Consider the following 115,343-nt stretch of genomic DNA (forward strand, 5'->3'; position numbering starts at 1 on the left):
TAGAGAGGCCTTTGACCCGAAGCTAGTTTATTGGTACTTAACTTACTGAATTAAATGTTTGATATTTTTATAAAAAGGCCAGTTTTATCGCTGGTAATATCATTGATCATCACCCTATTGGGGGTGCTGGCGCTGATTGGATTGCCCGTTACGCAGTTTCCGGAGATTGTACCCCCGTCGGTTACTATTACGGCCAACTACAACGGAGCCAATGCGGAGGTATGTACAAAGGCGGTGGCAATTCCCCTCGAAAGAGCTATAAATGGGGTGCCGGGCATGACCTACATGACTTCTGTTTCTTCTAACAGCGGAATGACGCTTATTACGGTATTTTTTGACGTAGGTACCGATCCGGATCTGGCGGCGGTTAACGTCCAGAACCGCGTACAGACTATTATTGATGAGTTGCCCGAAGAGGTAATCCGGGCGGGGGTAATGGTAGAGAAAGAGGTAAACAGTATGCTGATGTACCTTGATGTTACAAGCGCTGACCCTACCGTAGGGGAGAAGTTTGTATACAACTTTACCGATATCAATGTACTGGCCGAACTCAAGCGGATTGATGGTGTGGGTTTTGCCGAAATCATGGGACACCGCGACTACTCCATGCGGGTGTGGCTCAAGCCCGACCGTATGGTAGGGTACAAGGTATCAACTGATGAAGTGATCGAAGCTATCCGGGCTCAGAACGTTGAAGCCGCTCCCGGTAAGTCGGGAATAGGTTCAGGCCGTACTTCGCCCAGCCTACAGTACGTACTACGCTATACAGGTAAAATGTTTGAGCCAAAGCAGTACGAAAACATAGTGATCCGGGCTAACCCGGACGGCTCCATGCTGAAGCTTAAAGATGTCGCGGAAATAGAGTTTGGTTCGCTGGATTATGAAATTGCTTCTACGTCGGACGGACGTCCTTCTGCATCCATCATGCTTAAGCAGCGTCCCGGCTCAAATGCCCGTGAGGTAATCGAAAACGTTAAGGCGCGGATGGCCGAGCTGAAGGAGACATCCTTCCCTCCCGGCATGACTTACACTGTATCGTACGATGTGTCACGCTTTCTGGATGCTTCTATCCATGAGGTAGTACGTACCCTGTTCGAAGCCTTTATACTGGTATTTATTATCGTGTACCTGTTCCTGCAGGACTTCCGCTCTACGCTTATACCCGCCCTGGCGGTGCCGGTGGCGCTGGTAGGTACCTTCGCCTTTATGCAAATGCTGGGCTTCTCCATCAACCTGCTTACTCTATTTGCCCTGGTACTGGCAATCGGTATTGTGGTGGATAATGCCATTGTGGTGGTGGAGGCCGTCCACGCCAAGATGGCTGCGGAAGATATGTCGGCCCGCGAAGCTACGTTTTCGGCTATGAAAGAAATTAGTAGCGCAATCGTGGCCATTACTCTGGTCATGTCAGCCGTATTCATCCCCGTAGCCTTCATGACCGGTCCGGTGGGCGTATTCTACCGGCAGTTCTCGCTCACACTGGCGATCTCCATTGTTATTTCAGGTATCAATGCGCTTACACTGACTCCGGCTCTGTGTGCTTTGCTCCTGAAAAACACGCACCACGAAGAAAAGAAAAATACATGGCTGCAGCGCTTCTTTAACGGGTTCAACCGTGGGTATGACTCCGTAGCAGGAGGTTACCAGCGCCTGCTGAGTCGTATAGTCAACCGGCGGGTAGTTACTCTGGGCTTATTGATAGCCTTTTGTGTGGCTACCTGGGGGGTTAATACCGTACTCCCCTCCGGCTTTATTCCTACGGAGGATCAGGGGATGCTTTATGTCAATGTAACTACTCCGGCGGGTGCAACGGTAGAGCGGACAGAAACCGTACTGAATGCGATTCAAAAGGCTGCCGCTTCTATCGGGGAAGTAGAGTCTGTATCAACCCTGTCGGGGTATAGCCTGATGACCGAATCCGAAGGAGCTTCGTACGGGATGGGAATGATCAACCTCAAGCCCTGGGACGATCGTGAACGATCGGTGGATGATATCATCGCCCTAATGGAGGAAAAGACAAAGTCGATCTATGATGCCAAGATCGAGTACTTCCCGCCACCGACCGTGCCGGGCTTCGGTAACTCCAGTGGCTTTGAACTACGTCTGCTTGATAAAACCAAAAGTGGTGACCTGGAGCAAACGGCGCGAGTAGCGAATGAGTTTGTTGAAGAACTACAGAAGCATCCGGCCATCAGCAATGCGTTCACAGGATTTGATGCCAGCTATCCGCAGTACCTCATCCACATGGATCAGGATGTGGCCGCACAGAAAGGGGTAACGGTGGATAATGCTATGAGTACCCTGCAGACGCTGTTTGGTAGCTACTACGCCTCCAACTTCATCCGGTTTGGACAGATGTATAAAGTAATGGTGCAGGCTGATCCGCACTTCCGCCTGGCTCCGGAGGATGTCAACAAGATGTTTGTAAAGAACGATCGGGGCGAGATGATTCCTATCTCTTCCTTTGCTCGGCTCGAGCGGGTGTATGGTCCTGAGCAGATCACCCGCTATAACATGTATACCTCCGCTATGATTAATGGCAGTCCGGCTGCCGGGTTCAGTAGTGGGGATGCCATCAAAGCTGTGGCGGAAGTGGCCAAGCAGAAGTTGCCCAAAGGCTTTACCTACGAGTGGTCAGGTATGACCCGGGAGGAGATCCTGTCGGGTGATCAGGCCATTTATATTTTCATTATCTGTCTGGTGTTTGTGTATCTGCTACTGGCGGCTCAGTACGAAAGCTTCCTGCTGCCACTACCGGTAATCCTGTCCCTGCCAACGGGTATATTCGGAGCCTTCCTGGCGCTGAAACTGCTGGGACTTGAAAATAACATCTATGCACAGGTATCGCTGGTGATGCTGATTGGTCTGTTAGGTAAAAATGCCATCCTGATTGTTGAGTTCGCCATTCTGCGGCGTGAGGAGGGACTTTCGGTGGTGCAAGCCGCCATTGAGGGCGCTACCGAGCGTCTGCGTCCAATCCTGATGACCTCTTTTGCCTTTATCGCGGGTCTGATTCCCTTGTGTATAGCATCCGGAGCGGGTGCTCTAGGTAACCGTTCTATCGGTACGGCTGCTGCCGGAGGTATGTTGATAGGTACTATATTCGGGGTTATCCTGATACCAGGGCTTTACGTCTTGTTTGCCAGTCTGACCAGCCGTCGTAAGCCCAGTACACCACAGCCCCAGGATGCCCTTTCGAGTTACTAATTTTTAAATCTACGTATGTATTCCTTAAAAACTATATATAAAGTAAGCTTGCTACTGGGGCTGCTGACGCTGGGGGGCTGTAAAACGCTAACTCCCGTCAAGATGCCCTCTACCATTCAGACTACCGAAAGTTTTACCGGCCGGACCGACACCACGAGTATCGGACAGGTACCCTGGAAAGTATTCTTCCAGGACCCTTACCTGGTATCGCTGATTGATACCGCACTTCGCAATAATCCTGATTTGAAGATAGCGGTACAGCGCATTGAAATGGCGCGGGCGGATGTTCTCCGTACTAAGGGCTTCCTGTTACCGTCGGTTCAAGTGGAAGCTTCGACAGGCGTACGCAAGTATGGTGACTACACCATGGATGGGGTCGGTAATTACGACACCAATTTTTCGGATAATATTGATCAGGATCGTCGTATTCCCAGTATCCTACCTGACTATTTTCTGGGATTAAGGAGCTCGTGGGAAATCGATATCTGGGGTAGGCTCAGAACCTTAAGGGAAGCCGCCTATGCCCGGTACTTGGCTACTGAGCAGGGACGGCAGCTGGTAGTGACGCGACTGGTAGCGGAGATATCGAGCCTTTACTACGAACTACTCACGCTGGATAGTGAACTGGGGATCATCCGGAAGAACAAGACGCTGCAGGAGAGTGCCTTAGAGACTATTCAAATTCAGAAAGAAGGGGGAAGGGCTAATGAACTGGGCGTACGGCAGTTTAGGGCTCAGCTCCTGAATACACAAAGTCTCGAAATCCAGAAACAGCAGCAGATTATTGAAGTAGAAAATATGCTGAATGCGCTGCTGGGTAGGTTCCCGCAGCAAATAGCCAGGGGCGAGTCAATTCTCCAGCAGAAGCTTCCCGAGGAGCTGACTGCGGGTATTCCGGCTACGATGCTGCGTCGTCGGCCGGATATCCGGCAGGCCGAACTGGAGCTTAGGGCCTCTAAGGCCGATTTGCTGGCAGCAAGGGCGGCTTTTCTACCCTCACTGACTGTCTCGGCGCACGCCGGGTTCAACGCTTTTAACGCCGCTTTCCTTTTCAATCCGGCATCACTGGCGTACGGCCTGTTAGGAGGTTTGACGGCACCGGTATTCAATCGTAAAGCCTTGGAAGCCGGAAGGTTGTGGGCACAAGCTAGCAGTCTGGAAGCACTCTCTGTCTATAATCAGGCTGTTGTGAGAGGGTATCAGGAGGTAGTGACCAGCATACGAGGCGTTGAAAACCTGGGAAAAATAGCGGAGCTGAAGTCACAGGAGGCACTTACCCTGCAGCAGGCAGTAGCCGTTTCCAATGATCTGTATCTGGCTGGTTATGCTACTTACCTGGAAGTGATCACCGCGCAGCGTAGTGTACTGCAGACGGAACTGGAACTGGCTGAGATACAAAAACAGCAGTTCCTGGTGATGATTGACCTGTACCGTTCACTGGGCGGAGGCTGGGAATAAGGATAAACTATACATAAGGCTCCGGTCCGGCAGATAATGCCGGGCCGGAGCCTTATTCTTTATACAGGCTATTAAGCCAGTGCCTTACTTTCAGCTACTACGCGCTCGTAGTAAGCTTCGTAGTCCGGCAGGATCTTGGTAATATCAAATTCTTTGGCACGCGCCAGGGCATTGGCTTTGAAGGTAGGCAGGTTGTCTTCGTGCAGGATATGCAGGGCATTTTGCACCATGTCATCTACATCTCCTACATTACTCATAAATCCGGTAACTCCCTGTACATTCAGTTCAGGTAGTCCGCCGGCATTGGACGTAATCAGAGGTACTTCGCAGGCCATAGCCTCCAGAGCCGCCAGACCAAAGCTTTCTGACTGCGATGGCATCAGGAACAGGTCTGCTACCGAGAGTACTTCTTCAATCGCATCCAGCTTACCCAGGAAACGGACATCTTCAAACATACCCAGTTGGCGACACAACTTCTCGATACGAGCCCGCTCGGGGCCGTCACCTACCAGCAGTAGCCTACTGGGCAAGTGCTGACGCAGCTTATGAAAAATCATCACTACGTCATCAATCCGCTTCACCTCACGGAAGTTAGAGGTGTGTACTATTAATTTTTCACCGTTCGGACATATTGCCGTCTTGAAGTGATCTTTTTCTTGTTTCTTAAAGCGTTCAAGGTCAATGAAGTTAGGAATTACCTCAATATCTTTTGTTACTTTAAAGTGGCGGTAGGTATCATTCTTCAGAAATTCAGAAACCGCGGTGACACCATCCGACTGATTGATACTGAACGTAACAACGGGTTCATAGGAGGTATCTTTGCCTACCAGAGTAATATCGGTTCCGTGTAGTGTGGTAATGACCGGGATATGTATACCCTGAGCCGCCAGGATCTGCTTCGCTAAGTAAGCCGAAGAAGCATGGGGAATAGCATAGTGTACATGCAGCAGGTCGAGGTTCATGTACTTTACTACATGTACCATTTCACTCGATAGAGCCGACTCGTAAGGGGGGTACTGAAATAATGGATAAGCAGGTATATTTACTTCATGGTAATACAGGTTTTCATTAAAGAAGTCGAGCCGTTGGGGCTGGGAGTAAGTAATAAAATGTACCTGGTGGCCTACCTTGGCGAGTGCCTTGCCTAATTCAGTGGCTACTACGCCACTACCCCCGAAAGTCGGGTAGCACACGATGCCTATTTTCATAGTTAACTTAGTTCGATGGACGGCTCTTAATTATATTCTTTTTGGGAATAACTAGCTTGTTCAATTAGTTTTGGATTAGTAACACAAAAATGGACCTGTTTTATTCCATTTTCTGAAATAAAGATTTTGTTAACAGATAAAACCTGCTGTGTAACGGCTGTTTTCTCTCTAATTTTAGCCATGCCCTAACCTTATGAACGTGTCAGCCCGTCAAAAATTAACGCTTCGTCACTACGTAGATGGCTTTCTGCGTCTGGTACGGGTACGCAATTTGTTGATTGTGGCCCTGACCCAGTACCTTACCCGTATCCTGCTGATTGGCCCCCGCGAAGACTGGTACCTGATTATTCGCGATCCCGCTATGTTTCTGATTTCACTATCTACCGTTCTGATCGCGGCGGCCGGTTATGTTATCAATGACTACTTTGATATTAAGATTGATATTGTCAACAAACCCGAGCGGGTTGTAGTGGGGCGCTATCTCAAACGGCGTGTGGCTATGGGGGCGCATCAGGTACTCAATGTACTGGGTGTACTACTGGGGTTACTGGTTAGCCGCTGGGTATTTCTGGTCAATGTACTTTCGGTAACGCTGCTATGGTTTTATTCGGCGCATTTCAAACGATTACCCTTTATAGGTAACTTTGTTGTGTCTCTTTTGACAGCTCTTTCCCTACTGGTACTTACAGTATATTATCCTGATAACCGCCATCTGGTACTGGTGTACGCTACCTTTTCTTTCTTTATCTCCCTGGTCCGTGAAATCATTAAGGATATGGAAGATGTCCGTGGCGACGAAGCGCATGGCTGCCGTACCTTACCTATTGTGTGGGGAATCCGGCAGACCAAGTACTTCCTGTACTTCCTTATCAGCCTGTTTGTCCTTACCCTGTTCCTGATGGCCGATACGCTTAATAATGTTGTATTGGGTTGGATGTTTGCCGCATTGTTACTTCCCATTGCCTGGCTGGTATATCGTTTGATGAAAGCGGATACCCGGCGTGATTTTGCCTCATTGAGTAGTCTCTGCAAACTTATCATGCTACTAGGTCTCACAACCATGCTTTGGGCCTGAGATAAACCTTTGGTCCGCCTACTAAAAATTTAGATACAACTCCTTTTTTATCTGTAAGTTTAGAGTAGTTAATCAACTATACATACGTATGAAGAGGATACTAGTACTATTGGGAATCATCTGGGTTGCGGCTACCCCTCACGCGCAGACCCAAAGCTGTTTGGGTGTGTTGGTGAAAGAAGGAAGTGGTTTTGAAATGATCAGCTATGATACTAAGGGCAAAGAGAATGGCACTCTGCTCTATAAGGTCAAAAATGTAACTACCGAAGGCGGAGCAATGGTAATGGATGTGGAGTTCGAGTCGTTGGATAAGAGAGGTACATCCCAGATGAAAAACCTGTACAAGATGCGTTGCGACGGTACCCAGCTGATGCTCGACGCTAACGCGCTGGTCTCAGAAGATCAGCTAAAGATGTTCAGGGACATGCAGATGAAGTTTACCTCAAATGATGTAGTCTATCCGGGACAACTGTCGGTTGGGCAGCAGTTGAAAGATGCCTCCCTCCACGGCGAGGGTACTTCCGGCCCTATTCCTATTACCTTTGATATGGATATAAAGAATCGCAAAGTTGAGGGGCAGCAAAAAGTAACTGTCCCGGCGGGTACTTATGATGCGTATAAGGTAACTTCTGACATGACCGTTAAGACCAAAATGGGACTAGGGATGACGGTAGAGGTACAGTCGGTAGCTTATCGGGTGCCAGGAATGCTATGGGATGTAAAGAGCGAGACCTTCCGCCGGGGAAAACTGATTGGATATACAGAACTGAAAAGAGTATTTTAAAATACTCATCAGGGGCTAAATGGAAAAACCCGTACAGGCTATTAATAGCCCGTACGGGTTTTTTAGTGAAATCGAGTAGTTTTGCATTCACTGATTAGCCATGCTGAATTAGGCCGTATACTTCTCTACTGTATTACAATGAAACGCATTGCCATTTTTGCTTCCGGCTCGGGTTCCAACGCCGAAAAAATAGCCGAATACTTCGCTCCGAATCCGGACGTTGAAATCTCGCTGATCCTTACCAACAATCCCCAAGCTGGTGTTATCCAGCGGGCCCGGAAGCTACACTTACCAGTAGTCGTATTTGATCGTAAAAGCTTTTACGAAACCAATCGCATACTACAGCTCTTACAAAACCAGCATATAGATCTGGTAGTACTGGCAGGCTTTATGATGTTGATCCCCGAGGCACTGGTAGCTGCGTTTCCCAATCGTATTATAAACATTCACCCGGCCCTGTTGCCTAAGTTTGGCGGAAAAGGCATGTATGGGGACTTTGTTCACGAAGCAGTGGTAGCGGCCAGTGAGGTAGAGTCGGGTATTACGATCCACTACGTCAACGAGCGGTACGACGAAGGGGTGATCATCTTTCAGGCCAGCTGCCCTGTGGAGCCTACCGATACCGCTGCCAATGTGGCTCATAAGATTCATGCTCTCGAACACCAGCACTATCCACGCGTGGTGGAGGAGGTCTTAAACAGCCTCTAGTGACAGAATCTCTTACTCCTCAGGCTGTAACCACACTACCTTCTGCTCCGACTGGTGAGATTGAGCTATCACATCACCATACAGCTCCGGGCGACGCGCTTTGATGTAGCGATGGCCACCAGCCTGGGTAAGCTTCTGGGGCGTAAAGAGGGCGGTAGTTACTTCATCGCCCAGCGAGCGGCATTCGGCCAAAATATCTCCAAAAGGGTCAATGATCATAGAAGAGCCGTTTTTGAGCTGGTCGTCGTCCATACCGATTGGATTGGAAAATACAGCATAAATGGCATTGTCGTAAGCCCGGGCAGGGAGCCACTTCATCAGCCAGCCGCGTCCTTTCATGCTGTCAAACTCCAGCCTGAGGGAGGTCGGATCTTCTAAGCGGTTTTCCCACAGCTTCGGATCAACAAAGCCGGCTCCGGGACGGGTGGAAGGGGTACACATAGTAACGTGAGGCATGAATATGATCTGTGCGCCCAGCAGGGTAGTAGCCCGTACGTTTTCGATCACATTGTTGTCGTAGCAGATCAGAATGCCGCACTTCCAGCCCAGGAGGTCAAATACCACGAACTGATTCCCTGGCGTCAGGTGGGGGTTGATGAATGGATGCAGCTTGCGGTACTTCGCCACCAAACCATTTTTATCTACGCAAACATGGGCCTTAAACAGGTTACCATCCTGATCTTTCTCAAAGAGACCGGCCAGTATGGCCATATCATTTTCGCGGGCAATGGCCGTTAGCTTTTCGATGCTTTCTCCTTCTGGTATATACTCGGCCAGGTCGAGCATCTGCTCACGCGAGAGGTGCCGGGCAAAGGTATAGCCGGTGATGGAGCACTCATGAAACGCAACTACCTGCGCCCCCTGCTGCCTGGCCTGGGCCGTTAGGTTCGCAATAACTGATAAGTTATAGGCCTTATCGCCACTCTTATTTTCAAACTGGGCAGTAGCAATTCTGATGTTTTCCATGTCTAATTAAAAATAGGTTACCTCGAATTTAAAGTACTGGAGTAGCCATTCCTACCATTTAAAAACCATTCTTGTAGCCGGGATGAAACTCGTACTGGTATTTTTCGTTATATTAATGAAGTGTTACGACCTTTGTGTGGTTGAATTTATTCTCTGAAAGAAAGAATCCTGGTACCTCATGAAACTGCTATTTAACGTTATCCTCATATTCATGCTGCTGACAGCCTTTGTTCCACCATTCCGTCGGTTCCTGTTCCACTTGCTGGTGGGAAGACAGCTGGTCAAGGAGCAAAAAAAAGCCGACCAGGCGCGGCAGCGAACTGGTCGGAATAATATCAATGTAGATCATGTACCTCCGGGTGCTAACCAATCTCGTTATCAGGGGGGTGAATACGTAGACTACGAAGATGTGAAGGATTAACTAGACATCTTTCTTAACTGTTTTTATCTTCAGGTTAGCCAGTGCGGTACTGTCGGCTGGTAGGCTGTTGCTGCCGGTAATGATCTTATACATTTCGTCTGCAATGATTTGGTGAGCGAAGGGGTTGGGGTGTCCATCAGCCATGACCGAATCCTTTCCGTTGGGTTTGTACCAGTGGCCGTACAGCCGGCCGTAGCGGTCGCCATCCTGTATGTTAAACTTCTTGATCAAAGCAGTATCCGCATGAATAACGGGTATTTTGCGATCGTAGACAAGGGCAGGAGGTAACTTGGTTTCGTAGCTCCAGCCGGTACCGGTAGTCCATACGTACATCTTGGCACCGTACTTATCGCACAGGTCTGCTATTCGTCCGTATCCGTATTGCTCTACTTTCTCCGCATCTTTCAAAGGTTTTGGTGTGATACCCACCATCATTTTCAGACCGGTAACTCCTGACATTACATCCTGATAGATCAGTACAGGCGCTACCCGGGCATAAAACTTAGTAAAGTCCCAGCCATTGCGTGGTGTGTGTTTGAAGTCTGCCAGCGGAATCCGGAGCCCCTTGGGAGAGAACACAGGGGACTGCACGCCCTCCTCACTGAAATACGGAATTGGGAAGGTTCCCCCCAGGAAGCTTTGGTAGGCATTCATGGAGCGGTGAGCCAGCCAGGTAGTGTATTGAGTCACTACGTAGTCAGGCTTGAGTTTTGGGATCAGTTCCTCTGCTTTCAATACCATCTGCGACAGTCCGTAACCACTGGTAGCGGCATTGACATAATCTCCACCTAGTTTCTGGCTCAGGTAGTAGGCAAAGGTACTATCAGCAAATACGGCATCCCCGTAGCTCACAGAGCATCCCAGGTACAGCACCAGCGGCCTTCTGCCTGTGTGCTTGTAACCCTGCGGAATCCGGTTACCATTTTCATCGTGGTAGATAATAATATCTCGAAACCCTAACTGACGATAACCCGTAGAGTGGGGGAGATGCTTATAGCCTAGCAGGTCGTCGTTAACATAAACTTTTCCGACCTTTTCACCCCGTTCTTTAGCCAGATTATACATGGGGAGCATTTGCATGCGCAAACTCCAGGCATACAGAACCGTCGGAATTAATAGAATAACGGCTATACGGAAGGCTACCGATTGGCGGAAGGGCTTCTTCCAGTAACTATACGTAATACCCAGTATCCAGAATAGGATCAGGGACAGCTTGAGGTAGGTCATGATATTACCAAAACTACCTATGAGCCATTGGCTCAGGCCGGTAATGACCTTCAGAATAGCTCCCTGGCCAAATTGAAGGATGACAAGAATAAGGAATACGTAAACAGTAAATTTAATATTCTGCTTCATAGGCAACAGTGTAGATGTGCGATGGCTGGTTATTCATAACCTTCTTCTAAGCAAGCAAAAATATAAAACTACTCCAAAGAAGTAGGATTAAATTTTAGTAACACTTTACTAATGCCAGTTTAATAGAATGGTCGCTAAGGTGGTTCTGGTTGATGTTGATTAACTTTCTACTGTGGGATAATGTTTGAGTTAGATAACTACTGAAAGTCTGCTTCGGTAGTAACAAAAAGTGACTTCATTGCTATTTAGAGCGGGATTTTCAGAAATGGGCTTTCTTATGAGTAGTAGTAGCCATTAGCAAGTGGTTATTATACAGGTGGTTTGTTGGCGAGACTTTAGGTAAGCCTATCGATTTGAGTAAGTACGGAAACAGATGGAGAAATAGTAAGCTTTTATTTTAGCCTTATATAAAAAAACGGGCAGTGCAAACGCACTGCCCGTCGTAAATCTGGTAAGTAATATAGATAAAGCTATATACTATTACCGGCTCATGTACATATTGCGTTCACCGTATATACGGAGGAAGAAGTCGTCCTGAAGATTTTCGATGAAGTAGATACCTTCACCGGTTGATTTCATTTCGGGCCCTAGTTCCTTGTTTACATTCGGGAACTTGTTAAATGAGAATACTGGAATCTTGATAGCCCAGCCATTCTTATGCGGGTTGAAGTTAAAGTCCTTGACCTTCTTCTCTCCCAGCATGAGCTTGGTAGCGTAGTTAACGTAAGGCTCCTGGTAAGCTTTGCAGATAAAAGGCACGGTGCGTGACGCGCGAGGATTGGCCTCAATCACATATACTACACCGTTCTTCACCGCAAACTGGACATTGATTAGTCCTTTTACCTCCATGGCCAGAGCGATCTTACGGGTATGCTCCTCAATCTGGCGGATTTCATCCTCAGACAAATCAAAAGGAGGCAGCGTCGCGTGCGAGTCACCGGAGTGAATACCAGCTGGCTCGATGTGCTCCATCACTCCGATGATGTAGGCGTCTTCACCGTCGCAGATGGCATCTGCTTCGGCTTCGATGGCACCTTCCAGGAAGTGGTCGAGCAGGATGTTATTATCAGGAATATCGTGCAGGATCTTTACGACATGCTGTTCGAGTTCCTTTTCGTTGATTACGATCTTCATGCTCTGACCTCCCAGTACGTAGCTGGGGCGTACCAGCAATGGGAAGCCCAACCCACGGGATAGCTCAACAGCCGCGTCCGAAGTACGAACTGTTCCGAATTTTGGATAAGGAATTTCCAGCTCGCGCAGGAGCGCCGAGAAACGACCGCGATCTTCGGCCCAGTCGAGTGAGTGATAGCTGGTACCGATAATCTTGATACCAAGCTTATCCAGTTTTTCGGCCATTTTCAGAGCTGTCTGTCCACCGAGCTGTACGATTACTCCCTCCGGTTTTTCGTGCTGAATGATGTCATATACATGCTCCCAGAACACCGGCTCGAAGTACAGCTTATCAGAGATATCAGGATCAGTCGAAACGGTTTCGGGGTTACAGTTGATCATGATGGTCTCGTAGCCACACTCTTTGGCGGCGAGTACACCATGCACACAGGAGTAGTCAAATTCAATACCCTGTCCGATGCGGTTAGGTCCTGAGCCCAGTACTACTACCTTCTTGCGGTCACTCACGATGGATTCGTTATCCGGTTGATCCATCGAGGTGTTAAAGGTAGAGTAGTAGTAAGGAGTCTTGGCTTCGAATTCGGCCGCACAGGTATCTACGCACTTATATACACGCTTGATACCCATATCCAACCGGCGGCTCATGACTTTGCTTTCCTTGGTGCCCAGCAGGTGCGCAATCTGACGGTCGGCGTAGCCCTTCTGCTTAGCGGCCAGCATCAGATCGTAAGGCAGATCCGACAGGTCATACTCTTCTATCTCACGTTCCAGTTCGATGAGCTCTTCGATCTGGCGAAGGAACCATGCATCGATCTTGGTAAGATTTTGTATTGTCTTGAACGAAAGTCCAATCTTAAAGGCATCGTAGATATGGAACAGGCGGTCCCAACTCGGATGAGCCAGACTCTTCTTGATGGTTTCCTGATCCTGAAGTTCGCGGCCATCGGCTCCCAATCCATTGCGGCGGATTTCGAGCGACTGACATGCTTTCTGTAAAGCCTCCTGGAAGTTACGACCGATACCCATGGCCTCGCCTACCGACTTCATCTGCAGGCCAAGCGAGCGATCCGCTCCCGGAAACTTGTCGAAGTTCCAGCGGGGTACCTTCACGATTACGTAGTCAATGGTAGGCTCGAAGAAAGCCGAAGTACTGCCCGTAATCGGGTTGATCAGCTCGTCGAGGTTATAACCGATAGCCATTTTGGCGGCAATCTTAGCGATAGGGTATCCGGTAGCTTTGGAGGCCAGCGCCGACGAACGGGACACACGTGGATTGATCTCAATCACAATGATATCATCCGTTTCGGGGTTTACCGAGAACTGGATATTACAGCCTCCTGCAAACTGCCCGATGCCATCCATACACTTGATGGCCAGGTCACGCATTTTCTGGTACAGGGTATCGGGGAGGGTCATGGCCGGAGCTACCGTGATGCTGTCGCCGGTATGTACCCCCATGGGGTCGAAGTTTTCGATGGAACAGATAATGATGAAGTTACCGTTGCCGTCGCGCAGAAGCTCCAGCTCATACTCCTTCCAGCCCATTACGCTTTGCTCTACGAGTACTTCGTGTACCGGCGAAGCGTGCAGACCGTTGGTAAGCGCTTTATCAAAATCCTCGGGCCTATCTACAAAACCACCTCCGGTACCACCCAGTGTATATGAGGGACGGATTACCAGCGGAAAGCCAATTTCCTGAGCAATTTCTTTTCCTTCGAGGAAAGAGCGAGCCGTACGTCCTTTACATACGTTCGCTTCAAGTTCCAGCATTTTCAGACGGAATTTCTCCCGGTCCTCGGTAGTTTCAATGGCTTTTATATCTACACCAATGATTTCGACGCCGTACTTTTTCCAGATACCGGCCTTATCGCAATCAATAGCTAAATTTAACGCCGTCTGGCCTCCCATGGTTGGCAAAACGGCGTCGATCTTATGTTTTTCAAGAATCTCAATAATGTACTTTTTCTCTAACGGACGAAGATACACATGGTCGGCGTTCATCGGATCCGTCATGATCGTGGCCGGGTTAGAGTTTATTAGGATTACTTCAATCCCCTCCTCCCGCAGCGACCTGGCTGCCTGAGAGCCGGCGTAGTCAAATTCACAGGCCTGACCAATAACAATAGGACCTGAACCAATGATAAGGATGGAATTGATGTTTGGATTTTTGGGCACAGTAGTACAGTTTTTTAAATTGTGAACTATTTATTAACCAACTTCTGGAAGAGAGTACCTAATACTCAATAGGGTACGTCCAAAAATTGCACAAAGGTAGGGTGCCTTTTTGGGAAGACCTATCCTTCAATGAAAAAAGTTTGGATAATATTCTTTCAGACTATAAATAGTTAAATACTGGCTGTATATAGTTATAAGCGCTTATGTACTAGCGGAGGGGTAGTATACTGGGAGCAGCTATATCAAAGTCGCGCAACTGCAAGGTAGATATACCTCCTCCTTCAAATCTCCAGGGGGTATGAACGTCCGGAATGTTAGGATAAAACCCTACCCGGACCTGAAACGTATTGAAAGTCAGATTCTCGTTTCGGAACCTGAACCCGAGGCCATAGCCTTGGTATACCGGACTCTTCCACAGGCTTCCGTTACTAGTCACTAGCCCCAGGTCACTAAACAGGAAGTAGGCGATCCGGAAACCCAGAATACTGCGGGTGGAAAACAGGACAGACTCAAACCCGGCGGTGAGTCGCTTGGTACCAATCAGGTACACGCTTGATACACCTCTTATGCCTTCGTTCCGGCTGATGTTGAGGTACTCGAGCGGGTCACGGTTGATCCCATAGGTGTAACGAATATTGACAAACTGCCGGAAATAACTCTTACCCATGGGAGCCAGGCCGCTGAAGTAGTTGAGTTGCCCCCCAAGTACTCCCTGCTGCGCTTTACCCGCCTGGAAGTAGCTACCGATATTAGCCATGCCATGTAGGTAACCAAGTCCTCGTGGCAGGTAGTTGGCAGTAGCGTACTGAACCCCGCCGTAGCCCCGCTGCCCGAATTCGGTACTTTCGCGCCCAACCGTCAGAGCAAACAAACTACCCAAAGGTACGTCCTCAGTACGACCAAAGCCGTAGATGAGTACATCACGTCGGTAGTTGCGGTTGGAGTACCCCACACTGGCCAGCGTCGCGTGCCGTTTCCAGTAGATCTTGTTGGTATCAGCCCGGACATCCGGGCGCTGGATGTAATTATAATTATTGGTGCGAAGCGCAACGATAAAACGAGTGTTTTCCTGGTCTGAGATAGCCGGTAGCTTGAAAGAGCGACCGATCCATACGTCAAAATAGTTATAAGCTACGGGATAGCTAATTATGGAATTTCGGTCTTCCAGAGGTCGCTTATACTCCTGAATCCGGGCGTGTCCCAGCTCAAATGAACCCGCATACTTGGTCTGCACGGTCAGGAACGGGCGTGACAGCCGTATCGACTGCTGCTTTAGGTCCCGCTCCCAGATAAAACTCGCCTGACCCGTGATAAATGTCTTGCCAATGTAGGGGATGGTGTAAATACTCCTGAACTGAAGCCGCTGGAGCGTATCCTGCGCGTTCCACCGAATGGCGTTGTAGTGCGAGTGCGCATACCCACCTACGTTGATATTGTCTACCCCCAGATTGAAATGATCAAATCCGGCAAAGCCTCCGGAGACATTGAGTGACCACACATCCTGAACCAGTACTACTACGTCAGCCAGCCAGGTTGACTCGGCCCGCCGCGTAACCAGGATACGCGCATCCAGTATAGTAGGGTTAGACCGGAGCAGACGTTCATTGTCCTTTAGCTGCTGGGCATTGATCAAGTCTCCCTCATTGAAGAGTAAAAAAGAGTTTCTGATAATTCGATCACGGGTATTGGTGTGCAGGTGTTGACTGATAAACCGCTCCAGACGATTGCCCTGACGGGTAGTATCGTATACCGACTCTCCGAATATATCGAGCTGGCGGATACTGATGCTGCCTATGATCAGTCCTTCAAAGGGAATGAATGGATTCGTTTCGATAGCACTTACTTCACCAACCCGGCCCCGGTTGTACACATCTCTGAATAGCAGGCGGTACAGGTGGCGGGAAAGCTTCGTTTTGCCCATACTTTCCTTGAGCCGGGTATACCTGATGCTATCCCTTTCGTTTCTGGCGGAAGAAAGGCTATCAAGATTCTGGCTTTGGGTGGTAAAGGCAGTCAGGATAAAGACTATAAGTACTATATAGCGAAACATGAATTTCGTAAAAAAGACTGCTCTTGATCAAATTCAAAAGGGTGCCCAACAGTCGGTGGCATCTGATTCATTCATAACTACTTATCTGTACTATCTAACGAACAAAAACACCAGAGTAAGGCAGACTGGCTAAAAAAGAGGTGGGCCGGCAGCTACCTGAAAAACTAAATGTAAGCAAGTTTGTTGGCAGAGGGAGCAGCCGGAGCCACAGGTGTCGCTCGCTTTCGGGCTAGTTGTAATGGACTTTACGATAGATTAGCAGTAGCATTCGGGGAATACGAAGAGGATAAAAAAGAAAGGAGGATCTGTTGTAAGATCCTCCTTTCTTTTTAGCGGCTTTGCCGGGCCTTCATCAGAGACTTAAAGGCTTCGGCTCCCTCACTTGGGGGGGAAGCCCTGCGGGTGAAGTTCTTTCCGTTGGGTTTCAGTATTCCGAAAGATGGTACTACTAGTGGATTCAGTTTAAAGAGGAGCTGCATGGCCTGGGTATCATCCAGGTACATATGTACTCCTTTGAGCTGGTGACGCAGGATGTACTGCCGCCATAGCTCTTTGGAAGGAGGCATCTCTTCGTTGGGCAAATGAATATAAATAACCTCTACATCATCGGGTAGCTGTGCCCGAAGCGCCGGGACAAAGGCTACTTCTCTCCGGCTGGCTTCATCACGCAGGTTCCACTTTACGAGGTACAGCGCTTTATTTTTGTACAGCTCATCTATGCGCCTGAACCACTCCCGGCCGTTGTTTTCTGACTGAGCTATCCAGATACCGGGAAGTACCTCCGTCGGGTCCTGACCCAGGTCGGTGCGTTTCTCCGCCAGTCGTACCAGGGTACTGTCTTTTACTTCCAGCCGGTACACTTCATCCAGCGACTGCCGTATACGTGGTATTTCTAGCTGCTTCCGTACATAGTTGTACATGATCTTTTGCTGGTCCAGATTGTACAGGTGAAAGTTATCGACCAGGTAGCGGGCCATCAGGAACTCCGCGCCCGTGGCGTTATAGAGTTCGCTGTAGGAGCGCTTCATCTTTTCGTATTGGGTGATGATATCCAGCGTACGCCGGTTGCGGCTATACAGACTGCTCAGGAAGTCAACCCCATCCCGGTTAATCCTTGAATCGCTAATGACCCGATCGAGCTGAGCACGTTCGCTCTGTGACAGCGGGCTTACATAGTCTTTGATCAGCTGGGCCAGCAGTTCCACCGGTAGCGAGCGGTTCCAGTTGGGGTTGATGAAGGCCGCTTCGGTAATCTGGCGGGTGGCGTAGTTCGAAAATGTCTGGCCCCAGGTAATGCGCTGTAAAGTAAGCGGTGGTGCCGCTAGACGACTGAGGCTATCCAGCAGGTCCCGTTCTACCTGCACGCCATTGGCCATAGCATGCTCATAAAGCGTAGTAAGCTGCTCTTCGTCGGTAATGGCACGAGCCCAGCGCTGCAGAGCAGGAGCGACATCGCCCTGACCGGCAGCGGCTTTGAGGGCCGAGAGTCGTAGGTCGGCCCGGTTTTGTACCGCGCGCCGGACCGGTAAGGTACCCTGCTCCCACAAGTTGTCATAGAAGTTGGCTCCCAGCCGTTTGTTTTCTTTCATCAGCCGGGCTTCCTCCATAGCATAGCGGGCGTACTGGTTATTAGCATCGGCATTGACGCCCGCGAAGTAGAACAGCTTCTTCGCCTTGAACATCGAATCGGCATCAAACGTAACCTCGATCTGACCCGGTGAGGCAAGGAAGGTAGTAAATACTTTTCCACCGTAGTCGAGGTATACTTCTTCCTGGGGGAATATGAGCGGCAGGGCTACCCGGAAGCTACCATCGGCCTGTAAGGGAGCTTGTCGGGCCAGCTCCGACTGGGGCTGGAGCAGATTGTTACGGGTAAAAGTAATAGCAGGAGCCTGGCGGAAAAGGGGAGCCGTCAGGTTCAGGATGCGCCCCTGGATAATGACGGAATCAGGACGCTGTGCCTGGCTGGGGGTGTATACAAGTAAGTAGAGTACTAGTAGGGTAATAGGTCGAATCATGGCGGTCAGAATGGGTGTACGTACTATAAACAAATGGCAGACCCAAAGGTCTGCCAATATAATCAAGTCTGTGAATTTTATACATCATCGGAGGTAGGTACATCGCGGTCTTCGTACCTGACGCGTATGCCGTGGTATACCTCCTGCACCGTATAATCCCGGCGGAGGGGGTGGCCTTCCCAGTCGGCAGGAAGCAGGATACGCCGCAGGTCAGCATGTCCTTCAAAGTGGATACCCACCAGGTCAAATACCTCCCGCTCGTGCCAGTCAGCCGTGCGCCAGATATGGCTGAGCGTAGGTACAGCAGGTAGTGGCTCATCCTCCTTATTACGTACCAGCAGTACCTTCAGCATGAGGCCGTGGCCGTAGGGGATAGAGTAGAAGTTATACACTACCTCCATAGTACCAGTCTCGGCGCCGTTATCAATCCCAGTCACACAGGCCAGGTGGTCAAAGAACAATCGCTCATCCCGGTGCAGGAAGCTACCTATGTCGGCTAGTCGTTCGGTGGATACTATAAGGTAAGGTTGAGGGGCATTATCAACGGAGTTGACAATGATCACTTCACCAAACTTAGCGGTAAGTGCCTCTTTTATTTCTGAAAAGTTCATTCGTTGGCAGGTAGTGTCGCCCCTCGGGGGCTTAATGGTTCTGTGCTTCTTGTTGCTACTAAAGTAGCGCTCCTACTGAGCTGGCGGTGGTTGACGCAGGATAGGCCTACTGTATCTTGAATTATACGTACTGTTACGCTACTACCTTGTCGGTATTGTGGGTTTCAGAGCTGAAAGGTACTTCGTTGGCTTGTGCTTCCGCCTCCATTTCCAGAAGCATTTTGGGAGCAAGCGGATGTTCCTTACGAATCTTATCCTGCAGCTTCATAAAACCTCCGATCAGCGCCTCAGGACGGGGAGGGCAACCGGGTACGTATACATCTACGGGTACTATGCGGTCCACTCCCTTTACGACATGGTAGCCGTGCTCCCAATAAGGGCCGCCGCAGTTGGAGCAGCTCCCCATCGAGATTACGTAACGCGGCTCGGGCATTTGCTCATAGAGGCGGCGCAGACGGTCGGCCATCTTAAAGGTAACGGTACCGGCTACGATCATCACATCGGACTGACGGGGCGAAGGGCGCGGAAAAATACCAAAACGTTCGAGGTCGTAGTGGGAGGCGTAGGTTGCCATCATTTCAATGGCACAGCAGGCTATACCGAATCCCATCGGCCACAGCGACGAAAGCCGGGCCCAGTTCATCAGGTCTTCGCTACTGGTCAGTATGATTCCACCGTCGCCGGTTTTTATGCGTTCCATAGTATAGTCTTTTAAAAAGATAGAGCCAGGTACCTGTAAGAGGTTCAGCCGCAGACAGCAAATACCTAACCGTTATCAGCTCTTTTTATACTTCTCATTTACCTGCTGGTACAGGCTGGTAGGTACGGGAGAGTCCACATGCGGCGTTTTGGGCTCAGGACGTACCCAGTCCAGGTAGCCTTTAGCCCAGGCGTAGGCGAGCCCCAGTACCAGTATGCCCACGAAAACGGTCATCTCGGCTAGGGCAAACCAGCCCCACTGACCATTGGTCTGCTGGATGAGATCTTCATTCCCAAATACAACAGCCCAGGGAAACAAAAAGATCAGCTCTACGTCAAAAAGTACGAAGATCAGGGCCACTACATAAAAGCGTACGTTGAACTGTACATTGGCATTGCCAAGGGGCTCTTCACCCGACTCATAGGTCGAGAGTTTTTCCTCATTGGGGTTATTAGGACGCAGTAAACGCGCCATGCCCAGCATCATAGATACCAAGGCAACAGCAGCCAGTATAAACAGAAAGATAGTACCGAAGTCAGAAAGCATACCAATGCATATCAAGTAGTCTCCGACAAAGGTAATTAAAAATGGGGTTGGGGTGGATAAGGTTCAAATTTGAACTTTTGAGCTATTGCTCAAGCGTATATTAATCCTTTGTAGCGGAAACTTTTAAAACTTTTTTAAGCTCAAAGTAGCATTCCCTTACAGGATTTAATCCGCTAATATCTTCATTACAGGGTGTTTGTACTTTATTCCGTTGTTCAAGTCCTGCTTTATAATCTCTTAGGAGTTCTATATGATCTTTAACAGGGGTCAAAGAGCCAATGCCTACTTGAATGGTATCAATGTCATACTGTTCAACCACTTCATAGCTTTTCAAAGCTTTATTATGCAGATATGTCAGATCCAATAAATCAACACAAGTAGTATTGATTAAACCGGAAGGTATCTGGCGTCCAAAAAGCTTATTCTGATTTAAGAAACACATTCCGTACCAGATCCCCTCATCATCCTGATCGAAATCTAGCACTATAGCTTTTACCTCTTGATTGTCAATCTCAAACTTTATTAACTGCCCAAATTGTAATGCCAAATCTTTTGTCTTAATGCCAGTCCAATCAGGTCTGAATATCTCAGGTGGCGCACCTGGGCTACTAAGTGAGGAACACCTGATAAATGTGAACAGGGGCAGTACTAACAGAATAATTCTTCTCATCCTCAAGTATAGGACTAATACACCAACCTAACCGGCCCCAGCAGTCCCGAAGGCATCAGTTCCCACTTGGAGGCGTCGAAGGGCTTGTACTGGATATCGACGATGTTGATGTCGTAAAACTTCTTCCAACCCGGCGACTGCTTATCCACTAGCCGCATGTAGTTAGCCGAAAGGTTGCTGACCTCTACTTCCAGCAGGTTATCCTTTGGCTTTAAAGTGCCTCCGGCTATGTCCAGTACAAAGGGTACTGACCAGGCCGTACCGATGGGCTTACCGTTGAGGCGAACCTCTGCCACTTCCCGCACATCACCCAAGTCCAGTGTCACACTCTTGCTATTGGCGACTGAGGCGGGCAGGTCAAAGCGGAGGGTGTAGCGCGCCGTACCGGTGAAGTACCCGGCTGAGTCGGATGTGGAAGTCCAGGATTGGGGGGCAGATAGGGTAGTGGGGGCAGGTAATGAAGGTTTGCCTTTTACAAAGTCTAGCTTCCACTGGCCCGGCAGCGCGTGTACCTGTTGGTTGGTAGTAGGAGCCGGGGCTGTTTTTTTAGTCGTTGCCGCTCGTACGAAGCACGACTGACCCGGCAGTAGCTTCAGGTACACTTCGGGCTGTCCGGCAGTGGTGCGGGCAGGAAGTACTGTGGTCTGATTCGTGAGCGGATCGTATTTTTCGACAGTACCTTTCAGGTGGGCCAGTTTGATCCATCCGCCCCGGTACTGGTCGTTCAGGTTAGCGATGAAGTACAGCGTGTTGTCATTCTGCTTTTTACGGATAAAGGTAAGGCCTTGCTCCGCCCATGTTTCCTGGGCTGCGTACTTATTCAGCACTTGCTGCCAGGTAGCACCTGCCGATACGCCACTACCACTTTGCAGGATTTTCAGTTTCTCCTCAAATCGCTGCTGGTGTGCCGCGTGTTCGCCAAAACCGGCGACGGTAGTAGGTACGTTTCCGGCAAATACGATTTTAACTCCGGCTTTGGAGAGGCGGATCAACTGGTCCAGTGTCTCTTCGGGGAGGTAGGTACTGGCGGGAATGAGGAGCGTTTTGTACGTGGTACTTCCGGTACTGATTACGCCGTTTTTATCGGCTTTCAGCCGTGACAGCTGCGCATCCGACACAAAGTCGAAGGCATACCCCTGCCGCCAGAGCTGCTCGGTGAGCTGGCCAAAGGGGAGTTGCAGGAGCCAGCGATCCACGTGGTGTACCTCCAGCTGATGGATACCTCCCGACGACTTGGCGGGTTTGGCCCACAGGTCATGGATGGGGAAGTACACCAGTACATCGTTGTCGGGCTGGCTGTTCTGCAGTAGACTCTGGCAACGCTCAATATACCCGTTGAGCAGGTGTAGGTGCTCAAAGAAGTGGGAAGTGGGACCAAAGTTGGTAGAGGCATAGAATAGCCAGCCGGGGTAGTCTGCCCGGGCGGGCGAGTAGGTAGTGCCGTGGTAGAAGATGTGGTTGATACCGCCGGTAAATAGTTCGTCGATCTGAGGCTTTACCTGCGACAGGGACACTTTAAAATGGTTGGCCAGCCAGGTAGCCGTTTCGGAACTTACGAGCTTCTTGCCCGAAAAATGAGCGGCCGACGACGCAAACTTCATTGCCAGCGGATGAGGAGCACCAAAGCGGTCTACCTCATAATCGGGGTCAATCCGGACTCCGGGAATAGGAAACTTGCTGGTACCAAAGGCTTCGGTTTCGGGTATGTCGGCTTCCTCGTACAGGTCCAGCAGGTTACCGGGCGAGCCGTGGGCCTGGTAGCGGGTCACGAAGCCGTGCTTGTGGCTCCACTGTATCCACGGGCGGGCGTAGCGCTCCCGTAGCAGCTCGGAGAGTGTCTGGTGATAATCTATCTTGACCAGCGTACTGGCTACGCTGGAGGTACTGTCCAGGAAGAGGGGGAGTTGCTGCTGCAAGTCGTAGCCCCGGCGCTTCCGGAACTCCGACAGGAAATCGTGCGCCCAGTTGGCACCGTACACCTCGTAGGAGTCGTTGTACATAGCACGGGGACGGGTTTTGGTTTTGGTGAACGCCGAATCAAACCAGGTCAGGTACTTGTCCATGGCACTGGCGCTGAACGGATCGAGTACCAGTCCCGCTCCGCCGGGTGCGGATCGTTTTACCTGCTGGCGGGTAGGTTCTGCCACTAGTTGGCCTTCCACTACTTTCCACTTCTGCGCCCCCAGTTCTTTGCTGACATTGGGACCACCAAAAGGCCAGCCGGTACCCGTAGCCATATCTACACCCATGCCGAGGCGCTGCCCCTCCCGTACGGCGTGCTGCATCACGTCCAGCCACTTGTCGCTTAGGTAGGGGATAAACTGTTGCTCGTGTCCTTTAACGCCGTAGATAGGGATGATGGTTACGCCTCCCATACCCGCTTTGGATAATTGCTGTAGCTGCGTGGTTATGTCCTCTTTGGTAACGGCGCTACCCATCCACCACCACTGGGTCCAGGGTTTGGTGGTCGAAACCGGTTGAGCATCAAGACGCAGACAGCAGAAAAACAGCAGGAACAGGTATAAAAAGCGCATTGGTATAGGTTGATTTTAGAAATACAGACTGCAATGTGCGGCTTTTACACCTACGGCTCATGCCTATTTCTTACAAAGTAGTACGGGTTTACTTTAACGAAAGCAGGGGGATCTGGTGGATGGCCTGCCAGTAGGTCAGGATGGTAAAGCCCAGCATGAGCAGGAAGGCCGCGGTTACCCAATACGTACCCCGGGAGGTACCCGCTGACCTATTACCAAGCCAGGCGCCCAGGAGCATAAGTACCTGCAGGCCGTGTAGTCCGATGAAGTGGGCTACGCGAAGGTCGCCGTACTGGGTACTCCAGTTGAGGAAAGTCAGGCCGGAACCTCCATCGGCGGCGCCTACCGTATGACCGGCCTGCGATGACATATACATTCCTTCTATACTACCAATCAGGAATAGAAGAAGCCCCAGACGTACTCCCCAAAGGTACGGACGGGATAAAGAAGGAAAGCTGTCCCGCCAGTAGCGGTAGGTGAGAGTAACTACCAATACGGTATTATACATAATGAACAGGCCCATCAGCGCATAGATAATAATGCCATCTGTACTGTCTGTATTATAATGTGATTTGACTCCGCGGGCAGCCTGCATGATAACGGCTACCATCTCTATACCCATACATAGAATAATTTGCCAGGTAAAAAGGCGGACGTACCGTTTATTCTGAATATCTCCTATCAGCCAGACTAGGGTAAATAGATAGATACTCACTGAAATCATGAACTTAAAAGGCTTTATCCAGATATTTATTCCTAAAAGCTGCTGCTGACTGAACAGAATGAGCAGCATAGTAACACCTGCCGCTACCAGATGAATGATGCCAGCATAGTACAGCGGGGCGTTCCGCTGGCGGAGTTGGGAGAGCAGGTTCATTAGAGTACTAGTTGAGGGCTTACTCATTTTTAGATTGTTGCATTAAAATACTTGAAACTCATTTTATTACTGTGTTACATTCCTATACACTACTTTCTATACGTTTCTCTTACCTTTGTGTCAGAGGCAATGGTGTCTGCCCGGAACCGTCCCAACTTTGGGAATGATGGCGCCTACTGAATGACAACTGTCATCGTAGACTATCTTTGTACCAATTATGACCGGGCACCGAACCATGATCTCAACCAAAGTAAAGCTTCTTCTTCGCTCATTTGAGCAAACCTCCTATGTTTTATTCGTTGTAAAGTGGCTGTTTATATCAGCTATCGTTGGTATACTGGCCGGTTCGGCCTCGGCTCTGTTCCTGGTTTCACTCGACTGGGTTACCAACTACCGCGAAACTAACACCTGGATCATCTGGCTACTTCCGCTGGGTGGATTGATCATCGGCCTGAGCTACCACTACCTGGGTCAGGATGTAGTCAAAGGCAATAACCAGCTTCTGGAGGAGTTCCACAGTCCCCGGCAGATTATTCCGCTCAAAATGGCTCCTCTGGTCTTGTTTGGTACCTTAGTCACGCACCTGTTCGGTGGATCGGCCGGACGAGAGGGAACTGCCGTACAAATAGGCGGCTCCATTGCTGATCAGTTTACCAGGTGGTTCCGCCTCAAGCCCCGCGACCGCAAGGTACTGTTGGTGATAGGAATCAGCGCCGGTTTTGCCTCGGTGTTTGGTACGCCACTGGCGGGTACCGTGTTTGCGCTTGAGGTACTCACCATCGGATTCCTGCGGTACGAGGCACTTTTCCCCAGTCTGCTAACCGCTGTGATCGCCGATTACACCTGCCATTGGTGGGAGGTAGGGCATGCCAGTTACTCAATTCCTTTCGTGCCGGAAGCCGAGCCGGTGGGTATACTATGGGCCATATTCGCTGGTATCCTGTTTGGACTGGCCGCTCTGACGTTCTCCCTTATCGTCCATTTTTTTGGCGATGTATTCAAAGCCAAAATCAGCTACCCGCCCCTGCGGCCGGTTTTTGGGGGCGTGGTGTTGGCCGTAGTAGTCTATCTGTTAGGTACTACGAAGTACATTGGCCTAGGCATACCTACCATCGTTGCGGCTTTTAGCGAACCACTACCCCCTTATGACTTCCTGCTCAAAATACTACTGACCACTTTTACCTTGGGAGCGGGATTCAAGGGAGGTGAAGTTACCCCCCTTTTCTTCATCGGAGCTACCCTGGGTAATGCATTGTCCCTATTCATTCCCCTGCCCGTGGCGCTACTGGCCGGGATGGGCTTCGTCGCCGTTTTTGCGGGGGCTACCAACACCCCCATTGCCTGTACCATCATGGGCATCGAGTTATTTGGTATCGAATGTGGTGTGTTTGTGGGAATAGCCTGTGTAACTGCCTACCTGTTCTCAGGGCACACCGGCATTTACTCCTCTCAGGTAGTGGGCAGCCCCAAGCATAGCTTATTCGGGCGAAGCACCGGAAAGAGCCTCTTGCAAATCAAAAGCCTGAAAAAGAAGTAGTGATCTAAAAGCTTCTGGGCGTGTTCATGACCTTCTTCCGGATACGTAGCTTTCGCTTTTTCTTTTTCTTCGTTTGTTCTTTGGGAGCCTCTTTGTCGGCAGGTACCTGCTGTAAAAAAATAGTAGATGGTACAGTGTTACTGGCAACTGGGCTACTGGCCTGAGTGGCAGCCAGAGGAACCAGCAGGAGTAAGGTCAAAAATGTGTTTTTCATAAGTGTGTGTTGTCAAAAGGAGTGTGGGATATTGAAACGGGACAAAGTAACGCATCTAAGTAATTCCTGACCAGGTTGAGGTAGTGATTCAGGTCAGGAGTTGGGTAGTTCTGCATTTTGGCGGCTTCGTCCCAGCGACGCATCCGGATGATTAGCTCAAAATAAGGGTTCCGCTCAAAGGCTTCGGCTTCTTCAGTCTGCATAGGTCCGCCCTGAAAGCCCAGCGTCTGCAGGCTGGCGTGTGACAGAGCCGCCAGGTACTCCGGGTGCTTATAGGTCAGGTACCTTTTAGCATTGACATGATTCTCAATAAGTACGCCTACCTTGTCCGAAAAGCCCCGCTTGCGGAGCCAGTCAGCGGCAACGCCTTCGTGGTCGCGCCGACCGTAGCCTTCCATCAGTTCTGCTTGATCATCCACCGGTAGCATATGACCAATATCGTGCAGAAAAGCCGCTAGTTGTACCTCTTCGTCGTAGCCTGCCTTGCGGGCCAGTTCGGCTGCCTGAGCCGCATGCTCAAACTGCGACACCTCCTCCCCATAATAGGGCTCCTGGCCGTACTGCTCAAACAGGCCTCGTAGCTCGTGCAGAATTTCGTTAGTCGTATAGGGCATGAAAGTAAGTAGTTCGCTGATTATTTCTGTAGGGCTTCCAGTACCGGCTTACCTGTCCAGCAGGTAGGGGTAGTAGCCCGGAATAGATGCGCTATGGTTACGGCTGTATCAAAGGTATCAATTGGTTGTTGCAAACGCACGTTTTTCCTGATGCCTTTGCCCGAAATAATCCAGGGAATATTGATCTCGGCGGGGCTTGTACCGCCGTGGCCTTTGTTAATGCCGCCATGGTCAGCCGTTACGATCACCACCGTTTCGTTGATCATACCGGCCCGGCGCACAGCATTCATAACCTGACCGATCAGGGAGTCGGCTTTGCTTACTGATGCATAGTAGGCGGGGGTACCGTGACCCATCTCGTGGCCAAAGTGATCTACGTGGTCGAGGTGGATAAAGGTGAAGGCTGGCTTTTCGGTAGCAATGTACTCGGCGGCCCGCTGGGCGGTGTCATCTTCTCCCTTACGGTCTTCCTTGACGGTACATACATCATCTTCCAGCAGCCTACCGAAGTCATCCCAATCATAAAAAGTAGCAATGGTAGCTTTCGGCATCCTTTCCCGTACTACTCTGAAAATGGTGGGGAACAATTGACCATTAGCTCCACCGCAGTAGCTTCGGTTCGCGATGTCTGTACGTTTCCATTCGTTGGACCATATTTCGTGGTGGGCGGGTGAGGTACCCGTAATCATGGAAGCCCAGTTAGGACTACTGGAGGAGGGATATACAGCTTTGGCATTAAACGAGTGCGCCCCCGACTTCATCAGGGAGTCCAGTACCGGCGTAGGTGCCTTCTGTACCCCATCCGGACTCAGCCCATCAATGCCAATGACAATGACGTGGCCAGGCTGGACCGCACCAGGCTGGGCCGCACCAGGCTGGGCTTGTGTAGAAAAATATAGCAAGATTGAACAGATGAGTAACAGGTACTTCATAAAGAGTGAGTGGTAAGGGAGTGTTGAGTAGGAGAAAGATACGGAATAAGTGTCAAAAAAGCGGGGGATCAAAGAGCCCCCGCTTTAAGTCTATAACCAAACCTATGAGAATAAGTAGTGTGGATCTATTTCAGTATCCAAACCAGATCATTGATGTCGTCTTTACCACTGTACTGACGCTCAATGGCTGATTGGTAATTGGCTTCGTTGGTGGTACGCTCCGAGAAAGGGTACTGCCAGCGCATGGCAATACGGCCGGAGTTGCCGGTACCAACGCCCGTCATGAACTTGGGGAAGCCCGTACGACGGTAGTTAAAGTAGGCTTCCATACCCGAGTTCATGAAGAAGGCCAGGTACTTCTGCGTAATGATCTGTTCGAGTCCGGCCATATTGTTGCCACTGTACTTCACCAGCGGCTGCGCATAGTAGGTATCAAAGTTGAAATCGACGGTGTAGCGGGCGAAATCAGCGGCATCGCGGCCACCGGTTTTGGAATATGTCATAGTAAGACTACCATCCTTCACCCCGTAAAACTCCTGCGAAGCCTTGATCCCCTTGATGTACCAGTCTTCGGCGGTGCCGGTAGCCCAGCCGCGGTTAATGCCTTCGGCTATGTTGAAGCACATTTCAGGGTACCCTACGATGAATACATTCTCACCGGTGTAGGTGGTGTAGTAGCGCGAGCGGCTTTGGAAGGAGTACGCGCCGGGGGCAAATCCGGCTCCGTTGTTACGACCCGCTTTTTCGGACATATCGGCCAGGTCTTCGCCGGAGCTGGCTCCTACAAAGGCTGTGAAGTCAGAAGGCTGCTTACCGGCTTTCAGTTCGGCACCGGCCGGTTCGGCAGTTACCATTACCCGTGGATCTTTACGCTCCACCAGCAGGCCGATGTACAGCTGGGCCATATTCTGACGGGTCGCGTCAAAGCCGAAGTTATCGGGGTTGGAAGGGTATTTGTTGAAGTTATTGGACTTGAACTCCAGGTTGTCAACCATACCCGTGAGCAGAGGGTACTGAGTTGGGTTGTTCAGCATTTCGGCAAAGCGGCCTTTGATATTCAGTTCGGCTTCACCCTCCTTTTTGCTCAGGCGGGTCAGTACACGTAGCTTGAAGGCATTGACTACCTTCTGCCATTTGCGCAGATCACCTCCGAAGTAGAAGTCCCCCGCTACCGAAGTTTCTCCCTTGGCAATGAGTGTAGCCAAATCAGCATTTGACTCATCCAGCCATTTCAGCACTTGCAGGTAGATATCCTTCTGCGAGTCATACTTAGGCGTAATGACTGAGGTACCCTGCAGCGCTTCCGACAGGGGAAGGTCTCCCACGCGGGCGCTCATCTGATCAAAGAAGAAAGCCCGGAAGAACTTACCCAGGGCCGAGTACGGATTCACATCAGCCGCACCCGAGCGCTTGGCTTCCTGCTCCATCTTAACCACGTTTTTGAGGGTATAGAAGTGATTGGGCATCTCAGACCACTGGTACTCGTTGTTGCCGTAGTAGTTGTAGTTGATGGCGTAGAACTGGTTCCAGCGCATCTCGGAGCTGAACGGGCGACCTGTGTTGTTGTACATGTCAAACTCAATGCCCTGCAGTACCAGCGAAGCAGGGGCGGTAACGGCCCGGTTAGGGTCTTTTTCGAGCTCCTCAAAGCTCTGCTCGCACCCGGTCAGCAGTAGGCCAACACTCACAAGGGCAAGCTGTATATAGTTCTTTACTTTCATTGTTAGTTGCGTATTTATGATTTGTTCTTCAGGACGTGGAGCCATTTCTCCTATCCTGCTTTCCTCCTTATTTCTTAAAAGCTCAGGCTGATGTTAACACCGTAGCGACGCGTCGAAGGAGTCTGTAGTCCGGAGCTGCCATCGGTGATATACTGGTTCAGATCCAGGTCTTTTTTCTCGGCAAAGTACAGCAGGTTACGGCCTACCAGTGAGATAGAGGCACTGCGTATAAAGCCGGACTTAGAGAGCATAGAAGCGGGCAGCGTATAACCAACCACTACCTCCCGCAGCATACCAAACGAGCGACTCATCAGGTTTCCTTCGTCAGAGTTGTAGTAGCGGCTTACCCAGTCCTGCAGGAACTGCTTGGTCGTATTGGGGGTAAACTGCAGCTCAGCCAGGTTGGTGATCTTACCTTCGGAGTCGAAGTTGAGGCTGGCGTTATTGGCTACCTGTACGCCTTCACCTACCCACGTCTTGTTACCCAGGTAATCCTGGTAGCGGGCTTCGCCCATTTCACCCTGTACCAGCGCTATGTGGCGACCACCGCGGAAGGTTTGTCTCTGGATGTAGTTGGAGATTACACCCCCGATGCGGCCGTCGAACTGGAAGCTCAGGTTGACGTTGCGGTAGGAGAACTTGTTGTTGATACCGAATACAAACTTAGGATTTACGTGGCCCAGGAACTGGTTTACGGGCAGGTACACGGGGCGGCCCGAAGCGTCGTTGATGATCTCTCCGTCGGGGGTACGGGCGAAGGCACGGCCGTAAAACTTATCCAGGCGGTCACCCACTTTGAAGAACACGTTAAGGGCGTCTACTCCAGGATAGATCTCCGTCAGTACCTCCTTAAAGGTAGAGTAGTTAGCCACTACGTCCCAGTTAAGACCATCTACGCTTTTAAGCGGTGATCCGCTCAGAGAGGCTTCCAGACCGGTTTTTCGGGTCTTGATACCATTCACCAGGGCAGATCCGTAGCCGGTTGTGGTAGAGATAGGCAGAGAGAATATACGTGGACCTTCATTAGACACATAGTACGTTACATCCAGACCAATCCGGTTCTGCAGTACTCTGACGTCCAGACCTACTTCGGACTGGGAGGTAGAGCTAGGCTGCAGGTTGGGGTTGTTCATGGTGTTGGTAAAGTAGGCAGCCGGTGTATTGTTGTAGGCAAATGGTGTCGAGTACACCGCGGCGTTCTGGTAGGTAGGACCGTCGTAAGGCGAGTAGTACTGGTCACCGTAGCCGAGCGGGTTGCCCTCACCCAGAGCCGGGGTAGATCCGATGGTCGAGCGGGTCAGACCATCCTTCACGTTGGCATACGAGCCGCGGAGCTTGAAGAACGATACAATCTCCGGCAGGGGCAGGTAGTCAGATAGTACCGTAGAAGCAGCTACTGATGGGTAGAAGAATGTATTGTTACCAGTAGGCAGGGTCGAGAGCTTATCAACCCGTCCGGTGGTTGAGAGGGTAAAGTAGTCCTTGTAGGTAAAGTCGGCCGAGTAGTAGGCCGAGTTTACGCGCATGGCCGAAGCAAAGTTAGAAGTACGAACCGGGTTGGCCGAGTTGCTGAAGTTGTATAGACCCGGTACGTTGAGGTAGTCGGTCGAGCCCCACTGTGAACTGTACTCGAAGGTACGGATATTACCTCCGGCCCAAACCTTGGCATTGAGCCCGCTGAACAGATCTTTGTCAAACCGCACCAGCACGTCAGTGTTGTTCTCAAACAGGTTGCGACGGTCTTCGCGGTAGTCGCCCCGGCGCTCATCCCGACCGTACGAACCAGCCGAGTAGGGGAACTTCTCGTTGCGGAACAGGTTCCAGGTTGTTACCTGCGAACGCAGCATCACATCCAGGAAGTCGGTGAACTTGTACGTCATAGCCGCCTGACCAATGATGTCGGTCTTGTAGTGGCCACGGAGCCACTCGTAGCTCATGAAGTAAGGGTTGTTGTAACGCTGGTACTCCGCGTAGATCTGCTGGATACCTTCCTTGCCGGGCTGCCAGTAGTTGCGCATGTCAGCTACGTCCCAGTCGGCACCCGCCCAGAGTACCATGTTGTAGATAATGGAGTTAGGACCGTAGTTGATGTCCGGTACATTGGGCGTGTACTGGCGGTTGTACTGCAGACCCGACTCAAACTTTAGACGATCCGAGAACTTGTAGTCGGCCGTTACGTTGAAGTTAGTAATATTCAGCTTCGTGTTGGGTACTATACCCTTCTGGTAGATGTGCGAAGTCGAGAAGCGCAGGTTGTACTTATCACCTGTAGATGATACTGATACGTTGTTGGTCGAGAGAATACCCGGCTCCAGGAAGCGGGTCAGGTTGTCTGTACCACGAGCCACCCAGGGAGTAGGAATACGCTGTCCGGTCGCGGGGTCAATAGGACTATCGTACTGTGTGATCGGCTGACCTTCGAACTTAGGTCCCCAGCCTCCGTCGTAGTCACCGTCGTTGAGTCCTCCTCCTTTACCATCTACAAAGGCGTAGCGACCGTGATCACCTGGGCCGTACTGGTCCTGTACCTTCGGAATGGAGTAGAAGCCGTTATCCATCATGGTCGACGAGTTTACATCTACCGAGAAGCCGCGCTTATCCTTGGAGCCACGCTTGGTGGTGATCAGGATAGCCCCGTTCTTACCCCGGAAGCCATACAGGGCCGCCGCCGTAGCTCCCTTAAGTACAGAGTACGTTTCAATATCATCAGGACTCACGTTCCAGGTATCGGAGTTGACAGGTACCCCATCCACTACAAACAGAACATCCGAGTTACCACGCAGCTGGATGTTGGGGCGGCGCAGCAGTTCGGGTTGGGTACCTACGGTGAGTCCGGCTACTTTACCGGCCAGCGCGTTGATGGCGTTGGGTTCACGGGCTTTAACGGTCGTTGCACCATCTACCGTCTGAATGGCTACACCCGTACGGCGTACGTCTTTCTTGATACCCAGTGCCGTATAGACAAATTCCTGAAGCTGGCGGGTATCCGTATTCAGTGCTATGTTAATGATGGTCTGATTAGTGACAGGTACCTCCTGGGTCGAAAACCCGACAAAAGAGAATACCAGTGTTGGAGCGCTGCCGGTAAGGTTTACTTTATAATTTCCTTCGGCATCGGTGATCGTACCGGAGTTGGTACCTTTTATAACAACACTTACACCCGGTATCGGGTCTCCGTTGCTCTGGTCGGTCACACGTCCGGTTACGACCTTCTGGGCGGCCGCTGTCAGACAGGCTGCCAGCACCAGGCACAGTGTCGTGAAAAACCACCTGCTACCAGGGCTGGTGGGGGAGAGTTGTACACCTAGTTTCATACGTTTTTTGAATGGATTAGGGTAAGAAGTACGAGCTTGAGGGCCTTGATCAAGGGGCCCTAAAACTCGCCGCAAAGTTGGCAGGAGGTATTGAAGAAGATGGTTAAGCAGATGTGAAGCATTCTTGAAGAAAAAGTGCTCTTTCGGTCTCCAGCGATAACATTCAGGTAATAAAATGGTATTTACTGTAGTACTATTCTATTCAAATCGACTTTAAACAACCCTAATGTTCCACTATGAATACCGAAGTATCGCTCGAATTTTTTCAGGACATACTTATTACCATACACGAAAATATTCGTGACCTGCAGGGGAAGAAAGTATTTGCCGACCCCGAAGAGCAGGAGTACCTGTCGGGGCGGCTTTTTAGCTATACCGAAGCTCTGGAGATTATGAAAGATTCGGCCCGGCGCTTCGGCTACGATCCGCGTGAACTGGGGCTTTAGTTGCAATTGTGAGGCTATTCCTGTAAAAGATACAAACTATTTGTGGCTGGAGGCAGTATACCTGATCTACTTTTAGTATAAACAGGCGACTATCAATAAATCTGGCTGATACTAGTGACTAGTTTCCTTTCCGGATCTTGAGTTTGTTCCCAAACCTTCATTATATTTACTGGGTTTTTATTGTTGCTGGTAGTATTTTATTTTGCTTTCAAGCCTTTAATCAATAATACATCTATCAATAATTCCTGGTTGAATACAGCATTAAGGTGTCATGGTTGATCTAAAGGCATGAAAACAGTATATTTAGTGGATGATGATCAGGATGACAGGTATCTTATCAGGCAGGCCATCCAGCAGACAGGAGTACAGGTAGAGGTAATTGAGGCCGAAAACGGCCTTGAATTACTGCATTTGATCCAGCAGAACGATACGCTGTCCGCAGCCCTGATTCTTCTGGATATGAATATGCCAAAGATGAACGGGCTGGAAACAACCCTGGCTCTTAAAGCTGATGCTACCACCCTTGATATTCCTGTTGTAATGATCTCCACATCTTCCAACAAATCCCTTATAGAATCTGCTTACCAGGCAGGAATTAATAGTTTTATCACCAAACCCAGCAGCTTTCAGGAATTTTCTGAGCTGGGAGATCAATTAGCTGCCCGTTTCCTTTCTTAAAGATCCAGGTCAAGTAATAGTTCAGGTAAAACAGTTTGGATTAACAAGAGTTCTTTAGAAGAAACTCATTTGCAGGATATTATAGGTGGTACTACTATTCTGTCAGGATTGCATTACGCTAGTTTGAAAAATATTATCAGGAATGAGTAACATCAAAGCAAAATCTTTACCCTCTCTGCCCAAAGCACTTACCGGCATTAAAGGACTTGATGAGATAACCAAAGGTGGTTTGCCACAGGGCAGGCCTACCCTTATTTGTGGTGCAGCGGGGTCTGGCAAGACCCTTTTTTCCATGGAATTTCTGGTGCATGGGGCTCTCGATTTTAATGAACCGGGGGTATTTATGTCATTTGAGGAAAGAACGGATGAGCTGACTATCAATGTGGCCTCGCTGGGCTTTGACCTGGACCAGCTACAACAAGACAAGCTGATCAAGCTTGATCATGTACATATAGATCGCAGTGAAATTGAAGAAACCGGCGAATACGATCTGGACGGCTTATTTATACGCTTAGGCTATGCCATTGACAGTATAGGTGCCAAGCGGGTCGTACTAGATACGATAGAGAATCTTTTCTCAGGATTAAACAACCAGGCTATACTCCGGGCTGAACTCCGGCGCCTGTTTGGCTGGCTGAAAGATAAAGGCGTAACTACTATCATCACCGGCGAAAAAGGCGACGGAACCCTTACCCGTCAGGGACTGGAAGAGTACGTATCCGACTGTGTGATCCTGCTGGACCACCGGGTTGCCAATAAGATCTCTACCCGTCTGTTGCGCATTGTTAAGTACCGGGGCTCCGTTCATGGTACCAACGAATACCCTTTCCTGATTGATGAAGAGGGTATATCCGTCCTGCCGATTACATCACTCACCTTGTCTCACGCGGTATCAACTGAGCGGTTATCAAGCGGTATAGATTCTCTGGATAAGATGCTGGGAGGAGAAGGATTTTATCGCGGAAGTAGCATATTAGTGTCCGGAACCGCCGGAACGGGTAAGACCAGCGTCGCGGGTAGCTTTGCCAATGCGACCTGTTTGCGGGGTGAGCGGTGCCTGTATTTTGCCTTTGAAGAATCCCCCCAGCAGATTATCCGCAACATGAACTCCGTTGGTATGGATCTGCAAAGCCATATTGATAACGGATTACTCAAATTCCATGCTTCACGCCCTACGCTTAATGGGCTGGAGATGCACCTGCTGGTAGTACATAAGCTGGTCAAAGAATTCAGACCGAGCGTAGTGGTGCTGGACCCGATCACTAACCTGGTGACGGTGGGGTCGGCCAGTGAGGTCAAGAGCCTGCTGATCCGGCTTATTGACTTCCTACAGGCAGAGCAGGTTACGGTTATGTTTACGGCGCTTTCGTTCAAGGAGGTCATCTCTGAGCAAACCGACGAAACCGTATCTTCTATCGTAGACTCCTGGCTGCTAATCCGTGATATTGAGTTTAACGGGGAGCGTAACCGGGGCATGTACGTAATGAAGTCCAGAGGGATGAAGCACTCAAATCAGGTGCGGGAGTTTGTTATCTCGCACAAGGGATTGGACCTGGTGGATGTATTCCTGGGGCCGGAGGGTGTACTGACCGGCTCGGCCCGCGAAGCCCAGCAACTGCTCGAAAAGGCGGGAGTCGTACTAAGAGACCATGCTGTGTCTCGTAAAGACCGTGAGATAGAGCGGAAGAGGAGTGTACTCGAATCAAAGATTGCCAGCCTGAATGAAGAGTTTGAATCCCTTCAGGAGGAGCTCAATAAAACCTACATAGAAGAACAACTCCGAAAAGAGGTTTTAGAGAAAAATCGTGAGGAAATGACACGCAGCCGGGACCCCCGTAAGTAACAGGCCTGTTTAACCTACATCCAACAATAACTGAATGGAAGAAAATAAAGAAATCTGGGAGCTGAGACTATATATAGCGGGTAAAACGACCAAATCAGTAACAGCTTTGAATAACCTCAAAAGGTACTGCGAAGAACATTTGAAGGATAAGTATGTTATAGAAGTCATCGATTTACTTGAACATCCTCAGCTTGCAGAGGGCGACCAAATCCTGGCTATTCCAACGCTGGTCAAAAAAGTGCCGGAGCCAATCCGGAAAATTATTGGCGATCTTTCCAACGAAGAGAAAGTGCTGGTTGGATTGAATATACGACCCGCAAAAAAAATGGAATGAACGATACATTAGATATAAATCAGTGCAGGGACAGCGAAGAAGAAGACAAGTACTATGTTCTGCGTTTATTCATAACGGGAGCATCAGTTAACTCTCTGAGGGCTGTCACAAACATCAAAAAAATTTGTGACACGTATATTAAAGACAACCATTCGCTGGAGATCATTGATGTATATCAGGAGAAAGAACTGGCAGAAAAAGAACAGATTATAGCCCTACCCCTTTTGATCAAAAGTTTCCCACTACCTGAAAGAAGACTGATTGGAGATCTGTCGGATACTAAGAAAGTACTTAAAGGTATTGGCATTACATTCTGATTTTAATGAGCACACCCAAGACGTATGAGCAGTTGGTGAAAGAGAACCAGGAACTTCTTTTGCAACTGGAAGAAGCTAATGAAACCATTGAAGCAATCCGTACGGGACAAGTAGACGCGCTCGTTGTCAAAGGGTCGGACAATGAACACCAACTTTATACGCTGAAGACAGCCGATCAGACCTACCGTGTTTTTATCGAGAAAATGAATGAGGGAGCGGTGACGCTCAATGAGGATGGAATTATCCTGTACTGCAACACGATGTTTTCATCCATGATCAACCTGCCGCTTTCAAAGGTAGTAGGTATGAGGTTCGAGTTACTGATTCCTGACGATTGTAAAGAGCTATATCAGGATGTATTCAGGAACGGCTGGCATAAGGATAGTAAGACTGAGCTAAGCATTATCAGCGGCGATAGCCAGATTCCCTGCCTGTTTTCGGTTACTACTCTGCAGTTGGATGAGGGAAAGGCACTCAGTGTTATCCTGACGGACCTGACCTTTCAGAAAGAAGTACAGGCGCTGCTCAAAGAAAATAATAAGCGGCTTGAAGATATTAATAACGAGCTGGAGATAAGCAACCACGACCTTCAGCAGTTTGCCTCCATTGCTTCCCATGACCTGCAGGAGCCACTCCGTAAGATCCTGATCTTTTCTACCATGCTCAGAGATAGAAATAAGAATTTACTATCCGAAGAGAGTAAGGTATTCCTGGAAAAGATCATTTCGTCATCCAGCCGAATGAAGTCCCTCATTGTTGATATCCTGACCTATTCACGTCTTTCTACCCATACCAACAGGTTTACAGTAATAAGCCTGAAAGATATTGTAAGGGAAATCATAGAGGACTTTGAAGTCCTGATTGAGGAAACCGGAGCTATAATTCAGGTGGATGATCTTCCGGAAATAGAAGTGAATAGGGGGCAGATCAAACAGGTATTTCAGAATCTGATCAGTAATTCCATCAAGTTTTGTAAAGCCGGTCAGCAGCCGGTGATCCGTATTACGGGTTGTTATAATGATGATGTTATTGAGCAGGAAGGTATAGATACAAATGGTACCTGTTGCATTACGTTTACAGATAATGGAATAGGATTTGATGACAAGTATAACGAAAAGATATTCTCCCTGTTTGAGCGCCTCAACTCCAAGGACAAGTTTGAGGGGTCGGGGATAGGACTGGCTATCACCAAAAAAATCATTGATAAGCATAAGGGGAAAATCGTAGCCGTGAGTCGGGAAGGAGAAGGAGCGCAGTTCCTGATTACCCTGCCCCTGAGGCAAAATATAGACTAACCCCTGGACCCCGCTCCATCTTATCGCTCAGTAGGTTTAGCGCTTTCAGCTTTATTAATAGAAGATATTTCTCTGCCAGTAGTAGGCCAATGGAGCGAATTAACCTTTACCATTTTATGTTTGGCGATTTTCTGCCAACTTTGCAAAAAGCCTTTTTTATTCGCATGCTTTCATCCCGAATTGGTATTTTAGGTGGTGGTCAGTTAGGTCTGATGCTGTTACAGGCCGCCATTGACTGGAATTTAGATATAAGTATACTTGACCCCGATGCCGAAGCACCCTGCAGCCGCATTGCCCCCCGCTTCGTACACGGCTCCTTACAGGACTATGATACGGTCTATAACTTCGGAAAAGACCTTGATGTCATCACTATTGAGATCGAAAAGGTAAACGTAGAAGCACTGGAAGCTCTGGAGAAGGAAGGAAAGCGGGTCTACCCGCAGCCGGCCGTGATCCGTCAGATTCAGGACAAGCGTATACAGAAGCAGTTCTACCGCCAGCATAACCTGCCAACGGCCGATTTTTTACTTACGGAAAATCGGGAAGATGTTAAAAATCAGGCCCAATTTTTGCCTGCTTTTCATAAGCTGGGACGCGACGGCTACGATGGCCGGGGGGTACAACGTATTACATCCATTGATGATATAGATAAGGCCTTCGATGCACCGGGTGTTCTGGAAAAGGCCGTTCCCTTTGAGAAAGAGATAGCCGTTATTGTAGCGCGTCGTCCTTCGGGTGAGGTCACTACATTCCCGACGGTCGAGATGGCTTTCCATCCCGAGCTGAACCTGGTGGAGTACCTATTCGCTCCGGCCCAGCTGAACGAGGCCGTAGACCAGCAGGCCCAGCAACTGGCCCGGCAAACCGCCGAGGCATTCGGTATAGTAGGTTTGCTGGCCGTAGAAATGTTTGTAACGCCTGAGGGGGAGGTACTTATCAACGAAGTAGCTCCGCGTCCACATAACAGCGGTCACCATACCATCCGGGCCAACGCCACCTCGCAATTTGAGCAGCACTGGCGGGCTATTCTGGATCTGCCACTGGGTAGTACCTGTGCCTACGGCCCCGCCGCTATGGTAAACCTGCTCGGCGAAGATGGCTATACCGGTCCTGCCTACTACGAAGGTATGGAAACACTACTGGCTACGGCGGAGGTATTTCCGTTCCTGTACGGCAAGGCCATTACCAAGCCTTTCCGAAAAATGGGTCATGTGACCGTGATGGATACTGATCTGGAAGCTTTGAAAGAAAAGGTAAATCTGGTGAAACAGAGTATCCGGGTAATCAGTAAAGGCGGAGCCTGATTGAAAAATAATCGGGTAAAATACTAAACGCCGCGGAGGTTTGGAGGTTAATACATCAGAAGGCTGTTACCACGCGGAAAAAAGAGTAGATACCAGATACCTGAAATGAAATAAATACTAGCCTATAGCCTAAGGCTTATAGCATATAGCTAATAAAAATATGATTGGAATTATAATGGGGAGCATCTCGGACCGGAAGATCATGCAGGAAGCTGCTGATGCCCTGACTGAACTGGGAGTCTCTTTTGAAATGGAAATTGTTTCGGCTCACCGTACGCCCGACCGGATGTTTGAATATGCTCAAAGCGCCCGTCAGCGTGGCCTGAAAGCGATCATTGCCGGAGCGGGTGGCGCTGCTCACCTGCCGGGTATGGTAGCTTCGCTAACCTCCCTGCCGGTAATAGGAGTCCCCATTCTTTCCAGCAACTCTATCGACGGCTGGGATTCGGTACTGTCCATCCTGCAGATGCCGGGAGGTGTACCCGTCGCTACGGTAGCCCTTAACGGTGCTAAAAATGCCGGTATACTGGCCGCTCAGATCGTTGGAAGTCAGGATGCTGAAGTAGCGGCCCGGCTTGATAGGTATAAGGAAGAGCTTAAAGGGAAGGTAGCCGAAATGAATGCTCAGCTGAAAAAGTAGTAGAGTAGTGAATATAACGGGCCTACTGCGTTCGTTACAATAGTAGAAGTATAAAACAGTCTATTACCCGATTAGTAAACCCACTGTACTATGGAAGAAGAAAGTCCAAAGAAACGTAATGTTCGGCCAACTGAATCGTCCAACCTGCCCCTGATTACATTGGTGGTACTGGTGCTTATAGTACTTGGGCTCCTGTTTGTAGGGTACGAGTACATCGCTGACGATACAGCCGGATCGGAAGAGCTGACCAATATCATACCTGATACAACCAGCAGCGTTTCGCCGCTTATAACCAATACAGATCCGATATTGGCCGAGCCGGAACGGATTGACTCCAGTCTGGTCATTGACTCAGCGCCTGTTACTACTTCCGATGAGGGAACAGTGGAAGTCCCGGAGGAAGTAGCTGAAACACCAAAGCCAGCTCCACCTGCGCCCAAGCCTGCTGCCCGGCCGGTCGATGTTGGTGGTACCTCTACCACGCATACTGTAAAACCCGGTGAAACCTTCTTTGGTATAGCCAGTCGTTATAATCTGAAACCGGAGACATTGAGGTCACTGAATCCGGATGTGGAGCCAACCGAGATCAAATCGGGGGTTACCCGGCTGAATGTCCGGGTTAAGACCATCCATACTGTCGGCCCCGGCGATGTGTTGCGGGTAGTGGCCAGTAAGTATGGCATCAGCAAAGAACTTCTTATGCAGGCCAACGGAAAGAGTAAGGACTTCGCTCAGCGGGGAGAAAAGCTCGTCATTCCGTTTGCCGACAAAAAGTGATATTCAAGTAGTTATAGGTTATAAGCCTTAGGGGGCAGTAACAGGTGCATCGGCCAGCAGGCCACTCCGGTTACTGCCCCTTTTTTGCTAGCTCTCTTAGCTTTCTTCGTAGTTCCAGTAGCTGGAAGGGCTTGGCAATGTAGTCATCAGCCCCAATGTATTCAGCAATAGAAGCCCCATTGGCATGTGCTGTAAACAGCACTACGGGGATAGGAGAGGGGGTCTCAGCCCGGTAGTCGGCCAGTACTTCCCTGGCCACATCGGCCTCCATCATGTTGTCCAGTAAAATCAACGCAGGGCCTACTTCATTGACCTCCTCTTGCATTTGCTGCGGATTCTTTCCTATACACACTGTAAATTCCTTACGCACAACCTGAATCAAAAGCTCCTGTAGATGCAGATCGTCTTCATAGACCAGAATAACGGACATAGTATTAGTTTTAGCTGTTGTGGATATAGCTGCGTGGTTGAGTTAAAGGGGGTGAAAGTTGTATATACTCCATAGAGTCAAGCAAAAATGCGAAGGCGGACTGCGCTCCCTTTATTATTTCGGATTGGGAAAGCCTACCGGATTGCTGGTCCAGGAAGGCCAGAAAACGCTTCCATTGAGACCCTGTGTCGGTAGCGTACACGCCATAATAGTGAAAAGAAAGGCCCTCTAGCAAGCCTGTCTGCACCAGATGTTTTCTGATTACTTTACCACCCAGGGTCGACCCCTCGGCTACGTAGCAGGCACCTAGTAGTTCTGCCTCTGACGTCAATGGCCAGGCAGGCATATCATCGGGTACTATCAGGTCCAGCTCAGCGAGGTCAGCCAGCAATAGCTCTGTTTTGTATCGGTTATGTACCTCGTATTCCTTTCGAAGTGCATCATACGATTGCAGGGCCTGTTCCAGACTATTGTTAAACCGGTACTGAGCCAGTGTGATAGCCCCTAGTTGCTGTCGGTTAAGTTGATTGCTGACAATGTCATTTACAAACAGCGCCTTTTCAGTCTTATCGTGCAGCTCAGCTGTTGCCGCTTTTAATTGAACGTGAAATGGATTCATTCTATTCTTAATTCTAAAAATATTGATTGCTTACAATCCAGAACTTATGGGCATGGTCGAGTTGCTGGGCTCGCCCTTTGTAGCTACTTGACTTGACCAGATAGCCCGTAGCTCCGGCTTCGTATGAGTTTTTGATATCAGAAGGATAGTCAGATGTACTGAATATGACCAGAGGCAGGTGACGGGTTTTCTGATTTTGACGAAGAGAGCGAACAATTTCAACACCGCTCAGACCGGGAAGGTTCATATCCACCAGGATTAACCGGGGGGATACTGGATCTGTGTTCTCGCCATTCAGCAGGGAGATTGCTTCGCTTCCCGAGCCGGCTACCTCAAAGGTGAGCGTCTCATCTATCTTTTTTACGATTCGTTCGAAGAATAGAACATCATCCGGATTATCCTCGATGTACAGTATGTCTACCTTTTTCATGAAATAAAAGCAATGGTGTGTTTGAGCAATGGTTATTAACTGGGCAAAGCAGATTCAAAGGATTCACGTGTTGGTAAAGCCACAAAAAAAGTCGTGCCTTCACCCTCCTTGCTCTGAAACCAGATTCGTCCGCCATGCCGGTTGACGATACGCTTGGCTATGGCCATGCCAACGCCATGACCTTCGATATTGGAGGTGTTGTCAAGCCGTTTGAACAGATCAAATACCTTGCTTGCCTGGTTCATATTGATACCCATCCCGTTATCTTTTACGGAGTATATGGTCTCATTGCCTGTCACGGTACCCTCTATTTTTATCTGAGGATCGGCCGATGCCACCGAGTACTTGTAGGCATTGGAGATAATATTGGCAAAGATCTGCCCGATCATGGTCGGGTCGCCATAGAGGGGCGGTGTTGCGCCGATGGTTACTTTAGGCTTGTGAGAGGTAATGGCTACGTTGAGATCCTCTACCAGTGTATCTATCACTGTATGCATCGGTATATCCTGCTTTTTGATATCCGAGCGTGACAGGCGGGCGTAGCTCAGTACGTTCTGGATAAGCATGCTCATACGGTCTGCTGACCGCAGTATCCGGTCTATTATATGCTTGGCTTCATCATCTAGCTGCTCATCAAAATCTTCCAGCAGGATTTCGGTATAGCTCTTGAGCGAAGTCAGCGGGGTACGCAGGTCGTGCGAGATCGTATAGCTGAAAGCATCCAGCTCTTCGTAAGCTATTTTGAGCTGATCGTTGAGGCGACGGATTTCGTTAGCCTTCTGCGTGACAACATGCAGGATATCTTCCCGCAGGCGCAGGGCCGCCGATATTTCTATATCTTCCCAGGGACAGGAACTGTTCTTCACCTCCTGTGTCCATTTTTCGAAACTCTTGCGGGGGCTTAGCCGTACGGTACCGTCTTCCTCATGGCCTGTAACGCTTTTCTCCGGATTACCGGCCCAGGTCACAAGCTGTATCTGTTCGGGCTTGAACCATAGTACATATTCACCCAGGATAGGAGAAAGACAAATGGCCATCAGTCCCGATGCTTTGTCTTTGTAATGAAGAGCCGGGACAAACTGATTGGGGAGGTGAGTAGTCTGGAAGAAGTTGTCCGCCTTGATGCTTACCAGCCATTTTACCAGATCCTGCACTTCCTCCTCGGATGGAGTCTCACCGAGCAGGTGTACTTTGTCTTCAAATACCAGAGCCGCTCCCGTACCTTTGGATATCTGCAGGATGTTGTCTTTCCCGTTGACCAGCCCATCGGCCACATTCCGGTCTTTGGTCATCTGGATCAGCAGTTGCTGACCCGTAGAGTAGATCTGGTTCGCAAAGTCGCTGTCGGTTTCGTCGCGGTGGTGCTCCAGTGTAGCCGACAGGATCTGGCTGATAAAGCGGGCCGTATTGCGGGCGGGGTAGTCCACAAAGCGGGGAGTGTAGTGATGACAGGCAATAAGCCCCCACAGCTTGCCTTTGACGACCAGCGAAATGCTCATACTGGCCATTACTCCCATATTCTTGAGGTACTCAATATGAATAGGGGATACCGCGCGAAGTACTGAGTCGGACAGGTCCAGGATATTGCTGCCCGGCTTTTCGTCGGGGTATAGGCGGGCACTGCTGGAAGAAACGTCGGATATGAGCCGGACCAGGTTGCGAAGGTACAGCTGGCGGGCCTGCTTCGGGATGTCAGAAGCAGGGTAGTGCAGACCAAGGAAGGGTTCCAGATGCGGCTCTTTTTGCTCCGCTACGACTACGCCGTGCCAGTCCTCCATAAACTGGTACACCATCACCCGGTCAAAGCCGGTGATACTCTTCACCCACTTTGCGGCTCGGTCGAGCAGCAGGGTCAGGGTCTTGGCGCCCTGTACTTCCTGTAAGGAGCGGGTGATGAGCTTCTGGTAGTCCAGTACATCCATCCAGGTGACCCGGGGCTCAAATTCCAGCACCACGTACTCTCCTGAGGCATGTATGATCAGGTTCATCTCCTGATCGGCTACCTGCATCTGTTGCGGATTGAGCCACTCAAACGACTGGTTGCGGCGCCCTACATTGAGTAGTTCTTCGAGGGCCGAACCTGGTACCGTGGATGCGATATACGCGTCAAGTACCTGTACGGGCTGGTCTATGAGCGCTTCGGCTGATGCCCTGATATACTGACTGATATTGGTACTTACCTTTTTGATCAGGTAGGAGTCTTTATGTACGGCTACCAGAAAACCGTGGGATTGGATGCTGCCGGGGATGTGAATAGGCTCCCGATCGCAGCTGGTCAGATCAACGTCTTGCATGCAATAAAAAAAGTACTGGAAGTAAGAAAACAGAACTGGTTTTTCAATCAGGTAGACCTTGCAGGAAAAGTACTAAGACTCGGCAGGCAAAAGTAGACTTTGTAGTAAGTACCATGACTTACCATTACTGAGTGAAAAGAGCCTCGTTCGAGGCTGGTATTTTGGAGAGGGCTGAAAATAACGCACAAGTTAATAAACATTTTTTTTGTTAACCAGACTTTGCCTCTCCATAATTTTATAAAAAGCACCTGTAAGTCGCTTAGCCCTTGATTCTGTGCATTTGATCTGTGTATGACGGGCTACTTCCGGATATAGAAAATAACCCGTCATATATAGTGTTCAGCACTTAGTTCCGTGGGCCTCCCCAATTACCACCCTGGCTGTCGCGGCCACCCCTTTCGCGACGGGGAGCCGGGGCAGGGGCTTTACCGAAGTTGCGTAGCGTATAGGTAAAGGTAAGCATACCGTACTGGGTCAGTACCCGGCTGGTCACGTCTTCCACGTAGGTTTCGGTGACGTTGCGGCTGATGCTGTTGTTCTGCGCCAGTATATCGAACATAGTCAGCTTCAATTCACCACGGTTGTCTTTCAGGAATTTCTTGCCCAGGCTGGCGTTCCAGAGCGTAAAGTTCTGATTGAAGCCCTGTCCCAGACCCCGGTACGACTGGTTGGTAACGTCTGTCTGGAACACGAACCCTTTGCCAAAGATCCAGTTGACCCGGGCCGAGCTAACCTGTGTAAAGAAGTTATTGTCAAGCTGGGGCTGGATGCTGTTGCGCACAATGTTGTAATTACCATTGAACGATAGCGTAAAGTCCAGTTTGGGGCTGATGTTGCTGCTGAGCACGATACCTTGTGACAGTGCATAGTTGTTCGAAATATTGAGCTGGTTGTTGATCAGGCCCGGGCTACGGTTGTAGTTGACCCCGCTGTTGAGGTTAACATTGACCTTTATAGGCTTGATGGGCGAACCGTAGTTGACAAACACCCGCGTATTCCAGGCACCATCCAGGTTGACCGGCGTGGTCAGCTGGGCTCCCCGCTCCAGTTGTAGCCCGTTGGGCAGTACCATCGGCCGGTCAGCCACAAAGGTCGAGTTGGTGATGCTGTTGGCCGTATAGTTGGCCGAACCAAATACGAAGAAGTTACGCCCCATTTTGGCATCCGACGAGGAGTACCGGAGATTGACCCGGTGGGTATACTCCTGCTGCAAATTGGGGTTGCCGGCCGTCAGGAACAGCGGATTGTTATTATTGACGACGTTCTGGAGCTGCGTAATGGACGGCTCGTTGGTAGAGGTACGGTAGAACATCCGCAGGTTTTTGCCCTCACCGGGACGGTACATTACAAAGGCGTTAGGCAACAGGTTGGTAAAGGTCTGGTCTACCTCGTTAAAGCGCGGGAATAGCTGCTGGCTGAACAATCCGGCATTCTGAAGGTCCAGTCCCACGGCTCCCGTGAACTTCTTCTTATTGGCACGAAGCGTAACTCCGGCTCGGTGCGTCAGGTACTGGTTGTCAAAGGTATTGGAGAGCAGTGTGTCCAGACGGCTGTAGCCTTCTTCGCTGTTGATGTAGTGGAAGGTACGGTTGTCAGAGTCGCTGTTACTGAGTGATACGTTATAGCCCAATTGTAGCTGGATCAGCTTGCTCAACGGCTCGGTATAGTTGATGTTGGCTCCCAGGCGTACGTTACGGGAATCGCTGAACGACTGCTGGTCAATGGTGTCGCCGGGTATACGGCTGGAGTTATAGAACTGGTTAAGGGCGTACAGGCTCCCCTCCCCATCGCGGTTGTTGAGGTTAGTCGAGATATTCATCGACAGGGTACGTCCGGCTTTGGCAAAGCGATGGCGCCAGAGCAGGTTATTGGTAAAGTTGAACGCCGCTGTTTCGTTGAGGCGGGTATTGTCGGTCTGGTTGAGCAGGGTACCCAGCGGGGCCAGGGTAGTGACTCCCACACGCTGGGTGCCGGACTCGTTGTTCTGCCAGTTCAGTCCAGGAGTAAATATGATAGAGTTATTCTTATTGAGTTTGTATTCAAATCGGAAGTTCACCCGGTGATTCATGTTGGTATTCGCGAAGTTGCTGTTTTCGCGGTAGAACTGGTTGCCGCTGTTCAGGAAGGTCTCGCGGTTGGTGACCTGACTGTTGGCATTAGTAGCCCGGTTAAAGAAATAGCTTCCCGTTACTTCCAGGTTTTTACCCCAGGTATCGGTATAGTTAAGGCCAAAGGCGTTGGTATTGGTAATTCCACTCTGCTGGCCCACCAGGAAGTTACCGGCGCTACCGCCACCTCCCCAGTTACCACCACCACCTCCGCCACCGCGGCCACCACGTCCTCCCCCGCCGTTACCGGAGGTACCCAGTACACCGGCCAGATCCTGCGAAGCGAAGTTCTGCTGGTTGATATTATTAGAGAGTCCAATGATGGATATACGCTGGGTCTTATTAAAGATATTGAGGTTACCACCGGCCATGTAGCGGTCGTCGGTGCCATAGCCGCCAAATAGCTTCCCAAACTGTCCGGCGTTGCGGTCAGAGCGCGTTACGATGTTGATGGTTTTCTGGGCGTTGCCATCGTCGAAGCCTGTAAACTGCGACTGGTCACTCTGCCGGTCAAATACCTCTATTTTATCAATGATTTCGGCGGGGAGGTTCTTCAGGGCCAGCGTAGCATCTTCTCCAAAAAACTGCTTCCCATCCACCATCACCCGCTGGACATTTTCGCCCTGCGCCTGTACCTGTCCGTTCTGTACGGTCATACCCGGCATTTTCTGGATGAGCTCTTCGGCCGTAGCGTCGGGATTGGTCTTAAAAGCGGCCGCGTTGAACTGCGTAGTATCCCCTTTCTGCTGCGACTGCTGTACTTGCCCTACTACCTGTACTTCTTTGAGGTTAGCGGCTGTTTCGGAGAGGTAGATTGTTCCCAAGTTCAGGTCTTCATCGCGCAACCGGATAGTCTTTACATAGTCCTTATAGCCCAGGTAGGTGATCTTGAGCCGGTAGCGGCGGTTAGCTAGTCCCCCGATCTCAAAGCGGCCGTTGACATCAGTAGTTACTATTTTGGGAGCCGCGGTCGAGTCGGTCGGCTGGGTAACCATCACATACGCACCCACCACAGCCGAGTTATCGGTAGTATCAAGTACCGAACCGGTTACCCGGTAGGTGGGGATTTGGGCCTGGGTAGGTACCAGGGCGGTGAGCAGCAAGCCGAAAATAATAAGTAAGAGTTTAGGAATAGTCTGCATAAGTAGGTTTAGTTGCTTGAAGGTTAGAGGCCTACTCTTCTATTAAGTTTAACTCTTTTGAGGGGCAATGGTAGCCCTAATCTACCAGTCCGTGCTAATGACCGACGAATAGGGAGATTTAACCGACCGTTATTCAAAAAATATATAGTACTAAGCCTGATTACCCTGCGCCTGGTTGCGTCTGATAAGGGAAGATTCTTATAATTACGGTCAGAACTAATACATCTACCATGAAAGCTTTCTTTGAAAATCTCTTCCAGTATACCGACCATTTTAACACCGTACTAATCCAGCGTTTGCTGACAGAGCAGGAGGCGGATCTGAGTAAGTCGCACCGGCTGCTGAGCCACTGCCTGAACGCCCATCATATCTGGAACAAACGTATCCTGGGAGAGCAACCGGAGGTGGGGGTGTGGCAACTCATACCCCTGACTGAGATGTTGGATCGTAATGAAGAAAACTATCAGCATACGCAACGTATACTGGAAGAGCTGGACCTGGATACCTCTGTTTCATACACCAACAGCAAGGGCGATGCTTTTCACAATACCGTGCAGGATATTCTGTTCCAGGTCGTCAACCACTCCAGCTACCATCGCGCCCAGATAGCAACAGACTTCAGGGAGCATGGCGTAGAACCCGTTGCCACTGATTACATATTGTACAAAAGGTAGTGAACCGGTAAGGCTGAGGCTTTCTGGTTTGGTTTTTTTACGAGGTAGGGTACATTCAGGAAGTGCAATGAAATTGATTTTATTATGAGTTCGATATCCATAGATAGTACCACTCCCCATTCCAGTACCCCTAATGAACAGGATGAGAGCGCCCTGGCTAAATACGAAAAAAATAAATTAATTCCGGACAGCCTCCGAAAGGTAATTCTGCAGTCGCTCTCTTACTACCCGGAGCTGCTGGATACCGAAATCGACTTTGTGTTTAGTAACAGTATTCATAATTCGGTCATGCTGGCGCAGCCCAAGCTAAGTACCATGTTCAGGCCTAAGTCCCAAAGGGGGTACATTATCATAATGAATCGAAGGTTCAGGCTGGGAGGGGAGCGGCTCAAGCTGGAATCCCTGCATGAGGATGTCCTGATCGGGTGGATCGGCCATGAACTGGGGCATGTAATGGACTACCTGCACCGCAGTACTTTAGAGATGATGAAGTTTGGGATTGGATACACCACCTCCAAGAAATACATCAAAAGAGCCGAGCGCGCTGCTGACACCTACGCCGTACAGCACGGACTAGCCAGTAAGATTATCGCCACCAAGAACTTCATTCTGGATCACGCCCGGATATCGAAGCGGTATAAAGCAAAAATCCGGCGACTATACCTGTCGCCGGATGATATTATAGAGCTGGTGCAGGAAGCCGAAGCGACCCGGGAAGAATCAGGAGGCCTGTAGTTTGCTCTTCACAAATTCTTCCCATTCCAGGAATTGCTCTTCTTTCATAACCCGTGGTATTTTTACCTGTCCACCCTTCTTTTTGGTGGCTTCGCTCCAGTCGTAGAATATGTCCGATGGAATCATCGTCACTTCTACGGCCTTAAGGGCTTTACTTCGGGCTACCTTATAGTTCTTGTTGTTTTCCTGTAAGTTTTCGTCCAGAGCCACTGACATTTCTTTATTGTCGGCGCAGGAGTCACAGCCCAGGTACCAGTGGTGGATATATTCACCGTCCTCCCGCTTGACCGCTGCTACAATGAATTCCTTAATATCCAGGTTGTACTTTTCGTTCAGATGAAGAATAGCCTTCTCCATCTGGTGTACCGATAGCTGCGAACCTACCACATTCAGGAAGAACTTGGTACGGCCGGTAATCTCTATCTCACAGCGGGCCTTATCCGTAAATTGTACCGTATCTCCGATCATATACCGCCACGCTCCCGTTACGGTAGATATGAGCAGTACGTAGTTTCTGTTTTCTTCTACTTCATCGATGGTATGTACCTCGGCATCGGGGCGAACTGTACCATCCTCCTGCATATTTTTTTCCTCAAAAGGGACAAATTCAAAGTAGATACCATTTTCCAGGGAAAGTTTCATGGATTTGGTATCAGGGCGGCTCTGATACGCCAGGAAGCCTTCCGACGCCAGGTACGTATCGATATAGATCAGCGGGTGTGCCAGTAGCTTCTCCAGGCTTTTCTTGTAGGGTTCCAGGGCGACGCCGCCGGAAGTATACACCATCAGGTTAGGCCAGATATCATGGATTGTATTGACCCCGTGGTACTCGATCACCCGCTTCAGCATCAGTTCGATCCAGGCCGGTATACCCGACAAGCTGCCAATATCCCAGTCGCGGGCCTTTTCGGCGATGCGCTGGATACGTTCATCCCAGTCGTCAATACCTGAGATCTCCTTGCCTGGCTTGTAGTAGATATCAAACCAGAAAGGGATAGTACTGGCGCTGATGCCACTGATCTCGCCTTCCAGGTGGCCATCCTTCTCTTTCAGATGGGTACTGGAGCCCAGCATCATGATCTGCTTTTCAAAAAACTCCGGGGGCAGGTCAAATTCCGACAGGCTCAGGATCTGCTGGATGGCCGTACTACGTAAAGCGGCTAGCAGATCATCGGTGACGGGTATATGCTTGCTGTTGCTGGTTGTACCCGAGCTCAGGGCAAAGTAGCTGGGTTTACCGGGCCAGGTTACGTCTTCCTCCCCTTCCAGTGTACGATGCCACCACTCACGGGCCATTTTGTCGTAGTCATGGGGGGGGACCCGGCGGGTAAATTCCTGCTGAATATTATCGCTGGCAAGTATTTCTTCAAAGTTATAGTGTTGGCCAAAGGCCGTATCCTTTGCTTTTTTCAGGATGTTTTTCAGCACATTCAACTGCGCATCGTGGGGAGACACTTCATCGGATAAGGTATCCGTAAGTTCAATCGCTTTTTTGATAATATTCCCAATGATCGGCATGGAATTCTAATAGGTTAAAGTACAGTAGCATGCGATAAAAAAAGTATGCCTTATCCAGTAACTGGTATTAGATGTGGTGATCGGTGATTGAGTCGTGGGCAGGCTTTTCCTGGGGTTCGGGCTGGGGCTCACCGGTATGGTTGTGGTAGAACTTTGCAAAGATGTAGCCCGTAAACCCATGTACGATTGTAGAGCCAAATACCACCAGACTGGTCAGGACCCATACGGTATGCAGGCTTATATCCTCTAACGTATGTACTGCGTAAAACATGGCTGCCACGCCAACGGGCCCGAACCAGCCAATAAAGGCCAGGTCAGCGGTAGTTAGTTTGTTTTTAAGTAAGGGTTTGAGAGCCAGCACTACCGGCAAACGTCTGAAGAGCAGAATAGCAACTACCAGTGCAATGGCTTTCCAGCCCAGATCAAACCAGTCATGCCAGGGTAGTATAAGGCCGAACAGGATAAATATCGGTACCGTAAAAATGCGCTCCATGGCCTCCTGTACTTCTTCCTGCTCGATATCCTCATCTGTATCCAGTATATGGTTGGCTATATATCCGGCGGCAAAAACGCCTACTATGCCATTACAATGGACTAGCTCAAGTCCACCAAGTACAAAAAAGCCCAGTGCCAGCGAAAACGCCAGTAACGAAGTCTCGGCCATCCAGCCGGCTGCCTTCGCTTTTACGAGAGCTTTGGATGCTATGTAGCCTATCACTAGTCCCAGAACTACCCCTCCACCGGTTTCCCAAAGGATGGTTTTCAGGAACCAGTCGCTCCAGGTACTGCCCGTACGCTGAATCAGTAGCAAGGGCAGCAGTACCAACGAGTAGGCCATCCCATCATTGGCACCTGACTCAAACGAAATAGCGTGTCTGATACGCTCGGGAAGCAACTTCCGGGCAGTTTCGCCTGATACAATAGAGGAAGCAGTGACCGGATCAGTGGGAGTAATGATGGCTCCAATAAGAAAACAAAGCAGCCAGTCAAGCCCAAACAGGAGGTGTATGATTACGGTTGAAATGGCGCACATCCCCAGCATTCCCAGTAGTACCAGGATGGATTGCAGGGATAGGTTGGCCTTGAGATATCCCTTGGGGACCCGAAAGGCCGTCGCCATCAGTGCCATACTGATTGTAAGCTGACTGGTCACCAACAGGATCTTTTCGAACGATCCCCACTTTGCTACATCAATTACCTGTAATACGTGCGGACCAAGTACTATACCCGCAGCCATGGCAATCATGGGTTCGCTGATAACCGAGCGTTTTAGCTTATTGAAGACCAGTCCGAGTATTAAAAGTAGAAAGCTGAAACAGGTAAGGGCAATGGCAAAATCCTTCATAGGTAGTGTAGGATAGTAGGTTATAGTCAGGTCCATTAGCATTATGAGCCCGTAATCCTGATTACGGAAGACCAGGAATCAGAAGGAGTATACGTAGAGTATCAGGAGCCAAAAAACTGTGCTGCGTGTGCAGCAGGAACTCCATAAAGGTGGGGCAATTATAGGAGAGAAGCATATAACAACAAAACCCGGCTGCGGGCCGGGTTTTGCTGACGAAAGACGTAAAAGGGAGACTACTGCTGGTCTTTCAGAAAGTTTTTCTGTTTCAGGATACGCTCCATTACTTTCAGGTCGTGCTCTGAGGTGAAAATGCTGTAGGGTAGGTAGATAAACTGACCACGTGAGATGACCATCACAAAGGCATCCTTATCTCTATATACTTCCTGGATCTGATCCCACTTCATCACGCCACCTTCCTTCTGATTGATCTTCATCAGGATCTGACGGTTGTCAATCTCATACTGGTACTTCTCAAACAAGGGTTTGTACTGCTCCAGCTGCGTAATACCCGTAAACTGGATCACCCAGAACAACAGGTACAGTATCACCCCCACAAAAATGGTCACGTAGATCCAGATATTAGGGTATACACCAGTAATACCCAGGATAGCATTCACCAGGATCAAAGCCAGCGGGACAAATATCCATTTCCACTGGGTTTTGATGAAGTGGCGCATCGCCAGGCTAATGTACTTTTTGTTGTCAAGTGCGTATTTCTTGGTTTTGACAGCTGCCGGATTGGACGGCATCTGGTACATAGGTTGATGTTTATTTACCGGTACTTTGGCCATAATCTTTGTTATAATAAATTGTAAATGGTATCGCTCTCTCCTTACTTTTCACAGTAAGCTATATCACTCAGGGATAGTTCCTGATTCTTCAGTACAAAATGACTGCAAAGTTAGGAAAAAGCCGCCGACTTAGCCGAAACACTCTTGAAATAAAAGTGGTTTAGGTATTTTGGCGTACTTTGTGTCTTTGAAATATCGTTAGTACTCGTAACCTGAAAGATTTTCGAAACTGACACTCCCAATTCCTTCAGGGTTCGCATATAAACCTAAGCATCCGAATGAGTTTTCTTTTCCCGTCGTTCCTTTGGGGTATGCTGGCTGTGGCTGTACCCATCGCTATCCATTTCTTTAATTTCCGTCGTACCAAGCGGGTCTACTTCACGAACGTAGCTTTTCTGAGAGCAGTCGAGACGCAGACCAGCTCATTCCGGAAGATAAAGCACTGGCTGATCCTGGCGGCGCGGGTACTGGCGATCGTGTGTCTGGTGCTGGCCTTTGCGCAGCCCTTTCTGCCCAGCCGGAGTAATATTGCGGTGGATCGCCGGGGGGTAACCAGCCTGTACCTCGATAACTCATACAGTATGCAGAATGAGCTGAACAACAAGCGCTATCTGGATATTGCTACCGGACGGCTGAGCGATCTGATGGGAGTATTTAAGAATGCGACTTCGATGCAGCTGGTCACCAATGATTTTTCGGCCCAGGAGCAGGGACTGAGTCCGGCGGATAAGATACGTGACCGCCTCACTACCATTGGTCTGTCGCACACGCCCCGCAGCCTGTCGGACGTGTACCGCCGGCAGGAAAACCTCATGGCTCAGCACCGCAACGCCGGACAGAACCAGTTGTTCTGGGTGTCGGATTTTCAGAAAAGTACGGTCGGTGACTTGTCAAACCTAAAGGTAGATTCTACCAATCGTCTGTTTATAGTACCGGTACAGGCTACTCCTGAGAAGAACGTCTTTGTAGATTCGGTGTGGCTCAATACGCCTTTTATCCGCGAGCTGCAGAATAACATCCTATTTGTAAAGGTAAGTAACTCCGGTAGCGAAGCCGTCAAAAATATGGTGGTGAAGCTCTACCTCGACAATACACAGAGCTCAACGGCTTCTGTCAATGTACCCGCTAATGGTTCGGCGACGGCCCGCTTCAATTTTAGCCTGAAAGGCAAAGGCTACCGTCAGGGGCGCATTACCTTCGATGATTTTCCGGTTACGTTTGATAATGATTACTTCTTTGTCCTCAATGCTTCTCCCGTAATCCGGGTACTTCACCTCTACGGCCAGCGTAACGGGGGTAACTACATCGAAAATGTATACCAGAACGACAGCCTGTTTCGTACCCAGAGTTTCAGTGTGCAGAATGTCGACGTAGGGCAGCTCCGAACGGCTGACCTGGTCGTACTTGAGGGCGTAGAGCAGCCATCGGGCTCGCTGCGTACCGCTCTGGAAGATTTTGTACGAAAAGGAGGTACTATGGCCATCATACCGCCTGCTTCACCGGATGGAGGTGCGTACGGTGGTTTCCTGGGTAATCTGGGCGTACGTAGTGTTATAGCCAGGGGCGAAGGTACCCCGCAATCTGTACCACTGAGTCCTCCCAACCGGGACACACCTTTCTTCAGTGATGTATTTGAGGAGTCGGTACGTCAGGAAACTAACCTGAACCTGCCTTCGGCCGCTACTACCTGGCAGTGGAGCGGAGGGGGTAATGTGCTGCTGGCCCTGCGCAACGGGCAGCCCTACCTGACGCAGTCTACCGCCGGAAAGGGGCAGTTGTATATATTTGGTGCTCCTCTTGCACCAGCCTACGGCAATGTAGCCCAGCACGCGCTGTTTGTGCCGGTGATGTACAAGATGGCCGCTACCAGCGTGCGTGCCCAGCGTACCGCCTATACCTTCGATGAAAATACCATAGCGTTGACCGTTGCTAATCCCAGTCCCAATGCCATCTACAAGCTGCGTCGCAACAAGGCTGAACTCATACCCGTACAGCGACTCAATGGCAATCAACTGGTGCTGGAGCTGCCCAAGAGCAACCAGCTAAGTGGCGATCAAGCCGTGGATGCCGGGTACTACGAGCTGGTTCGTGACGATAAGGTAGAGCAGCTAATGGCGCTTAACCACGACAACACGGAGTCAAAGCTGGACTATTACAGCCCCGATGAACTACGGACGGCATTTGCCGGACAGAAAAACGTACAGGTCTTCGACAAAATTGACGACTCCGCCTTTGCGCGTGAGTTTGAAGAGCAGAACCTGGGTACCAATCTCTGGAAGTACTTCCTGTACGCGGCCCTGGCGTTCCTGCTGATCGAGATCGTGCTGATCCGGTTTGTGAAAGGCTAACCCTTAGGTGCGTGCGGGAGTAGTCTGGTCAACCCAGTTAACAAAGTCCACTACATAACGAACAGCCTTTCGGGCTTCGGGTAGGATCCGTACGAACAGGGGCCACACGTGCGGGAGCTTGGGCCATACCTGCAGATCTACCAGCACTCCGCATTTGCTGGCATTATCTGCGACCCGCCGGGCGTCATCCAACAGTACTTCGCTGCTACTGGCAAATATCAATAGAGGAGGAAATCCCTGACAATCCGCGAAAACCGGTGAAATTAACGGATTTGTAGGATCCGATGCTCCCGGATATATACCGGCCGATATACGTATTCCATCCGCGTAAAACATGGCATCTGACTCATTATTGGCATCCAGTGTAGTACCGGAGGCAGTCATGTCGGCCCATGGCGAAAAGACAATACCGAAACCGGGCAATGGGATGTTACTATCCCGCAGGAGGGTGAGCAGCGAAAGGGTAAGTCCACCTCCGGCCGAGTCACCGGCTATGCTCAGGCTAGTGGTAGTTACTCCCTGGTCAAGCAGCCACTGGTACGCTCTGTGAGAGTCCTGCAGGGCCGCCGGGAAGGTATGCTCGGGAGCCAACCGGTAGTCAGGTACCAGAAGCCGTGCATTGAGTGCCTTAGACAGAGCCATGGTCAGAGCGCGATGAGTTACGGGACTTCCGGCTATAAAGCCTCCTCCGTGCAGGTACAGCATTGTGCGGGTAGTCTTTTTACCAGTCTGGTATACCCATTCTCCTTTTACATATTCATTGTCAACGGGCTCGAACGTAAATCCTTTGGGCGCCTCCTTGATAGCAAAGGGAGAATTGTTCATGGCCAAACGCATACCACGGGCAATCTGCATAGGCGTTTTTCCTTTCGGATCACGTTTGAGTTGTTTCTTAAGTATGTACGTCAGCAGTAGGTTTCGCAGGCTCATGTAGGTACTCGTCTGGTCTTGGTTGTGGGTTATCTATAGAGTAACGACTATTAGGCGTAAAGAGTTGGAATAGGTACCGGTATTAGCTGACAACATGTTCAGCAATACGGATAAACATGCTACTAAAAAAGGCGGTGCTGATCTTACAGCACCGCCTTTTTGATGACTATTTATATGGCTTTATTTACCGGCATTCATGATTTGAAATAGCTGTACAAAGCTATCTACGGGTCCCTTCTGGCGCTCGTCGGCAGCGGGCTTGGTGTTATAGTAGATATCCATAAAGTTGCCGGCTCCCGACCATACCGTCTGCATGAGACCCAGGTAGCGGGGAGCCAGAGTAGGGTTAGCGGTAGCTCTGAAATCCTTGAAAGCCTCGTACTGCGCGGTAGCTACGGCCGGTTTATTCCAGGGGCAGGTAATGACGTCGAAGCCTTTCATAGTGAGGTAGGCGGCCGTGGGTTCGGCGCGGTTGTAGTGCCAGTCACATATTACGACATCCTTGGGTATAATATCTACCGCCCGGTGGGTGTTGTTCATGCTGGCTTCCCACATACCAAGGCCGGTAGCTTTACCATCGAGCAGTCGGTCTCCCCATATCCACAGCCTGCGCCCCTTCTGCGCCAGGTGATTCCGGATCTTGGTGATCTCACCGGCAAATAGTTCGGCCTTGTCATGGCCACTGCAGCGGGGACATTTATCGTCACCGATATAGAAAACCTCATCCATACCGGCGTGGAAAGCTTTGGCTTCAAAGGCTTCCATGATCTCATCAACCAGGCTGAATACCACCCCGTGTACTTCCGGGTGTAGCGGGCAGTAGCTCTTGCAGTAGAGTCCGTCGGCATTGGGCCACTCATACTTTTCGGGCATGGCTACGTGGGGCGTTTCGTCAAACTGAGGGTACACCCGCAGCAGGTTGGATATAGTACTTGCCCAGGACTGGTGTCCCAGCAGGTTGATCTGCGGAATGAGCTCGATGTCGTACTTTTTGCATAGCTGCACCATCTGCTTCACCTGTTGAGGTGATAGGGCACTTGGGTCACGTAACTCAGGGTGTGACTTGAACTGGTAGTTATAGTCTACCCGGAGTACCAGAGTATTAACCCCACGCGGAGCCAACTCCTTTTCTATAAACGTCAGAAAGCGGGCGTGCTCGGCCGGGGTAGGGGCCGCAATGCAAAAGCCCCGCACCGTAGCCAGACTGTCGGAGGCAGTACCTTGAGCGAGCAGTACTGTACTGTTGATTAGTGTCAGTAAGATGAGTAACAGGTTCTTCATAGTCTAATCGCTCTATTTCTTGCCGTACACGCAGAGCGTATTATCTGATTTCTGGTAGTACGACTTAAAGTTGCTGGCCTTGGGATCGGTGCAGCCTTTGAGGTCCAGTAGTTCGATGTTGCGGAAGTGGATCGGGTGACTTTCAGCCTGTAAGGCTATGTACCCTTCGCCCAGCAGCGTGTTCTGTCGCTGCATCCAGTAGTCGCCGTTGTCGATATGGGCTCTTTTCCAATCGTAGTCTTTACTCACAAATCCGCCACCTACCATGGGTTTGGTATAGGTAAGTACGGTATCACCTTCAATAACATGGTGAATGATAGAGTCGCCCAGTACTACCGCCTCTACCTGTACCCACTGGTCGCCGTGGTAGGTTTTTGAGTCCGAGTCGATGCAGTGATTGAGGTTGAGCTTATCATCTACATGGGCGATGGTACCCGGGGTACATAGGTTACCGGTATGACGTTCACCGCTGCCCAGGCCACCAAGTAGCTGTAGTTCCAGCGAAACTGGGAAGTCCTGCCCCAGGGAGTTGCTCTGGGCCGACTGCGAGTGCAGCATGACACCGCTGTTCCGGACATTCCAGGAGGCACCACCCGCCAGTTGGTCGCCGACAAAGCGGTACTGAAAGCGCAGGATGTAGTAGGAGTAAGGCTTGTTGTAGTACATATGTCCAAATTTTTCATTGAACTTATCGTACTGATCATACTCAATCTTGATCATCCCATCCTCCACCCGGAAGGTATTCTTGTAGTTACTGTTCAGGGGCTCGCCTGCTATCTTGATGTCCCAGCCCGTCAGGTCCTTGCCGTTGAATAGCTGCACCCATTCTTTCTTGTCCTTATTGGAGGATTTCTTCTGGGCCATCAGCGGCTGGCAACCAAGCAGTGAAATAATACCTATAATCAGGAGGTGTGATTTGTTCAGAAACTGCATGTAGTAAGAATGTTTATGAAATACATCTGTCAAAGCGGCAAAAACGGCATTTATAACCATAGAACTACTTAGAGTTAATATATATGACGCATAAGAATGGGGGTGTTTGTCTATCACTCTACGTTAAGATCTCATTAGTAGCTACATGACAAGAGGCTGCATAAGAAATTTCAAGTAGAATTGGTGTGGCTAAACATTTTGTATTAAAATGAGTTTATTTTTAAATAAAATGCTATTGCAACTATTTATATATTAAGTGGCTCTTTTATGTGAATTCATTATTAGCCATAAAATCATCTACAAATCAAATGGTAGACACACACAATAGACTCAGAAGTGCTCTGGAAGGCTTTGGTTTTGCCTTTCTGGGGTGTTTGTCCAGCTGGTATCTAATCGGCCTTGTTCTGTCCCTGTTCTTCGCTACCCTTAGTGCCACTCCCTTCTTATGGTTTGGAGGTATAGCCGGGCTGTTATTCGGATCCCTCATTTTTATCATGGCTATTACTATGTATAGCCCTGATGGTGTAGCCGAGTCCTGAACCAACTGTATATTTGCGGTATACCATTCCACTGTACCCTTATGTCCTTTCGGTTTCCAATTCTATCGTTAGCACTGCTACTATTTTCTGTTGTCGTATTCACTGCCTGTCGTCAGGCTGCTGATAGTCCGGATGAGGCAAAGAGCCGCCTGACATCAGCTCCCCAATGGACTCTCAGTGAGATATATGTCAATGACGCCCTTACCTTTAAGGACGGCAAAAAGATGGAGAGCTTTGGTACCATTACCTTTGACAGGTACATGGAGAAAGTACAGTTTCGGGAAGATGGTACTTTCGTAGGGCATTTTAAAGGAGAAGCAGATCCTATGGCCCTGCGCTGGAAGGTAGATCCTGCCAGCCAGACTATTCAGGTAGGTGCAGCCGACACGACGACCACCGGTGGTACCTGGACAATAGCTCCGGTAAACGTATACGAAGACTCATTTGAAATGAAAACGGAGAGTAACGCCTACGACTATCCGCAGCTAACCCGCATTGCTTTAAAATTTAATCGGGAAGAGAAGTAAATAGATATTTCTATAAAGATAAGCAGGAGCGCCCGGTACGAACCGGGCGCTCCTGATTGTAGTGTAGGTAAAAAATCAGACTACCGGTAGCTTCCAGCCCTTCCGGTAGTTGGCCTTTATAAGCGCATTGGCTTCCGCATCATTTTTAAACCGTCCCCTGGCTTCATCCCAATAGATCTTGCGGCCCGTTTTGAAAGCAATGTTGCCCATATGCGCGTTTATAGCCGCGATGCTGCCGGTTTCAATTCCGCATTTCAGGAGCGCCGGGTTGTTATTCTTAATCGCCTGAACGAATCCACGGGTGTGCGCGCTCAGGTAGTCTCCCTGGCGACCCTGTACGGGCATTTCGGCAACCCTATCGCTTGTTACGCCGTTTTTGGTTTCGGTTTCCGGGTGAACTTCCCAACCATCGCGATTCAGGACCAGGGTAGCGTTGTTTCCAATGAACGCGATTCCTTCGGTCTTCCCATAGTTACCTCCATCAATACCCGTGGCGTGCTCCCAGAGCATGTTAAAGCCATCATATTCGAATAGTGCCTGTAGAGTGTCAGGAGTTTCGGAAGCGTCGTCGGGATAGGCCAGTTTACCTCCCGAAGCCATCACCGACTTGGGTACTTTGGCATTCATGGCATAGAGGGCTATATCAATTTCATGAACGCCCCAGTCAGTCATCAGCCCCCCGGCATAGTCCCAGAACCACCGGAAGTTAAAGTGGAAGCGGTTGGGGTTAAAGTCGCGTCTGGGAGCTGGCCCCAGCCACATATCGTAGTCAACTCCCGCTGGAGGTGCGCAGTCAGGTTTGATGGGCACAGGAGGCATCCAACCCTGGTACGACCATACCTTGACCAGACGTATGTTACCGAGTTTTTGGGAGCGTATGTAGTCAATGGCTTCTTCATAGTGGGATCCGCTGCGTTGCCATTGGCCAATCTGGATCATTTTGTTGTACCGACGAGCCGCCGAAAGCATAATAGTACATTCCTCAATGGAGTTGGCGAGGGGTTTTTCACAGTATACATGCTTTCCGGCAGATAAAGCATCTGTCAGAGTCAGACAGTGCCAATGATCAGGAGTCCCGATGATAACCGCGTCTACATCCTGGTTATCCAGCAACTCACGGTAGTCCTTATACAGAGCCGGACAACTACCTTGTATCTTCTCTACATCTAAGGCCTGCCTGTATAAGACGTTTTGGTCCACGTCGGCCAGGGCCACACATTCTACCTCGCTCATTTTCAGGTGCGATAACAGGTCGTTTCTACCCATTCCATTGCAGCCAATAACGCCCAACTGAAGCTTGTCGCTAGGTGCTACCCGCTTGCGCAATTGCTTTATGATTGGGTTAGGAGGAATACTAAAAAGGCCAGTCCCTAAGGCGGTGAGAGCGGTTTTTTGGATGAAGGAGCGTCGTTTCATAGGATGAGTGATTATGAATCGTTGTTCTGGTGCAGGATCTTAATACTAATATACGCACTAATGGTTACATAAAAGGTACCATTAACGAAAAATCACTTATTAAATAATTATTAATGAATAAATTAGCTTATTTGCTACTCTTTCCACCTTACACCACTTCCACCCTATGGACGCCAACTCCTACGACCGCATTGCCCAGGAATACCGGGATTCCAAGCAACTGGATTTCCGTAAACAAATTGAAGAATATACCCTTTTTAAGTTAGCCGGTGACCTGACGGGTTTGCGGGTACTTGACCTGGCCTGCGGAGAAGGGATTTACTCGCGTAAACTAAAGCTCAAAGGCGCTAAGGAGGTAGTGGGGGTGGATTTATCCGCTGAAATGATTGCCCTGGCCGAAGACTCCGAACGGGCCGAGCCACTCGGTTGCCGGTACCTGGTACATGATGTACTTGACCTGGAGCTGGGGGAGCAGTATGATGTGGTAGTAGGGATGTACCTGCTTAACTACGCCCGCTCCCGCGAGGAACTGAACCAGTTTTGTCGGATAGTATATACCCACTTAAAACCCGGCGGTCGGTACATTGGCTTCAACGATAATCCCATGAATTCGCCCCTGTTTTATGGTACCTACCGGAAGTATGGTTTTGTAAAGGAAACTCCCGAGGAGCGGAAAGAAGGTGATTTTATCAAGTACCGTATGTTCAATCCCGACGGTACCGAGTTTAGTTTTGATAATTATTTTTTGCCCGCTCCTACCTATGCGGAGGCATTTGCCGCGGCCGGGTTGCGTGACTTCCAGTGGGAAGGGCCCTACCTGAATCCGCACGAATCTGTGCCCGAGAAGCAGTCGTACTGGGCGGCCTTTATGGAACAGCCACCCATGATTGGGTTTTCGGCCAGCAGGTAGGGGAGGACCATTTCTCCATAGCTCAAAGGTATTCAGTTTTGCAGGCATTCCGGATGGCTATTACCTTGCCGCAGGTGGTAGGTACCATCCGGAATGCACACCTGCTTGTGCCCTTTATTTTGTTATTAGATAGTTACCCGGCGGATAATGGAGAACTGACTTATAGTCTCACTTCATGCCATACTTTACGTCAATAGCAGTATCTGTGACTGTAATGGTATACGTCTTATCACGGCTTGGATCAACACCATTTGTGAAGTATCCAAACCCTTCCTGAAGGGTATCCTCAGTATCAAGCACAACAGAAACTTTATACTGACCTTCTTTGATCTCCCTGCTATCCCTGAGATTGGATTCTATACTCTTCTGAGAGCCGGGAAGAATAGTAGCTACACGGGACAAATCGTATATCCTTCCATATCCTTCTGTTGAAATAACGGCTTCTTTGATTGATTTTGAACTTGTGTTGTGAATAACAAAGTGTACCGTTGGCTTCACATAGATATTTTTACAGCTGGCTAAAACAGCTATAACGCCCAGAAGGCAGGCTAGCTTTTTCATAGTACTCATCGCTTAATGAGCAGGCCGCTCGGGGGCAGGAGCGGAGGCGTGGTACTCGTTCTGGATGATCTCCGCGTAATTGTTGAGTAGTTCAACTACCCGTTCCCGACTTTTTGATCGCACTACGCAACCTACGTGGTACTCTTCCTGCATAGTCCACACTACTTCCGGTGCGCTGAAAGGCGCCAGGTCCGGCCACTGCTGGCGCGCCAGCGAAATAATAATGCCTGAGTACTCGTTGCGGATAGGGGCCAGCTTGTACTTTTCGCTCTCCCCGTGCGCTACCGCGGTTTCCATCTTGGCCCACTCCCGCCACAGATTTACTCCCGACGAGGCCTCTACCATATCAGCCAGGTGGGCTCCGCCTACGCGGGAAGAGGTTTCGAGGAAGTAGTACTGACCATCTTCGTGGCTCCGGATTATTTCGGTATGCGAGGCACTGTGCTGCATACCGAAGGCCTTCAGTACATCTATGGTCATGGTCTCGAGGGCACGCGACTCGGAGGTATTAAAAGGTACCGTAACCGATCGGAATATCCCTCCGCCATGCGCCACATCGTAGGGCGGTGCTATGTACTGATTGGACCAGATGAAAATGACCCGCCCATTCATCGACAGGGAGTCGACGTGGTACACCTCACCCGGCTTGTACTGCTCGACCAGGTACTCATGGCGTCGGTCGCCCAGGTTGTGGATGACTTCCCAGAGCTCTTCGGTGGTATGTAGTTTTTTGATACCCGTAGACGAAGCCTCCGAACGAGGCTTAATCATCCAGGGGCCGGGCGTACGCTCGGTAAACTGGTGGATGGCAAAGTCGTTGAACAAGGCTGAGAAAGCCGGAATGCGAATACCAGCCTCGGCGGCCTTGGCCCGCATGGCCAGCTTATCGCGGAAGTAGCGGGCCGTTGTCTGTCCCATACCCGGTATACGAAAGGCTTCACGTAGCAGGGCTGCTTTCTCTACATCAAAGTCATCCAGCGCTACTATACGGTCTACGGGTCGGGTGCGCATGACGTACGCCAGGCCTTTGATAACATTCTGCATGTTGTAGCTACCGTCCGATTCTTCTTCCATATAGAAGAAGTCATCTATGGAATCGCGTACCCAGGTCCGGCCTTCCAGCTTTTTGTTGGTAAGCAGAAATACGGTATTGCCGGCTTCCTTGCAGGCTTTGAGAAAGTCGTTCCCTTTGAAGTATGACGATATACAAAGAAAAGTGAGAGGTCGTGGCATGGTGTAGGCTGATTTAGGAATCTCTGTTTGTCGTTTTACCAAATATAGAGAATATTGGATGTATGAGCCACCGAGCCAATGGCGAATAAGCGAAAGTGCGAAATAAACTTTCACTTCTCAACCCGAAAATGTCGGGTACCGGGCCTACCGCATCAATGAATGTATTACACTGTGTTTTACCTAAGCTAATACAATCATCAGCAATCAACACCCGATGAACTCTTAACCGACTAGCCCCTCCAGGTACTGGCGCAGGAGCCGCACTCCGTAAGCGGTACCTGCCCGGTTGGGTATAAACTCAGCGTCGCCGAAGGCGGTACCGGCTATGTCCAGATGCGCCCAGACGGGATGCTCATCCGTAAATACTTCCAGAAACTTAGCGGCGACAATAGCACCGGCCAGGGGCTTGCCGTGGAAATTTTTGACATCAGCGATATCGGAGCTGATCTCTTCTTTGTAGTCGTCCCAGATGGGTAGGCGCCATACCCGCTCACCGGTTGTTTCGGCGGCCACAGTGAGTTGGGAGGCCAGGTCATCGTTATTGGTAAAAAGGCCGGCGGCGTGGTAACCCAGCGTCTGGATAACGCTGCCGGTCAGGGTGGCGAGGTCAATAAGTACATCGGGCTTGAGCTCCCTGACGGCGTAGCTAAGGCCGTCGGCCAGGACCAACCTGCCCTCCGCATCGGTATCAATGACTTCAATGGTCTTGCCGGCATACGAGTCTATTACATCTCCCGGCTTGGTACTGGCTCCGTCCACGCAGTTTTCGGTGGATGGGATGATACCCAGCACCCGTACCGGCAGCTTCAGCCGGGCCGCCAGTTCTACGGCACCTAGTACGGCTCCCGCTCCGCCCATATCACTCTTCATCAGGTGCATATTGGCGGAAGGCTTTATGGAGATACCTCCGGTGTCAAAGGTGATACCCTTACCTACCAGCGCAACGGTCTTTTCGTATTTCTCGGGGGTATAGTCGGTCAGGATCATGACCGGAGGCTCCACACTACCTTTGTTGACCGACAACAGCGCATGCATACCCATGGCCTGCAGGGCATCCTCTTCCAGTACTGTAACGCGGTAGCCGTACTGCCGACCCGACTCCAGGGCCCACTCGGCCAGTACACGCGGCGGCTTCTTATTACCCGGACTGTTCATCAGGTCCATGATCCGCATTTGTACCAGAGCCGTTTCGTGGGCCTTACGAATAGTCTTGTCTACTTCGTGAGTAGCTTCTGTTTCTGTCCAGATGTGCAGCTGTCCTTTTTCGCCGTAGAGGGGGGAGAGGGGCTTTCGGTCCGATTTGTATAGCTGAATGTTATAACCGCCAAGTACCACACCGGTAACGGCGGCTTCTACCCAGTCCAGAGACTGGTTACGGAGGTCCAGTACCAACTGAGCCGGCCAGCGCTCTTTGCGCTTATGAAAGAGCAGACGGACTGTTTTTAGTATTCCGGCGGTAGTGGGCTTCTTCCCCAGACCCAGCCAGAGCTCTTTCTCAGAAGGCCACCAGGTTTCATTTTTCTCGGCTTTGAAGTGTGCATGACTGGCCGGAGCCTCTTCAAAAAGCTGGATAAGCAACTGTGACTCGTCCCTGTTCTGGACTCGTGATATATTCATAGCAGGTAGTAGTATAGGTAGACAGGTTCAGACAAAGTAGAAAAAATCACTCGATAGTTCGTCAGGTACCCGGTATTGACGAAACCAGTATGGATGTACCTCTCATAATTAATTTCCCTGAGCAGGATTTTGTTTTGAACTTCTACGATCGGCTACTATTCTACTACTTCAGGTACTTCTTCAGAGCCTCCATTTCCTGAGCCGGAGCGGCCCGCTTGTAGAGGATACGGTATACCGCTTCTGTGATGGGCATTTCCACCCCGTAGTTTTTGTTCATGGTTTGAATGCTATTGGCGGCGTAGTAGCCTTCGGCAATCATTTTCATTTCCAGCTGGGCGGCTTTTACGCTGTAACCACGGCCGATCATATTGCCAAACAACCGGTTACGGCTAAACTGTGAGTAGGCTGTAACCAGCAGGTCGCCTAGGTAGGCCGACGAACTCAGATCACGCTCCCGGGGGTCAACGGCTGTGACAAAGCGGCGGATCTCCTGCATGGCGTTAGATACCATCACGGCCTGGAAGTTATCACCGTAGCCAATACCGTGTGTAATGCCGCAAGCCAGTGCTACGATGTTTTTCATCACGGCGGCGTATTCTACTCCGTACAGGTCCGTCAATGGATGGGCCGTAACATAGCGGCAAGTCATGAGCCGGGCGAAGTCCTCAGCGCAGCTATGGCCGGTGGAGGCAATGGTCAGATAACTTTGCTTCTCGAGGGCTACCTCCTCGGCGTGACATGGACCCGCTATGACGCATATATCGTCCATAGGTACTTCAAAAGTACTTTCGACCCAGTCGGTGACCAGTTGATTACTGGTAGGTACCATGCCCTTAATGGCTGAAACAATCCGTTTGCCGCGGAGGTGTTCGGCAGTGAGTTCCTGCATGGGCTCCTGCACAAAGGCTGCCGGTATGGCAAGTATAACATAGGTAGCTTCCCGTACCGCATCCCGGATTTTTTCACACACCTTTACTTTTTTGGGAGGTAGGTATACGTCGCTCAGGTAGCTGGGGTTGTGGTGGTAGGTACGGATATGGGCAATGTCTTCGGCGTTACGGAGCCACCAGCGTACCTGGACGTTGGGTTGTTCGCAAAGGATTTTTACGAGGGCGGTGGCCCAGCTTCCGCCTCCTACGACGGCAATTTTTTCCGGAGATGTGATGCTCATAGGTACTTTCCAGGTGAATACTGAGATAGGTAACTCCAATCAGGCCACAGCCCAAAGGAGACCACTCACTTTCAAAGGTGCTAATTTCTGTTTTAGGGGCTAAAACTACGCTTCCTTCATGGAAGCAGCCCCTTATTTAACCAAAATCTTTTCAATATGGCACAAAATGAAGGTATAATTCAGCGGGCAGGGAAGCAGAGAAGCAGAAAGGGTAGCGGTAGCAATAGTAGCAAAACAGGGGAGTCGGGGCAGGCAAGAAGAAAAATCCTCGCGGCAGGTGCCACGAGGATTTCCATCTTCTTAACCTAAACTAAATCGAATTATGTAGTTACAACGCTCTACTTTCAGTTTTCATTGGATGATTTCTGGTCTTTTTTCGCTTCCGGTTGCTTTTTTTGTATTAAGTCACCGTCACTGAGACGTTTAGAGATCACTGCAAAAGGTCCGGAAACTACCACTTCGCCTGCAGAAACACCTGATACTATTTCAATATTCTCAAAGTCACTGATGCCCGTTGTAACCTCCCGACGCTGTGCCTTCCCTTCTTTTTGTACAAATACAACCTCCTGAATAGGGGCCGCTTTGGTCGGAGTAGTGGCCTGCTGGTTAGCGGGGGCCGGCTGTTGTCCCTGAGGGGCTGGTTGGGCAGCGGTCGTATCGCGGGTGGTTACAGCAGCTATGGGTACAGATAGTACATTAGCCTTTCGCTCCGTAATAATATCAACGGAAGCTGTCATACCCGGTTTGAATGGATAGTTTTTCTTTCCTCTTTTGGGCATCAGGTCGCGGAAAGACTCGTTCATGATCCGGATTTTTACTTCAAACTCTGTGACGGCATCGGCGGCGGAAGAGAGTGAAGCTGATGCCCCGGAGGCAGCTAAGCCGCTGGCTGTATTCGCGATTTCGGTCACTACCCCTTTGAACTTACGGTCGGTAGAGCTGTAAGCATCCACATCTATTTCGGCGGTGTCGCCCAGCGCTACCCGTACGATATCATTCTCATTAACATTCACGCGCACCTCCATATTGTTGAGGTTAGCAATACGCATCAGCTCGGTACCGGCCATCTGGGAAGTACCTACTACGCGTTCACCAATCTCGACATTCAATAGTGATATAGTACCGCTTACTGGGGCGAAGATGGTCGTCTTACGTAGGTTTTCGGCAGCATCCCGCAGGCCTGCTTCGGCACTGCGTATGTTGTACTGAGCGGCCTGTACATTGGCTTTGGCGGCCTCTATTTCCTGCTGAGCTACTTCGTAGTTGGCCCGGATCTGCTCAAAATCAGCGGCAGATACCACTTTATCTTCAAATAGCTTCCGGTTGCGTTCAAAGTCGGCTTTGGCCCGGATCAGGCGGGCCTCAATCTGGGCCTGCTGGGCGCGGGCCTGCTCGAAGGAAGCCCGGCTGGAATTGACCGAAGCCTGGGCGCGGGCCATCTGCGATTCGTAGTTGTCAGGGCGGATTTTTAATAGTAGCTGGCCTTTTACTACGGAGTCTCCTTCTTCAACATACAGGCCTATAATTTCGCCTGATACATCCGGGCTGAGTTTCACTTCCACCTCGGGCTGTACGCGGCCCGAAGCACTGACCCGCTCTATGATGTCTGTACGTTTTACCTGGGCAAGCTCCACCTCTATAGGTTTGGTCTGACCGATCCAGCCGACCTGCTTGGCTACAACCAGCCCGGCTACCAGTACCAGCACAATACCACCCAGTATCCACCACAAACGATTTGAAGATTTACGAGCCATAATTAGTAGATTGTTTAATGGTCAATGAGGGTACGTCTTAATCATCTTGTATACCTGTTGCCCGACTATTCAGACAGAGGTTTGTTCATATAAAAGTCCAGTACTTTGGTTCGGAATACGTAATCATATTTTGCCTGGACCAGATTTGCCCGGGAGCGGTCAAGGTTGGCTTTGGCAATGTTGTATTCTACGGAGTTGATCGCGCCAACGCCAAACCGGCTCTCAGCTACCCGAAAGGCTTCCTCCTGCGCCCTGACCTGATTAAGCGTAGCTACATAGCGTTTGGCGGCGTTAGTCATATCTATGTAGGCCTGCTCCACGTTCTGCCTGATCTGTTGCCGCACAATCTGCGACTGGTATTCGATGTTCTGCTGCTGAATTCTGGCATTAGCAATCTGGTACTTGGTCTGGTAATTGGTAAAGATGGGGATACGCAGACTAAGGTTCAGCGAGGAGTTACGGTTGAAGTCAAGCTGGTCCAGGTACCCAAACTGTCGGATCGAACCATTGGGAACTGTGACAATGTCTACGACCGGAACACGAAAGCCGTTGGCTTCTACAAAACGGGTACTGGAAGGTACCTCCATGGTACGGGAGCCGCTTCCGTCGGCCACAAAACGTTCGCTGGGGGCAGCACTGGAATAGGCGGTGCTGATGCCTCCATTCAGCAGGAGGGTAGGGAGCCGGACTCCCTTGGCTATTTCCACCCCCTTGGCTGCGGCAGCAATCCGAAGCTCGGCAGCCTGCATCTGCGGCAGGTTCCGGACAGCCGTCTCAAATACCTCCTGGGCGGTGGCATCATAGGCCGCCAGACCAGGATCACCAATGGTCATAGGGGCTACCTCTATATCCTGTCCACCGGGCAGGTTCATCAGTTGCTTGAGGGTGAGCTTGGATGACTCCAGATTGTTCTGGGCATTGACCAGCGACAGCTCGTCATTGGCCAGTTGGGCTCTCAGATCAAACAGGTTACTCTCCGCCAGCGAGCCCGCCTGAACCAGTTTCTGGGTGCGGTCCAGCTGTAGCTGGGTAGCTTCTACCTGCCGCTGAGCTACTTCAATGAGCTCCTTGTTACCCAGTACCTGCAGATAGCCCAGTGCCACGTTCAGCATGATATCATTGCGGGTAGCCGCCAGGTCTTTTTGACTGGCCTGCAGGGTAAGGTTATTCTGTCGGATAGAGTTCTGTATCTGAAAACCATTAAACAGCGTGGCACTGCTCCCCAGCTGGTAGTTGTTAAAGGCAATGTTCTGCTGAACAAACTGGTTGGTAAAGGGGTCAATGTTACGACCAAAGCTAAATCCCTGCGAGGCGCTGAAGCTCAGGCTGGGCCAGCGCTGCCACTTCGACTGCTCATAGATATTGCCATTGGACTGCACCTGCAGTTCGGCTTGCTTGACCTGGGGGTTATTACTCAGGGCTATGCCCAGACACTCTTCGAGCGTGAGAGGACGGTCAGGAACTGTAACCTGGTTTTGTACTGTAACCTGTGCCTTGACTTCTGGTAGGTACCAGCCACCTGACAGTAGCATCAGGCCAATTACGAACTTCCGTATAAAATGACTCATGGAATGATGCAGTTTGACAATTTCAATATTACACGATCAATAGTAAACCGCCCATCCGTTTGGGACGGGCGGTCAAATAGGTTGTAATAACGGGGAATAAGGCTGATTAGTTAGAACAAGGCAGGTTCCAGATCGGCCAGTAATACGCTTCCATTAAATGAGAAGTAGCAGTAACAGGATGATTATCAGGATGACAATCAACTTCTGGATTCAGGAAAGAATAAAGGCATTTTACGAGTCTACACTACCACTCCAATCCCGAACAGTACCACGAACAGGAGCGTCGACAGAGCCATCTGCTTGAGGTAAGGGTCCAGCTCGCTGGCACGGCGCAGGCGCGATACGGCCAGACCATTGCGGATAAAGAGCGGAAAGCTAAGCAGGAACAGGAGCTGGGTAAAATGAGTGTAGTTCAGGAGCGTGTAAAGCAGTATGCATCCCATACCCAGCGTGAGGATAGCCCAGTGGTAGCGCACGGCGCGTTCGCGGCCCAGACGTACAGGAATGGAATTTTTGCCCGTAGCCCGATCTGACTCAATGTCACGGATGTTGTTGATGTTCAGTACCGCTACTGCGAACAGGCCACAACTGGTAGCGGGCAGGAACAGGTCCCAGTTCCAGACCAGCGTGTGCAGGTAGTAGCTACCCAGTACCCCCACCCAACCAAAGAAGATCAGTACTGACAGGTCACCCAGACCCACGTAGCCGTAGGGGCGCTTGCCGGCGGTGTAGGTAATGGCCGCCGCGATGCAGGCCAGTCCCATACCCAGAAACACCCAGAAGGTATTGGCAGGAGCCCCCTGCAGAGCGATGTACAGCAGGCTTAGCCCTGATAGCAGCGAGAGCAACGAAAACAGGATGATGGCCCTGAGCATGCTTTGAGCCGTAATATGTCCGGCATGTACCGCCCGACGAGGCCCTTCGCGCAGATCAGTATCCTTGCCATTGACGGCGTCGCCGTAGTCGTTGGCGAAGTTAGAAAGTACCTGTAGGAATATGGTAGTAAGGGCACTCAGCAGAGCCACCGGCCAGTTGAGTTGCCCGTGGGCCGCAGCCAGAAAACTGCCCATCAGGATGCACGAAAGTGCCAGGGGCAAAGTACGCGGGCGAGCCGCTTCGATCCAGGATTTCATTTGTAGAGGTGGTAGGCGTTATGCTTCAGGTAGTACTCCGAAACATAACGCTTTTGGGTAAAAGTATCTTACAGGCCAACGGCCTTCTTAAACTCCGGGTCATTGGGCTTGACAGCCGAGGCAAAGAAGTGGGTAAGTTGTCCTTTCTCGTCCACCACGTACTTACAGAAGTTCCAGGTGGGTGCTTTGTCGTTCCAGCCGTTCAGGGACTTGGTCGACAGCCACTTGTACAGTGGGTGCTGATCGCTGCCGGTCACGCTGATCTTGTCGAACAACTGGAAGGTAACGCCGTAGTTCTTCTGGCAGAAGGTAGCGATCTCCTGCTCACTGCCGGGCTCCTGGCCTCCGAAGTTGTTAGCCGGAAAACCCAGTACAACTATCTTATCACCATACTTCTCGTGGAAAGCCTGCCAGTCGGCGTACTGTGGGGTAAAGCCGCACTCGGAGGCTACATTCAGGAGGACTACTTTTTTGCCTTTGTATTTTTTGAAATCGATCTCATCATCGCCAATGAGCGATTTCATCTTGAAGTTATAGAGCGTCTGTGAAGCTTCCACGGTAGTTTCTGGTCTCACTTTTACTTCTTTTTTATTTGCAAATAGTCCTGTGATCAGGGAAAACAGCATAAGGATTGCCAATTTAATGAATTGCATAGGATAGAGAGGTTAGAGTGGTAACTTATTAGGTACTGGTACTATCTATACTGAAGCCTTTGTGCCAGAAGTGTAGACTTTATAAAGCTAATTACTTACACCTGCTCGCTAACAGCTCTTTACCTACATCTTTTCCGGTACATCTATGCCCAATAACGCCATGGCGTGACGGATTGTTTCAGCTACTGCAGCCGACAGGGCTACCCTTAGCTGTACCGCCTGGGAATCCGGGTCCGAGAAGATCGACAGCTCGGCATAGAACTGGTTATATACCTTGGCCAGTTCAAAGGCATAGAGTGATATAACAGATGGGGCAAACTCCTCACCGGCTGTCTTGACCCGCGACGGGTACTGCGCTAGGTAAAAGATAACCTCCTGCTCCGCCGGATGTACCGATGCATAGTCAGCCGGTACGCCGGCCTGTATACCTGCCTGCTCAGCCTTGCGCAGAATAGAGCGAACACGGGCGTAGGTATACTGGATAAAGGGTCCGGTATGTCCCTGGAAGTCAATGGATTCCTCAGGGTTGAAAAGCATCCGCTTCTTGGGGTCTACCTTGAGCAGGTAGTACTTCAGGGCACCCAGCGCCAGGGTATGGTACAGTTGCTTAGCCTCGTCGCTATTGAAGTCTTCAATCTTACCCAGATCGCGGGTACGACTTTCGGCGGTATCGTACATTTCCTGAATCAGGTCGTCGGCATCCACTACGGTACCTTCGCGTGATTTCATCTTACCGGTAGGCAGGTCCACCATGCCGTAGCTGAGGTGGAAGCAGCCGTCGGCGTAGCTACGGCCCAGGCGTTTCAGGATCGCAAACAGGACGTTGAAGTGGTAGTCCTGCTCGTTACCTACTACCCATATATAGCGGTCGCTGTGGAAGTCCTGGTACTTTAGCTCGGTAGTACCCAGGTCCTGCGTGATATACACCGAAGTACCATCACCGCGAAGTACCAGTTTCTGATCCAGGCCTTCTTCGGTCAGGTCTATCCACACCGACCCGTCCTCTTTCTGGTAGAATACTCCCTTTTGTAAGCCTTCTTCTATAATATCCTTACCCAGCAGGTAGGTATCTGACTCGTAGTAGGTCTTGTCGAAGCTAACGCCGATCTTGTTGTAGGTCTCGTTAAAGCCTTCGTACACCCAGCCGTTCATCTTCTGCCACAAGGTTACGGTTTCGGCATCGCCCTGTTCCCACTTGCGGAGCAGTTCGTGCGCTTCCAGTATCCAGGGGGCTTTCTTGGCGGCTTCCTCTTCGTTCATTCCCTGCGCTACCAGGTCTTTGATCTGGCGCTTGTATTCTTTATCAAATTCCACGTAGTACTTACCGGCCAGGTGGTCACCTTTCAGGTCGGAGGTCTCGGGCGTTTCGCCGTTGCCTAGCTCGCGGTAGGCCAGCATGGACTTACATATATGCACCCCCCGGTCATTGACGAGGCAGGTCTTTACTACCTCATAGCCATTGGCTGACAAGATACGCGCAACCGAACTACCCAGAAAGTTATTACGTAGGTGACCCAGGTGGAGCGGCTTATTGGTGTTGGGTGACGAAAACTCCACCATCACAGACTGGCCATTGGCCGGGAAGGAGCCGTGGTCAGGATTATTACTGATGCTGCTGAGCAGATCCAGCCAGGTAGAGTTTTTCAGACTGATGTTCAGGAAGCCCTGTACGACATTGAAGCCCTCCACTACCGATGAGTGCTCGGTCAGGTAGTTGCCTATGGTTTGTCCGATCTCGACGGGTGAGCGGCGGAGTGCCTTGGTCAGCGGAAACGTAACAAACGTGTAGAAACCTTCGAATTCTTTTTTGGTGGGCTGAAGTATAATATCCTCCACGGAGGTCTGAAAACATTCCTGAATAGCCTGACGGATGTCGTCTTTCAGCGTAGCTTCAATATTCATGATTTTTTAGTAAAATAATTGATATACAAAGAATCACATCCGGACAGACATGATTGGTCTGGTGTCGTCGTTATAGGTACAGTAGTAGCCAGGTCACAAAAGTAGGTTAAAAATAGCTCGGTGCCTTACCTTCGACTAACCTTATTGATGAATTTGGGTTAAGGTGTCAGTGAGTTTTTGTATATTTCGATAGAAGTGAGGTCTCTACTGTCTATTTTGCTAAGGCATCCCATGAATATGATAAATAAGTATACGATATGGCTTTGGTTTGTGCTGCCGGTATTTCTTGCATCGTATCAGGAATCTCAGGCTCAGCTTGAACAGGCTCAGCGTCTTGAAATACCTACCTCCGGCACCCTGGATGAGCAGCACGAGGTATTCTCTCTGGGTGAAGACGGAGCCCTGGTGGTGATCCGTCGAAACGAATTTTCGCATACCCGCAACGAGCAGTGGTTATTCTCCAAGTACGATACCGAACTGAAACCGGTCTGGTCGCGGGAGTACAGCCTGGATTATCGGTATGTACCGGTGATGGCGTATCAGAGCCAGTACTTTGCTTATTGGCTGTTCGGCGAGCCGGATACGGACCACTACCTGTTTATGAAGCTGGATCTTAACAGCGGCGACATAGACCTGCACCGGGGAACACTACTGGCCAATGTAGATGTACATCAGTTCAAAGTACTGGGAAGCAAGGCACTGGTGGCGGGGTACTACCGCAGCCGCCCGGTGGTACTGGTACACTCTTTCTTCGACAATACGACTCGTGTGCTGCCCGGCCTGTACGAGCGCAACATGGAGATCAATAACGTGGATGTCAACGAGCAGGATGGACTGATCAATGTCATTACCTACGCCTACCGTAAGCGCAACTGCCACTTTACCATCCATACCTATAACTACGACGGCAAGCTGCTGAAGAGTACTACCCTGAGCGATGAGCGCAATAGCCTGATTTCAGGTCAGATCGTCCCGCTCAATGAGGACAACTCCTACCTGATCGGTAACTACTCCGTAGGCTGTACGCCTTTCTCACAAGGACTCTATATTACCCATATTCGTGATAATGAGCCCGAGCAGCCGCAGTTTATTGAGTTTTCGGACCTGCAGAACTTCTTCAACTACATGAAGCCCAAGCGCCGCCAGCGTACGCTGGACCGCCTCGGTAAGCGCAAGTCCATGGGTAAGGAGAATCGGTTCAGGTACCGCCTGCTGGTACATAACCTGATCCAGACGGAGGACGAAATCGTGCTGGTGGCCGAGGTATACTACCCCAACTACAAGTCGTCCAGTCCCGTGATGAGCAGTGGCTTTAACCGGCAGTACTCGCAGAGTCTGGATGGCTTCCGCTATACCCATGCCATTGTGTGCGGGTTTGACCGGAACGGTCGCTACAAGTGGGACAACAGCTTTTCGATCAAAAATCTGATTAGCTACGAGCTGCAGGAGATGGTACAGCTGACGCGGGTGGATGACTACTTTGTGCTGGCTTATCCGCAGGATGGCAGTATCCATACCGAGGTAATCCGACGGGAAAAGGTGGTGGTAGAAAGTGAGAAGTTTGAACTGGAACCCAGCTCCGATACGGAGAAAGTACTTTACAATGATAACGCTAACCTGGCCGCCTGGTACGATAAGTACTTCATGGCCTATGGCATCCAGAAGCTGAGCAGCGAGCGGGCGACCACCGTGTCAGCTCCCCGTGAGGTATTCTATATCAATAAACTCGCTTATAAAACGGAGGATATCGGCAAAACCAAGACCACCGGAGAGGCGACTACCCGAAAAACTTCCGGATCAAAACGATAATCAGGTTCAGGAGCAGGCTGAGCAGCAGCATGGTCACAATCGGGAAGTAGAATCGGAACCCTTCCCGTTCTACCCGGATATCGCCCGGCAGACGGCCAAACCACTGGAGCTTGTCGGAGAAAAAGTAGAAGGCGGCTCCCACCACGACAATCACCAGACCGATTACTATCAGGTATTTTCCGAAGCTAGGCGACATAGTTTAGTTGAGGTCAGGCTGTATCTGCCGATATAACACCCGCAAGCGCTATCTGTTTCGGGAGGAGCCTGATTAGTGACAGCTTAGTCTACCATCCAGATACGGTCGGCCTCGAAGCCCTGCTCTTTCCACTCTACCTGCACGCGTTGCGTTTCCAGCGTATTGACCTTCATACCTACATAGTCGGGCTCAATGGGCAGATCGCGGTTATAGCGGCGATCGATCAGTACCAGCAGTTCTACCCGCTTGGGGCGACCAAAGGCCGTCATAGCGTCCATAGCGGCCCGTACCATCCGGCCCGTAGCCACTACGTCGTCGATCAGGATCACATTTTTATTTTCAAGCAGGAAAGGGACCTGGGTCTTGTTAGGGACCAGGGGGGAATCGCGGCGACGGAAGTCATCGCGGTAGAAAGTAGCATCCAGGTACCCCAGCGGAATCGTGCGGCCGAGCTGCTTGCTGAGTTCGTTGACGATGCGTTCTGCAAAATATATTCCGCGTGGCTGCAGGCCCATCACCACCGAATCTGCAAAATCCTGGTGGTTTTCGATGAGTTGCTGACACAACCGGCTGGTCATGATCTCCAGAAGAGGGCTACTTAGTATAAGTCGTTTTTGGGTCATTGGTATTATTCCCGAAATTTGCGGCTTAAATTAAGACCACATTCACTAATTACATAACTTTTTATGAAATACCTTATAGCCGGGCTGGGTAACATAGGACCCGAATATGCCTTTACCCGTCATAATGTCGGATTCATGGTACTTGACCGTCTGGCTGCCCAGCACGATTTCCGGTTTTCGTTCGAGCGCCTGGCCTACGTAGCCGAATGGAAGCACAAGGGGAGGCATCTCCACTTCATCAAGCCTACTACCTATATGAACCTGAGCGGGAAAGCTATCCGCTACTACATGGATGCCTACAAAATACCGGTCGAAAACATACTGGTCATTGTGGATGAGCTACAGCTGGACTATGGTACCCTGCGGGTTAAGCCCAAAGGATCACACGGTGGGCACAATGGACTTAAAAATATTGAGGAGCTGTTAGGTACCAGTAACTACCCCCGGTTACGATTTGGCATTGGCAATGATTTTCCGAGGGGAAGACAAGTAGACTACGTACTTAATCCCTTTTCAGATAAGGAGATGGAAGAACTCCCCATATTTCTGGACCGGGCGGGCGACATAGTTACCTCTTTTTGTACGGCGGGCATTCAGCAAACTATGAATAATTTTAATCAATGATTGTAGTTTTTAAAGAATTTTCAGGCGTAGCAGGGAGTTGATTCGCATTTGTCGTCAATAAAAAGTTACATACTGTCTTACTGAAAATTTGGTGGAGCCCAAGTAGTCGTATGGCTTTGAGGTATAGAATGTTAATAGTTTAAAATAATATTTGTCTATACTGCTTGCTAAGTGGTATATGGCTTGAACTTTAGATAGATTGAACGCAGGAATAGATTCAAAAATTAAATTGAACAATACCTAGAAAAATCAAAAAAAGCCATTATCTTTGTATTCATATTCGTAGAAGCACGAAGGGAGCTAACCAACGAACGATACTCCGCTGGTTTTATGAATATTAGAAGGTATAAAAGCCTACAGATTGGTGAACCGAAGACCAAAGGTGTTTGTTAGCCAAGTCAACAAGGAGCAAAGCTCTTTTGGTAGGTAGGACTGGAAAGTAGAGAGGTAGCAGATACCTATATTAGTAGCTTCCGGTCTTGTGAGTGTGCCAGAGTTATGGAGTCTCACCCAAAAGCTAACTCAATCCGGTCTGACCGGAACAATGACTTATAAAGTCTGACACCAGTTGTCTCCGTTATATCCGATTAATCGGGAACAAGTTCGGAGAGAATTTTGTAGAAGAGTTAGAGTTTTTTATAGTAGAAAAAGGTTAAGGGTTTAGGAATAGTCAGTATAGAGCCACCTCCCAGATGAGGTGGCTCTATCTTTTTATGGGCGTAGCCCACACCTCCACACGTCGGTTGACTTGCCGGGCGGGCTCTGAGTTATTATGGGCCGCCGGACGGGTAGGACCGTAGCCTTTGCCATCAATCCGGTTAGGATCTATGCCTTTCTCGATCAGGTAGTTCTTCACGATTAATACCCGCTGCCACGATAGCAACAGATTCTTATCAAAATCACCTATATTATCGGTATGGCCTTCCAGGTTGATCATTAGGTCGGGCCGCGTCTGCAGGAAGTTGGCTACCGAATCCAGGCGTACCTTGGCTTCACTGATCAGGCTGTCCTTGCTCTGCACAAAAGGAACAGTAGCGATGGGCTTGTCAAAGGTTTCGGGAGCCATATTGATAAGGCTCCTAACCACCTCGCCCTGCGCTTTGGGCTGTACCACAACGCTCTTAGGCTGATAGCCTGGCAGACTGGCGGTAATCCGGTACGTCTCGAGCGGTTTCAGCCTGAACCGGTACTGGCCGTTGACTGCCTTAGTACGCGCTACGATGGAGTCGCTGTTGGTACGGCGGACAATTACGTCTACATCCCCCAGAAAACCCAGATTGCGTACATCATATACTTTACCTGTTACACTTACCAGTCCGTCGGCAGCGTCCTCCATTTCCTCTTCGGCCGGGGCAGCAATAGCTGGCGCAGCCGGCCTGGGAGTGGCCGTAGGAGTGGCACTACGACTGGGAAGCTTCTGAGCCAGTTCTTTGAAGCTTTTGCGCACCAATACGGGAGTCATTACTTCATCATAAAGGCGGATCAGGGCTACCGAGCCCGCACTGGCTTCGTGATTAACGACCAGATCATCGTAGAAGAAATTAAGTACCTGGTCGGCATCCAGTATTCCCTCTTTATCTACATCCTTAAACTCCACCTTCGACTCCCCATCCACGTACATCCGGATCATTCCTGTTTCGGCATTGCGCGAGTATACATAATGGACGTAGTCGTTGGGACGGACAGCGGCTTTTTTGCCGGTGGCCAGGTTGAAGAAGTTGAGCTTGCCGTGGTGTATATAGCTGCCAAAATCTGTCTTTCGGTTTTTAAAGTCGAGTACCCGCTTCCAGCTATCCAGCTCGGTAAGTTTGAAGTATATCTCTACGGTAAACGACCGGTTCAGAAAACCATTGGCGGCTTTATTGTCGAACTGAAGCCCGTTATTTGCCTCAAATTTGTATACGGTACGCTGGGTAGTGCTGCCCAGTTCGGGAAGTTTTTCTTCGATGAACTTTCCTTTCTCGCCCAGTGGTCGCAGGGGAGGAGCGGACCCTTCAACGCTTTCAAATCCGTTGCTGAAGTCGTATGTCCAGCTTCGTTGGGCTAAGGAAGAGAAAAAAGTAAATAAGAATGGTACTACTAAAAGAGTTCTGAACAAGGCTTTTTCACGATTCATGCTCTAAAAATAAAAAAGAAGGTTGGGTAGGGAAAGTGTTCCGTGTATTTTTGAAAAACAGATTACTTATCCTTGAAAAATAGTCTTATTGGTCTTCTTTTTGCGATGCTCTGGGCATCGGCTTCAGTGGCTACCAAATTTGGAGTATTGTCGGCTGAGCCACTGGTACTGGCTAATATTCGCTTCTTTATTGCGGGGACTCTCCTGCTGGGTTACAGCTACTTACTGCGTCCCGATCCTTCTTTCAGGTTGCCACAAGGTATGGAATGGCGTCATCTGGCTCTGTTTGGTTTCTTAAACACAACGCTCTATCTAGGTCTATACGTATACGCGATGCGCTATACAGCGGCCGGCATAGGTAGTCTGGCAGTATCTACCAATCCCCTGCTGATCATAGTTATGTCAGCCTGGTGGATGGGGCGTAAGCCTTCCGGGGCCGAGCTGCTGGGGGTACTTCTGGGTATGGCAGGGGTGGGGGTAGCTACCTATCCACTTCTGCTCAATAGCTATACTACTCTCGGAGGAATCATTTTGTTAATGATAAGTATGCTGGCGGTATCAGTGGCCAGTGTTTACTACGCTACTATCCAGTGGAAGCTGCCCAACCTGCTTATTAACGGCTGGCAGGTTACCATCGGGGGGATACTGCTGCTGCCCTTTACGGGTGCGATCAGTGATTTTTCGGCCATTCAGTGGGACGAGCGCTTCTGGTGGTCAGTACTGTGGCTTAGCCTGGTAGTGTCGGTGGGAGCGTTGCTATGCTGGTTTTACCTGTTGCGTATTGATACCGTACGGGCTTCTCTCTGGTTGTTTCTCTGCCCGCTGTTTGGATTCTTCTACGCCTGGTGGCTCATGGGAGAGCCTATTACGGTATATACCTATGTGGGTACGGCCCTGGTGATTGGAGGGCTATATATGGCACAGCGGAAAAGGATAAACAAAAGAGCCGGCTCGTAGTAGGGAGCCGACTCTTTATTTAGGAGTATCAGATAAACGTTTTTCCAGTATGATTTTTGGTTCCTGTCCGGGTGTGGCAACGATACCTACTACATCAAATCCGTAGCGTATGTTAAGGATCAGCATACTGCGCCAGCGGTTCATGGTCTGGGTACGGATGGTATGGTAGCCATTCTGCTGGCACCAGCTATGCTGCCGCTGCATGAGTTCTGAGGCTATGCCCTGCTTACGGTATTCGGATAGTACTCCGCCCAGCCAGCTATAAAAATGCCCGGTCTTGCGTCGGTACCCCATTTTGAAACCAATCAGCTGCTGACTATCGTATGCCAGCAGGGTATACAGGCCATTGGCCTGGGCGATCTCTTCGGCCAGTGCTTCGCGGGTATCCCCCGTAAAAAGCTGAAAATGCAGACGTAGAAGTTCACTCAGGACCCTTTCCGGGAGCGGACCTTCCTGCGCCTCGTAGCGAATCATGGGTTGCAAGCTTTTATTCGGTCTCTATTTCCCCTTTCAGGTACAGCCTTACCTGACCGCTGATACACACCCGGTCACCGTTGAGCTCACAGCGCAGATAACCGCCTCTCTTAGATACCTGGCGCGCTTCCAGGTGCGTTTTTTCCAGACGCTTAGCCCAGTAAGGTACCAGGGTAGTATGGGCCGAGCCCGTAACGGGATCTTCATCTATACCTGACTGGGGAGCAAAGAAACGGGATACGAAATCCACCTCGTCGCCGGGCGCCGTTACAATAATACCACGGGCCGGTATGGTTGATAGTATAATGATATCGGGGCGCAGTTCGCGAACCTCGGTTTCGTTATCAAGTACTACCAGGTAGTCTGACTTTCCTTTATATACTTCCAGCGGGGCCGTCGAGCTGATGCTTTCGCTCAGGGCCGGAGGAGATACCGCCACCTGAAACTGATCAACCGGGAAGTCCAGTGTCAGCCAGCCATCATTACGCAGTACCCGTAGCGGGCCACTCTGCGATTCAAAAATAATGTCTTTACCTTCATACCCCTGTACTTCAAAAATGACATGCGCCGTTGCCAGCGTAGCATGGCCGCATAGTTCCACTTCGGTAGTAGGTGTAAACCAGCGAATGTGAAAGCCATTTTCGGTTGGAACAAAAAAAGCTGTCTCTGCCAAATTATTCTCCGCGGCTATCTGCTGCATGAGTTCATCCGGTAGCCATTGCTCCAGGGGAACTACTGCGGCAGGATTGCCGGCATAGAGTTGATCCGTAAAAGCGTCTAACTGATATAATGAAAGTTTCATATACTGTATTTAGAGAGGCAGTTTTTGCACCAAGTTATTAAAAATATCCTCGTTAAAATGAGTGAGGGAAGGAATTTTTATATCGGCTATATCAAATTTGGGCTCATCGTATTCGTAAGGGGCTGGTACAGCTACTGTCAGCATGTCGGCGGCATGAGCTGAGCGCAGGCCATTTCCAGAATCTTCAAAAGCAATACTGTGGGTTCCTTTTACTTTAAGTTTTTCTATCGTACTTAAATAAACGTCAGGGTGGGGCTTACTGCGCGTCTCCAGTACGGCCGAATGCCACAGGGTAAAGTACTGAATCAGATCCAGCCGGCGTAGTACCGTTTCGATAATCTCCATGGGGGAAGCCGATGCCACCGCCAACGGAATAGTACGCTCATAGAAGAACCGTACCGTGTCGTGGGCTCCGGGCATTACCTGAGCCTCTGCGCCAATGCGTTCGTGCCCCAGCTCGATGATTTCCTGACCTACCTGCTCCTGGGTTTTGCCTTCCCAGGGAAAGCGTTCGTAAAAAAGTTTAACAAAATCGGCCGTTCCCAGACCGGTTCCTTCCTGACACATCTCTACGGTCAGGGATACACCTACGGTGTCAAATATCTCGATGGCTACTTCCTGCCAGATGGGCTCCGAGTCCACCAGCAGACCATCCATATCAAATATGGCTGCTTCTATCATTTAACGAAAACGGATTTCCAGTGAATAAATGTGGGGGTTGAGCTGCTGCATGACCGGATTACTGGACATAAACCGGCCGTCCCCCATAACTTTCTCGGCCAGCGTATCCTGCTCGGCCTCTTTATACTCATACACAAAAATGGCTCCCAGGTACGTCTTGCCTCCCTTTGAGTAAGTGAGTTTTCCTCCTTTCCAGTCGGATACAGTACCGCCGTAGTCCCAGCCGAAGCCGTATAGTTCGAAAGGCTTACCGTTGAGCTGTTCTGTTTCTTTAAGGCTAGCCCCAATCCGTACGCCGCCCTCTACCAGCCACTGTGAGTCCTGCGGGCGGACAGCCGGAATAATCCGTACCAGCTCCGGATAGGCCCAGTTCGTCGTATCCTTCCACAGGATCTGAGCTTCGTCGGATGTACCCTTGAATAGGGTAGTCCCGATCCGGTACTCTCCTTCACCGATGTAGATGGTATCACGCCGTACGTTCTCTGCGCCCAGATGTTCAATAAGGCCGACCTCAGTGGACTCAGGACGTACATTCCCTACCTTTTCGCCGGGGATGGCATAGAAATCGTTCGGCGAGTTCAGGATCTGGCTGGTATCAGTAGCCACGGTGGTAGTATCTTCCTGCGTATCGGACTCGCTGATACTATGGCACGATGCCAGACCGAGCAGCGCCACCAGCAGGGCCGCGCTGTACCAGGTGTACCGATAGATCATACCCTGGCTTCGCGGAAGGGTTTGACGTCTATTTTCTCCCACACCCGGCCCTGTACGTACGGGTCATTGTCGAGCCACTGGCGGAGGCTGGTCTCATTCTCAAAATCTACGACCATCATGGAGCCGATCATCTGATCGTCGGGGCTGAGTAGGGCGCCACCTATTACAAAGTGTCCATCGGCTTTGAGCTGACGCACCGTGTCGAGGTGCTGAGGACGAGCGTCGAGGCGGCGCTGAAGCGCCTGCTCGTCGGTATAATCGTACGCGTGAATAACGTATAGCATGCAAGAACTAAAGTATGAGTGAAGGAACAGGCCGTACTTTCTGACTAAGCTTTAACTGCAAATATACGCCATTCGTCCATCCAAAGCCCTCCTGCAGCTTGTATTCTCCGGGATGGGCTTCCAGATTGGTATCCGCTACGTTATATTTTTCGAGCATCTTGCGGGTGTATTTGAAGGTTTTCCTGTTCAGGGCCAGCCAGTGGTCACGAATACGCTCGGCGGTTCTGTACAGGTTGTAGTTTTTGAGTCCTTTATAGGCTGTATACTGCAGGGGCGCCCAGCCATTGGGCGAATCCCACTGCTGACCACTCTTGGAAAGGGTAGTCAACAAGCCTCCGGAGCGCAGAAAGTTGAACCGGAGGTAGGTGTCGACATAGTGAGCCTGCCGGTTGGTAGCCAGCCTGAAGAACAGCGGATACGTAGCTGCCAGCGTAAAAGAATCGGTAAAGTTTCTGGCCCGGAAATCGTAGTCCATAAAGAAGTTACGGGCCGGGTCCCAGAAGTACTTTTGAATAGCCTTCGCTCTGAGCTGGGCTTTATGTTTATACCGGATGTGCATCTCGTGCTGTCCTTTATATTCGTAGGCTTCCGCCAACTGGGACTCGAGGTTGTACATCAGGCAGTTCAGATCAACCGGAACAATATCAGTTGTATGAATAGAGGCAAAGTTGTTTTTGTCACGCAGCCAGCGACTACTGAAGTCCCAGCCCGACTCGGCGGCGGCCCGTATATGACGGTACAGGTCCGACTCATTGGCGTGGAACTGATGGTGAGCCAGTTCGGCCAGCTCTATGTCCTCAATATAAGCCTCGGGACGGGGAGTGGCCTTGTCGTCCCAGTAGCGGTTCAGACACAGGCCATCCGACAGGAATACTACCCGGCGGTGGCCGGTATAGGGAGTCCCCTTACGGTCGCTGCCACTCATCCAGTAGTCGTATTCGCGCTGTAGCCGGGGAAGGTAATGGATCAGTATTTCTTTTCCCTCGATATCACTGAGGAGCTTTACCATCAGAGCGAAGTAGGGGGGCTGTGAGCGGCTCAGGTAGTAGTTGCGATTGCCGTTGGGTACATGGCCGAACCGGTCGATCAGGTAGGCGAAGTTATCAACCATGTCGCAAAGCAGGTCTACCCGACCCGCGTCTTTCAGGCCCAGCATAGTAAAGTAGGAGTCCCAGTAGTAGATCTCCCGGAAGCGGCCACCAGGTACTACATATTGCCTGGGGAGTACCAGTAACGATCCACCCCGCTCCTGATCTTTGGGCTGGCGGGTCAGTATCTCCCACAACTCCTCGATATGGTCATCGATGGTCTGCTGAGGATCGGGTCGGTATTCTTTTTTAATCTCCTTAGGTACCTGAAAGTTGTCCCGCACAAACCGCTCCAGATCAAAGTCCGGGCGGTGCATCAGGTGGAAGTACCTTTCTATAATCAGGACGGGGTCACACAGGGGAATGCAATCGGCAAAAGTCTTCGAGTCAGGAAAGATGCGCTTCATCTGCACATCCTTGAAGAGCTTCCCATACAACTCATCGGGTGAAGTCTGAGTCTGTCCCAGTGATGTAGGTGTAGTAACTCGTCCGAACGGGTCCGAAGACTTAGTCTGTATTCTGCTCACTTTATGGTTTTTATTTTTACAAACTCACAAAGTAAGCAGAAGGTTATTAAGGACTATTTCTTGCTGCTCTTCATTCGCAGGTATACGCCATTGGTCCAGCCAAAACCATCCTGATTGGGATATTCGCCTCCACCAGCTTCCAGATTGGTATCCGATACGTTGTATTTTTCCATCATCTTGCCTGTATTCTTGAATACTTTTTCGACGAGGGCTAGCCAGTTTTCGCGGAGGGGATAGGCAGTTCCGTTGTTGTTGTAGTTGCGTAACCCCCGGTAAGTGATCCACTGCAAAGGTGCCCAGCCGTTAGGAGCATCCCACTGCTGGCCGGTGCGGTTGAGGGTGGTCAGTACCCCGCCCGATTTCAGGAATTCCAGCCGGATGTGCTTACCTACTTCCCGGGCCTGACGGCTGTCGGCTATCTTGAAGAACAGCGGATAAGTGCCGGCTAGCGAATAAACGGTCGTATACTGCTGGGCTACGAAGTCATAATCCATGTAGTAGCTGCGGGTAGCGGACCAGAAGTACTTCTGAATGGCATTCTTTCGAGCCTCGGTCTTTTGCCGGTACTGGGCGCTTAGCTCGGCTTGTGCATCCAACTGGTAGGCCTCCGCGAGTGTTTCTTCCAGGTGGTACATCAGGCAGTTGAGGTCTACGGGCAGGATCTCGGTGGTCTGAATGGTAGCGAATGTCTTTCCGTCACGGAACCAGCGGCTGCTGAAATCCCAGCCTGACTCGGCGGCCGCGCGTATATTGCGGTACACCGCCTCTGGAGTGGCGCCGGTTTTGGTCTGCGCCTGGTGGGCCAGCTCTACGTCTTCGCGGTAGGCTTCGGCGCGGGGTACCGTGCGGTCGTCCCAGTAGCGGTTCAATACTACGCCATCGGGAAGCTTCACGACCCGGCGGTGGGCGGTATAGGGCCGGGTGAGGCTATCGGCCCCCTGCATCCAGAAATCATACTCCTTTTGCATCTGGGGCAGGTAGCGTTTCAGTACGTCGGGGCCTTTCATCTCGCTGTACAGGCGCACCATCAGTGAAAAGAACGGCGGCTGCGAGCGGCTCAGGTAGTAGCTGCGGTTGCCGTTGGGAATATGTCCATAGGTATCGATGAGGAAAGCGAAGTTGTCAATCATGCTCTCAATCAGGTCGTCCCGCCCCGACTCCCGCAGGCCCAGCATGGTAAAGTAGGAGTCCCAGTAGTAGATTTCCCGGAAGCGCCCACCGGGTACTATGTAGGCTTTGGGCAGGGGGAGTAGGGAGCCTCCGGCATTCTGGTCGTCGGGGGTACGGGTAAGCACCGGCCATAGCTGCTGTATATGCGCAGCGGTAGTGAGCTGCTCATTGCTTTCGTAATTGGTAGTAAGTGTTTTGGGCAGGCTGAAGTTCTCACTTACAAACTTAGCGAGGTTAAAGCCCGGCTCTCCTTTGGCCCGACCATACTTATCCAATATTTCGGCGGCATCGTAGAGGGGAATACAGTCAGGAAATGTTTTGGAGTCGGGAAAAATCCGGCTCATCTGTACATCTTTGAACAGGGGGCCATACAGCTCGTCAGGAGGGATGCGGTTCTGGCCGGGAGTAACAGTAGGGGCTAGTACTAGTCCGAACAAAGCAAGAATAGAGTAAACGTAATAATTGATAATCAGGTACTTTTTCATGATGGGGTGTTGATGTATGATGGTAGTAAGCCGGTACTACCCTTAAACACTGCGAAGTTAGTAGAGTTTCAGGAATTGGTCATGACCGTTGGGGAAGTCCCGATGGGTAATCCCTCCGGATGTACGTTAAATACACCCGCTACGATTAACGACCAAACAAATTCAGGGCCGCCAGGCTCATGGCCGTAACGCCGGTTTTAATAGTTGGCTCGGGCTGTGGAGCAAAAAAGGGTGAATGCAGGGAGGGTAGTTGCTCGCCTTTGGCTTTGGCCTCCTGTACCCGCTTCTCCGGGATCGTACCCAGCCAGAACATACAGATCGGTACCTTCTTGCCCATGTCAAAGCGGCTGAAGTCTTCCCCCACCATATAGGGCTCCATCTCGACGACCTTTCCTTCACCGAAGGTAGTCCGGAATACACCCATGAGCCGGCGGGTCAGCGTAGGGTCATTGATGGTAGCGGGCGTTTGTGGCTCTCGGATAGAAATAACGGGTAGTTTGGAGTCGGGGAGACCGGCCGAGCGGGCCAGGTTGGCGCTGATGCGGTGGATGCCGTCGATGATCTTCTGCCGTACGTCCTGGCTGTACGAGCGCAGCGTCAGCTGCATCTTCACTTCGTCGGGTGTAATGTTATGTACGGTACCACCATGAATAGAACCTACCGTCACTACGGCCGGATCTATAGGATTGATAGTACGGCTCACTATAGTCTGGAAGGCCATCACCATCTGGGCGCTCAGTACGACGGGGTCAATGGTGGTATGGGGGGCGGCTCCGTGGCCTCCCTGGCCAAACACGATCACATCCATCATATCTACACTAGCCATAAAGGGGCCTTCGCGGTAGCCGATGGTACCGGCGGGCAGGAACGAGTTGTCGTGAAGGGCGATGGCGTAGTCGGGTACCGGAGCAAAGTCAAACAGCCCCGCTTTCAGCATCAGGTCAGCTCCTAGTCCGTTCTCCTCGGCGGATTGCGCTACCATCACCAGAGTGCCTTTCCATTGGTCCTTCATCTGCATCAGCGTACGGGCGGTACCTACAAATACGGTCATGTGTACATCGTGCCCACAGGCGTGCATGATGCGGGTTTCGTTGCCGGCGGCGTTGATGCCTTTGGCCTGACTGGCGTAGGGGAGGCCGGTCTTTTCTTCCAGCGGCAGGGCATCCATGTCCGTCCGGATTAGTACCGTAGGACCGGTGCCATTTTTATAGACACCTACTACGCCGTGGGCGCCCATTTTCTCCTTTACCTGAAAGCCCAGCGCCTTCAGTTCGGCCGCCATTTTGGCAGCGGTTTTTTCCTCCTGCAACGACAGCTCCGGGTGCTGGTGCAGGTCTTTGTACAGCTTATCCAGGGTAGGGTACAGGCTCTGTGTTACATCCTGAACCGACTTTACTACCTGGGCGGTCTGGGCCTGAGCCAGACCTATATATCCTATAAAAAGAAATAGAAATAATCTGAATGTCATGGGATGCTACTTTTTGAACTTCAAATATAGATGTTCTTTCTGACCTGTCGGTCAGGTAGCACCGGACTAATTGTGTCCGACCTTAGGGATTAGGTGAAAATTACTTGAGAGGAATGGTCATGTAGTAGAGATCAAAGCCGGGTGCCCAGTAGTCTTTTTCGACTTTCTCCAGCCGGAAGCCCACCTTTTCGTAAAACCGGTACGCCAGTTGCGTAGTCCGTACGACGATTTGATCCATGTCGGGGTCTTTTTTTATCTCATTGATCCGGTACAGGGTCAGCTCTTTGCCTACGCCCTGGCCCTGGTAGTCGGGGTGGATCATGTCCCAGGATATCCGGGCCAGCCGCTCGTCGTAGAAGTAGTTGATGCCCCCGCAGCCAACCAGTTGTCCGTCCTGCTCTACCACAAAGTAGCTTTCCAGGTGCTGATCGAAGTAAACCCTAAAGTCCTGTTCCTCGGACTCGTCGAAGTACCTGGGGGTATTGAGCTTCAGGAGGGTAATAAGTTCTTCTTTATCGGCGGGTGTATAAGGTCTGATCATAGGGTAATATTCATCAATAGCTTTATCTGAATGCAGCATACCTATTGTTTGTTCAAATTAAAAGCCGGATTCCATACTACCTCCCACAAGTGCGCGTCCGGGTCCTGGAAGTACCCGGCATAGCCGCCCCAGAAGGTCGCCCCGGCAGGCTTGACGATGGTAGCCCCAGCTCTTTCGGCCTGCTGCATGACGGCATCTACTTCTTCCTTACTACCGACATTGTGCCCGAGTGTCATATCGGTGGCGGAAGGAGGCTGTTGGGGTAAGCCGGCATCAATGGCGATGCTTTTCCTGGGCCATAGAGCCAGCTTCAGGCCCCGCTGCAGGTCAAAAAAAGCCACAGCTCCGTTTTCAAATTCCTGCCCGATGATTCCTTCCGTGTACAAGCCAAGGCCGTCCCTATAAAACAGGACGGCCCGTTCCAGATCTGTTACGCCTAAGGTTAGTACTGAAATGCTGGGTTTCATTTATAGCTTCCTGGTGAATAGATTGGCTAATGTACTGAAACCTATCAGACTTCTCCGGTGGCCAGCAGGATTTTCAGCATAAGGTGGGGCGAATTTTCTTCCTATGCTTCTTTACTCCTCCCAGATTATGGTTTCTGATTGATCAAACCAGCGCTCCATGTAGGGTTTGTAGTGGTTTTCAATGACGTTCCGTTTTATTTTCATAGTTGGGGTTAACTGGTTATTTTCCACCGACCAGGGATCTTTGACTACTACCACCTTACGGATGTGCTCATAGGAATATAGTTGGGTGTTTACACTTTGAACCGTCTGCTCCAGACTCTGTCCAACCAGTAGCCGGTCTGCTTTGCGCCCGGTGTCTGACAACACGACCAGCGCCATGGGCTGGGGCAGTAGCTGACCGCCTACATAAATCTGCTCCACAAAGCTATTATCGGCAAATCCCAATTCGATTTGTACCGGGGCTATGTACTCACCCTTGGGGCTCTTGTACTTGTCTTTCACGCGGCCCGTTATCTTCAGGTACCCTTCATCATCCAACTCTCCCACGTCGCCCGTAGCCAGCCAGCCATCCGGCAGAGCCGCTTCGGTCAGAGCGGGTTCGCGGTAGTAGCCCATCATCAGCCAGTTACTACGAACCAGCAGTTCGTTCGTTTCGGGGTCAAACCGGGCTTCCATCCCGTCCAGCACCCTTCCGACGGTTCCGTCTTTCACAGCGTTCCGTGGCATAAATGAAATTACCGCCGTCGACTCACTCATCCCGTACACTTCCAGAATATGAATGCCCAGCCGCCGGAACCACTGAATGAGGGGGACCGGCATTGGGGCGGCTCCCGTAATAACCAACCGGGCGTCGTTAAGGCCTAAGCCTTGCCGGATCTTGCGTTTGACCAAGCCTGAAACGATTGGGATACGGAGTAATCTGTCGAGTTTTTGTTGAGGGATCTTAGCCAGTACACCCTGCTGAAACTTGGTCCAGATGCGCGGTACTCCCAAAAAGTGGGTAGGCCGGGCGGCTACCAGATTGGCAGCAAAACTATCCAGTGACTCGGCGAAGTAGATGGTACCTCCTATGCACAGATTCAGGAATTCTACCATAGAGCGCTCTGCCAGGTGACAGAGCGGCAGGTAGGAAAAGAATCGGGCTTCCGGCAGATCAGTATATACCTGAGGCCTACAGGTCTGAAGAGCCATCCAGGCTGCCTTATAACTTACCATCACTCCCTTGGGATTACCGGTAGTACCGGAAGTGTAGACAATGCTGAATACCTCGTCGAGCCCGGTTTCGGGGGTACCCATCAGGGGCGCATATTGATCCTGTATGGTCTGCCACTGGGTATGGTCGGGGTCAGGAGCGGAGGCATTGGGTGTATAATCCGGGAAGGCTACACAGGGGAGCGATTCAGGGACGCTGGGTTTTAACAGAGGCCAGTTATCTATTTTTCCTACGATCAGTACCTGGCACTGGCTGTGGTCGAGTACCTGCCTGAGTTGCGGTCCGGTGAGGGTGGGGTAAAAGGGTACTGAAACATGCCCGCTGATCAGGATCGCCAGATCAGCAATGATCCAGTGGGCGCAGTTTTTGGAGATCAGGCCGATGTTACTCCCGGGAGGCAGACCCAGTGAGTTCAGGTACGTGGCTAACCGACGTGCCTGCTGACCTACCTCTCCCCAGGTATAGTCAACAAACTGGTTTCCAACGGGCTGACGCAGATATACTTTGTCAGGTTGCTGTTGCTCCCAGTGGTAGAAGTAATGCAATAACGTGACGGGCTGGTCTTCATTGGTAGATGGTGTGGGCATGGTGTGGAAAGGTTAGGTGGTCAGGGAAGGAGTTGAATGCGTAAGCTACCCATTGGTAGCAGGTATGTACCTATATCCTGGTAATCTGGAAACAGGTATTACCCCAGAGCAAGATTTTTCGTAGTGTCTTTGACCGAGAATTCGGCAGGGCGAGAGAAGCTATCAGAAGCGGAGAATGCAATGATCGGCGTTCCATAGCTTTACGTTTAAAATAGTAGGCGATCTACTGTTAAAGTTCTAATATTTAATTCATTAAGTCAAGAGGGGAGAGATGAGATGATTCAAAAATGGGTACCCGTAGCTACCCATTTCTGCCGGTAGGTGCACCGGCTGCTGTTCATGAGCAGTAGTTTTTTCTCAAAGTGTTATGTTAGCTACCGTCCCGGTGGTGGTATCGTAAACCAGGATGCCCTCGCTGGTACTATCCAGTTGCCCGATGCGTTTGCCTTCTCTGTTCCAGACGGCTGAGCGGCCGCCGCAGGTGAAATTGTCGCAATAGCCGACGCTGTTGGACAAGAGTACGGTCATGGAGTAAGTACGGGCTATCTCGGCCAGTCGCTGGTAGGCTTTATCGATACCCTCCACCGACTTGGCTACGCTGGTGAGGTAGATGTTCGCCCCTTGCCTGAAGGCCTCCTCGGCGTGCCGGGGTACCGATAGTTCGTAGCAGATCGCCAGCGCCATGGGGCCGGTTTCGCCCGGTAATTTAGTGGTACTGGTGCCGCTAACAAAGTAGGGGTATTCGTCGGGGTGCAAGTACCGCTTGGCGTAAAGCTGCCGGTCCTGGTGGGGCTTGAATATCACCAGCCCGATGGTAATCCCCCCTTCGCATCGGATAGGTACCCCCACCCCCAGGGTCACCTGCCGACTATCGCTGATCTGCTGAAAGGGGGCCAGGCGGTCGTCATCCAGACTCATGGCCAGCGCTCCGGCCAGCTCCGGCTCGTAGCCCGTGATGGATAGCTCGGGGAAAATAACAGTGTCGGCTCCATGAGAGAGGGCCAGCTCGATGAGCCTTTGGTGGCTCTCCATATTCTGTTCCATATCTCCCTTAGCGGGGCGGGTCTGGGCTACGCAGAGTTTCATGGTGGGTAAGGTGGTTTACGACTGCTTATACGTATCAATGAGTATTTTCTCAAAAAAGCGACTGCCGGTATGTTTCTTTACCAGAGTACCTATTTTTTGCATCCGCTTGCCCACCAGGTACCTCACCTTATGCCCCTCCTGCTTCCGGATGAGCTGCTCCGCCAGTAGGGCTACCTGATGCGGGTCGGCCCCCATTTGTTCGTCCTGTTCGTAGACCTGCATGGCAGCTTCGAACCTTTTGCGGTACGTATCGCTCAGCTTCGCGACCACTTTCCGGTTGGCCGTAAAGTCGCTCCGGAAGTCGCCGGGGTTGATGTTCACGACGGAGATGTTGAAGGGGCGGGTTTCTATCCTGAGGGCTTCGGTGAAGCCTTCCAGGGCAAACTTACTGGCCGAGTAGAACCCCTGAAATGGCAGACCGATGAGGCCGCCCATGGAGCTGATGTTCAGGATCAGGCCGCCACCCTGCGCCCGCATGTGCGGAAGTACCGCCTGGGTCACCCTCACCAGCCCGAAAAAATTAGTTTCAAACTGCTCTCGGGCTTCTTCCAGGGAGGTTTCTTCGATGGGGCCGGCTATGCCACATCCGGCGTTGTTGATCAAGACATCAATTCGTCCGGCCATTTCCAGAAACTTCGCCAAACCCTCCCGTACCGAATCTTCATCCCGCACGTCCATCCGGATTGTCTTACCCGGACCGGTACTCTCTTTGGGACTTCTGGAGGTACCTATTACCCGATAGCCAGCCTGGGTAAGGTGGTTCATCATGGCGAGCCCCAGGCCCGAGCTGGTTCCGGTGATCAGTATATTCTTCATGACTGATTAGTAATGCTGTGCAGTGGTACCTGTACCTATTACAGATGTAAAGGCTACCCTTTACTCAAATGTGGCGATTTTCTTTAAAATATGTTGCTTGTCTACCTGTGTTTTAGCCAGTTGTAGTGCTTTCTCAAAGTGCTGCCGGGCTTTGTGGCTGTCTATCTCCCTATATAGCTCCCCCAGTAAAGTATAGTAGTAGGGGGTAGAGGTCAGTTGTAGCTTTTCGGCTTCGCGGATGGCTTCGGCTTTGCCGTTGGCCTGGGCGAGGGCGTAGGTCCGGTTGAGGGCGGCGATGGGGGAGTACTCCAGCTGCAGCAGCCGGTTGTAAAGTTGCAGAATAGTCTCCCACTTCTCGGGCGTGTCGGCCTTGATGGTGTGCCAGTAGGCAATGCTGGCTTCCAGGTGGTACTTCGTGAGGTGGCTACCCTGTGAAGCCTGCTGCAGGTACCAGGCTCCCTTCGTGATCAGTTCCTGATTCCAAAGACTTTCGTCCTGCTCATGGTAGAGTACTAGCTCACCATTTGCATTCCGTCGGGCGGGGAAGCGGGAGGCGTGGAAGCACATCAGCGCGAGCAGCGCGTTCACCGGGGGCTGATTGGTCCGCTCGTTCTCCCGCAGCAGGTAGCAGAGGCGCATGGCCTCCAGACACAGGTCTTCACGCAGTACGGCATCGTGGCTCTCGGAGTAATAGCCTTCGCTGAAAAGCAGGTACAAGGTGGTCAGCACCGCGTCCAGCCGCTGGTCTATCTCGGTTTCGGATGGTAGTTCTATGGCCACTTGTTCCTGCCGTAGCTTTTCGCGGGCGCGGTACAGCCGTTTGTTGATGGTCTCCTTATTGGTCAGGAAGGCCGTGGCGATTTCATCAATGCCAAAACCACACAGGGTACGTAGCGCCAGACCTACCTGCGCCTCCCGCGGGATGGACGGGTGACAGACCGCAAACAGCATCTGTAGCTGACTGTCGGTGATGTTCTGCTCGGAGAGGTCTATCTCCGGATCGGCTGACTCCTCGGACTCATCGTAGAGCTGATCAACGATCTTTTTGGTAAAGAGCTGGTGGCGGTGAAAGTGGTTACGGGCCTTGTTTTTGGCGACGGTGTAGAGCCAGGCCGTCGGGTTGTCGGGGATACCCTTGTAGGGCCAGGTTTCGAGGGCCAGCAGGAAGGTTTCGCTGGCGATATCTTCGGCCGCTTCCAGGTGCTCCACCCCCAGCAGCCGCGTCAGCACGGCGCTGATCCGGCTGAACTCGGTCCTGAAAAGGTGCGGTAGGAGTGGGGACTGTTCCATGGATGAGTAGGGGGTACTTCCCATAACGGGAAGTACCCTTCTGATTTTCTTACTAGCTCACTTCTCCCCGTGCTATGCGTCGTACCTCTACGCTGTTGCCTTCGCCCATCAGGATTGGGCAGCCCTTGGCAAACTCCACGGCTTCGTCCACCGACTCGCCTTTGACGATGATGTAGCCGCCGATGGTTTCCTTGATGTCGCCAAAGGGCCCGTTGGTCACGATGGCATCCGCGCCGGTAGCCCTGACTACCCGGGCGTCGTCGAAGGGAAGTCCGTTGCCCCCGCTGTACTTGTTCTGCGCGGCAATACTGCCAATCCAGTTCATTGTCTGTTTCATCCAGGCCTGCATCTGCTCGGGTGAAACCTGATTCTGCGCGTTTTCGTGTCTGAAAATCAGCATGTACTCTTCCATGGGTATCAAATTTTGTTGTGATTTGGATGTTTAACTTCACCCTAATGACAATTGAAGTTGAGGGGATTGGACAGGGGAGATGTAGATATAAGTAGATTTAATAGTACCTGTAAGTGTCTATGCTAATCCTGTGATTAATTCATTCATTGAATATAGCAGTTTAAAGATTATTGGCTGGGATAAAAACGGTCCTGTAACCAATTAAACGGGTTATTAATAATGTATTCAGAAATAGTAATAAATGATTTTTCGTCACGAATGACATGGTCATAAAACCGGGCTTACCAGCTAAATTCCAGTCCCAGGCGGTTGGCATGTTTGGTAACGGCTGATTTATATCCACCAACAATAGAGGAGATGGTGTTTTTGCCCTGGTTTTGAAAACGTTGGCGACCGGGAGAATTTTCGGGTAACGGTAATTGTGATGGTAGAGACAAGGCATGCCTTGTCTCTACGTTTTCATCGTTGATGTTATTGGTATCGTCATTGGATTCGCCGGTTGAATCATTCTTGCGGGACCCATCCCCGTTCCTATCCAAAATCAATATACCGTGCACATGATTGGGCATGACCACAAATTCGCCTAATGCAACATTCCTGGCGTGATTTGTTATCTCGTGCCACAACACATCTGCAATCACCCCCACCGGGGACAGTACCATTTTTCCGTCTATCACCTTGCCGAAAAAATTTGTACGGTCTCTGGTACAGATCGTTATAAAATAGGCGGCATCCCAACTGTAATCCCACTGCTGCCATCGGGCTGAGGCAACGCGGTATTTATTTTGGTACTTTTGTTCCATCAGTCAGCATAGGTGTCTTGGTGTATAGAAAAATGCCATACTATGAATTCTACTGTTCAGGCTTCTTCGGCATAACCAATTACTTACTAGCATAGGACTCCACCATTCATACCTACCTCCCCTCCAACTCCTTCACCACCTCGGCCAGCCAGTCCTGATTAGGGGATAGCCGGATGTGCGGGTCGATGCCTATATACTCGTACTGGGACAGGTTCTTGTACTTAAAGGTAGTACTTCTGACGGTATATTGGTAGCAGGGTGTCTGGCTTTCCATGACGTTACCAAAGCCCATAAAGCCACCCGAGTTTTCGCCCATCGTCAGTACCTTCCGGCTTTGCTTCGCGTAGTAGATAAAAGCCTCCGCCGAACTGGCGCACTGCCGGTTCATCAGCACCACAATTTTGGCAGGGTAGGGAAGTACCGTATCGGAGGTAATGGCAGCCGGGTCACCTTCTACCATTGGCATAAACGAGAAGGGCCGGGCGGCTTTCATGCGCCGGATCAGGGTTTCTTCCCGTTCTATATTATCCGGGCTGTACTGGTTGGGGTTCTGTTTCTTATGGGCTACGGCTTCCTCGTAACGTGTGATATTGTCAGGGCTGACCCAGATAGCGGCCGTGTCGGTCTGGATGGGGTTGGTGTAGAGGTAGTCGATCAACCCCCAGAAACTCCCGTCGGAGCCGCCCCGGTTGTTGCGGATATCAATGACCAGATAGGGTTTGGACCGGATTAGGCTATCCACAGATTGATAGAAGGAGTTGAGGTCGCTGGACAGGCTGCCGTCAAAACTACTTACCCGCAGGTAATTGGTGCGTTCGTTTAGGGAAGAAAAAGCATAGGGCCTGGTTTCCCTGGGCTCAGCCTCAGATTGAGCGTTGACGCGGGTTAATCCTATGCTGGGTATACCCTGAGGCATGAGCGTGGTGGCATAGTAAAACTTCTGATGATCGGGCAATACCAGCGTAGTCCAGTAGGTACCATTAGGCCGCTTCTGAAACTGGTACTTGACAGTACCGCGGGGAAATAGTGGTGTCTTACTGGTGACCACGATGCCCTGGTAGGGCCAGTCGGAGCCCGATTCTTTGACGATGGCGATCAGGTTATGGTTAGGGTCGGTGTACCAGCCTTCCAGTTCGCCTGTGGTCTTAGTATTGAGTTGCCGGGCCAGAGTGGTGGAGTCTACCTGCCGCTGCGGGGTAGAGCGGAAAGCGGCAGTCCGGTACAGACTATCTACCAGGACCGGATTTGTAACGTCAAAGCGGATAATTTTGGGCAAAGAAGGGGTGATCGAAATGTGGTGGTCTTTGAGTAGCGCCAGGTAGTCCTGCAGGTACAGGATGCAGTCGGCCTGGGGTCTGGCTTTTCTAAGGGTTCTGAGCAGGTCCTGCGTAGCTTTTTTATAGGCAGGACTATCCTTTCCACCGGGCGAGTTGAGGCCTGGGTGGTTTTGCTCGTGGTAGTTCTTGAGGTACAGAAATTCTTTCTCGCAGTCGCACGACTGGGCACGGGCGGGCGTCCAGTAAATCAGACAAAGACCAAGTAGCGTAATCAGGTACTTCATGATCGGTGGCGGTAATCGGTGAGTATAGTAGGGTAAGTGTTTGTTACTTCCAAGCTACTTACCTGGTGGTCAGGTGTGCCGGGAGTTAGGTTTTAGACTGTAATGACGAGCTTGCCCTGAGCGTTGCCGGTGCCAAAGTACCTGAACGCGTCGGGCACCTCGGGTAACGGATAGGTCTTGTCAATGACAGGAACAATTTGGCCTGTTTCGAAGAGGGCCGCCAGGGTGTCAAGATCAGTCCGGTTGGGCTTGTGTGCCAGGATACCTATCATAGTACCCGGCCCTACCCGCCGCGCCAGATGCGGCCCCAAACACAGGACTTCAAAGATCCGCCGCACGGTACCTCCCAGCATTACGTATCGGGGGCCGCCGCCCCTGCCTCCGGGACGCAGTATACGTCGGTAGTCAAAAATAGAATCCCGGCCTACTACGTCCAGAATCAGGTCATAGGAGTGGCTACCGGAGTGGTAGAGTGTATCGCGAAAATGGGGCTGGGTATAATCCAGTACATGTTCGGCTCCAAGGGTACGCAGCCGGTCCAGTTTGTGACTTCCGTCAATGGCGGTCACTTCGGCGCCCATGGATTTTGCCATCTGTACCGCAAAGGTACCCACTCCACCCCCAGCGCCCACAATCAGGACCCGCTGCCCCGGTTGGACTTGTCCCTGGTAGCGCAACCCCTGCAGAGCCAGTACACCCGCCTGCGGGGTGGCGGCGGCCTGCTCAAAGGTCATTCCGACGGGTTTGAGGGCCAGGGCCTCTTCGCTGGCGCATACATACTCGGCAAAGCCACCCCAGGTACAGCCGGATACATCACCAAATACGGCATCACCCAGCTGCAGCCGGGTAACGTCGGGACCTACGGCCTCCACCCGACCCGCTATGTCACAGCCGAGGATGGGGTACTTGGGTTTGAGCAGTCCGAAGAGCAGGCGAAACAGGAGTGGCTTGCCCCGCAGAAGATCCCAGTCCCAGGAGTTGATGCAGGCCGCCTGTACCTGTACGATTACTTCGTTGCCTTTAGGGACCGGCTTCGGTACCTCGCGGAGCTGCAGTACATCCGGCGAGCCGTATTGGGGGCAGATAATGGCTTTCATGGCTAGGGTAGTGTGGTTCTTACCAAATATACACACTACCCGGAGCAGGGCTGGCCGGAAAAGTATGAGTGGTGAAAACCATTTGCCCTGCGGTAGTTTTTCTGGCCTTATGCTTTCTGACTTTCCATGGGCTCCGCTACTATTCCCTTACAAATGAAATGATAGAGTCCAGCACCATCTGCTGCTGTTGCTCCCGGCTGATACTGGCTTCACTGTCGCCCAGCTGGTATCCATAAAAACCGAACTGCGTATGATTTCCTCCTTCAATCAGTACATACTTCGTGGTGGAAGGTAGTTTGGATTTGTTCCTGTTCATTTCCTCCACTGCCGCCACCCCATCGTGGGTACCCTGGATTTTCAGGATGGGGATCTGACTGGTCGAAAGGTCGATGTCTCTGGGATGGGTGGTACCCAACAGGATAAGTTTGTCAATCAGGGAGGGGTTTTCGTATACAAACTGAGCCGCCATCTTAGCCCCCTGCGAATGCCCGGCCAGCAGGTACTGTTTGGTCGTATCTCCAAGTAATCCTATCTCTTTGGGTTTAGTATAGCCATTCAAGGCAAGGCGCCAGGGCATTTTTATCAGGTAAACGGGACAGCCGCTAGCTGCTACTTTCCGGCAAAGCGGAGCATAGGCCACCGGATCAACCAGAGCGCCCGGGTAAAAAAGGAGTACCTTGGAAGAGGTACTTGTCGGGGTAAATGAAATATAGTCTTCAGTCTCCGTTACTTCCACCGCGGCGTCGGACCGCAGTATTTCTTCACCAACTCCATCGGCCTGCATTCCGCTCCATAGCCAGACCATAAAGCCTAGTCCAGCTGCTACCCAAACCGTCCGGATTATTTTCCACTTTGTCCATTTTGTGCTCATGCAGAGAGGGAGTTATGCCTGTACTAAGTACTACTAATCATAAAGGCTGATAAATTTTTCGGAACCGTCTTTTGTGGGGTAGGAATACAACACGAGTTGTACTTTGGTTTTAGCAGGTAACTTTTTGAATTGGGCAGTATTAATTCGTGCGTTTTGGTGGAGACACTCCAGGATGCGCCCGGATACTACTGGATTATCAAAATCTTTAAGAGCGTTTATCTTTTCTATGGATAGGTCTTCATTTACTTCAAATTGGTAAACAGCAAATCGGTTCTGGAAATCAAAGCCTTTCTGGCTATCAGTGCAGATATTTAAATCGAAGAATATTATACGGTATGGGTTTGATTTTGCTGATTCAATCTTACTCAAATAGTCCAGCGTTGCTAGCTTCAGGTCTACCGTTTTCTTATGATTAGTATTGGCATTGGGATATCGGGCAGAATCAAATGTCCCATCAATCTGTAGGCTAGCTGAGCAGGAGCCAAAAATAAGACCCCCTCCCTTTCCTTCCCCGGCAAAGATGAGCCAGACCGAGTTTTCAGGAGGAAAAAAACTGCACTTGCTTTTTAACTGCGTAAGTACGGTTAGGGTAGTTTGTGGCGATCCCTTGTATACGTTAATAGGTTCGATTTCGGCTACATGGTAATCCTCGTGTTCTGTGCTCGGTGTAAGCTTTATAATTCTGGCCACGGCTACAAACTCTGAGTTCTGATAGCTGTCAAGTAGAAGTGGAGGTATGCACACACAACCCAAAGCCTGAACTGGGCAGAGCGCAAAAAAGAGGGCTAGTAGCTTTTTCATACTATGGGGTTGTTGGCAGATGCGAACTTAATAATAGCAACTACAAAGCCAGAGCGTATTGCTGCGAAGGGTTTTGATTTATATGGATTAATATATAAGGCAAAGTATTAGCACACAAGTGTATGGCAATAAATCGGCTAATTAAGTGTACCGTAGTACTAGATTGCATCAAAGTCTACAGGGCGTATTCGTAGGAGATCCGTGCCACGGTTCCAAACCGTGGCACGGATAGGTTGTGCTTCTATTACTTCACCTCCGTAAAGTTCAACTTCGGCAGCTTTATGGAGAGAATAGGAATCTTGAAAAGTATCGGATAGGAATAAAACTCACCTATTGCAGCGCTTTCATTTCTCTCGACGTATTGTTACAACTGGTCTGTGCTGGGGAGCTTGATAAGGTACTGCTTGACGAACAGGTTTTCGTCCATGCCGGCTGTAGCGTATTTGACCAATGCCTGATCCTTCTCAGCTACCAGTAATATCCCTACTGGAGGGTTGTCTGACGCCTCGCTGATTTCCTCCATAAAGTAGTTTAGATAAGTGTTCAATTGACCAATATCACCATGCTCAAAGGCTCCGATCTTTAGCTCAAGCAGCACATGACATTTAAGAATACGGTGGTAGAAAAGTAGGTCTATAAAGTAGTAGGTACTGCCGATGAGGATACGCTTCTGACGCGCTTCAAAGCAAAATCCATTCCCAAGCTCAATAATAAACTCCTGTAAATGATCGAGCAGTGCGCTTTCCAGGTCAGACTCCTCAACCAGATCCCTAGTTTTGAGGTCAAGGAATTCAAAGGCGTAGATATTTTTGATGATATCCGTTGGTACTCGGGGAGAGGTATTTTTGTTGACTCTGTTAGCCAACTGCTCCGGCTTAGCGGATAAGCCACTCCGCTCGTAGTATAGGCTGTTTATCTGGCGCTTTAGCTCTCGCACACTCCATGTACCTTTGATACATTCAACTTCCTAGAAGATACGCTTGAACGGGTCGTCAATTTTTATTAGCTCTACTAAGTGCGTAAAGGAAAGCTTGGAAATTATTTTTTCAGGTGGTACTTGTAGTAGTTCAGATTGTGAGGACGCCGTCCCAAAAATCCGCTCAGGAATAATGTCTTTAAATTCTTGGGTCAGTGACCCAAGAATTTGAGGGTAGCATTGGTAAAACTGTCGGCATCGGGACAGTTCAGGGGCTGTTAAACCTTTTATACCTATACTTTTTGCCAGATTACTTAATAAGCGGGAGCCATAGGACGCTCTGTCCTCTCCTTGTTGCTCAAACTCTACTATATAATAGCCAATCAACCAGTTACGAATTGTTAGTGCCTGTTGACTGCATTGGCTGCTTTGGCCTGCAGGTGGCTGTGTACTTGCTCAATGGTGGCAACGAGTTGTTTAAAATACTGCATACAGGGCTAGTAAGACTTATAGAATGTATATGAGCATTTATAGTAAGTAAGGTACGAAAACTATCCAGTTAAGAGAGTACTAGCATACTTGATTAAGGTACCAGTCTACAGCGCTTTTTCGTCAGGAGATCCGTGCCACGATTTAAAACCGTGGCACGGATAGGTTGCTCTTATTCTGGATTAAGCAGGGTACTCTCCCTTACTTCACCTCCGTAAAGTTCAGCTTGGGGAGCTTCATGGCGTTTTCGATAAGTTTGATTTCGATATCCAGGATACCGGCTTCGGCGCGTGTATCTACTTTTTCGGGATCGTCGGTAGGCATGTGGTAGTCGTCGTGGCCGCCGGTATGGAAGAAAAGCACCGGGATCTGCTTGGCGTAGAAGGAGCCGTGGTCGGAGCCGCCGCTGCCGGCGCGGTCGGTAAAGAACTTTACCTCGCCCTGTACTCCTTTGAATATGTTCGGCCAGGCGTCTGAGGTACCGTAGCCCCCCACGCCTACACCCCGCTCCGGATTGTAACGACCGATCATATCCATGTTGAGCATGAAGTTGATCTTGCCAAGGGGGAGCGTGGGGTTATTGACAAAATGCCGCGAACCTACCAGTCCCAGCTCTTCGGCTCCGAAGGCGATGAACAGAAAGTTGTACGGCTCCTTTTGACTATTCTTTGCGAAGTACCTGGCCAGTTCCAGCAGACCAGCAACGCCCGAAGCGTTGTCATCGGCTCCGTTGTGGATCTGTCCCTGGGGCTTCGGGTCTTTGGAGCTGCCCTGATTGCCGGTACCGAGGTGGTCAAAGTGGGCGCCGATTACGATCGTATAGGGGGCGTCGTTGTTAAGGAAACCAATGACGTTGCTGGCGGGGCGAACACTGTCAGCTACTACTACCCGCCGTATCTTAGCGGTAAAGGGCTGGCGGTAGCCATCGGTACCCATGGGTGAGAGCCCAAGTTTTTTGAATTGCTTTATGACATAGCGGGCAGCTTTGTCGTTTTCGCGACTGCCGGTGCCGCGGCCTTTCATTCGGTCGGAGGCGAGGTAGTTGACGTGACGGGCAATGTTTTCGGCCGTAGGTTTGGGCTGACCTACGAGGAGTAAGGGGGCAAACAGTAAAAGAAAAACCAGTTTCATACGAGAGGAATAATTGGGAAAACCCAAAAGTAGCCGCTTCCGGAGAAGTAACCAATGAAAATTAGGATGTATGGTTGCCGGGCGCACAGGGTTTCTGCCTATCTTGACCAGATAAAACAAACGGAATACAGACCTAAATGAATCAACTTGTACGTATAGGCGCCATGGGTGTACTCATGGCCGGAACCATTTCCATCCAAAGCATAGCACAAGGTACCGCCTCCACCAAAGAAGCACCCGTACAGGCCGACAAGCGGTACACGCAGGAGATACAGACCCTGGCGAAGCAGCCCAGGGTGCAGAAGGCTTTCCAGCTATTCAAAGAGCTGGACCCGTGGACGATGCAGAACCTGATTACCCTGACCGAAATACCCGCGCCGCCCTTTAAGGAAGAGGTGCGCGGACGGAAGTATGCCGAGATGCTGCGCACCGCCGGGGCTGACTCGGTATGGACGGATGAGGTGGGTAACGTGATAGCGAAGCGCCGGGGCAAAACCGGCAAAAAGACCGTAGTACTGGAGGCGCACCTGGATACGGTATTCCCGGAGGAGACGGACGTAAAGGTAAAGCAGCGTGGCGATACGCTACGGGCTCCCGGCATCGGCGACGACACACAGGGGCTGGCGATGGTACTGACGGTACTGGAAGCCATGGAGCGCACCGGCATCGAGACGGACGCCGATGTACTCTTCATCGGTACCGTGGGGGAGGAAGGCCTGGGCGATCTGCGGGGCGTGAAGAAACTATTTGATACGCCGGGACTAAAAATAGACTCCTACATCGCCATTGACGGATTGGGTGCCAGTAGCATTACCCACCGTGGCCTCGGCTCGCACCGTTACACGATTATCTTCAAGGGGCCGGGCGGACACTCGTCGGGAGCCTTCGGGATGGTGAATCCGCACGGGGCATTGGGACGGGCCATCTACTACTTCACGCAGGAGGCTGATAAGTTCACCCGCCAGGGTGTACGTACTACCTACAACGTGGGTATGGTAGGCGGAGGTACGTCGGTCAATGCCATTCCGTTTGAATCGTGGATGCAGGTGGATATGCGTTCGGAGAGTCCGGAGCAGCTGGCAGGTATTGACAAGCTCCTGCAGGATGCGGTGCAGCGGGCCGTGCGCGAAGAGAACCAGATGAAGCGCCTGGGCGCCGACCTGACCGTAGAGGTAAAAATGGTGGGCGACCGTCCTTCCGGTAGTCTGGATCAGAACCATCCGCTGGTGCAACGGGCCATTGCGGCTACGCGCCAGGTGGAAGAGGAGCCGGCCCTACGGGTGGGCTCGACCAATGCCAATATTCCTTTTGCCAAAGGCGTACCTGGTATTACCATCGGGGCGGGAGGCAAGGGAGGCGGAGCGCACGCTCTGGACGAGTGGTTTATCAATGACCGGGCCTACCTGGCCATGCAACGGACGTTACTGATCCTGCTGGCGGAGGCGGGGCTGCGGTAGAGAGAATGGCTGATATAAACTTTGGGAGCGCAGGGTCTGTAGGGGCTCTGCGCTTTTTGCTGTTGGCATGGTACTAATTCTGGAGCCGTTCTTCTTTCCGTCTAGTTCGGATAGGTGGTTTCAGCGTTCGTGGGAGCAGGCTTTTCCAGTTCCCATATGATCTCTTTCAGCATGGCAGGTACTATCTGCTTATGCAGGGGACGGACCGGTAAGAAGTACAGCCTTCCCAGGCTGTTATTGAATTTTACGGTGGTTGAGATAGTCAGTGTCTTCACTCCTTCGGTACCTGGAGTCTGGTCCAGGAACAGGGAGATCCGGAAATCCAGATGCTTGTCGTCTTCCCCCAGAATAACCTCCCTCTCGGAAGTATCAAATACGGTGAAAAGTCCCAGCCGTTCGCCTTTCTGGCAGGTGAAGCGGTTGAGCAGTTCCTGCCGGTTTGTGGAGCGTTCCGGTGTTTTCAGTCCAACCAGAGAAACTAGCTTGTTGCGCAGGACAAACAGCGCGCCCACCCACTTGGGACTACTGGTAAAGAAGGCTTTTCCTACGTGGGAGGGCTGGATGCGGTTTTCGTGGTCGGTGATGAGGCCCTGAAAGCTGTCTATATAATCGTAGGTAGGCAGATGTTGTTGCAACAATGAGCCCGCCGGGAGAGTTGCTTTGCTGATTTTCATAGTGAAGGGCTCCTGGTGGTTGTATAACCAAATATACGGAGAACCTGCGTGTTTCCGACCAGAAGAAAGCAGTTTCTGATCAGGCAGATTTATATAGATAGCCATTCATCCGGAACAGGTTGGAGAAATAAGCTGGCAGCCTTAACTTCAAAGCGGAAACAACTACTTTCCTAGTTTTAAAACCCCACAACCCATGGATGATTTACTGGCAGCCCGGCTTCAGATGGCAACATCGCTTGGCTTTCATATTGTGTTTGCCTGTATAGGTATGACCATGCCAATCCTGATGGCGTTTAGTGAATGGAGGTGGCTACGTACCAATGAACCCGTGTATATGGATCTGGCCAAGGCCTGGTCCAAAGGCGTTGCTCTCTTTTTTGCGGTTGGTGCCGTATCAGGTACGGTACTTTCTTTTGAGTTGGGCCTACTCTTTCCGGGCTTTATGCGGCACGCGGGGCCTATCATCGGGATGCCTTTTTCGTGGGAGGGAACGGCCTTCTTCGTGGAGGCCATCGCACTTGGTATCTTCCTCTACGGCTGGAATCGCCTCAACCGCTGGGTACATTGGCTATCGGGTGTGGTAGTGGGTATATCAGGGGTACTATCGGGGATATTTGTTGTATCCGCCAACTCCTGGATGAACAGTCCCCGCGGATTTACCTGGCAGAATGGTGAGGCTACCAATATTGACCCCGTAGCGGCTATGTTCAACGAAGCCTGGTTTTCGCAGGCCCTGCACATGACGCTGGCGGCCTTTGTGGCTACCGCCTTTGCCGTAGCCGGTGTACATGCCTTCCTGCTGCTCAAGAATCCTAAGAATATTTTCCACCGAAAGGCCGTGAAGATCGCCCTTTCCTTCGGCGCCATTACGGCGTTTCTGCAACCCCTTAGTGGTGACTATGCGGCCAAAGACGTAGCGGACCGGCAACCGGCCAAGCTAGCCGCGCTGGAAGGACTATACAAAACCAGCAAGCCAGCCGACCTGATCATCGGCGGTATTCCTAATGATCAGGAAGAGCGGGTAGACTACGCCATCCATATTCCCGGAGCCCTCAGCTTTCTGGCGCACGGTGATTTTGACGCGGAAGTGATCGGGCTGGACCAGTTTCCGAAAGACGAGCGCCCCCCCGTCCTGATCACCCACGTAGCCTTTCAGATTATGGTGGGTATCGGGATGCTGCTGGCCCTGGGCGGCCTGTTGTTCCTGCTGTTTAGCTGGCGTTGGCAACACCTGCTGTCCAACAAGTGGTGGCTCTGGTTCATTGTACTCTTGACGCCGCTGGGCTTTATCGCGGTGGAGGCCGGCTGGACCGTAACCGAAGTAGGTCGACAGCCCTGGATCATTTATGGAGTGATGCGAACCAAAGATGCCGTGTCGACCATGCCGGGGCTGCAGTACTCGTTTTACCTCATTAGTACGGTGTACCTGTTGCTGACGGGGCTGCTGGTGTGGATGATGCGGCGACAGATCGAAACTCTGGAAGAATTTTATCCTTCGTCCCGAACCTCCAAACCCTAACCTATGCTACAGATTATCATCCTTATACTTGGTGTGGCCTTTGTCCTGTATACCATCCTGGGCGGGGCCGATTTTGGGGCCGGTATCGTTGAGACTTTTGCGGGCCGCAAAGGGGAGAAGATCATCTCCAAAGCCCTGGCACCCGTGTGGGAGGCCAACCACGTATGGCTCATCCTGGCCATTGTGATCCTGTTCACGGCTTTTCCGCTGGTGTATTCGACCATTAGCGTGGTACTGCACATTCCGCTCATGATCGTGCTGATCGGGATCGTACTGCGGGGCTCGTTCTTTACCTTTCGCCACTACGACATCGGACACAGCGGTACCCATAAGTACTATACAGCCGTCTTCAAAGTATCGAGCTTTATCACCCCCGTGTTTTTGGGCGTGACGCTCGGGGCTATGATCCTGGGAAGGGTAGACCTGTCGGACACCAGCGAAAGCTTTTATGAGCAATTTGTGGCTCCCTGGTTCAACTGGTTCTGCTTTGCCATGGGGCTGTTTTCGGCCCTGTTGTTTGGGTACATCGCCTCCATATTTCTCATTGGCGAAACCCTGACCCCGATCGAGCGATTCCGGTACGTGCGGCTATCCAGGGTTTTTATGCTGCTCACCTTTGTGGCGAGTGCGCTGGTGTTTGTGGCCGCGGAGTGGGACGGTCTGCATCTGTTCAATGACTTCTTTAACTCCACCGCCAGCATTGTGGCTTTTGCCATCGTACTCCTGCTGGTACCGGCTATATTCTACCTGTTCAATCACCCCAATATCCTGTTTCTGCGCCTGGCTATTGGTCTGCAGGTGGCGATGGTCATTGTGGGCTGGTTTGCCATACAGTACCCCGTGCTGGTGGTGGAAAAGAGTGGAGAGCACCTGACTTTCTACAACACCCAGGCGCCCCCGGCTACCCAGTACCAGTTGCTGATCGCCCTGTTTGTGGGCTTGCTATTTGTGATTCCGGCCTTTTTCTTTCTGTTTCGCGTATTCAAGCCCGGCGATGATCAGAAACCGGTCAATCCCTGAAGGGAGTAGATGGGGAGGCCCTTGGTATATACCCATTCAAGGACCTCTCCATCCTCCTCGTCCTGAACAGTTCGCACTTGCTCAAATCCGTTCTTTCTCAATACCCCTGCCGAGGCATAGTTGTCAGGTAAGGTACGGGCGGTGATTCGGACCGAGGGATCAGTCTGTACCGCCAGTTGTACCAATTGCCGACATATCTCGGTACCATAGCCCTGTCCCTGAAAGGCCGGGAAGATGCCATAGTCAATCTCAATGGTACCATCTTTAGGAGGACCTTTGTAACCTCCTGATCCCACCAGCTTATCCCCTACCTGCGCGTAGTAGCCTATCCAGGGTGGCTCATAGCCCACCCGCTCGAAGTAGTCAATCGATATCTGGAGGGTAGGTTGGCAATCAGGATGATCCCTATATTCCGGGTTCTCGTCCAGGGTTCTTCCGATGGGGAGTAACAGCAAAGGTAGTATCGTACTGGAAGTGCTGTTCATGACGGCGAAAGGTTGTGGAGTAGTACCTTAAATATAGGTTAATTAGGGCGCATTGTCAATAAGGACAGGTTGCATTTGCTTTCTTCTATTCAGGAGCAAAAGCTGTTGTATTCCAACTATATTTGGTTTGGTTTATGGAGTAGGGGAAATACTTTTGGAGGAACAGATTACTGGTACACAGCATTACAGTCAGCAACATGCAAGCAGAAGGGCAAGAATACAGCAGCGAGCGTATACCGGTACCCCCCGAATTCAGGGAGGTCTTTACGCATTTTTATGTAGCCCAAAACTTGACCTCTCAGCCCGTACAGAAAACCCTGCTCCCTTCGTTTCAGACGATACTGCTGTTTAGTTTTGGGGCAAAACTTTCTTTTACTTCTCCCTCAGGTACTACAGTGGTGGTAGAGAAGTGCCTGTTGCTCTGGCCGGTCAAGCAAGCCATTGCGTATACCTTACCACCGGGAATCGAACTACTGGCGGCCAACTTCAAAGCCGATGCATTCTATCGGTTTTTCGGACAGGCCATGGTGTCAGATGCGCTACCGGTCCATCCTGATGAGCTACTCCATGAAAACTGCTTCACCAACCTCTGGCACCTGCTGAATGACCTACAAACACCGGCCGGGCGCATCGGGTACCTGCTGGACTTTTGCCGGCCCTACCTGAAGGATCGGGATCAGGCTCTGGTGTCACTGGCGGATTTTTCGTCGGATAGTAGATTAAATCCGGTCAAAGTAGTGGCTCAGCAGACCAACCAGCACGAACGAACCATTCAACTCAAACACAAGAAGTACCTGGGGTACAGTGCCAAGGAAATAAGCCGGTACCAGCGTTTTCTGAGAGTGGTGGAGATGCTGGAAACAAAGGTGTCCGAAACCGAAAAGTTCGACTGGCAGGATATCCTTAGTCAGGGCGGCTACTACGACCAAAGCCAGCTTATCCACGACTTCCAGCATTATGTGGGGCTGTCTCCCACGCATTTTCTACGCTTCCAGCAGGATATCTGCATAGCCCGACCGGACTAGTCGGGTTTCGTTTTCTTACAATTCTGGCCGGTTTGGTACCGCTACTTTTGCTCTATCTTAATTATAAAGCAGAAGCTATGAAACATCTTATCATTTATGCACACCCCAACGAGCAGAGTCTGAACAGTTACTTTAAGCAGCAGGTCGTACAGGCCCTGCGGCAGGACGGCCACGAGGTACAGGTACGTGACCTATACCAGCAGGGCTTTGATCCGGTACTATCCATGCAGGATGTACTTGGGCAGATGCAGGGAACCGTGGAGGATAAAGTCAGACAGGAGCAGGACCTGATCCGGTGGGCCGATACACTCACATTTATCTACCCCATCTGGTGGACCGGGATGCCCGCCATTATGAAGGGCTACATTGACCGGGTAATGAGTTACGGCTTTGCCTATCGATACGATCAGGGCGTACAAAAGGGGCTGCTGACCGGAAAGTCCGCTGTTATTATCAATACCCACGGGAAGTCCAGTCAGGAGTATGCTGCAGTCGGCATGGATAAAGCCCTTTCGCTGACATCGGACCGGGGCATCTATACCTACTGTGGATTAGATGTGAAGAAGCATTTCTTCTTTGGTAAAGCCGACCGCGCTACTCCGGAAACAGTGGCGGATTGGACAAGAGAAGTTCTGGAGGTGTACAGTCAATCCGAAGCGGTGGTATAAAGGGGGAGGTGGGGGTACTTTCGTGACTCCCGCCTTTTTTAGTATATTTCAAAACTGGCCTTCGGGTCATGAAAGTACCTGTATCTAACTAACAACCCATAGAACACATGAACAACAAATACGGACTCCACGGAAAATTAAAGGCATTTGCCGGTAAAGGCGATAATCTGGCTTCCATTCTGCTCGAAGCTGCCAACCTGGTGTCAACGGCCCAAGGATGCCACCTGTACCTCGTCAGCCGCGACCCGCAGGATGCCGATGCGGTGTGGGTGACGGAAGTGTGGGACAGTAAGGAAGACCACGATAACTCCCTGAAAGTAGAAGGCGTACGGGAGCTCATTGGAAGGGCCATGCCCATTCTGGACACTATGCCCGAGAAAGGCCAGGAACTGGAAGTACTGGGTGGAGCGGGCTTAAAGTAGGGGAGGTGTGGCTGAATAAGTTGTATTATGTGGGTGAGCGGTTACTTAGGGTGACCGTAAAATAAGTTTAACATTAATTAACGAGTTGAGGTGGTGTAGGTTTGCATTTTCTTCGTTGCCTTTGCAGTATAATCTACTGTCCACTCAATAACCGTTCACTCACTTTACCATGAAAAAGTCACTCTATTTCCTGGGACTGCTGTCCCTGCTCTCGTTCTCTGCCCTGGCCCAAACCGAACAAGGTACCTGGCTGGTGGGACTCGCGGGTAATGGCTCCATCAACCGCGTACAAAATGCCCGTAACACCAATGTGCTATTCATGCCCCACGTAGCCTACTTCGTAAGCCGGAACGTAGCTCTGGGTGGGCAACTGTCGGTAGACCATACCCGCAGAACTTTTGACACCAACCTTATCAGTTCGTCTACAGCTACCGGAGCCAACGCGCTGGCCCGCTTCTACATTGGGGACAGGAAGCTACGGCCCTATGTCAACGTTATGGCTGGCTATGCCTGGCACAGAGCCAAAGGGTTGGATGGTATCACGGGAGAGCCAATGCGTTTCAGAGGGGATCAGAGATGGAATACTTCTGTGGGGGCAGGCGTAGCGTACTTTGTGGCTCCTAAAGTGGCTCTGGAAGCGGATGTAAACTACCGGTATTTCTGGCGAGGGGACTTTGACACCCGAAAGAATGCGGGTACTACCTTTCGGCTGGGGCTCTCGCTATATCTGAAGTAAAGGCCTGAAAGGATAATTTATTAGTCTGATTAGGGCCGTTGAGTAAATGGGAGTGCTTTCAGGGAGGCCTGATCAGGAGAATGTATTAGTTTGCGACCACCGGGTACTACACTTGCCCTGTATCCACAACCTACACACCCTACTTCCTGTGAAGAATACCTTTCTTCTATTCCTGTTTGTAGTAGCCTTTCCCGGCTATGCTCAAAAAACGATGAGTGGTTATGTACTTGATGCGGCTACCGAAGAGGCCATAGCCGGAGCCGTTGTCTATAATCCGAGTCAGAAGGCCGGAGTGGTTACCAACCGCTCCGGCTTCTTTAGTATTCAGGTATCTCGGGTACCTGCTACTCTTATCGTTTCTTATTTAGGATATGCCTCCGATACGCTGCGTAGTACTTCGACAAGGGATACCTCTGTGGTGGTTCGGCTCACGCAGGTGGCCAAAGAGCTCAAGGAGGTGGCTGTACGGGGGCAGATACCGCTGGCCGAACGGAAGCTGGGACTAGTGAGCCTGCCCATCCAGCAGCTCAAAGTGGTACCTACCTTACTGGGTGAGGCTGATGTACTCAAAGCCATTGCTCTGACGCCCGGCATCAGCTCCACCGTCGAAGGTACCGCCGGGGTGACCGTTCGCGGAGGTACACCCGACCAGAACCTGATCCTGCTCGATGACGCGGTGGTGTACAACGTATCGCACCTGTTTGGCTTTGTCTCGCTTTTTCATCCCGATGCCTTACAGAAAGTAGATGTCTATAAAGGGGGCTTCCCGGCCCGCTACGGCGGCAGGCTCTCCTCCGTCATTGACCTGACCATGCGCGAAGGCAATTACCGGGAGCGCCAGAGCCAGCTCAGCGTGGGGCTCATAGGTTCGCAGTTCCTGTGGGAGGGGCCACTGTCCCGGAAAAATACCGACTCCGAAGAAGCCAGTCGCACTTCATTAATGGTGGCGGCGCGAAGTTCGTACCTGAGTCTGATCCTGCTGCCTGTGTACGCGGCCTACAAGTGGGGTAGCCTGCGGAGCTACTCTAACTACTGGTTTTACGACCTGAACGGCAAGATCAACCACCGCTTCCGCAATGGTGGGCAGCTATCGTGGAGTATTTACAATGGCTACGACTTCTGGAACTCGCAGGAAAAGGCGTCAGCCGCCAGCCAGCGCAGCCGTCTGGGGCTGGACTGGGGGAACACGACCTCCACACTCCTGTACAAAAAAGCCCTGGGAGCGAAGTGGTTCAGTACCAGTTCGCTTACCTATACCCGCTACCACTACCAGGTCTCCTTCGACTCGTACGCCGAAGGAAGCCGCCAACCAAGTACCTACTACAGCAATAACTCTGGCCTGCAGGACTGGAGCCTGCGGACCCGCTGGGAGTACTACGCTTCGCCCGGCCTGACCGTCAGGACCGGAGTGGAAGCCATCGGGCACCTGTATCGCACCGCCCGTATCAAAACAAACTACCTGGCGCAGGAGGCTCCTGTGGCAGGAGCTCCTCTGACACCCGAAACAGCGCTGTATCTGGAAGCAGAAGTACGGCCCCGGTCGTGGCTGAAACTAAATGCTGGTGCCCGATGGGCAACCTTTTTCCCCGCCCGCGCTACCTATACTTTTCTGGAACCCCGCGCCAGCCTCTCACTGATCCTGCCGGAAGACTACGCTTTTAAGCTGGGCTACACCCGGATGAACCAGTTTACGCATCTGCTGACGAGCAACGGCCTGGCCGGAGCCGTGAATGATGTGTGGGTACCTTCTACGGCTACGCTCCCTCCGCAGAACGCCGATCAGTGGAGCGGGGGTGTGACTAAAGAGATCTCCACCCTGAACCTGGAACTGACCGTAGAGGGGTACTACAAGCGCCTGCGCAACCTGATCGACTACCAGACGGGCCAGTCGCTGATGAACGTAACGGATGGGAACTGGGAGCGGGTCGTGACCCGGAACGGCATCGGGGAGGTGTACGGCTATGAGCTCTTTGTGCACCGCCGGGCGGGCAAGTGGAGCGGCTGGCTGGGCTATACCCTGAGCTGGAACCGGAGGAGGTTTGAGTCCATCAACCGGGGCAGCTGGTACCCGGGTCCCTACGACCGCCGGCACTACATCAATCTGGTGGTCAACCACGAAGCTACCAGGGGAGGAGGTTTCTCGGCCTCCTGGCAGTACCACTCGGGGCAGCCTATTACCATGCCTACGGCTGTTATTCCCAATCTGGAACAGCCCAATAATACTCCTCAGGAAATCATCGGTGACCGCAACAATGCCCGCATGCCTGCTTTCCACCGGCTGGATGTTAGCTACCGCTTAGCACGCTCCACGCGCCGGGCAAAAGAAAAAACTTTGACGCTGGGGGTAATCAACTTATATGCGCATACAAATCCGTTTGTTTTGGCTTACCGCCGAGGCTACCAGCAGGAGCGTCCATCGGGTACACCTCCTACAATTCTTCCACCCATAGAGGGAATCAATTACCGTATACGTCAGATATCAGCCATACCATTTTTACCTTTTGTCAGCTTGTCATGGAAGTACTAAGAATACCGCTGCGGCTTACGACCTGTTTTCTGGCTGGACTCTGCTTCATGCTGATGGGTGGATGTACTAAGGAGATCAGCCTGGATATTCCCTACGAGGGGGATAAGCTGGTCTTGTTTGGTGTACTGACACCTGGGGAGGTAGTAAGTATTAGAATAGGGCAGAGCGTGCCGCCGGTAGGTGAGCATCGCTTTGTGGAAGTCAGCAAGGCGGTAGTAGTCTTGTGGGAGAATGAAGTGGCAGTAGACACCCTGGCTTACGCAGGTACCCATACCTACCAGTCGAAGAAGGAGTACCGGCCACGGATAGGGAAGAGCTATCGGATTACAGCAAGTCTGGATGCACTCCCACTACTCAGCACAGAACCAGTACTCATTGAAGCGGCTCCCACTCTTATAGGGGCTGGACTGGTAGCTTCGGAGAATGAAAACCAACGGATACTTACTGCGGAATTTGAAAATGCTCTTCCTGGAGAGCAGTACTACGAGCTAAGGGTTGAAGGTGTTTCGGGGGGACAAGCCCTCATGGTATCGCCCGAAAATCTCAACCGGCCCATGGGCAGCTCGGTACCCTGCGAGTATATGCGAAGCGAGGACCAGTACCTGTACGAAGGCCATTGCCTGGGCAACAGAACTATTACCCAGCGGCTACTGGTACCCAATCAGGGATATAACTCAGCTACTATCAAGCAGGAACCTGTCGATCAGCTTCGCCTTCGGCTACGCCATGTGAGCAAGAGCTACTACCGCTACTATACCCATATAGAGATAGGGGAGGTTGAACGGGTATTCCAGGAGCCGCAAAACCGCTACTCCAATGTCATGGGCGGCTACGGCATCCTGATGAGCTATACCGAAATCAGCAAGACTATATCTTATAATTAGTAATTACTATCCATCTATTTTTAATATGAAAAAGTTACTCTGTTTAGCTTGATTGCTTTCACTCTTATCAGTATCTTCTTTTGCTCAAACTGAAAAAGGTACCTGGCTGGTGGGCGTATCAGGAAACGGTTCATTTAAAAGTAGTGATCTGCGAAAAGACTCACGGCTACAAGTTTCACCCCTGGTGGGCTATTTTATTAGTAAAAATCTAGCAATAGGTAGTCAACTTATCTTGAATCATAGCACTAAATCATTGTCTGGTAATACTATATATGAGGAAAGAGGTAGGAGTATACACGGGTTGGTTCGCTATTATATTGGGGACTGGAAAGTTAAACCCTACCTAAATCTTATGGCTGGATATAATAGGGATATAGTTTTTGAATCTAGTGGTTTTGGCTTTTTAGTATTGACTGATTTCAATAAGGGAATGAATGCTTCATTGGGGGTTGGCTTGGCTTACTTTATGTCGCCTAAAGTAGCATTAGAAGCAGAAGCCAATTACCAAAAATACTTTTATGATGATTTGGATGATAGTAAAATTAGTGCTGTAAAACTTCGGATGGGAATATCGGTGTATTTCAAATAAGCATCATAAGCTAGTAGGACTGATGAAGCAGCGCTTACAACTACTTATAATCTTCTATAAGTCATTCTGGATCTATACGGTGGCTATCTCCGTGGGGGCGTGGTATGCTTTAGAGGCGCCCCTGTACGCTGATTTTCTTCGTATTCTGCCTGCTTTCATCCTGATCAAGCTGGTGACCCACGCCCTGGTGCTGTACCTCAACCATACGCTGTATGCCGGGCAACTGTTCTTTTATACCAATCTGGGTATATCAGCCATGCGGTTGTATGTAGCAGCACTGGGGCTGGACCTTCTTCTGTTCCTGCTCTTTATGGGGCTGGTACACCTTATTCTACACTCCATCAACTGGCTCCTATGACGACGCAGGTACTGGAAGCTGACAGCATGTGGCTCGAATACAGCGGGATTAAGATCCTGCAGAACATTTACATCAAGGTGCAGACGGGGCAGGTTGTGGGGCTGCTGGGGCGCAACGGCACCGGCAAGTCCAGCCTGCTCAGGATGATCTTTGGTACCCTGCGCGGACAGAACCAGTCAGTGCGGGTAGATAAGCAGTACATGGAGTATCCCTACCAGCAGAAGGGGCTCCTGCGCTACCTGCCCCAGCACCACTTTATACCACCCCATCTATCCCTTAGGCAGGTGTGTGACCTGTACGGGGTATCCTTTGAGGAGATGTGTCTCTATTTTCCTAAGTTAAAGGTTTCGGAGCGGGAGAAGATTGGTAATCTGTCCGGCGGAGGTGCCCGGCTGGTCGAGACGCTCCTGATCCTGCTGTCGCCGGTCTCGTTTGTCCTGCTCGACGAGCCGTTTACGCACCTGGCTCCCGTCACCGTAGATCTGCTGAAAGAGGTAATCCAGGAGCAGAAAAAACAGAAGGGTATTGTGGTTTCGGATCATGCCTATTCCCACGTGCTGGACCTGAGCGATGAGGTGTATCTTATCGTACCCGTGGGTCGGAGTATTCTGCTGAAGGATGCCCGGGAGGAGCTTACCCTGTATGGCTATACCGCGTGAGTCAGCTAGTGGTCCGGGTGTAATATCCCACATCTGTAACAGCCAAAGAGCTTTGTCAATTAGCCCCAGGGCTTGTTAATCAGCCTCTTTTGTTTCCATTCGTCCCAAAGCCTTGCTGTTCGTCCCTCTAATTTGCAAAGGGCTGTCGGTCCATAGCACTTTTGTTGCAGCACAAATCAAGCATCAAAAATGTATCGCTATGGCAACTATCCTAACCACCCTACTGATCATTCACATCGTGTCGGGCTTCCTGGCTCTGATCACCGGCTTTCTGTCTATGCTTAACCGCAAAGGAGGCAAGCGGCACCGGCTCACGGGCAAGCTGTTCTTCGCCGGAATGACCGGTGTATTCGTTACTTCGACCGCCATCGCATTGGCTAAGGATAATCCGTTCCTGCTGATGGTAGGTTTCTTTAGCTACTACCTGGCCTGCTCGGGCTACCGGGCCCTGTACCTCAAGAAACTGCATCTAAAGCAAAAGCCCCGGTGGATCGACTGGCTCATCAGTGGCTCCGGTGTTGTGTTCGGAATAGGTCTGATGGTATTTAGTATTGACTGGTTCGTCAACCGAGGCGGGTGGGGTACCGTGCCTCTAACCTTCGGGACCTTCTGTCTGCTGAACGCTATCGTAGACATCCGCAGCTTCTTTGTTGCTCCCAAAGACAAGCAGCACTGGCTGGTAACGCATGGCTCCCGCATGGGCGGCTCCTTCGCGGCCACGGTTACGGCCTTTATCGTCGTCAATTTTAGTATCGGCAGCTTTACGTGGGTACTCTGGGTACTACCGGGCGTCCTGATCGGGATCTGGATACAGAGAGTCATCAAGCCTTACAAAGCCAGAGCCGCCAGTAAAGTAGAGACGTCCTTAGTCGCGTCTGAGTAGAGTAATTCATTATAGCTACAAAGGGAGAGAACTGCCATGCCCGATCCGCTTCGACTTAATTGATTGCAGCCACTAATAAGACCCCGAAGTCAGCAATAAGTACTAGTTTATGGTCTTTTGCTGGTAGTGCAACTTTCTATAAAAATAAGGCAATGGCTTTGTGGGCCATTGCCTTATTGCGTACTAAGCCTCACAGATAGTAGAAAAACAAATCTCAAAGAGGTTTAAATGTATTATTTTGGTTAAGTGTTTGATATTTAATAGGTTGTGTTGAGTTCTAAGAATGAAAGTATTAATCCGATAATCTAA

The 115,343-nt window shown here is 50.7% G+C and carries 104 protein-coding genes and 1 riboswitch; of the genes, 38 read left to right on the plus strand and 66 right to left on the minus strand.

The genetic code is table 11. From position 1 onward, the window contains the following. Positions 1–54 precede the first annotated feature (54 nt). Positions 55–3,207 carry an efflux RND transporter permease subunit gene (locus JUB14_RS06470; RefSeq protein ID WP_207505053.1) on the plus strand — a complete coding sequence of 1,051 codons (3,153 nt, stop codon included), beginning with the start codon at positions 55–57 and terminating at the stop codon, positions 3,205–3,207. A 15-nt stretch (positions 3,208–3,222) separates the two neighbouring features. Next, complete coding sequence (locus JUB14_RS06475) at positions 3,223–4,665, plus strand: efflux transporter outer membrane subunit (protein WP_207505054.1); 1,443 nt, start codon at positions 3,223–3,225, stop codon at positions 4,663–4,665. Between the two features lie 71 nt (positions 4,666–4,736). Here JUB14_RS06475 and bshA read toward each other — a convergent pair whose 3' ends face one another. Then, positions 4,737–5,873, minus strand: coding sequence for an N-acetyl-alpha-D-glucosaminyl L-malate synthase BshA (gene bshA, locus JUB14_RS06480; protein ID WP_207505055.1), 1,137 nt, complete (start codon positions 5,871–5,873; stop codon positions 4,737–4,739). Between the two features lie 193 nt (positions 5,874–6,066). Between bshA and JUB14_RS06485 the strand changes: the two genes are divergently transcribed. The 3 genes from JUB14_RS06485 (at position 6,067) to purN (ending at position 8,440) form a co-directional block, all read left to right on the plus strand. Next, on the plus strand, positions 6,067–6,948 hold the full coding sequence (locus tag JUB14_RS06485) for a geranylgeranylglycerol-phosphate geranylgeranyltransferase (RefSeq protein ID WP_207505056.1): 882 nt from the start codon (positions 6,067–6,069) through the stop codon (positions 6,946–6,948). Between the two features lie 88 nt (positions 6,949–7,036). Continuing rightward, positions 7,037–7,732 carry a TapB family protein gene (locus tag JUB14_RS06490; protein WP_207505057.1) on the plus strand — a complete coding sequence of 232 codons (696 nt, stop codon included), beginning with the start codon at positions 7,037–7,039 and terminating at the stop codon, positions 7,730–7,732. A 138-nt stretch (positions 7,733–7,870) separates the two neighbouring features. Beyond that, positions 7,871–8,440 (plus strand): phosphoribosylglycinamide formyltransferase, encoded by a 570-nt coding sequence (purN, locus tag JUB14_RS06495; RefSeq protein WP_207505058.1) that lies wholly within the window; start codon positions 7,871–7,873, stop codon positions 8,438–8,440. 12 nt (positions 8,441–8,452) lie between these two features. Here the strand turns inward: purN and JUB14_RS06500 are convergent, their stop codons facing one another. Further along, positions 8,453–9,406 carry a nitrilase family protein gene (locus tag JUB14_RS06500; RefSeq protein WP_207505059.1) on the minus strand — a complete coding sequence of 318 codons (954 nt, stop codon included), beginning with the start codon at positions 9,404–9,406 and terminating at the stop codon, positions 8,453–8,455. 178 nt (positions 9,407–9,584) lie between these two features. Between JUB14_RS06500 and JUB14_RS06505 the strand changes: the two genes are divergently transcribed. Next, on the plus strand, positions 9,585–9,827 hold the full coding sequence (locus JUB14_RS06505) for a DUF4834 domain-containing protein (protein ID WP_207505060.1): 243 nt from the start codon (positions 9,585–9,587) through the stop codon (positions 9,825–9,827). Here the strand turns inward: JUB14_RS06505 and JUB14_RS06510 are convergent, their stop codons facing one another. The 10 genes from JUB14_RS06510 to JUB14_RS06555 all read right to left on the minus strand — a co-directional run bounded on the left by JUB14_RS06510 (position 9,828) and on the right by JUB14_RS06555 (position 24,498). Beyond that, on the minus strand, positions 9,828–11,183 hold the full coding sequence (locus tag JUB14_RS06510) for an SGNH/GDSL hydrolase family protein (RefSeq protein WP_207505061.1): 1,356 nt from the start codon (positions 11,181–11,183) through the stop codon (positions 9,828–9,830). A gap of 480 nt (positions 11,184–11,663) precedes the next feature. After that, a complete protein-coding gene (gene carB / locus JUB14_RS06515) occupies positions 11,664–14,492 on the minus strand; it encodes a carbamoyl-phosphate synthase large subunit (protein ID WP_207505062.1) in 2,829 nt (942 codons plus the stop codon). 208 nt (positions 14,493–14,700) lie between these two features. Further along, complete coding sequence (locus JUB14_RS06520; protein WP_207505063.1) at positions 14,701–16,542, minus strand: BamA/TamA family outer membrane protein; 1,842 nt, start codon at positions 16,540–16,542, stop codon at positions 14,701–14,703. Positions 16,543–16,871: 329 nt separating this feature from the next. Next, entirely contained in the window at positions 16,872–18,560 is a 1,689-nt protein-coding gene (locus JUB14_RS06525; RefSeq protein ID WP_207505064.1) for a hypothetical protein, read from the minus strand. A gap of 77 nt (positions 18,561–18,637) precedes the next feature. Beyond that, positions 18,638–19,171 (minus strand): NADH-quinone oxidoreductase subunit C, encoded by a 534-nt coding sequence (locus JUB14_RS06530; RefSeq protein WP_207505065.1) that lies wholly within the window; start codon positions 19,169–19,171, stop codon positions 18,638–18,640. A 133-nt stretch (positions 19,172–19,304) separates the two neighbouring features. Continuing rightward, positions 19,305–19,871: an NADH-quinone oxidoreductase subunit NuoB gene (gene nuoB / locus JUB14_RS06535; protein WP_207505066.1), complete on the minus strand. Its 567-nt coding sequence runs from the start codon at positions 19,869–19,871 to the stop codon at positions 19,305–19,307. 75 nt (positions 19,872–19,946) lie between these two features. After that, positions 19,947–20,417 (minus strand): NADH-quinone oxidoreductase subunit A, encoded by a 471-nt coding sequence (locus JUB14_RS06540; RefSeq protein WP_207505067.1) that lies wholly within the window; start codon positions 20,415–20,417, stop codon positions 19,947–19,949. A gap of 100 nt (positions 20,418–20,517) precedes the next feature. Next, positions 20,518–21,087 carry a hypothetical protein gene (locus JUB14_RS06545; RefSeq protein ID WP_207505068.1) on the minus strand — a complete coding sequence of 190 codons (570 nt, stop codon included), beginning with the start codon at positions 21,085–21,087 and terminating at the stop codon, positions 20,518–20,520. Between the two features lie 14 nt (positions 21,088–21,101). Next, positions 21,102–23,621: a glycosyl hydrolase gene (locus JUB14_RS06550; protein WP_207505069.1), complete on the minus strand. Its 2,520-nt coding sequence runs from the start codon at positions 23,619–23,621 to the stop codon at positions 21,102–21,104. Between the two features lie 88 nt (positions 23,622–23,709). Beyond that, positions 23,710–24,498, minus strand: a complete 789-nt coding sequence (locus tag JUB14_RS06555) for a hypothetical protein (RefSeq protein WP_207505070.1) — start codon at positions 24,496–24,498, stop codon at positions 23,710–23,712. Positions 24,499–24,614: 116 nt separating this feature from the next. Further along, positions 24,615–24,681: riboswitch (Fluoride riboswitch) on the plus strand. 52 nt (positions 24,682–24,733) lie between these two features. Between JUB14_RS06555 and JUB14_RS06560 the strand changes: the two genes are divergently transcribed. After that, on the plus strand, positions 24,734–26,035 hold the full coding sequence (locus tag JUB14_RS06560) for a voltage-gated chloride channel family protein (protein WP_207505071.1): 1,302 nt from the start codon (positions 24,734–24,736) through the stop codon (positions 26,033–26,035). 4 nt (positions 26,036–26,039) lie between these two features. Here JUB14_RS06560 and JUB14_RS06565 read toward each other — a convergent pair whose 3' ends face one another. The 5 genes from JUB14_RS06565 to JUB14_RS06585 form a co-directional block, all read right to left on the minus strand. Further along, positions 26,040–26,249, minus strand: coding sequence for a hypothetical protein (locus JUB14_RS06565; protein WP_207505072.1), 210 nt, complete (start codon positions 26,247–26,249; stop codon positions 26,040–26,042). Next, entirely contained in the window at positions 26,246–26,863 is a 618-nt protein-coding gene (locus JUB14_RS06570) for an HD domain-containing protein (RefSeq protein WP_207505073.1), read from the minus strand. The genes JUB14_RS06565 and JUB14_RS06570 overlap by 4 nt, the downstream gene beginning before the upstream one ends. 20 nt (positions 26,864–26,883) lie before the next feature. Then, the gene (locus tag JUB14_RS06575; RefSeq protein WP_207505074.1) at positions 26,884–27,795 is read right to left on the minus strand and encodes an alkaline phosphatase family protein; all 912 of its coding nucleotides are present in this window, start codon (positions 27,793–27,795) and stop codon (positions 26,884–26,886) included. A gap of 125 nt (positions 27,796–27,920) precedes the next feature. Continuing rightward, complete coding sequence (locus JUB14_RS06580; protein WP_207505075.1) at positions 27,921–29,516, minus strand: SusD/RagB family nutrient-binding outer membrane lipoprotein; 1,596 nt, start codon at positions 29,514–29,516, stop codon at positions 27,921–27,923. Between the two features lie 74 nt (positions 29,517–29,590). Next, on the minus strand, positions 29,591–32,830 hold the full coding sequence (locus JUB14_RS06585; RefSeq protein ID WP_207505076.1) for a SusC/RagA family TonB-linked outer membrane protein: 3,240 nt from the start codon (positions 32,828–32,830) through the stop codon (positions 29,591–29,593). Positions 32,831–33,066: 236 nt separating this feature from the next. On the opposite strand from JUB14_RS06585, the gene JUB14_RS06590 reads away from it, so the two are divergent. The 9 genes from JUB14_RS06590 (at position 33,067) to JUB14_RS06630 (ending at position 40,464) form a co-directional block, all read left to right on the plus strand. After that, positions 33,067–33,276 (plus strand): hypothetical protein, encoded by a 210-nt coding sequence (locus tag JUB14_RS06590; protein WP_207505077.1) that lies wholly within the window; start codon positions 33,067–33,069, stop codon positions 33,274–33,276. Between the two features lie 288 nt (positions 33,277–33,564). Beyond that, on the plus strand, positions 33,565–33,954 hold the full coding sequence (locus JUB14_RS06595; protein ID WP_207505078.1) for a response regulator: 390 nt from the start codon (positions 33,565–33,567) through the stop codon (positions 33,952–33,954). A gap of 142 nt (positions 33,955–34,096) precedes the next feature. Then, positions 34,097–35,797 (plus strand): circadian clock protein KaiC, encoded by a 1,701-nt coding sequence (gene kaiC / locus JUB14_RS06600; protein WP_207505079.1) that lies wholly within the window; start codon positions 34,097–34,099, stop codon positions 35,795–35,797. A gap of 34 nt (positions 35,798–35,831) precedes the next feature. Then, the gene (locus JUB14_RS06605; protein WP_207505080.1) at positions 35,832–36,131 is read left to right on the plus strand and encodes a circadian clock KaiB family protein; all 300 of its coding nucleotides are present in this window, start codon (positions 35,832–35,834) and stop codon (positions 36,129–36,131) included. Continuing rightward, on the plus strand, positions 36,128–36,448 hold the full coding sequence (locus tag JUB14_RS06610) for a circadian clock KaiB family protein (protein WP_207505081.1): 321 nt from the start codon (positions 36,128–36,130) through the stop codon (positions 36,446–36,448). Before JUB14_RS06605 ends, JUB14_RS06610 begins: the two co-directional genes overlap by 4 nt. Before the next feature lie 5 nt (positions 36,449–36,453). Continuing rightward, positions 36,454–37,743: a sensor histidine kinase gene (locus JUB14_RS06615; protein ID WP_207505082.1), complete on the plus strand. Its 1,290-nt coding sequence runs from the start codon at positions 36,454–36,456 to the stop codon at positions 37,741–37,743. Between the two features lie 164 nt (positions 37,744–37,907). After that, a complete protein-coding gene (locus JUB14_RS06620) occupies positions 37,908–39,047 on the plus strand; it encodes a 5-(carboxyamino)imidazole ribonucleotide synthase (RefSeq protein WP_207505083.1) in 1,140 nt (379 codons plus the stop codon). Positions 39,048–39,207: 160 nt separating this feature from the next. Then, positions 39,208–39,687, plus strand: coding sequence for a 5-(carboxyamino)imidazole ribonucleotide mutase (purE, locus tag JUB14_RS06625; RefSeq protein ID WP_207505084.1), 480 nt, complete (start codon positions 39,208–39,210; stop codon positions 39,685–39,687). A 90-nt stretch (positions 39,688–39,777) separates the two neighbouring features. Further along, positions 39,778–40,464, plus strand: a complete 687-nt coding sequence (locus JUB14_RS06630; RefSeq protein WP_207505085.1) for a LysM peptidoglycan-binding domain-containing protein — start codon at positions 39,778–39,780, stop codon at positions 40,462–40,464. Positions 40,465–40,534: 70 nt separating this feature from the next. Here the strand turns inward: JUB14_RS06630 and JUB14_RS06635 are convergent, their stop codons facing one another. The 5 genes from JUB14_RS06635 to JUB14_RS06655 all read right to left on the minus strand — a co-directional run bounded on the left by JUB14_RS06635 (position 40,535) and on the right by JUB14_RS06655 (position 47,487). Further along, positions 40,535–40,894 carry a response regulator transcription factor gene (locus JUB14_RS06635; protein WP_207505086.1) on the minus strand — a complete coding sequence of 120 codons (360 nt, stop codon included), beginning with the start codon at positions 40,892–40,894 and terminating at the stop codon, positions 40,535–40,537. A 10-nt stretch (positions 40,895–40,904) separates the two neighbouring features. Then, a complete protein-coding gene (locus tag JUB14_RS06640) occupies positions 40,905–41,513 on the minus strand; it encodes a biliverdin-producing heme oxygenase (protein WP_207505087.1) in 609 nt (202 codons plus the stop codon). Positions 41,514–41,526: 13 nt separating this feature from the next. Continuing rightward, positions 41,527–41,943 (minus strand): response regulator, encoded by a 417-nt coding sequence (locus JUB14_RS06645; protein ID WP_207505088.1) that lies wholly within the window; start codon positions 41,941–41,943, stop codon positions 41,527–41,529. 35 nt (positions 41,944–41,978) lie between these two features. Further along, positions 41,979–44,237, minus strand: a complete 2,259-nt coding sequence (locus tag JUB14_RS06650; RefSeq protein ID WP_207505089.1) for an ATP-binding protein — start codon at positions 44,235–44,237, stop codon at positions 41,979–41,981. A gap of 346 nt (positions 44,238–44,583) precedes the next feature. Next, positions 44,584–47,487, minus strand: a complete 2,904-nt coding sequence (locus tag JUB14_RS06655; protein ID WP_207505090.1) for an outer membrane beta-barrel family protein — start codon at positions 47,485–47,487, stop codon at positions 44,584–44,586. Positions 47,488–47,717: 230 nt separating this feature from the next. Here JUB14_RS06655 and JUB14_RS06660 point away from each other — a divergent pair, with 230 nt between their 5' ends. After that, positions 47,718–48,161 carry a DinB family protein gene (locus JUB14_RS06660; RefSeq protein WP_207505091.1) on the plus strand — a complete coding sequence of 148 codons (444 nt, stop codon included), beginning with the start codon at positions 47,718–47,720 and terminating at the stop codon, positions 48,159–48,161. Positions 48,162–48,245: 84 nt separating this feature from the next. Further along, positions 48,246–48,896 (plus strand): M48 family metalloprotease, encoded by a 651-nt coding sequence (locus JUB14_RS06665; RefSeq protein ID WP_229367563.1) that lies wholly within the window; start codon positions 48,246–48,248, stop codon positions 48,894–48,896. Here the strand turns inward: JUB14_RS06665 and JUB14_RS06670 are convergent. The 3 genes from JUB14_RS06670 to JUB14_RS06680 form a co-directional block, all read right to left on the minus strand. Continuing rightward, positions 48,882–50,414 carry a GH3 family acyl-acid amido synthetase gene (locus tag JUB14_RS06670; protein WP_207505092.1) on the minus strand — a complete coding sequence of 511 codons (1,533 nt, stop codon included), beginning with the start codon at positions 50,412–50,414 and terminating at the stop codon, positions 48,882–48,884. The two genes, JUB14_RS06665 and JUB14_RS06670, sit on opposite strands and share 15 nt — an antisense overlap. Positions 50,415–50,481: 67 nt before the next feature. Then, positions 50,482–51,795: a cation:proton antiporter gene (locus JUB14_RS06675; RefSeq protein WP_207505093.1), complete on the minus strand. Its 1,314-nt coding sequence runs from the start codon at positions 51,793–51,795 to the stop codon at positions 50,482–50,484. A 197-nt stretch (positions 51,796–51,992) separates the two neighbouring features. Further along, the gene (locus JUB14_RS06680; protein ID WP_229367565.1) at positions 51,993–52,517 is read right to left on the minus strand and encodes a YcxB family protein; all 525 of its coding nucleotides are present in this window, start codon (positions 52,515–52,517) and stop codon (positions 51,993–51,995) included. Positions 52,518–52,828: 311 nt separating this feature from the next. Here JUB14_RS06680 and JUB14_RS06685 point away from each other — a divergent pair, with 311 nt between their 5' ends. Next, a complete protein-coding gene (locus tag JUB14_RS06685) occupies positions 52,829–54,898 on the plus strand; it encodes a BatA domain-containing protein (RefSeq protein ID WP_207505095.1) in 2,070 nt (689 codons plus the stop codon). A 3-nt stretch (positions 54,899–54,901) separates the two neighbouring features. On the opposite strand, the gene JUB14_RS06690 is transcribed toward JUB14_RS06685, so the two are convergent. From JUB14_RS06690 to JUB14_RS06700, 3 genes are all read right to left on the minus strand, one after another. Continuing rightward, positions 54,902–55,828 (minus strand): alpha/beta hydrolase, encoded by a 927-nt coding sequence (locus JUB14_RS06690; RefSeq protein ID WP_207505096.1) that lies wholly within the window; start codon positions 55,826–55,828, stop codon positions 54,902–54,904. A 180-nt stretch (positions 55,829–56,008) separates the two neighbouring features. After that, positions 56,009–57,109, minus strand: coding sequence for a family 20 glycosylhydrolase (locus tag JUB14_RS06695; RefSeq protein WP_207505097.1), 1,101 nt, complete (start codon positions 57,107–57,109; stop codon positions 56,009–56,011). A gap of 12 nt (positions 57,110–57,121) precedes the next feature. Then, positions 57,122–58,042 (minus strand): 3-keto-disaccharide hydrolase, encoded by a 921-nt coding sequence (locus JUB14_RS06700; protein WP_374757794.1) that lies wholly within the window; start codon positions 58,040–58,042, stop codon positions 57,122–57,124. 308 nt (positions 58,043–58,350) lie between these two features. Here JUB14_RS06700 and JUB14_RS06705 point away from each other — a divergent pair, with 308 nt between their 5' ends. Both JUB14_RS06705 and JUB14_RS06710 read left to right on the plus strand, forming a co-directional pair. Continuing rightward, positions 58,351–58,581, plus strand: a complete 231-nt coding sequence (locus JUB14_RS06705; protein WP_207505098.1) for a hypothetical protein — start codon at positions 58,351–58,353, stop codon at positions 58,579–58,581. Positions 58,582–58,622: 41 nt separating this feature from the next. Continuing rightward, positions 58,623–59,108: a hypothetical protein gene (locus JUB14_RS06710; protein WP_229367566.1), complete on the plus strand. Its 486-nt coding sequence runs from the start codon at positions 58,623–58,625 to the stop codon at positions 59,106–59,108. A gap of 75 nt (positions 59,109–59,183) precedes the next feature. Here the strand turns inward: JUB14_RS06710 and JUB14_RS06715 are convergent, their stop codons facing one another. Continuing rightward, entirely contained in the window at positions 59,184–60,524 is a 1,341-nt protein-coding gene (locus JUB14_RS06715) for a Gfo/Idh/MocA family protein (RefSeq protein ID WP_207505099.1), read from the minus strand. Positions 60,525–60,690: 166 nt separating this feature from the next. Between JUB14_RS06715 and JUB14_RS06720 the strand changes: the two genes are divergently transcribed. After that, the gene (locus tag JUB14_RS06720) at positions 60,691–61,434 is read left to right on the plus strand and encodes a class I SAM-dependent methyltransferase (protein WP_207505100.1); all 744 of its coding nucleotides are present in this window, start codon (positions 60,691–60,693) and stop codon (positions 61,432–61,434) included. A 168-nt stretch (positions 61,435–61,602) separates the two neighbouring features. Here JUB14_RS06720 and JUB14_RS06725 read toward each other — a convergent pair whose 3' ends face one another. The 9 genes from JUB14_RS06725 to argS all read right to left on the minus strand — a co-directional run bounded on the left by JUB14_RS06725 (position 61,603) and on the right by argS (position 73,026). Beyond that, complete coding sequence (locus JUB14_RS06725) at positions 61,603–61,995, minus strand: hypothetical protein (RefSeq protein ID WP_207505101.1); 393 nt, start codon at positions 61,993–61,995, stop codon at positions 61,603–61,605. 12 nt (positions 61,996–62,007) lie between these two features. Beyond that, a complete protein-coding gene (locus JUB14_RS06730; RefSeq protein WP_207505102.1) occupies positions 62,008–63,228 on the minus strand; it encodes an ATP-grasp domain-containing protein in 1,221 nt (406 codons plus the stop codon). 222 nt (positions 63,229–63,450) lie between these two features. Next, complete coding sequence (locus tag JUB14_RS06735; RefSeq protein ID WP_207505103.1) at positions 63,451–64,845, minus strand: leucyl aminopeptidase family protein; 1,395 nt, start codon at positions 64,843–64,845, stop codon at positions 63,451–63,453. Positions 64,846–65,008: 163 nt separating this feature from the next. Next, complete coding sequence (locus tag JUB14_RS06740; RefSeq protein WP_207505104.1) at positions 65,009–66,016, minus strand: NAD(P)H-dependent glycerol-3-phosphate dehydrogenase; 1,008 nt, start codon at positions 66,014–66,016, stop codon at positions 65,009–65,011. 344 nt (positions 66,017–66,360) lie between these two features. Beyond that, positions 66,361–67,770: an efflux RND transporter periplasmic adaptor subunit gene (locus tag JUB14_RS06745; RefSeq protein WP_207505105.1), complete on the minus strand. Its 1,410-nt coding sequence runs from the start codon at positions 67,768–67,770 to the stop codon at positions 66,361–66,363. A 65-nt stretch (positions 67,771–67,835) separates the two neighbouring features. Then, the gene (locus tag JUB14_RS06750) at positions 67,836–69,338 is read right to left on the minus strand and encodes a TolC family protein (protein ID WP_229367567.1); all 1,503 of its coding nucleotides are present in this window, start codon (positions 69,336–69,338) and stop codon (positions 67,836–67,838) included. A gap of 239 nt (positions 69,339–69,577) precedes the next feature. Further along, positions 69,578–70,471, minus strand: coding sequence for a 1,4-dihydroxy-2-naphthoate polyprenyltransferase (locus JUB14_RS06755; RefSeq protein ID WP_207505106.1), 894 nt, complete (start codon positions 70,469–70,471; stop codon positions 69,578–69,580). A gap of 68 nt (positions 70,472–70,539) precedes the next feature. Beyond that, positions 70,540–71,124: a glutathione peroxidase gene (locus JUB14_RS06760; RefSeq protein ID WP_207505107.1), complete on the minus strand. Its 585-nt coding sequence runs from the start codon at positions 71,122–71,124 to the stop codon at positions 70,540–70,542. Positions 71,125–71,247: 123 nt separating this feature from the next. Beyond that, positions 71,248–73,026, minus strand: a complete 1,779-nt coding sequence (gene argS / locus JUB14_RS06765) for an arginine--tRNA ligase (protein WP_207505108.1) — start codon at positions 73,024–73,026, stop codon at positions 71,248–71,250. Between the two features lie 237 nt (positions 73,027–73,263). Between argS and JUB14_RS06770 the strand changes: the two genes are divergently transcribed. Continuing rightward, positions 73,264–74,835: a hypothetical protein gene (locus tag JUB14_RS06770; protein ID WP_229367568.1), complete on the plus strand. Its 1,572-nt coding sequence runs from the start codon at positions 73,264–73,266 to the stop codon at positions 74,833–74,835. Here JUB14_RS06770 and JUB14_RS06775 read toward each other — a convergent pair. Further along, positions 74,804–75,031, minus strand: coding sequence for a DUF2905 domain-containing protein (locus tag JUB14_RS06775; RefSeq protein WP_207505109.1), 228 nt, complete (start codon positions 75,029–75,031; stop codon positions 74,804–74,806). The two genes, JUB14_RS06770 and JUB14_RS06775, sit on opposite strands and share 32 nt — an antisense overlap. An 83-nt stretch (positions 75,032–75,114) precedes the next feature. After that, positions 75,115–75,654, minus strand: a complete 540-nt coding sequence (gene pyrR, locus JUB14_RS06780; RefSeq protein ID WP_207505110.1) for a bifunctional pyr operon transcriptional regulator/uracil phosphoribosyltransferase PyrR — start codon at positions 75,652–75,654, stop codon at positions 75,115–75,117. 63 nt (positions 75,655–75,717) lie between these two features. On the opposite strand from pyrR, the gene pth reads away from it, so the two are divergent. After that, positions 75,718–76,278, plus strand: coding sequence for an aminoacyl-tRNA hydrolase (gene pth / locus JUB14_RS06785; protein ID WP_207505111.1), 561 nt, complete (start codon positions 75,718–75,720; stop codon positions 76,276–76,278). A 703-nt stretch (positions 76,279–76,981) separates the two neighbouring features. Here pth and JUB14_RS06790 read toward each other — a convergent pair. Further along, positions 76,982–78,394 carry an OmpA family protein gene (locus tag JUB14_RS06790; RefSeq protein WP_207505112.1) on the minus strand — a complete coding sequence of 471 codons (1,413 nt, stop codon included), beginning with the start codon at positions 78,392–78,394 and terminating at the stop codon, positions 76,982–76,984. A 72-nt stretch (positions 78,395–78,466) separates the two neighbouring features. Between JUB14_RS06790 and JUB14_RS06795 the strand changes: the two genes are divergently transcribed. Continuing rightward, positions 78,467–79,351 carry a DMT family transporter gene (locus JUB14_RS06795; RefSeq protein ID WP_207505113.1) on the plus strand — a complete coding sequence of 295 codons (885 nt, stop codon included), beginning with the start codon at positions 78,467–78,469 and terminating at the stop codon, positions 79,349–79,351. 15 nt (positions 79,352–79,366) lie between these two features. Here the strand turns inward: JUB14_RS06795 and JUB14_RS06800 are convergent, their stop codons facing one another. From JUB14_RS06800 to JUB14_RS06905, 23 genes are all read right to left on the minus strand, one after another. Then, a complete protein-coding gene (locus JUB14_RS06800; protein ID WP_207505114.1) occupies positions 79,367–79,825 on the minus strand; it encodes a GNAT family N-acetyltransferase in 459 nt (152 codons plus the stop codon). 13 nt (positions 79,826–79,838) lie between these two features. After that, positions 79,839–80,627, minus strand: a complete 789-nt coding sequence (locus tag JUB14_RS06805; RefSeq protein ID WP_207505115.1) for a PhzF family protein — start codon at positions 80,625–80,627, stop codon at positions 79,839–79,841. 9 nt (positions 80,628–80,636) lie between these two features. Beyond that, the gene (hxpB, locus tag JUB14_RS06810) at positions 80,637–81,308 is read right to left on the minus strand and encodes a hexitol phosphatase HxpB (protein WP_207505116.1); all 672 of its coding nucleotides are present in this window, start codon (positions 81,306–81,308) and stop codon (positions 80,637–80,639) included. Further along, positions 81,309–82,022 (minus strand): hypothetical protein, encoded by a 714-nt coding sequence (locus JUB14_RS06815; RefSeq protein ID WP_207505117.1) that lies wholly within the window; start codon positions 82,020–82,022, stop codon positions 81,309–81,311. Then, positions 82,019–82,306, minus strand: a complete 288-nt coding sequence (locus tag JUB14_RS06820) for a YciI family protein (protein ID WP_207505118.1) — start codon at positions 82,304–82,306, stop codon at positions 82,019–82,021. The genes JUB14_RS06815 and JUB14_RS06820 overlap by 4 nt, the downstream gene beginning before the upstream one ends. A gap of 7 nt (positions 82,307–82,313) precedes the next feature. After that, positions 82,314–83,921, minus strand: a complete 1,608-nt coding sequence (treF, locus tag JUB14_RS06825) for an alpha,alpha-trehalase TreF (RefSeq protein ID WP_310586114.1) — start codon at positions 83,919–83,921, stop codon at positions 82,314–82,316. Between the two features lie 53 nt (positions 83,922–83,974). Next, positions 83,975–85,576, minus strand: coding sequence for an alpha,alpha-trehalase TreF (treF, locus tag JUB14_RS06830; RefSeq protein ID WP_207505119.1), 1,602 nt, complete (start codon positions 85,574–85,576; stop codon positions 83,975–83,977). A 145-nt stretch (positions 85,577–85,721) separates the two neighbouring features. After that, entirely contained in the window at positions 85,722–87,044 is a 1,323-nt protein-coding gene (locus JUB14_RS06835) for an amidohydrolase (RefSeq protein WP_207505120.1), read from the minus strand. Positions 87,045–87,144: 100 nt separating this feature from the next. After that, on the minus strand, positions 87,145–87,585 hold the full coding sequence (locus JUB14_RS06840; RefSeq protein WP_207505121.1) for a GNAT family N-acetyltransferase: 441 nt from the start codon (positions 87,583–87,585) through the stop codon (positions 87,145–87,147). 41 nt (positions 87,586–87,626) lie between these two features. Next, positions 87,627–88,052, minus strand: a complete 426-nt coding sequence (locus tag JUB14_RS06845; protein ID WP_207505122.1) for a VOC family protein — start codon at positions 88,050–88,052, stop codon at positions 87,627–87,629. 111 nt (positions 88,053–88,163) lie between these two features. Then, the gene (locus JUB14_RS06850; protein ID WP_207505123.1) at positions 88,164–89,855 is read right to left on the minus strand and encodes an AMP-binding protein; all 1,692 of its coding nucleotides are present in this window, start codon (positions 89,853–89,855) and stop codon (positions 88,164–88,166) included. Positions 89,856–90,212: 357 nt separating this feature from the next. Beyond that, positions 90,213–90,941: a carbon-nitrogen hydrolase family protein gene (locus JUB14_RS06855; RefSeq protein WP_207505124.1), complete on the minus strand. Its 729-nt coding sequence runs from the start codon at positions 90,939–90,941 to the stop codon at positions 90,213–90,215. Between the two features lie 15 nt (positions 90,942–90,956). Next, on the minus strand, positions 90,957–91,757 hold the full coding sequence (locus JUB14_RS06860) for an SDR family oxidoreductase (RefSeq protein ID WP_207505125.1): 801 nt from the start codon (positions 91,755–91,757) through the stop codon (positions 90,957–90,959). A gap of 60 nt (positions 91,758–91,817) precedes the next feature. Then, complete coding sequence (locus JUB14_RS06865; RefSeq protein WP_207505126.1) at positions 91,818–93,047, minus strand: RNA polymerase sigma factor; 1,230 nt, start codon at positions 93,045–93,047, stop codon at positions 91,818–91,820. Between the two features lie 52 nt (positions 93,048–93,099). After that, complete coding sequence (locus tag JUB14_RS06870; protein ID WP_207505127.1) at positions 93,100–93,459, minus strand: YciI family protein; 360 nt, start codon at positions 93,457–93,459, stop codon at positions 93,100–93,102. Between the two features lie 281 nt (positions 93,460–93,740). Continuing rightward, positions 93,741–94,262: a transposase gene (locus JUB14_RS06875; protein ID WP_229367569.1), complete on the minus strand. Its 522-nt coding sequence runs from the start codon at positions 94,260–94,262 to the stop codon at positions 93,741–93,743. A 112-nt stretch (positions 94,263–94,374) separates the two neighbouring features. Further along, positions 94,375–95,823, minus strand: a complete 1,449-nt coding sequence (locus JUB14_RS06880) for a S41 family peptidase (RefSeq protein WP_207505128.1) — start codon at positions 95,821–95,823, stop codon at positions 94,375–94,377. Between the two features lie 92 nt (positions 95,824–95,915). Beyond that, a complete protein-coding gene (locus JUB14_RS06885; RefSeq protein WP_207505129.1) occupies positions 95,916–96,920 on the minus strand; it encodes an NAD(P)-dependent alcohol dehydrogenase in 1,005 nt (334 codons plus the stop codon). Positions 96,921–97,059: 139 nt separating this feature from the next. Then, positions 97,060–97,791, minus strand: a complete 732-nt coding sequence (locus JUB14_RS06890; protein ID WP_207505130.1) for an alpha/beta hydrolase — start codon at positions 97,789–97,791, stop codon at positions 97,060–97,062. A 33-nt stretch (positions 97,792–97,824) separates the two neighbouring features. Continuing rightward, the gene (locus tag JUB14_RS06895; protein WP_207505131.1) at positions 97,825–98,592 is read right to left on the minus strand and encodes a hypothetical protein; all 768 of its coding nucleotides are present in this window, start codon (positions 98,590–98,592) and stop codon (positions 97,825–97,827) included. Between the two features lie 364 nt (positions 98,593–98,956). Continuing rightward, positions 98,957–99,529, minus strand: a complete 573-nt coding sequence (locus tag JUB14_RS27665; RefSeq protein ID WP_310586115.1) for a PDDEXK nuclease domain-containing protein — start codon at positions 99,527–99,529, stop codon at positions 98,957–98,959. A 30-nt stretch (positions 99,530–99,559) separates the two neighbouring features. Further along, positions 99,560–99,895, minus strand: coding sequence for a DUF1016 N-terminal domain-containing protein (locus JUB14_RS27670; RefSeq protein WP_229367570.1), 336 nt, complete (start codon positions 99,893–99,895; stop codon positions 99,560–99,562). A 303-nt stretch (positions 99,896–100,198) separates the two neighbouring features. Continuing rightward, positions 100,199–101,128: a M20/M25/M40 family metallo-hydrolase gene (locus JUB14_RS06905; RefSeq protein WP_207505132.1), complete on the minus strand. Its 930-nt coding sequence runs from the start codon at positions 101,126–101,128 to the stop codon at positions 100,199–100,201. Positions 101,129–101,265: 137 nt separating this feature from the next. On the opposite strand from JUB14_RS06905, the gene JUB14_RS06910 reads away from it, so the two are divergent. After that, positions 101,266–102,585, plus strand: coding sequence for a M20/M25/M40 family metallo-hydrolase (locus tag JUB14_RS06910; protein ID WP_207505133.1), 1,320 nt, complete (start codon positions 101,266–101,268; stop codon positions 102,583–102,585). A gap of 101 nt (positions 102,586–102,686) precedes the next feature. On the opposite strand, the gene JUB14_RS06915 is transcribed toward JUB14_RS06910, so the two are convergent. Further along, on the minus strand, positions 102,687–103,259 hold the full coding sequence (locus JUB14_RS06915) for a DUF2867 domain-containing protein (RefSeq protein ID WP_207505134.1): 573 nt from the start codon (positions 103,257–103,259) through the stop codon (positions 102,687–102,689). A 193-nt stretch (positions 103,260–103,452) separates the two neighbouring features. Here JUB14_RS06915 and JUB14_RS06920 point away from each other — a divergent pair, with 193 nt between their 5' ends. Next, positions 103,453–104,778 (plus strand): cytochrome ubiquinol oxidase subunit I, encoded by a 1,326-nt coding sequence (locus JUB14_RS06920; RefSeq protein WP_207505135.1) that lies wholly within the window; start codon positions 103,453–103,455, stop codon positions 104,776–104,778. A gap of 3 nt (positions 104,779–104,781) precedes the next feature. Next, complete coding sequence (locus JUB14_RS06925; RefSeq protein WP_207505136.1) at positions 104,782–105,798, plus strand: cytochrome d ubiquinol oxidase subunit II; 1,017 nt, start codon at positions 104,782–104,784, stop codon at positions 105,796–105,798. On the opposite strand, the gene JUB14_RS06930 is transcribed toward JUB14_RS06925, so the two are convergent. After that, complete coding sequence (locus JUB14_RS06930) at positions 105,777–106,283, minus strand: GNAT family N-acetyltransferase (protein ID WP_229367571.1); 507 nt, start codon at positions 106,281–106,283, stop codon at positions 105,777–105,779. The two genes, JUB14_RS06925 and JUB14_RS06930, sit on opposite strands and share 22 nt — an antisense overlap. A 197-nt stretch (positions 106,284–106,480) precedes the next feature. Here JUB14_RS06930 and JUB14_RS06935 point away from each other — a divergent pair, with 197 nt between their 5' ends. The 10 genes from JUB14_RS06935 (at position 106,481) to JUB14_RS06980 (ending at position 115,034) form a co-directional block, all read left to right on the plus strand. Further along, on the plus strand, positions 106,481–107,308 hold the full coding sequence (locus tag JUB14_RS06935) for a helix-turn-helix domain-containing protein (protein WP_207505137.1): 828 nt from the start codon (positions 106,481–106,483) through the stop codon (positions 107,306–107,308). A gap of 77 nt (positions 107,309–107,385) precedes the next feature. After that, positions 107,386–107,976 (plus strand): NAD(P)H-dependent oxidoreductase, encoded by a 591-nt coding sequence (locus tag JUB14_RS06940; RefSeq protein WP_207505138.1) that lies wholly within the window; start codon positions 107,386–107,388, stop codon positions 107,974–107,976. 107 nt (positions 107,977–108,083) lie between these two features. Beyond that, on the plus strand, positions 108,084–108,398 hold the full coding sequence (locus tag JUB14_RS06945) for a putative quinol monooxygenase (RefSeq protein ID WP_207505139.1): 315 nt from the start codon (positions 108,084–108,086) through the stop codon (positions 108,396–108,398). Positions 108,399–108,567: 169 nt separating this feature from the next. Further along, a complete protein-coding gene (locus JUB14_RS06950; protein ID WP_207505140.1) occupies positions 108,568–109,134 on the plus strand; it encodes an outer membrane protein in 567 nt (188 codons plus the stop codon). 148 nt (positions 109,135–109,282) lie between these two features. Next, complete coding sequence (locus JUB14_RS06955) at positions 109,283–111,661, plus strand: TonB-dependent receptor (RefSeq protein WP_207505141.1); 2,379 nt, start codon at positions 109,283–109,285, stop codon at positions 111,659–111,661. Next, complete coding sequence (locus tag JUB14_RS06960; protein ID WP_207505142.1) at positions 111,649–112,545, plus strand: DUF4249 domain-containing protein; 897 nt, start codon at positions 111,649–111,651, stop codon at positions 112,543–112,545. The genes JUB14_RS06955 and JUB14_RS06960 overlap by 13 nt, the downstream gene beginning before the upstream one ends. A 52-nt stretch (positions 112,546–112,597) precedes the next feature. Beyond that, on the plus strand, positions 112,598–113,134 hold the full coding sequence (locus tag JUB14_RS06965; RefSeq protein WP_207505143.1) for an outer membrane beta-barrel protein: 537 nt from the start codon (positions 112,598–112,600) through the stop codon (positions 113,132–113,134). Between the two features lie 22 nt (positions 113,135–113,156). Next, positions 113,157–113,492 (plus strand): hypothetical protein, encoded by a 336-nt coding sequence (locus JUB14_RS06970; protein ID WP_207505144.1) that lies wholly within the window; start codon positions 113,157–113,159, stop codon positions 113,490–113,492. Continuing rightward, a complete protein-coding gene (locus JUB14_RS06975; protein ID WP_207505145.1) occupies positions 113,489–114,151 on the plus strand; it encodes an ATP-binding cassette domain-containing protein in 663 nt (220 codons plus the stop codon). Before JUB14_RS06970 ends, JUB14_RS06975 begins: the two co-directional genes overlap by 4 nt. A 199-nt stretch (positions 114,152–114,350) precedes the next feature. Next, positions 114,351–115,034, plus strand: coding sequence for a DUF2306 domain-containing protein (locus JUB14_RS06980; RefSeq protein WP_207505146.1), 684 nt, complete (start codon positions 114,351–114,353; stop codon positions 115,032–115,034). Positions 115,035–115,343 lie beyond the last annotated feature (309 nt).

Source organism: Telluribacter humicola (assembly GCF_017355935.1).
GTDB classification, from domain to species: Bacteria; Bacteroidota; Bacteroidia; order Cytophagales; family Spirosomataceae; genus Telluribacter; species Telluribacter humicola.

Coding starts and splice junctions, on each gene's coding strand:
- JUB14_RS06660 (WP_207505091.1), top strand. CDS start 47,718: ATGAAAGCTTTCTTTGAAAATCTCTTCCAGTATACCGACCATTTTAAC.
- purE (WP_207505084.1), top strand. CDS start 39,208: ATGATTGGAATTATAATGGGGAGCATCTCGGACCGGAAGATCATGCAG.
- JUB14_RS06505 (WP_207505060.1), top strand. CDS start 9,585: ATGAAACTGCTATTTAACGTTATCCTCATATTCATGCTGCTGACAGCC.
- JUB14_RS06980 (WP_207505146.1), top strand. CDS start 114,351: ATGGCAACTATCCTAACCACCCTACTGATCATTCACATCGTGTCGGGC.
- JUB14_RS06645 (WP_207505088.1), bottom strand. CDS start 41,943: ATGAAAAAGGTAGACATACTGTACATCGAGGATAATCCGGATGATGTT.
- JUB14_RS06855 (WP_207505124.1), bottom strand. CDS start 90,941: ATGAAACTCTGCGTAGCCCAGACCCGCCCCGCTAAGGGAGATATGGAA.
- JUB14_RS06850 (WP_207505123.1), bottom strand. CDS start 89,855: ATGCCCACACCATCTACCAATGAAGACCAGCCCGTCACGTTATTGCAT.
- JUB14_RS06890 (WP_207505130.1), bottom strand. CDS start 97,791: ATGAGCACAAAATGGACAAAGTGGAAAATAATCCGGACGGTTTGGGTA.
- JUB14_RS06940 (WP_207505138.1), top strand. CDS start 107,386: ATGAAACATCTTATCATTTATGCACACCCCAACGAGCAGAGTCTGAAC.
- JUB14_RS06755 (WP_207505106.1), bottom strand. CDS start 70,471: ATGAAATCCTGGATCGAAGCGGCTCGCCCGCGTACTTTGCCCCTGGCA.
- JUB14_RS06915 (WP_207505134.1), bottom strand. CDS start 103,259: ATGAAAATCAGCAAAGCAACTCTCCCGGCGGGCTCATTGTTGCAACAA.
- JUB14_RS06690 (WP_207505096.1), bottom strand. CDS start 55,828: ATGAGCCTGCGAAACCTACTGCTGACGTACATACTTAAGAAACAACTC.
- JUB14_RS06910 (WP_207505133.1), top strand. CDS start 101,266: ATGAATCAACTTGTACGTATAGGCGCCATGGGTGTACTCATGGCCGGA.
- JUB14_RS06605 (WP_207505080.1), top strand. CDS start 35,832: ATGGAAGAAAATAAAGAAATCTGGGAGCTGAGACTATATATAGCGGGT.
- JUB14_RS06835 (WP_207505120.1), bottom strand. CDS start 87,044: ATGACATTCAGATTATTTCTATTTCTTTTTATAGGATATATAGGTCTG.
- JUB14_RS06590 (WP_207505077.1), top strand. CDS start 33,067: ATGAATACCGAAGTATCGCTCGAATTTTTTCAGGACATACTTATTACC.
- JUB14_RS06630 (WP_207505085.1), top strand. CDS start 39,778: ATGGAAGAAGAAAGTCCAAAGAAACGTAATGTTCGGCCAACTGAATCG.
- JUB14_RS06555 (WP_207505070.1), bottom strand. CDS start 24,498: ATGAACCTGCTCTCCCAACTCCGCCAGCGGAACGCCCCGCTGTACTAT.
- JUB14_RS06895 (WP_207505131.1), bottom strand. CDS start 98,592: ATGAAAAAGCTACTAGCCCTCTTTTTTGCGCTCTGCCCAGTTCAGGCT.
- pyrR (WP_207505110.1), bottom strand. CDS start 75,654: ATGACCCAAAAACGACTTATACTAAGTAGCCCTCTTCTGGAGATCATG.
- JUB14_RS06585 (WP_207505076.1), bottom strand. CDS start 32,830: ATGAAACTAGGTGTACAACTCTCCCCCACCAGCCCTGGTAGCAGGTGG.
- JUB14_RS06860 (WP_207505125.1), bottom strand. CDS start 91,757: ATGAAGAATATACTGATCACCGGAACCAGCTCGGGCCTGGGGCTCGCC.
- JUB14_RS06740 (WP_207505104.1), bottom strand. CDS start 66,016: ATGAGCATCACATCTCCGGAAAAAATTGCCGTCGTAGGAGGCGGAAGC.
- JUB14_RS06560 (WP_207505071.1), top strand. CDS start 24,734: ATGATCTCAACCAAAGTAAAGCTTCTTCTTCGCTCATTTGAGCAAACC.
- JUB14_RS06975 (WP_207505145.1), top strand. CDS start 113,489: ATGACGACGCAGGTACTGGAAGCTGACAGCATGTGGCTCGAATACAGC.
- nuoB (WP_207505066.1), bottom strand. CDS start 19,871: ATGGAACGCATAAAAACCGGCGACGGTGGAATCATACTGACCAGTAGC.
- JUB14_RS06840 (WP_207505121.1), bottom strand. CDS start 87,585: ATGATCAGACCTTATACACCCGCCGATAAAGAAGAACTTATTACCCTC.
- JUB14_RS06790 (WP_207505112.1), bottom strand. CDS start 78,394: ATGAATCGTGAAAAAGCCTTGTTCAGAACTCTTTTAGTAGTACCATTC.
- JUB14_RS06490 (WP_207505057.1), top strand. CDS start 7,037: ATGAAGAGGATACTAGTACTATTGGGAATCATCTGGGTTGCGGCTACC.
- JUB14_RS06680 (WP_229367565.1), bottom strand. CDS start 52,517: ATGTACCAGATGCCGTCCAATCCGGCAGCTGTCAAAACCAAGAAATAC.
- JUB14_RS06650 (WP_207505089.1), bottom strand. CDS start 44,237: ATGCAAGACGTTGATCTGACCAGCTGCGATCGGGAGCCTATTCACATC.
- JUB14_RS06620 (WP_207505083.1), top strand. CDS start 37,908: ATGCTTTCATCCCGAATTGGTATTTTAGGTGGTGGTCAGTTAGGTCTG.
- kaiC (WP_207505079.1), top strand. CDS start 34,097: ATGAGTAACATCAAAGCAAAATCTTTACCCTCTCTGCCCAAAGCACTT.
- JUB14_RS06745 (WP_207505105.1), bottom strand. CDS start 67,770: ATGGCTCGTAAATCTTCAAATCGTTTGTGGTGGATACTGGGTGGTATT.
- JUB14_RS06950 (WP_207505140.1), top strand. CDS start 108,568: ATGAAAAAGTCACTCTATTTCCTGGGACTGCTGTCCCTGCTCTCGTTC.
- JUB14_RS06565 (WP_207505072.1), bottom strand. CDS start 26,249: ATGAAAAACACATTTTTGACCTTACTCCTGCTGGTTCCTCTGGCTGCC.
- JUB14_RS06640 (WP_207505087.1), bottom strand. CDS start 41,513: ATGAATCCATTTCACGTTCAATTAAAAGCGGCAACAGCTGAGCTGCAC.
- JUB14_RS06875 (WP_229367569.1), bottom strand. CDS start 94,262: ATGGAACAAAAGTACCAAAATAAATACCGCGTTGCCTCAGCCCGATGG.
- hxpB (WP_207505116.1), bottom strand. CDS start 81,308: ATGATAGAAGCAGCCATATTTGATATGGATGGTCTGCTGGTGGACTCG.
- JUB14_RS06960 (WP_207505142.1), top strand. CDS start 111,649: ATGGAAGTACTAAGAATACCGCTGCGGCTTACGACCTGTTTTCTGGCT.
- JUB14_RS06570 (WP_207505073.1), bottom strand. CDS start 26,863: ATGCCCTATACGACTAACGAAATTCTGCACGAGCTACGAGGCCTGTTT.
- bshA (WP_207505055.1), bottom strand. CDS start 5,873: ATGAAAATAGGCATCGTGTGCTACCCGACTTTCGGGGGTAGTGGCGTA.
- JUB14_RS06760 (WP_207505107.1), bottom strand. CDS start 71,124: ATGCAATTCATTAAATTGGCAATCCTTATGCTGTTTTCCCTGATCACA.
- JUB14_RS06800 (WP_207505114.1), bottom strand. CDS start 79,825: ATGATTCGCTACGAGGCGCAGGAAGGTCCGCTCCCGGAAAGGGTCCTG.
- JUB14_RS06885 (WP_207505129.1), bottom strand. CDS start 96,920: ATGAAAGCCATTATCTGCCCCCAATACGGCTCGCCGGATGTACTGCAG.
- JUB14_RS06610 (WP_207505081.1), top strand. CDS start 36,128: ATGAACGATACATTAGATATAAATCAGTGCAGGGACAGCGAAGAAGAA.
- JUB14_RS06510 (WP_207505061.1), bottom strand. CDS start 11,183: ATGAAGCAGAATATTAAATTTACTGTTTACGTATTCCTTATTCTTGTC.
- JUB14_RS06710 (WP_229367566.1), top strand. CDS start 58,623: ATGTCCTTTCGGTTTCCAATTCTATCGTTAGCACTGCTACTATTTTCT.
- JUB14_RS06945 (WP_207505139.1), top strand. CDS start 108,084: ATGAACAACAAATACGGACTCCACGGAAAATTAAAGGCATTTGCCGGT.
- JUB14_RS06870 (WP_207505127.1), bottom strand. CDS start 93,459: ATGGAAGAGTACATGCTGATTTTCAGACACGAAAACGCGCAGAATCAG.
- JUB14_RS06655 (WP_207505090.1), bottom strand. CDS start 47,487: ATGCAGACTATTCCTAAACTCTTACTTATTATTTTCGGCTTGCTGCTC.
- JUB14_RS06635 (WP_207505086.1), bottom strand. CDS start 40,894: ATGTCCGTTATTCTGGTCTATGAAGACGATCTGCATCTACAGGAGCTT.
- JUB14_RS06705 (WP_207505098.1), top strand. CDS start 58,351: ATGGTAGACACACACAATAGACTCAGAAGTGCTCTGGAAGGCTTTGGT.
- JUB14_RS06675 (WP_207505093.1), bottom strand. CDS start 51,795: ATGGACCTGACTATAACCTACTATCCTACACTACCTATGAAGGATTTT.
- JUB14_RS06905 (WP_207505132.1), bottom strand. CDS start 101,128: ATGAAACTGGTTTTTCTTTTACTGTTTGCCCCCTTACTCCTCGTAGGT.
- JUB14_RS06595 (WP_207505078.1), top strand. CDS start 33,565: ATGAAAACAGTATATTTAGTGGATGATGATCAGGATGACAGGTATCTT.
- JUB14_RS06530 (WP_207505065.1), bottom strand. CDS start 19,171: ATGAACTTTTCAGAAATAAAAGAGGCACTTACCGCTAAGTTTGGTGAA.
- JUB14_RS06775 (WP_207505109.1), bottom strand. CDS start 75,031: ATGTCGCCTAGCTTCGGAAAATACCTGATAGTAATCGGTCTGGTGATT.
- JUB14_RS06575 (WP_207505074.1), bottom strand. CDS start 27,795: ATGAAGTACCTGTTACTCATCTGTTCAATCTTGCTATATTTTTCTACA.
- treF (WP_207505119.1), bottom strand. CDS start 85,576: ATGAAAAAGTACCTGATTATCAATTATTACGTTTACTCTATTCTTGCT.
- purN (WP_207505058.1), top strand. CDS start 7,871: ATGAAACGCATTGCCATTTTTGCTTCCGGCTCGGGTTCCAACGCCGAA.
- JUB14_RS06540 (WP_207505067.1), bottom strand. CDS start 20,417: ATGCTTTCTGACTTCGGTACTATCTTTCTGTTTATACTGGCTGCTGTT.
- JUB14_RS06700 (WP_374757794.1), bottom strand. CDS start 58,042: ATGCAGTTTCTGAACAAATCACACCTCCTGATTATAGGTATTATTTCA.
- JUB14_RS06670 (WP_207505092.1), bottom strand. CDS start 50,414: ATGCCGATCATTGGGAATATTATCAAAAAAGCGATTGAACTTACGGAT.
- pth (WP_207505111.1), top strand. CDS start 75,718: ATGAAATACCTTATAGCCGGGCTGGGTAACATAGGACCCGAATATGCC.
- JUB14_RS06730 (WP_207505102.1), bottom strand. CDS start 63,228: ATGCCACGACCTCTCACTTTTCTTTGTATATCGTCATACTTCAAAGGG.
- JUB14_RS06880 (WP_207505128.1), bottom strand. CDS start 95,823: ATGAAGTACCTGATTACGCTACTTGGTCTTTGTCTGATTTACTGGACG.
- JUB14_RS06935 (WP_207505137.1), top strand. CDS start 106,481: ATGCAAGCAGAAGGGCAAGAATACAGCAGCGAGCGTATACCGGTACCC.
- JUB14_RS06550 (WP_207505069.1), bottom strand. CDS start 23,621: ATGCGCTTTTTATACCTGTTCCTGCTGTTTTTCTGCTGTCTGCGTCTT.
- JUB14_RS06925 (WP_207505136.1), top strand. CDS start 104,782: ATGCTACAGATTATCATCCTTATACTTGGTGTGGCCTTTGTCCTGTAT.
- JUB14_RS06720 (WP_207505100.1), top strand. CDS start 60,691: ATGGACGCCAACTCCTACGACCGCATTGCCCAGGAATACCGGGATTCC.
- JUB14_RS06845 (WP_207505122.1), bottom strand. CDS start 88,052: ATGAAACCCAGCATTTCAGTACTAACCTTAGGCGTAACAGATCTGGAA.
- JUB14_RS06545 (WP_207505068.1), bottom strand. CDS start 21,087: ATGAGAAGAATTATTCTGTTAGTACTGCCCCTGTTCACATTTATCAGG.
- JUB14_RS06470 (WP_207505053.1), top strand. CDS start 55: ATGTTTGATATTTTTATAAAAAGGCCAGTTTTATCGCTGGTAATATCA.
- JUB14_RS06695 (WP_207505097.1), bottom strand. CDS start 57,109: ATGAAGAACCTGTTACTCATCTTACTGACACTAATCAACAGTACAGTA.
- argS (WP_207505108.1), bottom strand. CDS start 73,026: ATGAATATTGAAGCTACGCTGAAAGACGACATCCGTCAGGCTATTCAG.
- JUB14_RS06665 (WP_229367563.1), top strand. CDS start 48,246: ATGAGTTCGATATCCATAGATAGTACCACTCCCCATTCCAGTACCCCT.
- JUB14_RS06865 (WP_207505126.1), bottom strand. CDS start 93,047: ATGGAACAGTCCCCACTCCTACCGCACCTTTTCAGGACCGAGTTCAGC.
- JUB14_RS06685 (WP_207505095.1), top strand. CDS start 52,829: ATGAGTTTTCTTTTCCCGTCGTTCCTTTGGGGTATGCTGGCTGTGGCT.
- JUB14_RS06970 (WP_207505144.1), top strand. CDS start 113,157: ATGAAGCAGCGCTTACAACTACTTATAATCTTCTATAAGTCATTCTGG.
- JUB14_RS06475 (WP_207505054.1), top strand. CDS start 3,223: ATGTATTCCTTAAAAACTATATATAAAGTAAGCTTGCTACTGGGGCTG.
- JUB14_RS06500 (WP_207505059.1), bottom strand. CDS start 9,406: ATGGAAAACATCAGAATTGCTACTGCCCAGTTTGAAAATAAGAGTGGC.
- JUB14_RS06525 (WP_207505064.1), bottom strand. CDS start 18,560: ATGATTCGACCTATTACCCTACTAGTACTCTACTTACTTGTATACACC.
- JUB14_RS06615 (WP_207505082.1), top strand. CDS start 36,454: ATGAGCACACCCAAGACGTATGAGCAGTTGGTGAAAGAGAACCAGGAA.
- JUB14_RS06520 (WP_207505063.1), bottom strand. CDS start 16,542: ATGTTTCGCTATATAGTACTTATAGTCTTTATCCTGACTGCCTTTACC.
- JUB14_RS06725 (WP_207505101.1), bottom strand. CDS start 61,995: ATGAAAAAGCTAGCCTGCCTTCTGGGCGTTATAGCTGTTTTAGCCAGC.
- JUB14_RS06715 (WP_207505099.1), bottom strand. CDS start 60,524: ATGAAACGACGCTCCTTCATCCAAAAAACCGCTCTCACCGCCTTAGGG.
- JUB14_RS06580 (WP_207505075.1), bottom strand. CDS start 29,516: ATGAAAGTAAAGAACTATATACAGCTTGCCCTTGTGAGTGTTGGCCTA.
- JUB14_RS06485 (WP_207505056.1), top strand. CDS start 6,067: ATGAACGTGTCAGCCCGTCAAAAATTAACGCTTCGTCACTACGTAGAT.
- JUB14_RS06930 (WP_229367571.1), bottom strand. CDS start 106,283: ATGAACAGCACTTCCAGTACGATACTACCTTTGCTGTTACTCCCCATC.
- JUB14_RS06770 (WP_229367568.1), top strand. CDS start 73,264: ATGATAAATAAGTATACGATATGGCTTTGGTTTGTGCTGCCGGTATTT.
- JUB14_RS06820 (WP_207505118.1), bottom strand. CDS start 82,306: ATGCTATACGTTATTCACGCGTACGATTATACCGACGAGCAGGCGCTT.
- JUB14_RS06750 (WP_229367567.1), bottom strand. CDS start 69,338: ATGAGTCATTTTATACGGAAGTTCGTAATTGGCCTGATGCTACTGTCA.
- JUB14_RS06920 (WP_207505135.1), top strand. CDS start 103,453: ATGGATGATTTACTGGCAGCCCGGCTTCAGATGGCAACATCGCTTGGC.
- JUB14_RS06735 (WP_207505103.1), bottom strand. CDS start 64,845: ATGAATATATCACGAGTCCAGAACAGGGACGAGTCACAGTTGCTTATC.
- JUB14_RS06815 (WP_207505117.1), bottom strand. CDS start 82,022: ATGATCTATCGGTACACCTGGTACAGCGCGGCCCTGCTGGTGGCGCTG.
- JUB14_RS06805 (WP_207505115.1), bottom strand. CDS start 80,627: ATGAAACTTTCATTATATCAGTTAGACGCTTTTACGGATCAACTCTAT.